Here is a 113,049-nt window from a genome sequence, read left to right on the forward strand (position 1 = left end):
GAAGCACCCACCGACTACTGGCTCGCTGATCTGCCCGTCGGCACCCCGATCGCCGAGCTGGTCCGCCTGGCGAAGATCCGCTGGCGCATCGAGCACGACTACCGGGAACTCAAACACGGCCTCGGCCTGGACCACTTCGAGAGCCGTTCCTGGACCGGGTGGCATCACCACGTCACCCTGGTCACCGCCGCCCACGCCTTCCTCACCGAACAGCGCCTGGCCCCAAAAGCCGATACAGCGGACTCACCCTCTACCAGATTCTCGACGCCATCCAGGACCTGCTGAACTGCTGGACCGGCACCTGCACCACCTGCCACCGCCCCCTGCCCCGAACATCCACCACCAGCCCAAACCCAAGAACCAGAGCAACCTAACGGAGTCCTACTAGTGCTGCGCCGCGGAAGTTCCGCCGATGAGTTTCCGGCGGTTGCACGGTCTACCCGTCGACGAAGGGGGCACACCATGCGCAAGATCATCGTTTGCACGTTCCTGACGCTCGACGGCGTCATGCAGGCGCCGGGCGGTCCGGACGAGGACGCTGGGAGCGGCTTCAAGCACGGCGGCTGGCAGAAACCGGTGGCCGACGACGAGGTCGGCACGGCCATCGCCGGTTGGTACGAGCACTCCGACGCGATGCTGCTCGGCCGCAAGACGTACGAGATCTTCGCGTCGTACTGGCCAACCGCCGATCCCGACAACCCGTTCACCGATCGGATGAACAGCATGCACAAGTACGTGGCGTCTCGGACCCTGACGTCCGTCGAGTGGCAGAACTCCACGCTGCTGGAGGGCGACATCGTCGATGCCGTACGCCAGCTGAAGGCGTCCGACGGCGGCAACATCAACGTCGTCGGCAGCGGCGACCTCGCCCAGACCCTCATGCAGCACGGCCTCGTCGACGAGTACCGGCTGACCATCCACCCGGTGATCATCGGTACCGGCAAGCGGCTGTTCGCCGACGGAGCGATCCCCACTGCGCTGGAGCCGGTCAGCGTCTCGACGACGAAGGGCGGCACCGTCGTCGGCGTCTACCGGCCGAACGGTAAGCCCAGCTACGACAGCTACTAGTGTCGTGCGCCGCGGAAGTTCCGCCGATGGCCATCGGCTCGTTGGCCGGGCATGGTGCTTGATGCTGATGATCGGTGTGCGCTGGAGGAACGGGTACGTGCGCATACCGCCCCGCAACGCGTGGCCCGCCGCGCGCGCATAGTCCTGCTGGCTGCTGGAGGGTGCCCAGCCTGGCGGATAGCGGAGATTGTTCGGGTGGATGTCTCCACGGTGGTGCGGTGGCGGGACCGGTACGCCCGGGAGGGGCTGGCAGGGCTGGACGACCGGCCCCGCTCGGGCAGACCGCCCATCCACGGGCCCGAGGTCCGGCTGCGGATCGTGGCGACGGCCACCAGCACGCCGCCCCACCCCTACAACGGCTGGTCGCACCGGCTGATCGCCGAGCACCTGGAGGACAACACGAGCATCTCCGCCTCCCAGGTCGGGCGGATTCTCGCTGCGCTCCAGGTCAAGCCCCATCGGGTCCGCGGCTGGCTGACCCGGCCCGCCGACCCGCACTTCTTCACCAAGGCGGCCGAGGTGTGCGCCCTTTACCGCAGCTGCCCACCGCGCTCGGTGGTGGTGTCGGTGGACGAAGACCGCGATGGCCGCCCGTTCCCGCAAGCACCCCGACCGGTTGCCTGGCCGGGGACGGGTGCGCCTGCGGGAGTTCGAGTACGTCCGTCACGGCACCGTCTCGGTCACCGCCGCGCTGGATGTGCACACCGGGCAGGTCGTCGTGGAGGAGCTGCCGCGCAACGACTCCGCGCATTTCGTCAGGTTCCTGGCCTGGCTGGAGAGGTGTATTCCCGCTGAGCTGACGGTCCATCTGGTCCTGGACAACGGCTCCTCGCACACCTCCAGAGCCACCCGGGCCTGGCTGACCAAGCACCCACGGATCGTGGCGCACTACACCCCCAAGCACGCCTCCTGGCTCAACCAGGTGGAAATCTTCTTCTCTCTCCTGGCCCGGGCCGTCCTGCGCCACGGGGACTTCTCCTCCCGCAGGGACCTGCTGGAGAAGGTCACCGGCTTCACCATTTTCCACAACGAGACGGCTCGCCCGTTCCGTTGGAACTACGAGGGGCGGCCCCGCCAGACTGGGGATGAGAGCGCCGTCGCCGCGAAGGAACCGTGCCATGCCCGCTGACTCCGTCCTGCAGATCAAAATCACTCTGGCCGACATCCGCCCGCCGATCTGGCGACGGCTGCAGGTCCCGGCCGACCTCACGCTCGACAGCCTGCACCTGACGATCCAGACCGCGATGGGATGGGAGAACTACCACATGCACCTCTTCCAGACCCCGACTGGCGACTACGGGCGCCGTGACAGCGAGCTCGGCCACCGCGACGAACGCAAGGTCCCGCTCTACGCGGTCGCGCCCGCCGCAGGAGACAAGATCAGCTACACCTACGACTTCGGTGACGACTGGGTCCACCGCATCGAGGTGGAGAAGGCCCTGCCCCGGGAACCGGGAACGGCCTACCCCCGCTGCCTGACCGGCCGCCGGGCCTGCCCACCAGAAGACTGCGGCGGCCCGTGGGGCTACGCGAACTTCATCGAGGCCATCACCGACCCCGGACACGAGGAGCACGACGAACTACTGGAGTGGGTCGGCGGAGCCTTCGACCCCAGCCAGTTCGACGTCGAGGACATCAACAAGCGCCTTACCGCCCGATAGCGATCGGCGAAACTTCCGCGGCGCAGCACTAGGGGGCTTCTGATGGGTCTCCGCGGCGTCGCGACGCCCGGCACGCACTCTCGCCGCACCGGACAAAAGCCCTAGTGATTTGGTCCGGAGGTCCTGTCGCAGTAGCGGCAGATCCGGTCGATGATCTGGTCGGCTGTCTTGGTCCAGCGGAACGGGCGGGCCTGTTCGTTCCAGACCTCGATCCATTTCTCCAGGGCTGCCTGGAGCGCGTCGACTGAGCAGAACACCCCGCGTTCCAGGCAGCGGCGCTGCAGTTCCGCGAACCAGCGTTCTACCTGGTTGATCCACGACGAGTACGTGGGTGTGAAGTGCAGAGCGAAACGTGGGTGGGCCACCAGCCACTTGTGCACGACCGGCGCCTTGTGCGCGGAGAGGTTGTCGCAGATCACGTGGACTGCCAGGCCGGGCTCCACCTTGTGGTCGAGCAGGTCCAGGAAGTCACGGAAGTCCTCGGCGGCGTGACGGGCGGACACCTTGCCGATCACTTTCCCGGTGACGGTGTCCAGCGCCGCGAACAGATCGGTGGTGCCGTGCCGGATGCAGTCGAAACTGCGCCGCTCGGGGACACCGGGCAGCATCGGGAGCACGGGTGCGGTCCGTTCCAGTGCCTGGATCTGTGGTTTCTCGTCGACCGAGAAGACCACCGCGTTCGCCGGCGGGGCCAGATAGAGCCCGACCACATCCCGGATCTTGTCCAGCAGCAACGGATCCGGGGAGATCTTGAACGTCTCGGTACGGTGCGGCTGCAGCCCGAACGCCTGCCAGATGCGGTGCACACTGGTCGGCGAGATACCCACCTGGCGTGCCAACTCCCGCTTGGACCAGTGCGTTCCGCCATCCGGCACCGCTTCCAGCGTCCGCACCACCACCTCCTCGACCTGCGCGTCGGTGATGGTGCGCGGCACCCCGGGGCGCGGCTCGTCGGACAAGCCGTCGAGCCGCTCGGCCAGAAACCGGGTCCGCCACCGGCGCACCGTCTTGCGGTCGGTCTCCAGCCGGGCCGCCACCGCGGTATTGCTCAGCCCGTCCGCGCAGGCGAGCACGATCGCGGCCCGCTTGGCCAGGCCCTGCGCCGTCGACCGGCGCCGGGCCCAGTTCCGCAAGATCGACCGCTCATCCCCGGACAGCACGAGCGGCTCCAGCCTGGTGTCCCCCATGCCTCCAGGACACCGCCCACAGCCACCGCACGACTGGCAAACGCCCGAATCTGAAACGGAAAGCAACTCACGAGGCGAGACCAGAACTCAAGACCGGGACACTAGTAGCTCCTCCCCCACGCTCGGCTTCGCTCGCGCGGGGGACCCCCATCGAGGACTTCCGCCCGGCACGCCGAGAGCACGCACCGAACGCCGCTCCTTCTTCCACGGAGATCCATCAGAAACCCCCTAAGCGTCTCGCCGGACGACCACGCGATCGGGCGGTGATCGCCGTCCGGGCGGACCCACCGGGGCAACCGGCACAGGCGCACACCAGGACCAACGATCGGCCGATCCAAGCGGACTAGCGAGTCGCCTGGAACGTACGCCGGTACGCCTGCGGCGTGACACCGATCGCCGCGTGCAGATGCTGGCGCAGCGAGGTTCCGGTCGCGAAGCCGACCTCGCCGGCGATCTGGTCCACCGAGAGGTCGCTGGACTCCAGCAGATGGCGGGCTCGGGAGACCCGCTGCTGGATGAGCCAGCGGCCGGGGCTCATGCCCACCTCGTCGTTGAATCGGCGGGCGAAGGTGCGCAGGCTCATCCGGGCGTGGCCCGCGAGGTCGGTCAGTGTCAGCGGGTCGCCGAGGCGGGCGAGGGCCCATGCCCGGGTGGCGGCCGTACTCGTCCCCGAGGGTTCCGGCACGGGCTGCTCGATGTACTGGGCCTGGCCGCCCTCCCGCAGGGGCGGGACCACACAGCGCCGGGCCACCTTGTTCGCCAGCTCGCTGCCGTGGTCCTTGCGGAGGATGTGCAGGCAGACGTCGATGCCGGATGCGGCGCCCGCCGAGGTGAGGATCGAGCCGTCATCGACGAACAGGACGTCCGGGTCCAGCGACACACGCGGGAACAGGCGCCGGAACTCGTCGACCACCTGCCAGTGCGTGGTCGCCCGGTGCCCGTCCAGCAGGCCGGCCGCCGCCAGGACGAACGCACCCGTGCAGATGGAGACGAGGCGGGTGCCGGGCCGGATCAGCGCGAGCGCGGCGGTGAGTTCGTCGGAGGGCTCCATGACGAGCCTCGCCGGGGCGATCGCCGTGATCACCACGGTGTCCGCGGTCGACAGCGCCTCGGGACCGTGATCGACGGCGACCGAGAAGTCGGCGTTGGTGCGGACCGGACGGCCGTCGACGGTGCAGGTCACCACCTCGTAGCGGCCGTCCGCCGCGCCGAAGATCCGGCTGGGGATGCCCAGCTCGAAGGGGTATACGCCGTCCAGCGCCAGGACGACCACTCGCTCCACGGAATGCATGGCACGATCCTATCGAAGCTTGGCAATCATGCCATTTTCTTGCCGAGTCGATCCCGGCACGCTGGGACACCATGAGCACTGTGAACACCATGCGAGCCATCAGTCAGGACGTCCTCGGCGGTCCCGAGGTACTCAAGGAAGTGCAGGTGAAGCGCCCCGCGCCGCGCCCCAACGAGGTACTGGTCCGGGTGCGCGCGGCCGGCGTCAACCCGACCGACTGGAAGCACCGCGCGACCGGCGGATTCCTCGGCGAGCCGCCCTTCGTCCTCGGCTGGGACGTCTCCGGCGTCGTCGAGGCGGCCGGAATCGGCGTCGCCCGCTTCAAGCCCGGGGACGAGGTCTTCGGCATGCTGCCCTACCCGTTCGGCCACGGCTCGCACGCCGAGTTCGTCACCGCCCCCGCCCGCGCCTTCGCGCACAAGCCGTCCGGGATCGACCACATTCAGGCGGGCGCGCTTCCGCTGGTCTCGCTGACCGCCTGGCAGGCCCTGGTCGAGACGGCGGACATCCAGCCGGGTCAGCGGGTGCTGATCCACGCGGCGGCCGGCGGGGTGGGCCATGTGGCCGTGCAGATCGCCAAGGCACGGGGCGCGTACGTCATCGGTACCGCCAGCGCGGGCAAGCACGAGTTCCTGCGGGGGATCGGCGTGGACGAGGCGATCGACTACCGGGAGACCGACTTCACCGAGGCCGTGAAGGACGTCGACGTCGTCCTGGACACGATCGGCGACGAGTACTCCGTCCGCTCACTGCGCGTGCTGCGCCCGGGCGGGATCGTGGTCTCGATCCTGCCGGTCGGGTCGGAGGACTTCTACGAGGAGGCCGAGCGGCTCGGCGTACGAGCGGTCAGGATGCTCGTCGACGCCTCCCGCACCGGTATGCAGGCGATCGCGGAGCTCGTCGAGGCAGGGAAGCTGCGCGCCACGATCGCCGACACCTTCCCGCTGGCCGATGCCGCCGAGGCGCATGCGCTCGGCGACACCGGCCGAACCACTGGGAAGCTCGTCCTGGTCGTCAACTGAAGGCAGTCGGCCGGAAGTCGTCGTCTAGAAGGTGAGCACGGGCTTGATCGTCTTGCCCGCGCTCATGTCCCGCACCGCCCGCTCGATGTCCGCGAACGGATAGTGGCTGATCAGGCGGTGCAGCGGGAGCCGTCCGTCCTGGACGAGCGCGACCAGCGCGGGGATGGAGGTCTGGGTCTCACTGTCACCGAGGGTGAGGCCCACGACCTTCTTGCCGGGCAGCAACGCGTTGACGTCCAGGGCGACTTCGGTGCCGAAGGGCGGTGCGCCGACGACGACCAGGGTGCCGCGCGGGGCGAGCGCGTCGGCACCCTTGCGCAGGACGGCGACAGCGCCCGTGGTCTCCACGACACCGTCGGCGCCGCGGCCGTCGGTGAGGGCGAGCACCGCCTCGGTGACATCGGCCTCGGCCGCGTTCACGGTGTGCGTGGCACCCAACTCCCTGGCCAGCTCAAGCCGTTCGCTGACCATGTCCACGGCGATGACCGTGGTCGCGGGGGTCAGGGCCGCCGCCATCACCGCGGACAGGCCGACGGCTCCGGCGCCGAGGACGACGAGGCAGCTGCCGGCTTCGGGCTTCAGTACGTTCCAGACGGCGCCCACTCCGGTCTGCACCCCGCAGCCCAGCGGGGCGATGGACTCCAGCTGGACGTTCGGATCGACTTTCACCAGGCTGCGCTCGTCCACCAACGCCCGTTCCGCGAAGGACGACTGCCCGAAGAAGTGGCCGCCGAGCGGCGCCCCGTCACGGCTGATCGTGCTGGTGCCGTCGGCGCGCCGACCACCGATGAGGTTCAGCGGCAGCCAGGTGACGCAGTACGCGGGATGTCCGTCACGGCAGTTGCGACAGCCGCCGCAGGAGGTGAAGGACAGGACGACATGGTCGCCGGGGGCAACGCCGGTGACATTCGGGCCGACGGCCTCGACGACTCCCGCCCCCTCGTGTCCCAGGACACCGGGGAGGGGGAAGGGCAGACCGCCGCTCGCCACACCGAGGTCGGTGTGACACAGGCCGGTCGCCACCATACGGACGAGTGCCTCGCCGGGGCCGGGCTCGTCCAGCTCGACGTCGGTGAGGGCGAACGGCGCTCCCCCGGACTCGACCACGGCGGCGCGCGTAGTGGTGGACATCGCGTGAACTCCTTTGCGGGGGCGCTCAGTCGAGCGAGACGACGACGGACTTGACCTTGGTGTAGGCGGCGAGCGCCTCGGGCCCGTACTCCCGGCCGAACCCGGAGTCCTTGACCCCGCCGAAGGGAACCGCGGGGTCGAGCATCGCCCAGTCGTTGATCCAGACGATGCCCGCCTGGAGCCGGTCGGCGACGCGGTGCGCCCGGGTCAGGTCGGTGGTCTGGATGCCCGAAGCCAGGCCGTACGGCGTGGAGTTGGCGAGTTCGACGGCCTCGTCCTCGGAGTCGAAGGCCTGCACGGTGAGGACCGGTCCGAAGATCTCCTCCTGGACGACGCGGGAGTCGGCCGCGAGGTCGGCGATCACGGTGGGCTTGAAGTAGTAGCCGCCGTTCAGGTCGAGGCGCTCACCGCCGCAGACGATGCGGCCGCCCTCCTTGCGGGCCAGGGCGACGTACTCCTCGACCTTCTTCAGGTGCTTGTCCCCCGCCATCGGGCCGACGACCGTGGCCGCGTCCCGGGGGTCACCGACCGGCACTCCGGGGACGGCGTCGGCGAGGATGCCCAGCAGGGTGCCGTACACGGAGCGTTCCACCAGCAGGCGCGGCCCGCCCATGCAGAACTGCCCGGTGTTGAAGACGAAGCCCTTGATGACCGCACCGACCGCCTTCTCCAGGTCGGCGTCCGCGAAGACGAGATGGGCCGCGTTGCCGCCCAGTTCCATGGTGACGGGCTTGAGGGCCTCACCGGCGACGCTCGCGGCATGCCGGCCGACGGCGGTGGACCCGGTGAAGGCGACCTTGTCGATGCCGGGGTTGCGCAGCAGCGCCTCGCCCGCGACCGGGCCACTGCCGGTGACGACGTTCACGACGCCGTGCGGGACACCCGCCTCCTGGAGCAGCCGGGCCATGTACAGGGCGCTGAGCGGGGTCTCGTCGGCGGGCTTGTGCACCACGGCGTTGCCGGCCGCGAGCGCCGGGGCGAGCTTCGAACTGGACAGGATCAGCGGGAAGTTGAAGGGGGTGATCGCGGCGACCACGCCGAGCGGTCCGCGGCGCGTGTACGCGAAGGCGTTGAGCGGGGTGTCGCGAGTGGCGCCGTCGAGGGTCTGGGCGAGCGCGGCGCAGTACTCGTACTCGTCGGCGGCGGTGAGCACGTCGACGGGGCGGCAGAGGGAAAGGGGCTTGCCGACGTCGAGGCTCTCCAGTGCCGCGAGTTCGTCGGCGTTCGCGCGGATCAGCTCGGAGACGCGGTGCAACACCCGGCCGCGCTCACGGCCGCTCATCGCGGCCCACGGGCCGTGGTCGAAGGACTCGCGTGCGGCGCGTACGGCCGCGTCGACATCGGCTGCGCCCGCCTCCGCGACGGTGGTGACCACCTGACCCGTGGACGGATCGATCACGTCCGTACGCGCTCCGTCGGCCGCCTCGCGCCACTGCCCGCCGATGAACAACTGCCCGGGCCCACTCTCGATGGTGGTCGTCATTGCCACTCCTCAGCCTTGATCGCCAAGATTTCAACCAACAGGAATCCTGTTGGTTGGCAGTCTCGGTACGGACAGGTTTCCTGTCAATGCCCTAGGCTGAACCCATGGTCGGCACCCAGGCAACCAAGGCACCCCCGTCACTGCTCTACATGGTCAAGCAGGTGGAACTCGTCGTGCGCTCACGCCTCGACGAGCTGGTGAAACCGGCTGGAATCACCGCATTGCAATACACCTCGCTGACCGTGCTGGAGCGGCACGACGGTCTTTCGGCGGCCCAGCTGGCGCGCGACTCGTTCGTGACGGCGCAGTCCATGGCCGATCTGGTGCGCTCACTGGAGAGTCGTGGACTGGTGCGCCGCGAGCGCAATCCGCGCAACCGGCGCGAGCTGCTGATCCTGCTGACCGACGAGGGACGCGAACTGCTGGCGCGGTTCGCGGGAGCCGTACGGGAGCTGGAGGAGCGCATGGTCCGGGACCTCACGTCGCACCAGACCGATCAGTTCCGTCAGGCGCTGTCCAAGGCGTGGCACGCACTGTCGTGACGCGGGCACCCGGCCCCGCGGCACCGTGGCAGACCCCCATCGGGACGACTCGCCGCGCAAATCGAAGACATATGTCAATCGAACATGCTGGAATTCACTCCATCGAGGGTAACTTGCAGAGCAGCGAACGGTTTTGCAACCACGGGTGCCCTGTTGGCGTGTCTACGCTCGCTTGACGCCGTCGCCCTGGCCCCCGGTGACCCTGGCCCCTGCCCTCGCGAGGCAGGTCAGCTGCCGGTTGGAGGTGATGACTTCGTGGCGCACGATCCCGCACCGCCCACCAGGCATCTGCGCATCCACCAGGACCGCGGTCACCTGGTGCTGGAGTTCCACGGGGAGATCGACATCCTCGCGGCCATGGAGATCACCCCGATCCTGGACTCCGCGACCGGGGGCCCGGCACCGCAGGTCGTGATCGACCTGCGGCCCGCCGACTTCTTCGACTGCTCGGGCCTGCGCCTGCTCTACCGGGCCAGGCGCCGTGTCCTCGCCCGGGACGGACGGCTGCACCTCGTCTGCACCCAGCCGCTGACCCTGCGCATCCTCCGGGTAACGGGCCTCGCGCGCCTGTTGCCGCCTTCCTCGTCGCTGGACGAGGCGCTGGCCCGGCCCGAGGCCACATCGGGTTCCGTGTGACCGCTTCCGGCCCACCGCCGACTACTTCCGGATCTTTGTGACCTGCCCGGCCCCGACCGTCCTGCCGCCCTCTCGGATGGCGAACTTCAGCCCCTCCTCCATGGCGATGGGCTGGATCAACTGCACCTGCATGGTGGTGTTGTCGCCCGGCATGACCATGTCCGTGCCCTTGGGGAGGGTCACCACTCCGGTCACGTCCGTCGTACGGAAGTAGAACTGCGGCCGGTAGTTGTCGAAGAACGGCGTGTGCCGGCCGCCCTCGTCCTTGGACAGGATGTACGCGCGTGCCTCGAACTCCGTGTGCGGGGTGACCGAGCCCGGCTTGATGACGACTTGCCCGCGTTCCACGTCCTCGCGCTTCACGCCCCGCAGCAGCAGTCCGACGTTCTCCCCCGCCCGGCCCTCGTCGAGGAGTTTGCGGAACATCTCGACACCGGTGACGGTGGTCTTCGTCTTCTGCTCGTGGATGCCGATGATCTCGACCTCGCTGTTGATCTTCAGCACACCGCGCTCGATGCGGCCGGTGACGACCGTGCCGCGGCCCGTGATGGTGAAGACGTCCTCGACGGGCATCAGGAACGGCCGGTCGACATCGCGTACCGGCTCGGGCACGAACTCGTCGATCGCCGCGAGGAGTTCGAGGATGGACGCACTCCACTTCGGGTCGCCTTCGAGAGCCTTGAGCGCGGAGACCTGAACGACCGGGACGTCGTCGCCCGGGAACTCGTACTCGGTGAGCAGCTCGCGCACTTCGAGCTCGACGAGTTCCAGGATCTCCTCGTCGTCCACCATGTCGGTCTTGTTCAGCGCGACCACGATGTACGGGACGCCGACCTGGCGTGCCAGCAGGACGTGTTCCTTGGTCTGCGGCATCGGCCCGTCGGTCGCCGCGACGACCAGGATCGCGCCGTCCATCTGCGCGGCGCCCGTGATCATGTTCTTGATGTAGTCCGCGTGCCCCGGGCAGTCGACGTGGGCGTAGTGCCGGTTCTCCGTCTGGTACTCGACATGGGCGATCGAGATCGTGATACCGCGCTGGCGTTCCTCGGGAGCCTTGTCGATCTGGTCGAACGGCGTGTAGGGGTTCAGGTCGGGGAACTGATCGTGCAACACCTTGGTCATGGCCGCGGTCAGCGTCGTCTTACCGTGGTCGATGTGACCGATGGTGCCGATGTTGACGTGCGGCTTGGTCCGCTGGAATTTCGCCTTCGCCACTGCAAGCCCTCCTGATCACCTGGGTGACGCCGAGCGTTGCTTCGCGGCTTTCCGGCCGACGCCGCACCGCCTACCCGGTGAGCGCCGCGCCGCCTCCCTGCCCGCGTCAACGGGCAGGAAGTTCCGCTCCTTCCTGTCTATTCGCTCTGAGGCGCGTCGAACAGGGCGCTGACGGACTCGCCGTTGTGAATGCGCCGCACCGCCTCGGCGAGCGCCGGGGCGATGGACAGGATGCGCAGCTTCTCCGTGTGCTCCTCGACCGGGACCGGCACGGTATTCGTGCACACGATCTCCAGGACGTCCGGCTGCTCGGTGAGCCGCTTGAGCGCACCGGCGGCGAACAGGCCGTGGGTGCAGGCGACCCGGATCGACCGCGGCCCCAACTCCCGCAGCCGCTCAAGGAGTTCGAGGACCGTGCTGCCCTTGGCGATCTCGTCGTCCAGCACGATGACATCGCGCCCGGTGACGTCGCCGATGACGGCGCTGATGCTCACCCGGTCGTCCGCGAACCGCTGCTTGGCACCGGCGGCCACCTGGGCCCCGATCAGCCGCGCGAACGCCGCCGCCTCCTTGGCGTTGCCCAGGTCCGGCGACACCACCGTGGTGCGCGAGAGGTCGTACTGGCGGAAGTGCGCCGCCAGCTCCCGCAGCGCGTGCAGATGGTCGACCGGTACGGAGAAGAAGCCGTGCACCTGCGGGGAGTGCAGCGTCATCGCGAGCACCCGGCTCGCTCCGGCCGCCACCAGCAGGTCCGCGACCAGCCGCCCGCCGAGCGAGATCCGCGGCATGTCCTTCTTGTCCGAGCGGGCGTACGAGTAGTGCGGCATGACCACGGTGATCCGCCCGGCGGACGCGCCGCGCGCCGCGTCGCACATCATCAGCAGCTCGACAAGGTGCTCCTGCACCGGCGTGACCAGCGGCTGAATAACGAAGACATCGCGCTCGCGGCAATTGGCCTGGAGCTGCACCTCCAGGCAGTCGTTGGCGAACCGGCTGACGCGGGTCGGGCTGAGGGGCACACCGAGATGCGCGCAGACCTCGGCCGCCAGCTCGGGATGGGCACTACCGCTGAACACGGCGATGTCACGCACGACCGCTCCTCGCATGATCGAAACCGGGTCGCGTCGCCGGTTGGCATGATCGACCCGGGGTGCGTGCCTCATGCTACTGGGCACCTTCCGGCCACTCGACCGGGGGGAAATCCGGTTGCGGGCGGCCACCCCGACCACGCCATCATGACGGTGCCAGTGCCCCCCTCGAACTCAGGAGAACGGAATGCGCCGATTCCTCGGAACTTCCCAGCGCCCCCACCGGACGACTGTTCTCGAGGACTCGACCACGCATGCACACCCTGAACATCGGAATTCTGGCCCACGTCGACGCGGGTAAGACCAGCCTCACCGAGCGGCTGCTGTTCGACGGCGGCGCCATCGACCGGCTCGGCAGCGTCGACGCCGGAGACACCCGTACGGACGACGGGGACATCGAGCGGCAGCGCGGCATCACCATCCGCTCGGCCGTCGCCGCCTTCACGGTCCGTGACGCCTTCGGCCTCGGGGACGTACAGATCAACCTCATCGACACCCCCGGACACTGCGACTTCATCGCCGAGGTCGAGCGCGCCCTGGAGGTCCTGGACGGCGTGGTGCTGGTGCTCTCCGCCGTCGAGGGCGTCCAGGCTCAGACGCGCGTCCTGATGAAGACCCTGCGGCGGCTCGGCCTGCCCACCCTCGTCTTCGTCAACAAGATCGACCGAGCGGGCGCACGCGAGAAGGGGCTCCTCGACGACATCCGGCGCCGTCTCACGCCGTACGTCGTCCCCCTCGCGCGCGTGACGGAGATCGGCACCGCGTCCGCCCGTACGCTGCCGCGCCCGCTCGACGACCGCGCGGCCGGCACGCTCGCCGAGGTCGACTCCGGCATCCTGGCCGCGCTCGTGGACGGCCCGCCGCCCACGCCGGACGAGCTGTGGGCAGCGCTGGCCGCGCACACCGCCGACGGCTCGGTCCATCCGGTCCTCTTCGGCTCGGCACTCGGCGGACAGGGCGTGGCCGAACTGGTCGAGGCAGTGGTCCGGCTGATTCCCCGCCCGAGCGTCCCCCGCTCCGGTGAACCACGCGGCACGGTCTTCGCCGTACGGCCCGGACCCGGCGGCGAGCGCACGGCCTATGTCCGTTTGTACGAAGGTGAGGTGAGGCGCCGCGAACGGCTCACGTTCCTGCGCCGCGAGGCCGACGGGCGGACCACGCGGGTGCCCGGCAGGGCGCTCGTACTGGAGGTGGTCGGGCAGCCCGGGGCCACCTCCCTCACCCCGGGGAACATCGCCGCGCTCCGCGGCGTCGGTGGCGTCCGCGTCGGCGACCGGCTCGGCGAAGTCACCGACCGCGCACCTCAGTTCGCGATCCCGACACTGGAGACGCTGGTACGGGCCAAGCACCCGGTCCAGGCCGCCCCGCTGCGCTCCGCCCTTCTCGCACTGGCCGACCAGGACCCGCTGATGCACGTCAGGCCCGCCGCGTCCGGCAGCACCGCGCTGCTGCTCTACGGCGAGGTCCAGAAGGAGGTCCTCGCGGCCACGCTCGTCCAGGACTTCGGTATCGAGGCCGACTTCGAGCCGAGCCGCGTGCGGTTCCTGGAACGGCCGGACGGCACGGGTGAGGCGTACGAGGAGATCCAGCGCCACGGGCACACCGGGTTCTGGGCGACGGTCGGGCTGCGTATCGAGCCGGGACCGCGCGACTCCGGCGGTGTCTTCAGCTACGAGACCGAACTCGGCGCCCTGCCACGGGCATTCCACCAGGCGATCGAGGACACGGTCCACGCGACCCTGCTCACCGGTCCGCAGGGATGGCCGGTGACGGACTACCAAGTCACCCTCATCCGCTCCGGATTCTCCGCACCGCTCAGCACGGCCGCCGACTTCCGCGGACTCACCCCGGTCGTGCTGCGCCGCGCCCTCGAGCGGGCGGGGACACAGGTGTACGAGCCGTATCACGCGTTCGAGGTGGAGCTCCCGCTCGACACGCTGGCCTCCGTGACAGCTCAGCTCGCCTCCTGTGGAGCAGAGTTCAAGGAGACGACCGGAGGGCGCAGCGCATGGCTGGTCACCGGTGAGCTGCCGGCCCGACGGGTGCGGGACATCGAGCTGCGGCTGCCGGGTCTGACGCGCGGAGAGGGGGTGTGGTGGTCGTGCGCGTCGGGCGACCGTCCCCTTCGGGCCCTGCGCTGAGGGCCTGCGTCGACGTCGGTGGATCGTCCAGCAGATGCGGTACGGCGAGCAGACGCCGTGCGCCCCCGGCGTACGGCGAACTGAGGTCGGAGCGGGGGTCATCGGTACCCGACTTGCCCACTCGTACCTCGATCGAGCAACAAAGCTGCCTGTCAAGCGACTTGGAGGGTACTCGGTCGGTTGAAAGGAGGATCGTCGACATGACGACGTCCATCAAGCGCCTGCCCGGCTGGGCGAAGGTGGTCAGCGCCTTCGTGCTGGTACTCGTGGTGCTCTTCGCCGGACTGCGGCTCGCCCTTTTGCCGGGGCTGCGCGATGTGTTCGGCACCGAGACGCACGACCGGTCGGGCCCCGCCCTCCTCAAGTCGATCCAGGACATCAGCCGTTACGACGCCGCGTCGGGCAACTTCCAGGTGGTCGTGGACCTGGAGAAGGACGCCAAGTATCTGCCCGACGCCCTCCGCGGCACCCGCACGCTGTACGTGGGGGCCGGGACTGTCGACGCGTATGTCGACCTCGGCACACTGGGCGAGAAGGACGTGACGGTCAACGGCGACCGTACGTCCGCCACGCTCCGGCTGCCGCACGCGGCGCTGGGCAAACCCGCGCTCGACCCCGACCACTCCTACGCCGTCTCCAAACAGCGCGGTCTCCTCGATCGGATCGGCGACATCTTCTCCGACAACCCGAACGACGAGCGGGCCGTCCAGAAGCTCGCGGCCAAGCACATCGGCGACGCTGCGAAGGACAGCCGCCTCACCTCACGCGCCGAGGCGAACACCACCGGCATGCTGGAAGGCCTGCTTCGCTCCCTGGGCTTCACGGACGTGACGGTCACCTACGGCGCCTGAGCGGCCGAGGTCGACGTGACCGCCGGATGGCAGACACATCGCGTCCCCTCGGGCGGAACCGCACCGGACCGACGGTTCGGCGCCGGCCCAGCGGTTCGGCGTCGGCCCAGCGGTTCGGCGCCGGCCCAGCGGTTCGGCGTCGGCAGACCCGACGGTCATGTCGCCATCAGCCCCTCGCCCCACCCGCCTTGCCGCTGAACGCCTCCTTCCGGATGAGGTCGAAGAAGCTCGGCGTCGCCTCCGTCGTGCGCACGTCGACATAAGCGCGCAGATGCGGCCCCTCCACCGCCTGCCGCAGCAACTCGTGGGCGAGATCCGCCCGCGCGGTGTACCGGCCCGGCAGGCGCGACAGGCCGATCTCGTAATCGCTCACCGCCCCCGCGTCGAACAAGCCGCCCGGGCGGACGACCGTCCAGTCGAGGTCGGTCGTGCAGACGATCTCCTCCATACGCCGCATGTCCTCGTACACGGTGCGGCCCATGAACCGCACTACAGCCGGCTCGAGCACCTTCCGGAACAGCAGCCGCTCGCCGGGCGCCGGTGTCCCGAAGAGAACCGTGGAGGTCACGGCGACGAGGCGTCGTACGCCGTGCTTGGTCATGGCCTGCGTGACGTGGGTGATTCCCGTGGAGTACACGCTGACCGGATCGCGGCTGTAGGGCACGCCGAGTGCCGAGATCACGGCGTCCTGACCGGCCACGGCTCGTTCCACCGCGTCGGGGTCGTACACGTCCGCCTCGACCACCCGCACCCGAGACCCCCTCAGCGGATAGTTCTCGGGCCGGCGTGTGACGGCGGCGACCGTGTGACCCGCCGCGCTCGCCTGCTCGACGACCAGGCGCCCGGTCGGCCCGTTCGCTCCGAAGACGACGATGTTCATGGGGTATCTCCCTCTGGCTCCGACGGTTTTCGCGAACAAGAGGGCGGGGTGGCCGGAAGTGTGACGCCACAGAGAGCCTCTGAGACGCGGCCCACATTCTCCGGAGGTGTTCGACCGCGCCCGGACACGGGTTCCGGTCGGACACGGGTTCCGGGTGGGTCCGTTCGCCGGGTCGGTCCGTTCCTCGGGTGAACGGCGCGCGGGGCGCCCCGCTCAGCCGCCCAGAATCCCCGGCAGCGCCAGCGCCCCCAGCAGCGTGGCACCCCCCAGCATCCAGGCCACGTAGTCGCCGATATGGCCGGACTGCAGGCGCCGCAACGGGCCCGTCCAGGGCTGCTCCCCCAGCAGCGTCGGGCGGGTCACGGCGAGTGCGGCCAGGCTCAGGGCCAAGGCCGTGGAGGCGAGGCCTAGGAGCACTCCGGAGAGGGTCCAGTGGGGCGAGGTGATCGCCCCACCGGACCCCGCCTCGCTCACGCCGTGTCCCACCACTTCGGCGAAGCCGGGCGCCACGCCCACGGCGAGGGACGCGGCAAGGAGCAGCGCGGGGACCGCGGTCATCGAGTCCGGCACGTGCTTCAGCCGGTGCCGGGTCTCCGGTTCCTCGCCGGTACCTGTGGTCTCGTACGACGACTCGTCCTTCGGCCTGGGGCCGAGGCCGAAGAACACCCGCGCGGCGACGCGCAGCACCGCGGCCGCGGTCACCGCCGACACGGCGACGAACACTGCGGTGAGTGGTCCTCCGACCGCCTCCTCGGTGATCGCTTTACCGAGCCCGGTCCCGAAGGGCGGCAGCCCGGCGAGGCCCAGCGCGCCGACGACGAACATCACGCCGACTGCGCGCAGCGACCGGGCGCGGCCGTGCAGCGCGAGTTCGTCGACACTGCCGTATCGGTCGAGCAGGATGCCCGTGCAGGCGAAGAGGGCGGCCTTCACCCCGGCGTGCCCCAGGATGTACAGCGCGACGCCTTCGTCCGCCTCGGGCGTGAGCCATCCGATGCCGATCACGAAGAGCCCCATGTGGGCGACCGTCGAGTACGCGAGCAGCCGTTTCACATGCCGCTGGTACCAGCACATGAGCGCGCCCACCACGCTCGTCAGCACGCCGAGCACGACCAGGGCGCGCTCCACATCGGCCGCGGGGATCCCACCGGGCCCGGAGAAGACCGTCCCGTACACCCGCCAGACGCCGTACGCGCCGAGTTCGACCATCACCCCGGACAGCAGCATGCACACCGGTGTCGGCGCGACCGCGTGCGCGTCCGGCAGCCAGAAGTGGAAGGGCACGGCCGCCGCCTTGACCAGCAGTGCGGTCAGGACGAGCACGAAGGCCGCGAGGGTGAGGGCGTCGGGCCCCCCGTGCTCGTCGAGGCCCCGGCCGATCTTCACCATGGCGAGCTCGCCGGTGCGCGCGTACAGCAGCCCGATGCCCAGCAACATGGCGTACGCACCCAGGGAGTTGACGACCCCGAAGGTCAGCGCGCCCTGCACGGCCTTCGCCTCCTCGACGCGATGGCCGGTCAGCGCGTACGCCACGACGCTCATCAACTCGAAGAACACGAACGCGTCGAAGAGGTCGCCCGCGATCGCGAAGCCGCACATGCCGCCCTGGAAGAGCAGCATCAGGGCGGGGAACGAGCCCGCATGACGGCGTGGCGGTTCCTCGAAGTAGCGCCAGGAGTACGCCAGTGCCGCCAGGGTCAGCAGCGACGCGAGGGCCGCCATACCGAGCCCCGGGCCGTCGCCCACGAGGAGGATCCCGACGCTCTCGCCCTCCTTGGGCTGCCAGCCGCCCACCCATTCGACCAGCGGCGGCGAGGAGTTGAGCAGCAGGACGACGGCGAGTCCCGCCGTGCCCGCGGAGACGACGCAGCCCACCGTCTCCGCGACGGCCCGCGACAGCCGGCTGCCGCTCGCGACGAGCAGCCCGGCCCCGAGCAGCGGAAGGGCGACGAGCAGCGGCATCAGGTGGTTCATCAGCCGCGCAGCTCCGAGAGTTCGTCGGGGTCGACGGTGCCGTGCCGTTTGGAGACCTGCATGACGAGGGCGAGCAGCAGCGCGGTGACGGTGGCGCCGACGACCACGTCGGTGAGGGCGAGCGCCTGCACGACCGGGTCCACCACGGGCCGTGAGCCGGGCTTGACGTCGGAGAAGACGGGAGCGGTGCCGCCGTCGCGGTAGCCGACGGCCAGCAGCAGGACGTAGGTGGCGGACTGGCAGACCGCGAGGCAACCCACGGCGTGGATGAGGTTGCGGCTGGTGGCGATGCCGTAGCAACCGACGAGGAAGATCCACACGGCGACGAGATACGGCAGTACGGACATCACGTCCCGCCCTCCTGTTCGATCTCCACGGCCTGGTCCAGAAAGCGGGCGAGCAGTACGACGACCGCGCAGGCGACCTCCATGCCGATGGCCGCGTTCAGGAGGGGAACGGTCCCGCCGGACGACAGGGTGTTGAACGTGCCGTACGGGAGCAGGGTGTTGGCGAGGAACGCCGCGCCGCCGATGAGCCCCGCGAGACCCGTGACGAGATAGGCGGACGCCGCGAGCGCGTCACCGACCTCGTACAGGCCGACCGGCCGGATCCGTTCCAGGGCGCGGTAGTCGGCGCCGAGATAGAGCAGGTGGAGGGCGGTCGCGGCGACCACGCCGCCCTGGAAGCCGCCGCCCGGACTGAGTTGTCCGTGGGCGATGACGTACAGGCCGGTCAGCAGGGCGACGGGCAGGACGATCAGCGCGTAACGGCGCACGGGCAGCGCCACGTAGGCCGGTTCCGGCTTCGCGCGCCGCTCGTCGCGGGTCTGGCGCAGCAGCACGACCGTGCCGAGGACCGAGGCGAAGAGGATGCTCATTTCGCCGAGGGTGTCGAAGGCGCGCTGGTCGAAGTTGATGGACGCGATGGTGTTGGCGGTGCGGCGGGCCAGCGACGCGCGGACCGCCCGGTCCCCGTACGGGTGCGAGGTACCACCGAAGCCCGGCAGCTCCAGGCAGGCGGCGACGAGGAGCGCCGCGAGGCCCGCGCCGCCCACGGCCAGGATCCACAGCCGTACCCGCCGCGTCACCGGGCCTTGTCCTTCTTCCGCCCGCGTCGCCGGACCTTGCGGACCGACAGCAGCAACAGGAGCGGGGTCAGGGCTGAGCCCACGGCCAGCTGGGAGAGAGCCACGTCAGGGGCCTGCAGCACGGTGAACAGGACGGCCAGGGTCGTGCCGAGGACCGCGAGGACCAGGGCCTGGCGCTCGGGATCGCGCACCGCGACGGCCGCGGTGGCACAGGCCGCCACCAGCAGCAGCGTCACGACGATGAGCGGGTCATCCATGGCGGCTCCCCGCGATTCCGCCGGCCAGGGCCCGTGACGCGATGAGGTTCCCACCGACCAGCAAGGCACCGGTGACCAGGAGCTTCCCCATCGCGCGATCCGGTCCGCCGACCACGCACAGCACGAGCACGACGACGGCACCGAACCCGGAGGCCGCGTACGTGAGCCATGGGGCCTTCGGCGGGTCCTTCTCCAGGTCCTCGGCGAGCAGTCGGGCGAAGACGAGGGTGCCGACCGGGCCGAGGAGGGCGAGGACCAGGGCGGGATCGACGTAGGACGGCCGGTCGTAACCCTGCGCGAGGAGCAGCAGGCTGGGGCAGGCCAGCGACGTGGACAGGTTCTGCGCGACGACCCGGCGGCGCAGCGGCCCGGTGGCGACGCCCCACACCGTGGCGCCGACTCCCCCGGCGAGCGCGGCCGTCGCCGCGACGGTCCAGCCGTTCACCTCCCGCTCACCGCTCGCCGCGCACCGCCTGCCGCAAGGGCCCCGACCAGCGCCGCGGCCGCCCCCACGACGAGTTCCAGCGTGGCCGGCGCGCTGATGAGGACCAGCCACAGCGCCATGAGGGCGGCCCACCACGCGAGGACTTCGAGCGCGCCGCTGAGCGCCGCACGCCGGTTCATACGTCACCTCCGGGGCTCCTCGGTATCCGCTTTGCCCAGAAATATCCGCTGCGCCATCCAAACATCGCCGTGCCTCGGCGAGGCGGCGGCGCGCGAAGGGGCCGGTGCCCGGGGTGCCCTGCCAGAGCGAAGGGAAACCGGTGACACGGCGGCGGGACGTCCGAGCGGGCTCCCACTGTTCAACGGATCTGCTTCGGCGCGCGCGATCGGGCGGGAACTGGTGTGCTGGTACAGGGGGCCGTCGTTCTCGATCCCGTTCTCGTTCCCGGAGAGATCCCGATGAGCACTTACCGCGCCGCGCAGGTGGCCGCCGCCGGCAGTCCGTTCGAGATCGTCCAGCGCGAGGTGCCGCAGCCGGGCCCCCGTCACGTACGCATCGCTGTGGACGCCTGCGGAATCTGCCACAGCGACTCCGTCTTCGTAGACGCCCAGGTGCCGGGCGTACGGTTTCCGCTGGTTCCCGGGCATGAGATCGCCGGGCACATCGAGGAGCTCGGCGAGGGCACGCAAGACAGCGGCTGGCAGGTGGGCGACCGGGTGGCGGTGGGCTGGTTCGGCGGAAGCTGTGGCCACTGCACGCCCTGTCGGCAGGGTGACTTCGTCGTGTGCCCGAATCTGAAGGTTCCCGGTTGGGCGTACGACGGCGGTTTCGCCGAGTCGGTGATCGCACCCGCCGATGCCCTCGCCCGGATCCCCGATGCGCTGGCGGCGCCCGATGCGGCACCTCTGGCCTGCGCGGGGGTGACCACCTTCAACGGGCTGCGGCGCAGTTCCGCCAAGCCGGGCGATCTGGTCGCCGTACTCGGCATCGGCGGTCTGGGCCACCTGGGGGTGAAGTACGCGGCCGCGATGGGCTTCGAGACCGTGGCCATCGCTCGTGGCGCCGAAAAGGCCGACTTCGCCAAGCAGCTCGGGGCGCACCATTACGTCGACAGCACGGCGGACACCCCCGTCGCGGAGGCGTTGCAGTCCCTCGGCGGCGCCAAGGTCGTCCTGGCCACGGCCGCCAACTCCGACGCCATCACGGCGACCGTGGACGGGCTGTCCCACCGGGGCGAGCTGGTGGTCATCGGGGTGGACCCCACGCCGCTCGGGGTCACTCCGTTCCAGCTGATCATGAGCGGCAGGATCGTCCGCGGGCACCCGTCCGGGACCGCGCAGGACACGCAGGACACCATGGCATTCAGCGCGCTGCACGGGATCCGGCCGATGATCGAGACCGTGCCACTGGACCAGGCCGACGAGGCGTACCGGAAGATGATGTCCGGCGCCGCACGCTTCAGGATGGTGCTGACGAACGGCTGACGTGGCACGTGCCGCCTTGATCGTCCCCGCACCCGTAGGCGTGCGGGGACGAGAAGGTCGAACTCCTGGCACCGAGTCTGCAAGAGGCGATCGCCTGTTCTCCGCCTCATCGGGCGCCATGGGACGGCTGTCCGCTACTGGCCCGCCCTCGGCTCGCTGAACGTGTGCGGCGACTGGTACGACCTGGTGGAGCTGCCCGGCGACCGCGCCGCGGTCGCCGTGGGCGACGTGGTCGGCAAGGGCCTGTCCGCGGCCGGCGTCATGGGACAACTGCGCAGCGCGCTCAGCGCCGCCTTCCGCGTCGTCGGCGGTCCCGCCCAGGCCCTGGAGGTCCTCGACCTGTACGCCCGCTCCGTCGAGGGCGCCGAGAACACCACCGTGCGGTGAGCCGCACGGTGGTGCACCTCGACGGCAGCGCCGAGGCCGTCCTGCGTGACGACTGGCCTGATGCTGTCGCTCCCCGCCGTGCCGCTCGGCATCGAAACCTCCATCGGGGGTAACCACCCTTATTCGGAGGGAAGTTGAAATCAGGAGGATCGCATGACGCTCTTCCGTACGGCGTTACGCACGCGTGCCGCGAAATCGGGGCGTCGGACGTCAGCGCCCCCGCGGGAGGCGAGGGCACTGCCCCTTCCCGTACGGCTGTTGGCCATGCTGTTCGCCTTCGCGGCCATGGTGGCCTTCGCCGCCGCGCTGGCCCGGCTGACGCTGGAGCCGTCCCCGGCGTCGAAGGCGCTGGTCCACAGTAATCTCCACCCGGGTCGGTCGCTGCACGCCTACCTCTCCCAGCCGGAACTGCGTGACGCCGTCAAGCAGATCGGCGGGAACCTGCTGCTCGGGGTGCCCTTCGGGTTGCTGCTGCCCGTGTTGGCTCCAAGGGCCCGCGGAATCCTGCGCGTTCCCGCGCTCACCGCCGCGGTCATGCTGGTCGTCGAACTGGTGCAGGGCGCGCTCGTCACGGGCCGCGCCTTCGACATCGACGATGTCATCCTCAACACGGCCGGAGCGCTGGTGGGTTATCTGCTGCTGGGGCGCAGGCTCGGCCGGGCGGTACATCCGCGCGACGGCCGTCGTACCCGTCGTCGTACCCGTCGCACCCGTCGCACTCGTCGCACCAGCCGCAGCGACGCGAAGGCCTGACGCACTGCGTCGCCCAACTGCGCACGCACGCACGCCCGACGGAACGAGTCGACACACCGAAGAGATGGTCCGGACCAAACTCTTGACACCCCCTTACCTCACTTCTTAAATCAAGAGGCGAAGCATGCACCCCCCACCTCAGTCGGCCCACCCGTCCCCGGGGTCGCCGTACGGAAGAGAGAGTCATGGACTCCCCACGCCTGCTCCGCCGATGCCTCTTCGCCGCACTGCCCGCCGCACTCGTCGCGTCCGCCGCCGTCACTCCCGTCCACGCGGGCCCCACGACGACTGCGGCTGCCACTGCCGCTGCCGTGACGTTCCAGGACAATTTCGACGGCCCCGCCGGTTCGGCCGTCGACTCGTCCAAGTGGCAGATCGAGACCGGCGACAACGTCAACAACCATGAGCGGCAGTACTACACGTCCGGCAGCAAGAACGCCGCCCTGGACGGCCAGGGTCATCTGGTGATCACTGCCCGCAAGGAGAATCCGGCCAACTACCAGTGCTGGTACGGCACTTGCCAGTACACCTCGGCACGGCTGAACACCTCCGGGAAGTTCACCACGACGTACGGCCATGTCGAGGCCCGGATGAAGATTCCGCGCGGGCAGGGCATGTGGCCCGCGTTCTGGATGCTCGGCACACCGGTCAACTGGCCGGACTCGGGCGAGATCGACGTCATGGAGAACGTCGGCTACGAGCCGTCGACCGTGCACGGCACGATCCACGGTCCCGGATACTCCGGCTCGGGCGGCATAGGCGCCGCATACTCCCTGCCGAACGGCCAGGCCTTCGCGGACGCCTTCCACACCTTCGCGGTGGACTGGGCGCCCGACGCGATCACCTGGTCGGTGGACGGCACGGTCTACCAGCGGCGTACGCCCGCCGATCTGGGCGGCCGCACATGGGTGTTCAACAAACCGTTCTTCCTGATCCTCAACCTCGCAGTCGGCGGCTACTGGCCGGGAGACCCCGACGGTTCCACCGCCTTCCCGCAACAGCTCGTCGTGGACTCGGTGACGGTGACGACGAGCGACAGCTCGGGCGGCACCGGCGCTCCGATCAAGGGCCTCGCGGGCAAGTGCGTGGACGTGGCAGGGGCGAACTCCGCGAACGGCACCCCCGTACAGCTCTACGACTGCAACGGCACCGCCGCCCAGAACTGGACGGTGTCCTCGGACGGCACGATTCGCGCACTGGGCAAGTGCCTGGATGTCACCGGCAACGGCACGGCGGACGGCTCGACCGTCCAACTGTGGGACTGTACGGGCGGACCCAACCAGAAGTGGGCCGTCAGCTCGGCCCACGACATCGTGAACCCCCAGGCCAACAAGTGCCTGGACGTCACGGGCAACAACTCGGCCAACGGCACGCGGCTGCAGATCTGGACGTGTACCGGCGGGGCCAACCAGAAGTGGACGGTCGGCTGAGAAGACCGTGTGAGGACCGCTCGGGCGGGCGAGCGGAGGGTCCGGCGGGGTTGCCCCGGCCGGACCCTCCGTGCTGATCGGGCCTACGAACCGTCCGCCCGCGGCCCCCACCGCGGGCGGACGGAACCGGTCGGCCGGTGTCGGCCCGTCAGCAGCCCGTGGCCCAGGTGTGCGAGTCGCCCCGGTCGTTGGCGACGCCGTTGTAGCCGACCTCGTCACCGGGGGTGAGGCAGATCGTCATGTCGCCGCCCTGCCAGGCGTCCTCGTAGACCTTGACGTGGTCCTTGATTCCCGGCCCCGAGATGGCGTGGTTGGCCCAGGAGGAGTCGGAGTCGGCGATCCAGCTCTCCCACCAGCCGTCGTCCCCGGACCAGTTGGCACGCTGACCGTCGAAGTCGGCGTTCTCCCAGACGCAGAAGTTTCCGCTCGGACAGTCCGCCGCGCCGGAGGGGGTGGCAAGTGCCAAACCGCCCCCGAGGGCGAGCAGGACCGCTGCGGCGGAGGTGGCAAGACGCTTGATGATCACGAGGAGGTACGGCAGCCCATCGTCGTATCGGCGACGCCGTCGAGCCGGGCGCCCCAGGGCCAGTTGTCGGCCAGGTCGTGTGCGCGGATCAGCCGGTAGTAGCAGGTGTCGCGTCCCCAGTCGATGGCGTACACCGCGGTGTCGGCATGGGACCGGAAGGAGGCGGCCTTGTCGTGGAGGAACTCCGGCACGTCCGTGTAGCCCGGTGGTGTGTAGCACCAGGACGAGCCGTGCTGTCCGGCGGCGGTCCAGAAGCACACGTCTCCGGCCGACGGCGCGCCGGCCGCGGTGGCTGGTACGGAGCCGATGAGGGCGGTGGCGGCGGCCAGGGCGGTGGCGGCGAGGGCGGCTGCGGGCACGGCGAAGCCACGGAACATGACGACTCCCGTCGGGAAAGGGGACGCCGGGTCCGGTCGTGATCACCCGGCAAGATCAACGTGCCCTGGCCGGAGCGGGCACATGCGCGGTTCCCGCCGAATAATGATCTTTGCTGGGGTGCGGGTGCGTTTGTGCCCCCGCAGCTCACACCGGCGCGAAACCCGCAGGTCCGCGCGCTCCCCGAGCCGCCACTGGCCGCCGAGCCGCCACTGGCCACCGAACCGCCACCGCACGCTCGCGTGGCACGGCCGTGCCTCGCCGCGTCACAGCCGGACGCCCTGGGCCCCGGCCCAGCGCTCCCGGGCTACTCCCCGGCCCACTCGAACCTCGCGCGGTGTCAGCGCGGTGTCCAGGTGAGCTTGTCGCCGCCCACCCAGCGGACGACCTCCGGGTCGTCGAGGTCGTGGACGGTGATGCCGTAGGCCGCGGCGGTCTCCAGGACATCGGTGATCGCCTTGGCCTCACCCACCACTTCGCCGTCGATCTCCATGATCCGGAACGGCGGCGTACCCGGCTGCACCCCGAGCACCATGATCCGTGGGTGGGAGATGTGGGGACTCGCAATTTCGGTCATGAATAGAGCGTAGAGCGGTTACCCCGGGTCAGTCGTGGAGCGGTTCCAGCACCCCCGCCGCAGCGGCCCCGCCTGCGGCCGGAGGGCCGCAATCGGCCTGTTCGCCCAGCCGGGTGAGCGGCCGGGGGACGCCCCTGCCGCAGGGCCCGCAGTCCGTCCGCCGTGCGGGCCCAGGAGGCCTGGGGAACGCTGGAAGGAGCCGGAGCGAGGAGGCGCCGATGGACCCCGTCGAGGCCCTGGACCGGATCGCGTTCCTGCTGGAGCGGGCGCAGGCGCCCACATATCGCGTACGTGCCTTCCGCACCGCCGAGGCCGTCCTGGCCGCGCTGCCCGCCGACGAGGTGGCGGAGCGCGCCGCCACCGGGTCACTGGAGTCGCTCAAGGGCATCGGGCCGAAGACGGCACAGGTGGTGCGTGAGGCGCTGGCCGGTGGGGTGCCGGGATATCTGGAGAAGCTGGAGCGCGAGAACGCGGCGCCGCTCGCCCCTGGAGGTGAGCGGCTGCGGGCGGAGCTGCGCGGCGACTGCCATGTGCACTCCGACTGGTCGGACGGAGGCAGCCCGATCCAGGACATGGGTCGGACCGCGGCGCGCCTCGGCCACGAGTGGGCCGTGCTCACGGACCACTCGCCACGGCTGACCGTCGCGCGCGGGCTGTCCCCCGACCGCCTGCGCGAGCAACTGGCCGTGGTGGCGGAACTCAACCGGCAGTGGGCCCCTTTCCAGCTGCTCACCGGCATCGAGTGCGACATCCTCGCCGACGGATCGCTCGACCAGGAGCCGGAATTGCTGGACCGGCTGGACGTCGTCGTCGTGTCCGTGCACTCCAAGCTGCGCATGGACGCGAGGTCGATGACCCGCCGTATGGTCGCCGCCGTCCGCAATCCGCGGGCGGACGTCCTCGGGCACTGCACCGGTCGCCTGATCGGCGAGCGCGGCCGGCCCGAGTCGGAGTTCGACGCGGACGCGGTCTTCGCTGCCTGTGCGGAGTCCGGCACGGCCGTGGAGATCAACAGCCGTCCCGAGCGCCTCGACCCACCGCGCCGGCTGCTGCGCCGGGCGGTCGGAGCGGGCGTGCTCTTCTCCATCGACACCGACGCGCACGCCCCCGGCCAGCTCGACTGGCAGATCCACGGCTGCGCCCGGGCCGAGGAGTGTGGGGTTCCCGCCGAGCGTGTCATCACCACATGGACCGCGGAGGAGCTCCTGAGCTGGGCCGCGGACCGGGAAACTCCGGCACGTGCGACAGCCCCCTGACGTGGTCCCGTCGGATCTGATTTATTCGGCTCACGACATCCCATGGGTACGTGGAGAGGCGAAGACGTGAGTGAGAGCCAGGGCCCGGTGGACGGTTCGTCGAGGGTCAATACCGGCGTGGCGCACAACGCCCGGGTCTGGAACTACTGGATCGGCGGCAAGGACAACTACAAGGTCGACCAGGCCGTCGGTGACCAGGTGGCGGCGATGTTTCCGGTGATCCGGGACGTGGCCCGGGCCGACCGCGACTTCCTGGGCCGCGCGGTCCGGTATCTCGCCGGCGAGCGCGGGGTGCGGCAGTTCCTGGACGTCGGCACCGGACTGCCGACCCTGGACAACACCCATGAGATCGCCCAGCGGATCGCGCCCGAGTCGAGGATCGTCTACGTCGACAACGACCCCATCGTGCTCGTCCACGCCCGTGGCCTTCTGACCAGCACACCCGAGGGAACGACCGACTACGTCGACGCCGATGTCCACCACCCGGACGACATCGTCGAGGGTGCCGGCGCGACCCTCGACCTGGACGAACCGGTCGCGGTCATGATGCTGGGCATCCTGAACTTCGTCCTCGACACCGAGCGGGCGCAGGACATCGTGCGCCGGATCATGGCCGCGGTCCCCTCCGGCAGCTATCTCGCCCTCACCCACCCCACCACCGACCCCGACCTCGGCGGCGAGGGCAACGTCGACGCCATGAAGTTCTGGAACGAGAACGCCACTCCGCCGATCACCGCCCGCAGCCGTGCGGAGATCACGGCCTTCTTCGACGGTCTGGAGCCGGTCGCGCCGGGAATCGTCTCGTGCTCGCTGTGGCGCGCCGGGTCCGGCTCCCCCGCGGCCGTTCCGCAGTTCGGCGCGGTGGCCCGGAAGCCCTGACCGGCGGAGCCCATCGGGGCGCGGGGTTCCCGGAGTTGCCCTGGTTCCGCGAGGCGGTGACGCACGTCACCGCGCGAGCAGCCCCTCGCAGGGAACACTCCCCGGTAGTTACCCGTTGAACGATCCGTGGGTGTGGATGGGACAGTGTCCCCGGGCCTCACCTTTTGCCCACAGGGACGATCGTTCGGCTGAAGCCCTGTGGAGCCTTTCGCCGAGAGGCGACCGCCATCCGTGCCCACCACAGACGGCCCCGACCGAGATTCCCCCGTCCGGTCGGGGTCTTTTCTTTGCTCCGGAGGCGGCACGACGGCATCCGCTTGACTTCGAGTCCGCTCCAATTCGTAGCGTGCGACGCATGACCACTGCACAGCACAAGATCGGCTCGGGGTTCGGTGCCCGGAGCACCGCCGACGACGTCCTCGAGGGAATCGACCTCTCCGGAAAGCTCGCGATCGTCACGGGCGGCTACTCGGGCCTCGGCCTGGAGACCACGCGCTCGCTCACCAAGGCGGGCGCCCGTGTCGTCGTCCCCGCGCGGCGCCCGGCCGTTGCCCGCGAGGCGCTGGACGGCATCGAGGGGGTCGAGACGGACGAACTCGACCTCGGCGACCTGGAGAGCGTGCGCGCCTTCGCCGAGCGGTTCCTCGCCTCGGGCCGTGACGTCGACATCGTGATCAACAACGCCGGGGTCATGGCGTGCCCGGAGACGCGGGTCGGGCCCGGCTGGGAGGCTCAGTTCGCGACCAACCACCTCGGTCACTACGCGCTCGTCAACCGGCTCTGGCCCGCGATCGAGCCGGGCGGAGCGCGGGTCGTGTCCGTGTCGTCCACCGGTCACCACGCTTCCGGCATCCGCTGGGACGACGTGCACTGGCGGCACGGCTACGACAAGTGGGAGGCGTACGGGCAGGCGAAGACGGCGAACGTGCTGTTCGCCGTGCACCTCGACAAGCTCGGCCGCGAGTCCGGCGTACGGGCCTTCTCGCTCCACCCCGGCGGAATCCTCACTCCGCTGCAGCGGCACCTCCCCAAGGAGGAGATGGTCGAGCGTGGCTGGATCGACGAGAACGGCAACCTGCTGCACCCCGAGATCTTCAAGACACCCGAACAGGGCGCGGCCACCCAGGTCTGGGCCGCGACCTCGCCGCAGCTGGTTGGCATGGGCGGGGTGTACTGCGAGGACTGCGACATCGCCGAGCCCGCTCCCGCGGACGAGGAGATGCGGTTCGGCGTAAAGGACTACGCGGTCGACCCGGAGCAGGCCGCGCGTCTGTGGGAGCTGTCGGCGGAGTTGACCGGGGTCGACGCGTTCGCGTGACCTTCGCGGGACGCCAGGCCTGAGCTTCGGTACCGCAGGCCTGGCGTGCGCGGGACCTCAGCCGCGGGCCATGAACGCGCGCAGGTCCGCGTTGAGTTCCTCGGCGTGCGTGGCGAACAGGCCGTGACCGGCGTTCTCGTAGACCTTGAGTGTGCCGTCGGGCAGCAGCTCCGCCGCCCGACGGCCGGTCAGGTCCAGGGGCGCCGACGCGTCGTGGGTGCCGTGGACGACCAGGACCGGCAGGTCGAGCTTGCGCAGCTCGGGGGCGACGTTCAGGGTGACCACGAGATCACCCAGGGCCGCCCCGGCCCGCGCGGTCGCTCCGTGGCAGCGGTCGACCATGGACTGCACGTACGCCTCGGAGAGGTCGTTCCCAGGGAGGTCGAGGGCGAAGAACGCGCGGGCGCCGTCCGCGAAGAACGCGGCCCGGTCGCGTCGGAACGTCTCGTTGCCCGCCTCGATGAGCGCGGGGTCGACACCTCCCGGGTGATCCGCGGACCGCGCGGGTCCCGGCGCCAAGCCGGCGACCAGCGCCACCCGGGACACCCGCTCGACGCCGTGCCGGGTCAGGCAGCGCACGACTTCGGCGGTCCCGAGCGAGTGCCCGACCAGCGTCACCTCCCGCAGGTCGAGGTGGCGCAGCAGTCCGTCCACGTCGTCGGCGAGACTGTCCAGGTCGAAGCCGCCCCACACGTCGTCGGACCGGCCGTGCCCGCGCCGGTCGAACCCGACACACCGGTACCCGGCCTCGGCGAGCGGCAGCATCTGGTACTCCCACATCTCGGTGCCGAAGTACGAGCTGTTGACGAAGACGATCACCTGTCCGGAGGCGGGACCGTAGTCGACGAAGTGCAGCCGGGTGCCATCGACGGGGCTCTCGAAGTACGGCATGGAGTCCTCCCGGAATCCTGTGACGGGCGTGTCGCTCGGGTACGCCCTTCATGGTTCCGGGAGGCCGCCTGCACGTCGATTACCTCACAGGTCATGCACCGCTCGCTCCGGCACCCTGCTGTCTGCGCTCCACCCGCTCACGCTGCGGAACCACCGTGTACCTCGGGTCCTCGGCCGAGGCGATCCCGGCGGCGAAGATGCCGAAGCGGGTGCAGGCGGAGCCCGTGAGCAGGGCGAGCCCGGACAGAGCCGCGCCGGCGCGGCAGCGGCCGCCGAGGACGGCCCCGCCGAGGGCGCCGGCCACGGTGAGGGCTCGGGCCGTGCGCAGCAGCACACCCGCCCTGCCCTCCCGGTAGGTCTCCGCGACGGTCCCGAGGCGCCGTTCCGCGGCCTCGGTGACCGCGGTCTCGGCCAGCGCGGCCAGCCCGCCGGCCCAGCGGGCGGGGGCGTTCTCACAGGTCGGGCCGACCACCAGGGCCATGCCCGCGGCGGCGGCCGTCGCCGACGCGGTGAAGAGGTGGGGCAGTTCCCGGTGGGCGCCGTGCCACGCGGGCACTGCCGTGTCCGCCGCAAGGACTCCGGTGTACGCCGCGACGGCCGGTCCGAGGAACGCGGCGGCGCCGGTCGCGGCGGCCCCGACGCGCGGCAGCCGACCCGTCACCGCACTGGCCGCAGCCGCTCCCGCCGTGGGCCCGTACAGGGACAGCAGCCAGGATCCGACGCTCATCGGTGACGTGGGCTTGAAGACCCGGAGCATGTTCGCGAAGCGGTCCGGTCGTCCCAGGTCGTTGATGAGCGCGGCGGCGGAGAGCGAGACGGCCGCCAGCGAGGACACCTTCATCGCGGTCGCGGTGGTCCCGCGCCCGGTCAGGTGGGCGCCCGCCGCGAGCACCGAACCGGCACCTGCGAGCCCGCCGAGGAAGAAGTATCCGGCGATGTCCCGGGCGGCCCAGGCGGGCGCCTTGATGACGGGCCGGCCGTAGTACGACTCGAACTCGGCCCGCGGGACCATGAGTTGCTCACCGCGACGCCCCCGCCCCAGCCCGCGTCGCCGGGGTTCTTGCGGGCTCGCGCTTCTGGAGCTGGTCATCGGCGCCCCTTCCCGGCCAGAGCGAACGACAGCGCCACACCGCCCAGCAGGGACAGGGCGGCCGCGCCCGCGTGCTTCCACATGGTGGGCAGGTCACGGGTGGTGACGACGGGGTCCGGGGGCAGCCCGTACACCTCGGGCTTGTCGAGGAGCAGGAAGAACGCGCCGTCGCCGCCTACCCCGTCCTCGGGGTCGTCCCCGTAGAGGTGGGCCTCGGTGACGCCGGTCTCGTGCAGTTGGTCGACGCGGAGCGCGGCGCGTTCACGCAGCTCGTCGAGCGGGCCGAACTGGATGGACTCCGTCGGGCACGCCTTGGCGCAGGCGGGTTCCTGGCCGACGCCGAGCCGGTCGTAGCACATGGTGCACTTGAACGCCCGGCCGTCGGCAGGGCGTTGCTCGATGACGCCGTACGGGCACGCGGGTACGCAGTAGCCGCAGCCGTTGCAGATGTCCTCCTGGACGACCACGGTGCCGAACTCGGTGCGGAACAACGACCCGGTGGGGCACACGTCCAGGCAAGCGGCGTGTGTGCAGTGCTTGCACACGTCGGAGGACATCAGCCAGCGCATGCCGCTGTCGGCCCCGGAATCGCCTTCCGCCAGCGGGAGTTGGGTGCGTCCCTCCGGCGTCGGCTGCTCGATGAACGCCACATGCCGCCAGGTGGACGCGCCGAGCGCCTGCGTGTTGTCGTACGACATGCCCGTGAGCGAGAGGCCGTCCTCCGGGATCGCGTTCCACTCCTTGCAGGCCACCTCGCACGCCTTGCAGCCGATGCACACGGACGTGTCGGTGAAGAAGCCGACCCGTTCCTCGCTCATTTCCGGGCCTCCGTTCCGGTGGTTTCGGTGATGCCCGCTCGGCGGCGGTACTCGGCGACCAGACGCGGCAGATCGGGTCCGCGCGGCCGACGGCCGGGGCGGATGTCGGCGGTGAGCGCCTTGTCCTCCTGGATGTGGGCGTCGGGATCGAGCGCGATGGCGACCAGCTCGTTGACCGCGTCGCCGGTGGATACACCGTTGGGACCCCAGTGGAAGGGCAGGCCGATCTGGTGAACGGTGCGGCCCCGCACCGTCAGGGGCCGGATCCGCTCGGTCACCATGACGCGCGCCTCGATGGCGTTGCGTGCGGTGATGACGGTCGCCCAGCCACCGTGCTCCAGCCCTCGCTCGGCGGCCAATTGCGGGGACACCTCGCAGAAGAACTCCGGTTGCAGCTCGGACAGATAGGGCGACCAGCGGCTCATGCCGCCCGCGGTGAAGTGCTCGGTGAGGCGGTGCGTCGTCACGACGTACGGATAGACCTCCGCGCCCGGTTCGTCGCCGCTGGGGTGGTAGCGGTTGCCCTCGCGCGGCAGCAGCCGGCGTACCGGAGAGCGCGGTGTCGAGGGGTGCAGGGCGTTGGTGAACGGCGAGTCCTGGGGCTCGTAGTGGGCAGGCATCGGGCCGTCCTCCAGGCCCGCGGGCGCGTACAGCCAGCCCTTGCCGTCGGCCTGCATGATGAACGGGTCGTCGCCGCGCAGCGCGTCGGGTCCCGTCGCGTCCTCGTCCGGTACGAAGCCGGGGGCGCGGTCGGGTACGAAGTCGGGGATGTCGTGGCCGGTCCACTTCCCGGCGTCCTGGTCCCACCAGACGTACGCCTTGCGTTCGCTCCACGGGGTGCCGTCGGGGGCGGCGGAGGCACGGTTGTAGAGGATGCGCCGGTTGGCGGGCCAGGCCCAGGCCCATTCCGCGGCCACCCAGTCCTGTTCGGACCCGGGCTTCTTGCGGGCCGCCTGGTTGACGCCGTCTGCGTACACCCCGCAGTAGATCCAGCAGCCGCAGCGCGTCGAGCCGTCGTCCTTGAGCTCGGTGTACGCGCTGAGCGGACTCCCGTCCTGGCCATGGCCGTTGATCTCGGCGAGCACGGCGTCGGCGACGGGCTCCCGCAGCGGTCCGCTCACCGGGTACTTCCAGGTCAGGTCGAGGATCGGCCGGTCCATCGGGTCCGTCGACCCGGCCAGCTTTTCCTTGATGCGGCGCCCGAGGTGGTACATGAACCACAGGTCGCTGCGCGCGTCGCCCTCGGGCTCGACGGCCGCGTAGTGCCACTGCACCCAGCGGTTGGTGTTGGTGAAGGAGCCGGACTTCTCGGTGTGGGCGGCGGCCGGGAAGAAGAAGACCTCCGTGCCGATGTCCTCCGTGCGCAGCTCGCCGCTCTCGATCTCGGGACCGTCCTGCCACCAGGTCGCGGACTCGATGAGCGAGAAGTCACGGACGACCAGCCAGTCGAGGTTGGCCATGCCGAGGCGTTGCAGGCGCGTGTTCGCGGATCCCACGGCCGGGTTCTCGCCCATCAGGAAGTAGCCCTTGCAGTCCCCGTCGAGCTGGGCCATGACCGTCTCGTACGTGGAGTGGGAGCCGGTCAGGCGTGGGAGGTGGTCGAAGCAGAAGTCGTTGTCAAAGGTGGCCGCGTCGCCGTAGTAGGCCTTCAGCAGGCTGACGAAGTAGGCCCGCATGTTCGCCCAGAAGCCCTTCTCGGTGCGGCTCGCGGAGACGAACGCGTCGAGGTCGATGTGCGCGTGGGCATGCGGCATGGGCAGATAGCCGGGCAGCAGGTTGAAGAGGGTCGGGATGTCGCTGGAGCCCTGGATGGAGGCATGGCCGCGCAGGGCCTGGATGCCGCCGCCGGGGCGGCCGATGTTGCCGAGCAGGAGCTGCAGGATGCTCGCGGCGCGGATGTACTGGGAGCCGACCGTGTGCTGGGTCCAGCCGACCGCGTACACGAAGGCACTGGTGCGCTCGCGGCCCGAGTGGGACGTCAGCTCGTCGCAGACCTGCAGGAAGGTCGCGCGGGGTACGCCGCACACCTCCTCGACCATCTCGGGGGTGTAGCGGGAGAAGTGCCGTTTGAGGACCTGGTACACGCAGCGCGGGTGCTGGAGGGTGGGGTCGGTGGGCGTGTGCCGGCCGGTGCGGGCACCGCCGCAACCATGGGCTTCGGGCCCGCCCGCCTTGCGCACCCGGTCCTCGTACTGTTCGTCGACCTCGCCCGTCGGCTGCTGCACCTCCACGCCCTCGTACTGCCAGCTGTGCGGGTCGTAGTGCCTCTTGTCCTCGTCGAACCCCGAGAAGACACCGTCGAGGTCCTCGGTGTCACGGAAGTCCTCGCTCACCAATGTGGCGGCGTTGGTGTAGTTGAGGACGTACTCGCGGAAGTCCTTCTCCTCGGTGAGGACGTGGTTGATGATCCCGCCGAGGAAGGCGATGTCGCTGCCGGCGCGGATCGGGACGTACAGATCGGCCAGCGCGCTGGTGCGGGTGTAGCGCGGATCGACATGGATGACGCGGGCGCCGCGGGCCTTGGCCTCCATCACCCACTGGAAGCCGACCGGGTGGGCCTCGGCGTAGTTGGAGCCCTGGATGACGATGCAGTCGGAGTGCTGGAGGTCCTGCATGAAGGTGGTGGCGCCGCCGCGACCGAAGGAGGTGCCGAGGCCGGCGACGGTGGAGCTGTGGCAGACCCGGGCCTGGTTCTCCACCTGGACCACGCCGAGGCCGGTCAGCAGCTTCTTGATGAGGTAGTTCTCCTCGTTGTCGAGGGTCGCCCCGCCCAGGCTGGCGATGCCCATCGTGCGGGCCGTGCGGACGCCGTCGCGCTCCCACTCCCAGGTCTCACGCCGGGTCCGGATCACCCGGTCGGCGACCATGTCCATGGCCGTCTCCAGGTCGAGGGGCTCCCAGTCCATGCCGTGCGGGCGCCGGTACAGCACCTGGTGGCGCCGGGCCGGGCCGGTGGTGAGCTGAAGGGTCGCGGAACCCTTCGGACAGAGGCGGCCCCTGCTGACCGGTGAGTCCGGGTCGCCCTCGATCTGGACGACCTTGTCGTCCTTGACGTACACCTGTTGGCCGCAGCCGACCGCGCAGTACGGGCAGATGGACCGTGTCACCCGTTCGGCGGTGTCGATGCGCGGCCGGAGCTGCTCGGTGTGCCGGGACTTCGCGGCGGCACCCCGGCCCAGACGGTCCTCGCCGGTGAGCTGACGGTAGACGGGCCAGCTGCGGAACCGGTCGGTCATGCCCATGAGGTCTCCCTGAGGTCTCCCTGTCCGGGTCAGGCGGAGGACTCGTCGGGGTCCGGGTGCTCGGGGTGGACGGTGTCCGAGCGCGGAGCACCCCGTCTGCCCGTGCCCGCCTCGTCCGTGTCGGGGACGTCCGTGGCGGGCGCGCCCTCATCGGCACCTCCCGGTGCCGGGCGCGCGTCCCAGGGATCCTCGCCCTCGTACACCTGTTGGTCCGGCATGTCCCGCGGGATCGGATCACTGTTCTCGCCGGGACCCCGCTGCCGGTGTTCGGTCACGGCGCACTCCATTCTTCAGCAGGTGGTCGTGGCCCGCACATGAGGGCCGGGCCGCCTCGGGCCCGGCGCGAGTACCGCAGCGGTGGCCTGCGAAACCACCCGCCCGGGATCAGTGCGGAGCGCGCTCCTCCAGGGCCGTACGCCAGGCAGGTGACCGGCCTTCCTGTACGGGCTCGGCGCGTCGGCCGCCCCGCGCGAAGAAGTCGGCGAGGGGAAGGATCGCGGCGCCGACCGTGACCGCGTCCGGGCCGAGCTTGCCGAGGTCGATGGAGACGCGCTCGGCGGGGTAGCGCAGGGCGTACGAGGTCGCATACCGGCGTACCGCGGGCAGGAAGCGGGTGCCCAGCTGAAGGCCCGCCCAGCCGCCGATGAGGATCCGCTCGGGCTGGAAGAGATTGATCAGGTCGGACAGGCCCGCGCCCAGGTACTCGGCGGTCTCCTCCAGGACGGCGAGCGCCACCGGGTCGGGCTCCTCGTCGCCGGCGGGGTAGGCCGCGGCGAGCATCGCGGTGAGCGCGGTCTCCTCGTCGGTGTCCTCCGGGGGGCGTCCGCCCTCCTCGCGCCAGCGGTCCAGGAGCGCCTCCGCGCCCGCGTACGCCTCCAGGCAGCCCAGGGCACCGCAGCGGCAGCGGCGCCCCCTGACCCGTACGGTCAAATGCCCCCATTCCACGGACCGGCCGTTCTCCACCTCCTCCGTGACCAGGCAGGCGCCGACCCCCGAGCCGAAGAGGACGACGACCGCGTTGCGGGCGCCGCGTCCCGCGCCGAACCACATCTCGGCCTGGCCGAGGGTCCGGGCGCCGTTGTCCGCGAAGTACGGGACGGTGTCGGGAAGTTCGCAGGTGGAGCGGAGCAGGGATTCGAGCGGGACCGCGTCCCAGCCGATCGTCTGGCCGTGCACGACCGCGCCGCGCTCCGGGGTACGGGCGACGATGCCGGGGACACCGATGCCGACACCGAGCAGCTGCTCCGGGGCGATCTCCGCCTCGGTGAGGACCTCGGCGATGCCGTCGCGGATGTGGCCGACGATGACCTCGACGTCGTACTCCTGGCGCTTCAGGGGCCGGTCGGCCTCGAATCCCTGGCGCTCCAACGGCCGTTCGGTGCGGGCGAGTTCGGTGAGGGTGAGGTCGAAGAGCTCGACGCGGACCCGGGTTTCGCCGACGTCGACGCCGATCATGTGGCCGCTGCCGGGTGCGACGCGAAGCAACGTGCGCGGGCGGCCGCCGTCGGAGTCGACGCTGCCCGCCTCCTCGACCAGTCCGTCGGCGACGAGTTCGGCGACCACGTTGCTGATGGAACCGGAACTCAGTCCGGTGGCCGGGCCCAGTTCGTAGCGGCTCATCGGCCCGTCGAAATACAACCGTTGCAGTACGGCGGTGCGATTGCCCCGCCGCAGGTCACGCACTGTCCGCCCGTTCCGCCCCGCCATGAGATTCCCTTCCGGCCTGCCCGACCTGCAAGATACCCCTGCGCGATCCCTTGACGCGACTTTCTTCCGGGTCTTAACTCACGTCCTAAATTAAGCCATGAGAGTCGTTCGGGAAGTGAACACATCCCCGTGCGGCTCTCCTCTGGAAAGGGACGCCTGAGCCATGCGCAGAATCCGAGCCGCGGCCGCCGGTGCGGTCACTGTCTCCATGCTGACCGCCGTGACCGCCTGTGGTGGCGGCTCGTCGACGGGGGGCGGGTCCAACGACTCGCCGAAGACGCTCACGTACTGGGCCTCGAACCAGGGCGCCAGTATCGAGGTCGACAAGAAGGTCCTCCAGCCCGAACTCGACAAGTTCGAGAAGCAGACCGGGATCAAGGTGAAACTGGAGGTCGTGCCCTGGTCGGACCTGCTCAACCGGATCCTCACCGCCACCACCTCGGGTCAGGGCCCCGACGTCCTGAACATCGGCAACACCTGGAGCGCCTCCCTGCAGGCCACCGGGGCGCTGCTGCCGTGGGACGCGAAGAACTTCGACAAGATCGGGGGCAAGGACCGCTTCGTCGACTCGGCCCTCGGCTCGACGGGCGCGCAGGGCAAGGACCCGGCCGCGGTGCCGCTGTACTCGATGGCGTACGCGCTCTACTACAACAAGAAGATGTTCGCCGACGCGGGCATCTCGAATCCGCCGGCCACCTGGGACGAGCTGATCGCCGACGGCAAGAAGCTCTCCAAGGGCGGCAAGTGGGGCCTGGGCGCCGAGGGCTCGAACGTGTCCGAGAACATCCACCATGCCTTCGTCTTCGCCAAGCAGCACGGGGCCGACTTCTTCACCGCCGACGGCAAGCCCGACTTCACCAATTCCGGCGTCGTCGCCGCCGTCAAGCAGTACGTCGACCTGATGGCCAAGGACAAGATCATCGCCCCGGGCAACGCCGAGTACGCGCAGAACCAGTCCGTGAGCGACTTCGCCAAGGGCAAGAACGCGATGCTGCTGTGGCAGTCCGCCTCCGCCAACCTCACGTCGCAGGGCATGAAAGCGGACGCGTACGGCATCGCCCCCGTGCCCGTGCAGTCCGGTACCCCGGGCACCGGCACGAACGTCAACTCGATGGTCGCGGGCATCAACCTGGCGGTCTTCAAGAACACCGACAACCTCGACGGTGCCACGAAGTTCGTGAAGTTCATGACCAGCGACGGCGAGCAGAAGATCCTGAACACGGCGTACAGCTCGATCCCGCCGGTCAAGGCCGCTCAGGCGGACACCACGTTCAACACCTCGGCGAACGCCGTCCTGAAGGACACCCTCGCGGGGAGCGCCGCCGCGCTGCCGCAGGTCGCCGACGAGTCCCAGTTCGAGACGACGGTCGGTACGGCCGTCAAGGACCTGTTCGCCGACGCGGCCGCCGGGCGCGCGGTGACCACGGCGTCGGTGAAGGCCAAGCTCGAGAAGGCCCAGCAGCAGATGCCGAAGAAGTGAGCGCGAGCACCGACATGACCACCACGACCGCCTCCGCCGAATCCGGCGAGCGGACGGTGCGCAAGGACTCCCCCGGTGCGGCGCGAGGCCCGCGCCGCACCGGGCGGCTCAAGCGCATCGGACTGCCTTACCTGCTGCTTCTGCCCGCCCTGGTCCTTGAACTCCTGGTCCACCTGGTGCCGATGGTGATCGGCATCGTGATGAGCTTCAAGGAACTCACGCAGTTCTACATCCGCGACTGGGGCACGGCGCCCTGGTCCGGCCTGGACAACTACCGGGTGTCGGTGGACTTCGACGCGCCCGTCGGCGAGGCGTTGCTCCACTCGTTCCTCGTCACGGTCGGCTTCACCCTGCTGTCGGTCGGTCTGTGCTGGCTGATCGGCACCGCGGCCGCGATCTACATGCAGGACACCTTCCGCGGCCGGGGCCTGCTGCGCGCCCTGTTCCTCATCCCGTACGCGCTGCCCGTGTACGCGGCCGTCATCACCTGGGTGTTCATGTTCCAGCACGACAACGGCCTGGTGAACCACGTCCTGCACGACCAGCTGCATCTCGGAGACAAGCCGGCCTTCTGGCTGATCGGCGGCAACAGCTTCTACGCGCTGCTCACGGTCTCGGTGTGGAAGGGCTGGCCGTTCGCCTTCCTCATCGTCATGGCCGGACTGCAGAACATCCCGGGCGAGCTGTACGAGGCGGCCGCCCTCGACGGGGCCGGGATGTGGCAGCAGATCCGCCGTATCACCCTGCCGTCGCTGCGCCCGGTCAACCAGGTGCTGATCCTGGTGCTGTTCCTCTGGACGTTCAACGACTTCAACACGCCGTTCGTCCTGTTCGGCAGGACGGCTCCCGAGGCCGCCGACCTCATCTCGGTCCACATCTATCAGGCGTCGTTCGTCACCTGGAACTTCGGCACCGGGTCGGCCATGTCCGTACTCCTGCTGCTCTTCCTGCTGGTCGTGACGGGCGTGTACCTCGCGCTCACCTCACGCGGACGGAGGACCGCCGATGTCTAGGTCCCCGATGGCCCCGCCGCGCTCCTTCCTCTGGTCCCGGCGGATCTTCCTCACCCTGCTCACCGGCTTCGTCCTGGTGCCCGTCTACGTCATGGTCTCCAGCTCTCTGAAGCCGCTCGCGGACGTCACGGGGCAGTTCCGCTGGCTGCCGAGCAGCCTGACGTTCCGCCCGTACATCGACATCTGGTCGACGATCCCGCTCGCGCGGTACTTCGTGAACTCACTGATCGTGGCGGGAGCGGCGACGGTCTGCTCGGTGGTCATCGCGGTCTTCTCCGCGTACGCCGTCAGCCGCTACACCTTCCGCGGCAAGCGTGTCTTCACGGTCACCGTGCTGTCCACGCAGATGTTCCCCGGCATCCTCTTCCTGCTGCCGCTGTTCCTCATCTACGTCAACATCGGCAACGCCACCGGCATCGCCCTGTTCGGGTCGCGCGGCGGACTGATCCTGACGTATCTCACCTTCTCGCTGCCGTTCTCGATCTGGATGCTGATCGGGTACTTCGACTCGGTACCGCGCGACCTGGACGAAGCGGCGCTGGTGGACGGCTGCGGGCCGCTCGGCGCGCTGTTCCGGGTCGTCGTTCCGGCCGCGATCCCCGGCATCGTCGCGGTCGCCGTCTACGCCTTCATGACCGCCTGGGGCGAGGTGCTGTTCGCGTCGGTGATGACCAACGACACCACACGCACGCTCGCCGTCGGGCTCCAGGGCTATTCCACGCTCAACAACGTGTACTGGAACCAGATCATGGCCGCCTCGCTCGTCGTCAGCGTTCCGGTGGTCGCGGGCTTCCTGCTCCTGCAGCGCTATCTCGTCGCCGGTCTGACGGCGGGAGCCGTCAAGTGACCGACTCTCCTCTTCCCGAAGGGACTTCCGTGACCATCGATCTTGCCGCACTTCCCGAGGACTTCCTGTGGGGCACGGCCACGTCGGCCTATCAGATCGAGGGCGCCGTCGCCGAGGACGGCCGCTCCCCCTCCATCTGGGACACGTTCTCGCACACCCCCGGCAAGATCGACAACGGTGACGACGGGGACCACGCCTGCGACCACTACCACCGCTGGCGCGAGGACATCGCGCTCATGCGCCAACTCGGCACCAACGCCTACCGGTTGTCGATCGCGTGGCCGCGCGTGGTGCCGGGCGGCGACGGCCCGGTCAACGCCAAGGGGCTCGACTTCTACGACGGACTGATCGACGCGCTGCTGGAGGCGGGCATCACGCCGTCCGTCACCCTTTACCACTGGGATCTGCCCCAGGTGCTCCAGGACCGGGGCGGCTGGACGGTCCGCGAGACGGCACACCACTTCGCCTCGTACGCGGCGGTCGTCGCGGAGCGGCTGGGTGACCGCGTCCAGCACTGGACCACGCTCAACGAGCCGCTGTGCTCGGCCTGGATCGGCCACCTGGAGGGCCGGATGGCCCCGGGCCTGACCGACCTCACGGCCGCGGTCCGCGCCTCCTACCATCTGCTGCTGGGGCACGGCCTGGCCACCCAGGCGGTCCGCGCCGCGGTGCCCGGCGCCCGGGTCGGCATCGTCAACAACCTGTCCAGCGTCGAGGCCGCCACCGACCGTCCCGAGGATGTCGCGGCCGCCCACCGTCTGGACGGACACACCAACCGCTGGTGGCTCGACCCGGTCCACGGCCGCGGCTTCCCGGCGGACATGCGCGAGGTGTACGGGGTCGAACTCCCGGAACTGCCGGGCGACTTGGAAACCATGGCCCAGCCCCTGGACTGGCTGGGCCTCAACTACTACTTCCCGTCCACCGTCGCCGACGACCCCACCGGACCGGCGCCGCACGTGCGCACGGTCCGCCGTCTCGGTGTGCCCCGCACCGGCATGGACTGGGAGGTCGGCGCCGACGGTATCGAGCGCCTCCTGCTGCGGCTGACCGACGACTACGGCGCCCACAAGCTGTACGTCACGGAGAACGGCTCCGCCTACCCCGACGTCGTACGCCCCGACGGGACCGTCGACGACCCCGAGCGCACGGAGTACCTGGAGCAGCACCTCGCGGCCTGCGCATCGGCGGTCCGCAAGGGCGTTCCGCTCGCCGGCTACTTCGCCTGGTCGCTGCTCGACAACTTCGAGTGGGCGTACGGCTACGACAAGCGCTTCGGGCTCGTGCACGTCGACTACACGACGCAGAAGCGCACGATCAAGGGGAGCGGTCACCGGTACGCGGACATCATCCGGGCGCATGGCGGACGGGGGCGCAGCGCGGCTTAGGGCCTGTCCGGCGGATCAGGTCGGAGGAGAGCTGCGGCGCCTCATAAGCACAGGTGACCGGGGCCTGGTGCGTCCAGCTGCAAGGCGGAGGAGGGCGACGACGCGATGGGGGTCCCCCCTGCTCGAGCGAAGCCGAGAGCTTGGGGGAGTCGGCAACCGACGACAACGCCGCAGATGGGCGTGCCAGGCCCCGCGTCTCCGACATGAGCCGCCGGACAGGCCCTAACGGAATTCGTCGAGGGCGGCGAGCAGTTCCGGGGCCACCGCCTCGCGCACCCGGGCGAGCTGTTCGGCGCCGGTTGCGCGGGGCACGGTCTCGACGAGCATGATCAGGTAGAGGTAGCTGCGGTAGAGGGCGAGGCGTTGCCGGGCCGAGAAGTCGAACTCGGCCCGATCGCCCGCCTCTTGATAGCCGGTCAGGAAATCCACGTCCTGCTTGATGTCGGCGAGCAGTGCCAGCGAGACGAAGTCGGCCAGCGGGTCGCCCCAGAACATGCGCTCGCCGTCGATCAGACCGCCGATCCGGGGCGCCGTGCCGTCCGAGCGCTCCACCAGGATGTTGCCCCGCCACAGGTCGAAGTGGACGAGGCGGGGGACGGTGACCTGGTCCAAGGCGTCGTACGCGGCCTTCGCCGTGCGGGCCACCTCGTCCGCCGGGCGCGGCAGCCAGGCGTCATAGCGGCGGGCGTCGTCCAGGACGGCGTCGTACATGGTGGTGAAGGCGGTCCGCCAGTCGGGAGCGAGGGGGCCGAGAGCTCCGGAGGGGTAGCCGAAGCCCGGACCGGTCACGCTGTGGAGACGGGCCACCAGGTGACCCAACTCCCCGCGCAGGACCACCTGTTCACCAGGATCCAGGTCACCCCACGGGGTGCCCGGGCAGCGCGTCATCAGGAGGTGGTGCTCCCCGGCCGTGACCACTTCGGGCGCGGGTACGCCGACCGTCGCGGCCGCCCGGTAGAACTCCGCCTCCGACCGGAGGAGATTGCGCTCGTGGGTCATGCCGTCTGCGTCGGCCGACGGAGGAATCTTCAGTACGTACCGGGTGCCATCGGTGAGTCGGAGCTCCTCGACCGTGTTGTACGTCCCGCCCGACAGGGCCCGGCAGTCGACGAGCCCGTCCGGCGGCAGTCCCGCCGTGTCGAGAACCCTCCGAGCCCGCTCCCAGCTGTCCACCGCAACCCCCCCCTGTCGCCTGCGGGTCCACTCTGCCAGGTGGGCCCACGGGGCTGTAGTCCTTATCCGGGGGCGGACGCGTACTGCTCCAGCAGCGCCGTGCGCAACCGGGCGGTGAACGCACGCGCCGCGCCCGTGAGGTCCTGGGTCAACGCTCCCGGGATGGGAGCCCGCCGGCGAGCCGGTCCGGGCGGAAGTTCAAGGTCACCCGCTGCGTCGAATCCGGCGCGGGGCCACGGGAACGGGTCGCGACATGGCGCGGGGCCCGCTCCCGTGGTGTGCGGTCGTCGCCGAAATGCATTGGATGTCTCTCGCGAGGCTGGGTAGCTTGACGCAAACCTAGTGCCCCTAGGTTTGCAGGCTCACAGGTGTCTCCTTCAAGGCCTGCAGGTTCCACTCATCGATCCCATCGACCCCATCGATCCCCCAGGAGAGAGCCCTCATGAGATCACTCACCGAGCAGGACATCCGCACCTCATTCATCAACTGCTCCAAGGGGGAGGCCAAGCGCCTCGCGATACCCCGTGACCTCGAGGACCGCCCCTGGGACGACCTGGACTTCCTGGGCTGGCGAGATCCCGGAGCGCCGGACCGCAGCTATCTCGTCACCGAGCGGGCGGACGACGTCGTGGGCGTCACCCTGCGCTTCCCCTCCTCGCAACGCGGCCTCCTGCACCGCAGCATGTGCTCGCTGTGCCTGACGACCCACCCGGGCAACGGGGTCTCGTTGATGACGGCCCGCAAGGCGGGCACGGCCGGCCGCGAGGGCAACTCGGTCGGCGTCTACATGTGCGCCGACCTCGCCTGCTCCTTGTACGTGCGAGGCAAGAAGATCCCCGACCCCGGAAGCCGCTTCGAGGAGACCCTCACGGTGGAGGAGCAGATCGACCGGACGGTGGGGCGCCTGTCGGCCTTCCTGGAGAAGCTGTACGTGTGACTCCGTGCCTGCCCGGCGCAGCCGTACGACTACTTCCTGGAGCCTTCGTGCGCGTCCATGTCCTGCGTGCCGATGACGGACAGCAGCTCCAACTGCGCAGCGCCCTCGGTACCCGGTGGGGCGGTGAACCACAGCAGGCGCTGGCGTCCGTCCTCACTGAACAGGCTGTGGCAGTCCACCTCGATGACGCCCAGCGCGGGGTGGACGATGCGCTTGTGGTCGGCCCGGCGCACGGCCACGTCATGGGTGTCCCACAAGGCGGCGAACTCCTCGCTGCGTCGCCGCAGTTCTGCCACCATCCTGGTCACCTCGCCGTCGCGACCGCGCCGGGCGGCGACGGCCTGGAGGTCGGCCACGAAGACCCGGGAGTGGTGCGGGTGCTCGTCGGCCGGATAGATCGCGCGGGCGGCGGGGTCGGTGAACCACCGGTGGACGAAACTCGCCGACCGGCCGCGCGCCGCAGGGTGTCGGCCGACGAGCGCGACGGCCAGATCGTTCTGGACGAGGGTCTCGTGCAGATCGGTGATGACCTGTGCGGGGGTCGTGGTGAGCCGGTCCAGCAGGCCGAGCAGGGCCGGCTGGACGAGCGCGGTCGGGCCGTGCGCCACCCGGGGCAGGGGCCGGTCGGCGAGATGGAAGAGGTGGTCGCGTTCGTCGCCGCCCAGGCGCAGCGCCCGGGCGAGCGCGGCCAGGGTCTGCTCCGAGGGCTGGGCGCCGCGCCCCCGTTCCAGCTCGGTGTAGTAGTCCGCCGACAGGCCGGCCAGCTGCGCGACCTCCTCGCGCCGCAGGCCGGGCACCCGGCGCCGGGGTCCGGCGGGCAGACCGACGTCGGCCGGACGGATCCGGTCACGCCGGGACTTCAGGAACGCGGCGAGTTCGGGAAGGTTCACTCCCCCATCGTCACCCGTCGAGCGAGGTCCGAGCCAGGGGATGACAACCCCTGGGTGGGCGCAGCCCTGGCTGGGGACCGACGACCCGGTTGATCGTGGAGGGGACGGCGAGAGACGGCGACGACAGCGACCCGACGTCCCGAGTCCCGCTCTCGCCGCTCACCCGACCCACCGTGGAAAGAGATCGACATGCCGTTCGCGAACTTCAAGGTCCCCGCCGACACCCTCACCGACAAGCAGAAGGAGCTGATCATCGCCCGCACCACCGACCTGTACGCCGAGATCTACGGCGAACGCGCTCGCGCCACCACCTTGGTACTGGTCGAGGAGGTCCCCGACGGCGGCTGGGGCATCGGCGGGGACGTACTGACCCTCGCCAAGATCCAGCAGCCGCCGCAGACCTGAGAAGAGTGAGCCGGCCACAGGGTCAGTGAGCGCCGCCGGGATTCACCGATCGGGTGCGGCCCGACGCACCTGGGCGGGTGTCGTCTGCAACTGCTGAGGCTGGCTGTCGCGCTGCGCGTCGTGCCGGGCGAGCACGGCGAGGAGGTCCATCACGGTGAGACCGGCTTCGGCCGGGTGCCGGAGAAAGGCCCCTGGTTCGATGCGGTAGGTGTTGGAGCGTCCCTGCCGGGTGTGGGAGAGATACCCCTCCCGCTCCAGATCGGAAATGATCTTCTGCACAGCACGCTCGGTGAGTCGACAGCGCGCGGCCATGTCGCGGATCCGGGTGTTGGGATCCTCGGCGATCGCGGTCAGCACGCGGGCGTGGTTGGTCAGGAACGTCCAACCTGTATGTGTCTCCGGCACTCCACCCATGGAGCCAGGATATGGCGTGGCATTCACGAAAACAAAAGGGGGAAATGAAGTTCATGTATCCCTTGACGGGTGATGCCCTCGTGACCGAGCCTGGAGGAGATGGAGACGGGCTGATGCCTCGGGAGCGACTGCCATGTCAGAACCGGCGCTTTCCCTCACGAACGGGGAGGCTGTCGCCTGCGCGGCGGACGCCTCGGCGGGTGAGTCGCCGCATCCATGGCTGCGCATCGAAACGTACCCGGCAGACGACCGTGTGCTCGTCGTGGTGTCCGGCGACCTCGACATCGACACCGAGGAGACGCTGCAGAACGCCCTGCGCGACGCGGTGGCCGGTTCCGTCAGCGGCATTGATCTCGACCTGAACGGAGTCGAGTTCTGCGACTGCTCCGGGCTCAACGTCCTGCTGCGTATGCGCAGGCGTGCGCTGGCGGACGGCAAGACCGTCGCCATCCGCACCGCCGGCGCCTCCGTCGAGAGGCTGCTCGACCTCACTCACGCGCGCCCCCTGTTCGCCTGGACGGACGAGGACACGCAGTGCGTCGATGCCGATCAGGACCTGCGCATCGAACTCCTCCAGCTGCGACAGGCCATGCAGACCCGTCCCGTCATCGATCTGGCCCGCGGAGTCCTGATGGCCAGCTTCGCCCTGAGCGCCGAGGACGCCTGGAAGGTCCTGGTCACGGTCTCCCAGCGCACCAACACCAAACTGCGCCACGTGGCCCAGGACTTGGTGAACAGCGTCAACGGCGACCCGCTGCCCGAGCCGAAGCAACAGCAGCTCGCCGCGGCGGTCGCCGATCACAGCACGGCCCCGGCGCCGCCCTTGGACGCTGCGTGAGCGAGGCGTCAGCACTCCTCCCGGTGTAAACGCCCTACGCCTGGCAGTGTCGACATTCCACGCCCGGCACGGTCAGTTCTCCCCGACGGCGAGCACGATCTTGCCCCGGTTGTCGCGTCGCTCCAGGCGCTCGTGGGCCGCGCGCGCCTGGTCCAGCGGGAGCACCGTCTCGACCGCTACGCGGTATGTACCGGCCGCGACGCGATCGGCCAACTCCCGCAGGTCCGCTCGGGGGTCGTAGCCGTGGATCTGCAGATTGGTGAGCTGGAAGCCGAGGACGGCCGCGTTCTTGGGGTAGAAGTCGCGGGTGTCGACGGTGCTCGGTTCCAGCGCGACATTGGCGAGGGCGACCACCCGCCCGCCGTGCCCGATCTCCCGCAGGCTCCGCCCGAAGGCCCGGCCGCCGACGGTGTCGAGCACTACGTCGGCGCCGCGCCCCCCGGTCAGCCGCAGCACCTCCTCGACCTCCGCGTCGTCGGGGTGCGCCGAGGCGTCCAGGGTGACGTGGGCGCCCAGCTCGGCGGCCCAGGCGGTCTTCTCCGGTGAACCGGCGACCGCGATCACCCGCGCGCCGGCCTCGGCGGCGATCTGCACGGCCGCGCTGCCGACCCCGCTCGCGGCGGCCTTCACCACCACGGTGTCGTCCTTGGTCACCTTGGCCAGACTGCGCAGGCAGTACCAGGCGGAGAGCCAGGCGACGGGCAGGGTCGCGGCCTCGGTCAGATCCACGGCATCCGGCAGGATCGTCACCTGTCCGGCCGGCACGACGGCCAATTCGGCGTAGAAACCAGGGGCGTTCACGCCGTCCAGGGCCATGACCCGCTGCCCGACGCCGATGCCGGTCACCCCCTCCCCCACCGCCGCGACGATTCCGGCCGCCTCGACGCCCGGTATCAGCGGTGGCCGTCCGGCCCGGTGGTACACCCCGGCGCGAATCAGCGCGTCCGCCCGGTTCACGCCCGCCGCCACGACCTTCACCAGCACCTGGCCCGGCCCCGCGACCGGATCGGGCACCTCCACCGGCACCAGCACCTCGGGCCCGCCGAACTCTTCGATCCGCACCGCACGCATACCCGTACCCGCTCTCTCATGGCGACGCCGGAGCACGCTCCACACACGGGAGCGTCGACACCGGTTCAACAGGTGTCACGATGCGACACCCCATGAACCGGTGTCAAGCGCTAAGCTCGATGCATGAGCAGCCCCGCCCCGGACCCGATGTCGGCGTTCCCCTTCATCGGCGGCCGCCCCTGCCTGAACTTCGTCGCCACGCTCGGCAAGCGCCACACCGGTACGCCACTTGAACGACTCCCCGACCCGGACGCCCTGACCCGCTGGATCGGCGAGGCGGGTCTGCGCGCCCCGGCGGACGACGCGCGGATGCCGGTCACCGAGGGCGATCTGGCCTACGCCCGCACGCTGCGCGAGGCCCTCTACCGCCTCGTACGCGCCGCGATGGATGGAGACGTCCCGGACCCGACCGATGTCGCCCAGGTCAACGAGGCCGCCGCCCGTCCCGACCTCGCCCCCCAGCTCGGAGACCCGGACGGCGGCTCGCGGTCGCCGCTCTGCTGGAAGGCCGAGCAGCCCGCTCCGGCAGCCCTGGCGACCGTGGCCCGGGACGCAATCCTGCTGGTCACCGGCCCGCTGCTGGCCAGGGTCAAGGAGTGCGAGAACCCCGGCTGCTCATTGCTCTTCCTGGACGACTCCCAGGCCCGCCGCCGCCGCTGGTGCTCCATGGACCGCTGCGGCAACCTCGCGAAAGTGGCCGGTTACCGGTCCCGCAGCCGCGCCGCCTCCACCCGGTGAAGGCGGATCAGGATGTCGTGGCACGGGGCGAGCGCGTACAGCTCGGGTCCGGCCCAGCCGAAGTCGTCACCCATGAAACTGGACGGGGTCGTACGGGTGTTGGACGTTGTACGCAGATCGCCCGTGCCGCCCGACGGCTGATGCGCCGCGATCACCGGCGCTCAGCAGGGCAAGGCGTATCCGGACCGGTGCCGTTTCATGATCCAAGGCTCCCGTGCGGGGCTCCTTCGGGCCATCCGGCGAGCCTCCCGACGGAGCTGGGGAAAACCTCGCGACGGGCTCTGTGGTTTCCCGGGCTCTCAGCGAGGGCTTCAGGACACGGCAGGCGTCCAGCGCGGGTCCCGGCCGAGGAAGGCGAGCAGCGAGTCGGCCCGGCTGTAGTCCTCGGTCACCTCACGCGCAGGGGCGAACACCCCGAACGAGTTCCGCAGATGATCGACGAGCCGCTCGGCGGCAACCCAGATACCCTCGGCCAACTCCTCGTCCAGCGGCACGTCCTGGCCCGTCGCGACGGCGATGTCCCAGGCGTGCACAGCCGCGTCCATCGCGCCCGCGGCGGCGGCGATGCGCAGCGGCAGCGGCCCCAGCGGGGTCGCCACCTCCTCGGCGTCGGCGGGCAAGGGCGCGTAGGCGTCCGCGACGTCCCGCAGCACCTTGTCGAGCACGGCCTGCGCGTCGGCGTCCAGCAGGTCGGCGGGCTGGAAGGGGTCGGAACCGGGCCGGCCGACGCCGGTGATCGCGGCGCCGTACGCCTGCTGATCGAGTCGCGCGTGGTTGAGCACCTGGCGTACGGTCCAGTGACTGCACGGCGCCGGGAAACCCCACGCCTCCTCCGGTACGGCCGCGACCACCTCGCTCAGGTAGGCGTGCGCCCGCGTCAGCAACGTGATGCCCTCGACGTTGTTCATCCTGGTCCCTCCTGGCGTTTGTCGGCCGATGAGGACAATCTAGGGCGGCTTGCGGACAGATACGGTCCTCGATTAAGACGTTCGGTACACCTGTGGAGCGGGAAAAGCCCAAGGATGCGAGAGGTACGTGAGGAGTGGGCGACATCCGTCGCCCAGCTCGTGAAGCGACACCATGAGCCGGTGGTCGTCCAGACCTTCAGGTCGACGGCCGCCGCGACGATCGCGTACGTCATCGCTCTGCACCTCAGCCCCGAGCCCGCGCCGCTCACCGCGCCCCTGACCGCGCTGCTGGTCGTGCAGGTGACGCTCTACTCCACGATCACCACCGGCATCCGGCGCGTGAACTCCGTGGTGGCCGGCGTCGTCATCGCCATCGGTTTCAGCATCCTCGTGGGGCTGACCTGGTGGAGTCTGGCGCTGATCATCCTCGCCTCGCTGGTCGTCGGGCATCTCGTACGGGTCAGCGAGTTCGTGCCCGAAGTGGCGATCAGCGCCATGCTGGTCCTCGGTGTCACCAGGGTCGGCGACACGGCTTGGGCGCGGGTCGTGGAAACGCTGATCGGGGCCGTCGTGGGGCTCGGCGCCAACCTCGTGTTCCCGCCTCCTGTGTGGGTGAGCGAAGCCGGTGCTTCCATCGAGGATCTGGCGCGCCGGACACGGCAGTTGATGCTGCGGATCGGTGAGGAGGCCGCGGGCCGCACCCCCTTCCAGCTGGCGGTCGAGCGGTTGCACGAGGCGCGCCGGCTCGACCACGACATCGTCGCGGTGGACGCGGCGCTGCGGCAGGCCGAGGACAGCCTCAAGCTCAACCCACGCGTGCGCGAGGGTCTGCTGTACCGGGTCGTGCTGCGCACCGGCCTCGACACGCTGGAGATCTGCACGGTGGTCCTGCGGGTCCTCGCGCGCAGCCTCACCGATCTCGCCAAGGAACGCGAACCCCAGCCGCTGTTCGAAACGCAGGCCGGGGCCACCCTGGAGCAGCTGCTGTCCGAGGTCGCCGACGCCATCGTCAGCTTCGCCGTCCTGGTGACCACCGATGTGAGCCAGAGCGCCGCGTCGGCCGAGGCGCGGCTCAGCGCGGAGCTCACCACGGCGGCCGCCACCCGGGACAAGCTGGCCCAGCTCTTCCTCGAGGAGATCCAGCGGGACGCCCGTCAGTGGCAGCTGCACGGCGCCGTCCTGACGGAGGTCAACCGCATCATCGACGAGCTCGACACCGAGCACCGCACCCGCCGGCTCCTCGAGGAGCTCGACCGCGCCACCCGCGAACAGCGCGAGCGCCGGCCGCGCCTCACCCGTCTGCGCCGGCACCTGCGCCTCCCGGCGCCGCTGCGCCGCGGCCGGAACCGCCCCGCCGCTCCTCGTCGTTCTATGTGAGGAAGCGGTACAAGGAAGTGGTCCGGGAAAGTGGTCCGACATCGAGACAGGGCCACGGCGTCGAGACAGCGATACGACGAGGGGGCGGGCGGATGACCGAGGGCACCGTACGGATCGACGGAGACGCACTGCGGCTGCCGGGCGGGGTGCAGGTGCGGTTCAAGCGGACTCTGCGGCTGCCCGAGACAGGCACGCACGCGTTGCCTCCGGCGCTCGGCGACTTCCCGATCCGGCGCGTCGAGGACTATACGGAGACGGTGCCCGCCGAATGGCGGGCACGGGGTGGTGTGATGCTGCCGGTGTATCTGCGCGAGGCCATGTGGCTGAGTTTCGCCGGGACGTCGGAGCCGGCCGCCCTGCAGATCGGCGTGGGCAAGGTGTGCGCGGTCTCGGGCAAGCCGTGGAGTTCCCGCCTCAGCCGGCACCCGCAGAACTATGTGGTGCTGCCGCGCCAGCCGTGGCTCGACGGCATCAACTCCGGGAAGGGAACCGTCCGCCAGTTCGTGGCGGTGCCTCTGGGGCTGGGCGCCACCGTCGAGGGCCAGGTCACCGGCGAAGAGGTGTGGGGCGGCGTACAGCTGCAGTCCTTCCCGCTCAACGACGGGGAGCTGGCCGCATGGCGTGAGGCGGAGCGCCGCAGGGCGGAGGAGCTCACGCGCATGCCGCCCGTGGGGGGCTACGGCGCCGCGTTCCCCATGGCAGCCGCTCCGCCCGCGCCGGGGGCCGCTCCGGCCCCCGCGGGTGCTCCGGCGGCGCGGCCTCGGAGCGCTCCGGCGATGGGCCTCGGCGTCGGCGGCTCCATGCGCCAGGAGGTCTACCGGGACGACCGGCCCCTGCGGGCCTGGGCCAAGGAGCCGGCCGGGCGCGTGTTCGTCCATCTCGTGACGCCCCCGGAGTGGCGCCGCATCACCGGCGAGGCGCCGCCGCCGTCCCCGGTGGACCGCGCGGCCTACACCCGGGCCGGGCTGCCCTGGTTCGACTACTACGACCAGGACGCCACCGACCTGGCCCCGACGGACACACTGGGCTCGGTGCAGCCGGTCGGCGACTGGCTCGGCGACGACCACGAGCCCTGGCAGCAGCCCTCGCCCCACCAGGTGAAGCCGCTCGGGGACGCGCCGGGCACGCCGGTCGAGGACGGTGACTGGTAATCGACGACCAGCCGTTGCATCGTATGCAACGACTGTTGCCGTTCTTGCACTCCACGGGTGTCGCACGCCATGGTGGCTGTGATGGCTGAGGCAACCGACACCCGAGGTGCAGGCATGAGCAGTGGTGCAGAACCGGCGCGAGGCTCGGGCGGCGGCTGGACCAGGCGTCGCTTCGTCGGGGCGCTGGCGGGAGCCGTCGCCGTGACGACGGTCCCGGCACCGGTCGCACCCCGGCCGGACCCCGCGGTCGCGTCCACGACGCCTACAGCACCCCCGGCTCCCACCGTCGGCTCCTCCCCGTCCCCCGCCCACCGCACCGGACCGCGCCCGCTCTTCCTCGGCACGTACACCTCGGTCGACGGCGGCGGCACCGGCATCGGGCTCGCCACCTACGACCCCACGACGGGCCGGATCACCGCCGCCGGCACCATCACGGGCGTCGACGACCCGTCGTATCTCGCACTGCACCCTGACGGCCGCACGCTGTACGCGGTCAACGAGCGGGAGGAGGGCGGTGTGACGGCCGTGCGGCTTCCGAAGAACAAGGTGCTCGGCACGCGCGGCACCGGGGGCGCGGCGCCCTGCCATCTGTCCGTGCATCCGAGCGGACGGTGGCTGCTGAGCGCGAACTACGGCTCGGGCAGCGTGGCCGTGCACCCCATCGACGCCTCGGGCGCGCTCGGCGAGCGCACCGATCTGGTCACGCACTCCAGCCCCGCGCCCGGCCCGGGCCAGCAGGGCCCGCACGCCCACCAGTTCATCACCAGCCCCGACGGCGGCCATGTGCTCGCCGTCGACCTGGGTACCGACACGGTCTACACGTACCGCCTCGACCGGTCCAAGGGCACCCTCACGGAGGTCTCCCAGGCGCATACGCGGCCGGGCGCGGGCCCGCGCCATCTCACGTTCCACCCCGGCGGCCGCCACGCCTACCTCGCCAACGAGGTCGACAACACCGTGGCCGTCTGCGCCTACGACCCGGCTACCGGGCGCCTCACTCCGGGCGAGGCGCAGTCCACGGGTACAGGTGCGGGCACGAGTTACCCGGCACAGATCCTGGTGACGTCGAACGGGGCGTACGCCTATCTCGCCAACCGCGGGCACAACAGCCTCACGCGCTACGCGATCGAGGCGGACGGCGCCCGTCTGAGGCTCCTGGACACCGTGCCGGTGGGCGGCGACTTCCCGCGCCAGATCGCGTTCTCGCCGGACGGGCGGCTGCTGTTCGCCGCCAACCAGAAGTCGAGCACGGTCAGTGTCTTCCACGTGGACGACAAGAGCGGCGACCTGCGGTCCGCGGGCGACCCGTTCGCCTCACCCGTCGCCGTCTGTGCGCTGCCGCTGTAGGGCGCGCGGGCAGGCCGCGGAGCTCGCCTGCGTGAGCAGAACATGCATGCGCTCCGTCAGCTCGGCGACATCGTCGGCGGGTGCGTGGAAGGGCAGGCGTACGTCGCCGTTGCCGCGCGCCCGCTCGATGCGCAGGGTGAGGCCGTGGCGGTCCACGGCAAGGGGCCGGACGCGCACCGCGCCGTGCAGGCTGTCCGGTTCGACGAGGCGGGTGAGCCGCTCGACCGCGTCCGGGTGGGCGTCGGCGAGGTGGGTCAGCAGTGTGGCCTCGGCCGTCGCGAGCGGGTCGGGCCGGGCGTCGGCGAACTCGTCGAGGTCGAGCACGACCGCCCCGGACGGTTGGCGCAGCACCGCGCGCGTCGGCTGGAACGCCAGGAGTCCGTCCTCGTTGGCGAACCGGCCGGCGAGCCACAGCCGGGCGCGGATGCGGTTGCGCACTGGAACGGGCGCGACATCGGCGAACTCGAGGACGGCGGAGGGCTCACCGCGCGGCGCGCAGATCGCCGCCGTGAGCAGCACACTGTCGTCCGGCACGTGCAGGAGCACCCGGCCGTCCGCGGCGACGGTGTGCGCGCCGACGAGCTCCTCCCGGCCGCCCTCGGCGGTCACCGCGCAGGACCATGCGGCGGCGAGTACCGAGCGCGCGCGTTCCACCGCTGCGGGCGCGGCCGTCCAGGTGTGACGGTCACCCATCAGACTCCTCCTTAGGTAAGGCTTGCCTAACCTATCGAAGATCCGGGTGTACGCCAACCACGCCGCACCACCCTGTGAGCACTCTGTTCGGCCCGCGGTCCCCTCGAACGGGAGCCGGCTCAGGGCGTGATCGCACCCAGCAGCGCCCGCGCACACAGATCCCGCACCTGCTCCCGGGTCAGCTCCGCCCCCCTGAGCCACTCCAGGCACACGGCCGTGGTGAAGGCCAGCCACCCCCGGACGGCGACCCGGAGGTCGGGGCGGTCCTCCGGCGCCCAGCCGAGCTCGGGGTCCGCGGCGAGCGCCTCGAGGATCTGCCGTTCCTGCGCGGCCAGGGCCTGCTGATAGACCTTGCGTACGGCCTGGTCGCCCGCCGCGTCGGCGCGGTGGAAGGCACGGAAGCCGTGCGCGTGCTCCTCGACGTATCCGAGGAAGGTGTCGAGGCCCGCGCCGAGCTGCTCGCGGACCGGAATTCCGGGCACGGCCGCGGTCATCCGCAGCATCCTCTTGCTCTCACGCTCGACGACGGCCGCGAAGAAGTCCCGTTTCGTCGGGAAGTAGTGATACAGCAGCCCGCGCGAGACTCCGGCGATCTCGGCGACCTGCTCGATCCACACGTCGTCGTACGGGCTCTCCGAGAACAGGCAGGCCCCGACCGACAGCAACTGCTCCCGGCGCTCCTCGGTGCTGAGCCGCCGACGCGGGCGCTCCCCCTGTTTCCCGGCCATGCCCGCACTTTACTTGACGTCGGTTCAACAACGGGACGAGACTGAGATCCGTTATTGAACCCGCGTACAACAGATTCGACCTGCCCCAGGCACGAAGGAGATGACGTCATGGCGGAGACGACGGTGGCCGCGCTGCCCAAGGGGTTCCGCAGCGCGGAGCTGGGCTGGCCGGAGCTGCATCGCATTCCGCATCCACCGCGTCGTGTCCCGCTGATCGGCGATGTGCTCGGCGCCAATGTCCGTTCGCCGGTCCAGGACTCGATGCGCTTCGGCCGCCGGCTCGGGCCGATCTTCCGTCGCAAGGCCTTCGGCAAGGAGATCGTCTTCGTGTGGGGCGCGGATCTCGCGGCCGAGCTGGCGGACGAGTCGCGGTTCGCCAAGCATGTGGGCCTGGGGGTCGCCAATCTCCGCCCGGTGGCCGGGGACGGCTTGTTCACGGCGTACAACCACGAGCCCAACTGGCAGCTGGCGCACGACGTCCTGGCCCCCGGCTTCAGCCGTGAGGCGATGGAGGGCTACCACCCGATGATGCTGGCCGTGACCGAGCGGTTGACGGACCGCTGGGACCGGGAGCAGGCGGCGGGGCACAGCGTGGACGTGGCCGGCGACATGACGAAGCTGACGCTGGAGACGATCGCCCGGACCGGCTTCGGGCACGACTTCGGTTCCTTCGAGCGCTCCCGGCCGCATCCCTTCGTGAACGCGATGGTGGGCACCCTGACGTACGCGCAGCGCCTCAATGCCGTGCCCGCGCCACTGGCTCCGCTGCTCATGCGCGGCGCCTCCCGCCGCAACGAGGCGGACATGGCGTATCTCAATCGCACGGTCGACGCGGTGGTGCGTTCCCGCCAATCCTCGAGCGGGGACGGTGACTTGCTCGACCGGATGCTGGAGACCGCCCACCCGGAGACCGGGGAACGCCTGACGCCGGAGAACATCCGCCGCCAGGTCATCACCTTCCTGATCGCCGGCCACGAGACCACGTCCGGGGCGCTCTCCTTCGCCCTGCACTACCTCTCCCGGCACCCGGACGTCGCCGAGCGCGCCCGGGCCGAGGTCGACCGCGTCTGGGGCGACACGGACCGGCCCGGCTACGACCAGGTCGCCAAGTTGCGCTATGTCCGCCGGGTCCTCGACGAGTCGCTGCGCCTGTGGCCGACGGCGCCGGCCTTCGCGCGCGAGGCCCGGCAGGACACGGTGCTGGGCGGCGTCCACCCCATGCGCCAGAGCGCCTGGGCGCTGGTCCTGACGGTGATGCTGCACCGCGATCCGGACGTGTGGGGCGCCGACGCCGAGAAGTTCGACCCGGACCGCTTCGACGCGAAGGCGGTACGGGCCCGGCCCGCGCACACCTTCAAGCCGTTCGGCACCGGGGCGCGAGCCTGCATCGGGCGCCAATTCGCGCTGCACGAGGCGACACTGGTCCTCGGGATGCTGCTGCGTCGCTATGAGCTGCGGGCCGACCCGGACTACCGGCTGCGGGTCACCGAGCGGCTGACGCTGATGCCGGAGGGGCTGCGCCTGCACCTCGAACGCCGTGCGCCGAGGCCTGACTCAGTGCCGGTCCGCCCAGTGGCCCGGACGGGTGACTGACTCCGGCAGCCTGGTGCCGGCGCTCCCCCGGGCCGCGTTCAGCTGGGGCTGGGTCAGGAAGAAGGCGCCGGTCAGATCGGCCTCCGTGAGGTCGGTGTCGCGCAGGTCGGCGCCGATCAGGTCCGCGCCGCGCAGATCGGCGCCGGTCAGATCGGCGGCGATGAGGTAGGCACCGCGCAGGTTGGCGCCGCGCAGGTCGGCTCCCTTGAGCCGGGCGCCCATGAGGTCGGCGCCGCGGCGGTCCTTGGGACGCCCCTTCTTTCCACGACCGGCTCCCGCGCGCACAAGTTCGCTGGTCCGCAGCAGCAGCACATTGACCTCCTGCCGGTGCGCGGCCACGTCCAACTCCGCGAGCTCCTCCGGGGTTTGGCGGGTGAGCCGATCCGTCGCGCGGAGGGCGCGGCGGACATCGGCGTGCACCGGGCGGGCGGCGGGAAGCGTCAGCGCCTCGTTCAGGTACCAGAGCAGTTCGTGGAGCTGGCGTACGACCGGGAACACGTCGAACATCCGCCGGGCGTGCTCTGGCGGGCCCGAGCGCCAGTGCTGACCGCCGAAGGTGACCTGGGAAACCTTCTGCCCGGCGCCGAAGCAGTCGTACACCGTGCAGCCCGTGAAGCCCTTCTGCCGCAGCTGCGTGTGGATGCCGCAGCGGAAGTCCGTCGCCAGGTTCGGGCAGGGTTTCCCGGCGTCCTTGTCGATGGCGAAGTCCGCCGAGCGGGCGAAGGGCAGGGCGACACAGCACAGCCCGAAGCACGATCCGCAGTCGGCCCGCAGGTCGAGGAGACGGTCCTGGGCTGTTCCGCTGTCTTCTTGCATGACCCCAGCGTACTGAGCCGGGACGGGCGTCCTGAACTGGCCCGATGCCATGGTCTGGGCCATTGCGGAATCGATGGGTAGCCACTTCGCCATGCTCGGGCGGGTGGTTTTTCGCCCCCTCCGCCCCTCCCCGTCCCGGGGGGCTGCGCCCCCAGACCCCCCTAAAAGACTGCGCAGTTCCCCGCGCCCCTGAAGGGACGCGCGGAACTGCGCGACAAGCCCCCACACACCCGCAGCCGAAGGCTGGTCCGCACCCGCGCCATGTGCCCCGACCAGCGGCCCCTGGATCTGCCGGCCGCGCTGTACGACGCCGTGCGCTGTTGAATCCCGCGCCGTCTCTGGAGGTTTGGAGGCACACCGGGTATCGAGGCCGCCATGGACGACACACCGCTCCCCGGACTTCCCCTCCCTCCCCCGCCGGGCGCGAGCGCGCTCCCGCCCGGGACGTACGACGGCTCGCTCGTGCTGATCACCGGCGGCGGCACCGGACTCGGCAAGGCGATCGCGGCGGAGTTCGCCCGGCTGGGGGCCGATCTGGTGATCGTCAGCCGCCGCGAGGAGCATCTCGCCCCCGCGCAGAAGGAGTTGGCACAGCTGGGCACACGGGTGACCACCGCCGTGTGCGACGTGCGCGACCCGGAGCGGATCGCCGAGGTGTTCGACGGGTGCGGACTGCCCGACGTGCTGGTCAACAACGCGGCCGCGAACTTCCCCGTCCCCGCCGAGGACATCTCCCCGAACGCCTGGCGGGCGGTCGTCGACATCACGCTCACCGGGACGTTCCTGGTGACCCGCGAGTTCGGCCGGCGTCATCTCGGCGCGGGCACGCCCGCTTCGATCATCGACGTCGGTGCGTCGTACGCCTGGACGGGCGGCCCCGGTTTCGCGCACAGCGCGGCGGCCAAGGCGGGCGTGCAGAACCTCGTCCGGACACTGGCCGTCGAGTGGGGGCCGTACGGCATCCGGGTCAATGGGCTGGTGCCCGGGCTGATGCCGCACGAGGACATGACCGACGACATCCGCGGCCGGCTCGACCGGGCCGTCGCACTCGACGCGCGCCAGCCCGCGCTGCGGGTCGGCGCGCCGCGCGAACTCGGCTGGGCCGCCACCTTTCTGGCGTCTCCCTACGCCCGATTCATCACCGGCCACACGCTGGTGGTGGACGGTGCGAACTGGCAGCGCAGGGAGCTCGTCAGCCCGCCGGTGGTGCCGGTGCGGGAGCAGCTGGAGCGAGGGCCCTTCGCCGGCTGAAGGTCAGTCGCCCAGCTCCCCGAGGTCGAGCCGCGCGAGCCGCTCGGGGTCGGCCAGGATGTACAGGGCGACGATCTTCCCGTCGGCGACGGTGACGCCCATGACCGACAGCGGCCGGCCGTCGAGGGTCGCGACGACACCCACCTCGCCGTTGACCAGCACGACCCGCGAGGACGCCGCGAACCGCGCGAAGGTGAGTGCCTGTCGAGCGACGGCCGCCGCGCCACGGAGCACCTTGGAGGCGGCCGCTCCGCCGACGAGCGGGCCTGAGTCGGCGCGCAGCACGATGTCGGGGTCGAGGACGGCGACGAGGGCCTCGAAGTCTCCCTCGCGCGAGGCGGCGAGGAAGGCGTCGAGGACCTGCTTCTGCCGGGTGACGTCGCGCTCGGGCTCCGGAGCGGCTCCCTGTACCCGGCGGCGGGCCCGGCTGGCGAGCTGGCGCGTCGCGGCGGAGGAACGTCCGACGACGGGCGCGATGTCGTCGAAGGGCACCGCGAACATGTCGTGCAGGACGAAGGCGAGCCGTTCGGCGGGGTCCAGCGTCTCCAGGACCACGAGGAGAGCGAGCCCGACCGAGTCGGCCAGCAGTACCTCCTGCTCGGGGTCGATCCGCGCCAGGGGACTGACGACCGGGTCGGGGACGAAGGCGTCCATGGGCTCCTCGCGGCGTGACGTGCGCGAGCGCAGCATGTCCAGGCACACCCGGCCGACCACGGTCGTCAGCCAGCCCCCGAGGTTCCTGACCCCGTCGGCGTCGGTGCGGCTGAGCTTCAGCCAGGCCTCTTGGACGGCGTCGTCCGCCTCGCTGAGCGAGCCGAGCATCCGGTAGGCCACCGCTCTCAAGCGGCCGCGGTGCTCTTCGAACCGGTCCGCGAGGAGTTCACTGTCGTGCATCGGTCCCCCGATCCTCCGTGGTGCAGAACAGTGACCGATCAAAACATGCCGGTCACTTCCCCTCGAAGCGAGGCACGCGGCGGGCACCCTTCGCGCCATATCCCTCGCGCGAGTCGTCCGAGGTCAGGGTGAGCGCCGCCGACATGGCCGTGCGGTCGAGGGCCGCGGCGAGCCCGGCATCCGCGTACGCGTCGATGTCGTGTTTGATGCCCTGCACGGCGAGGGGCGCGTTGGCCGCGATCTCGGCAGCGATCGCACGGGCCGTCTTGTCCAACTCATCGGATGCGACCAGGAGTTGGACCAGATGGAGGCGCTCGGCCGTCACGGCGTCCAGTCGGCGCCCCGTCAGCGCGAGCAGCTTCGCCCATCCCGCGCCCGCCTCGCGCGCGATCCGCAGGTCACCGCCCGCGTCGACCGCGACCCCCAGCTGGGCCTCCGGCAGCGCGAACACCGCGTCGTCGGCCGCGATCCGGACGTCCGCCATCAGCGCGAGCTCGAATCCGAAGCCGAGGCAGTAGCCCCGCACGGCCGCGACGACCGGCTGCGGCAGCCGTGCGAAGGCCGCGAACCGTTCGTGCGCCCACCGGATGCCCTCGTAGTAGTTGCGGGCGCGCTCCGCCCCGGACCGGCCTGTGATCGCGCCGCCCGGCGCCGTGACGTCGATCCCCGCGCAGAAGGCCCGCCCCTCGGCCCGCAGCAGGACCACCCGGATCGATTCGTCGAAGCGGATCCGGTCGGCGAGCAGTCCGAGTTGACGCGTGGCCTCCCAGCTCCACGCGTTGAGTGACGCCGGGCGGCAGAGGGTGAGGACACCGATGCCTTTCTCGACGTCGAGGCGCAGCCGCTCCTCACCCTCCGGGATGTCCGTACGCGTGGTGTCGATCATCCGTGCCCCCTTGGGATGCCGAGCATGTTCTGACGGCCCGTCAGAATCATAGGGGGCCCGGAGAACCTCAGACCTCGTCGCGCGTCAACGCCAGCAACCGGTCCAGTACGCGCGACCCGCCGGCCCGTACACCGTCGTGCTCGAACTCGTCCGTCACCCAGGTGCGCAGACCCCGGATGGCGCGGGCGGTGCGCAGGGAGTGCTCGGCGTCGACGTACATGTCGTCGTGGTAGACCGCCGCGGCGACCGGAACCTCGTTGGCGGCGAGGCGGGCGGGGTCGTACAGCGGCCGCCAGTCGGTACGGGCGGCCAGTTCCTCGGCGGTCTCGCGCAGGGGTCGCAGCGCCGGGTCGGTCTCGAACGTCCAGGGGTGCACGGACTCACCGGTGAACAGCAGCGGTCCGTCCTCGGTCAGCGTCTTGGCCGCGTCGAACTGCGGGAACTCGGCGCGCACCCGCTCGGCGGACCAGTCGGTGGGGCGGTCGCCCTGGGCGTAGCAGGCCTCATGGACGAGCGCGTACAGCGGGTGTCCGGCGTACGAGAGGAGGCTCTGCACGTCCTCCTGGAAGGCATCGGAGAGGGCCGGACCCTGCGGGGTACGGACGAAGGCCTCCTCCAGGAGGTAGTGCAGCCGGTGGCTGCCCTCGCTGCCGCCGAGGACGATGCCGAGCGACTGGAAGGCCTCGACGGTCAGGCGGTAGCCACCGTTGAGGACCGGCTCGTGCTGCAGGAGGTACTCCGCGATCTGGCGGGCCCGCTCGACGTCCTGCGGATAGCGCGCGTAGTGCGCGGCGACCTTGCGCTCGATGCGGGGATACGCCGCCCGGTAGACGTCGTCGGCGTGCCCGTCGAGCGAGGGCAGGCCACCGGTGATGGCGGCGGCGCGCAGCCCCTGGGGCGCGGTGGACAAGTAGTGCACCGCGCAGAAGCCGCCGAAGCTCTGGCCGAGCACGGTCCAGGGGGCGCCGCCGGTGAGCCGGGGGCGGATGGCCTCGCAGTCGCGGACGATGGAGTCGGCACGGAAGTGCGCGAGGTAATCGGCCTGTTCGCGCGGGCCGCCGCGCAGCGGAAGGGTCTGCCGGTTGGCGGGCGTGGAGTGACCGGTGCCGCGCTGGTCGAGGAGCAGCACCCGGAACTCCTTCAGCGCGCGGCCGAGCCAGGCCTGCTTGCCGACGAACCGGTTGGCGCCGAAGCCGGGGCCGCCTTGGAGGTAGACCAGCCAGGGGAGGTCCTGCTGTGCCTTGTCGCTCGCGACGACCTCGCGGGCGAAGAGCTCGATGCTCTCCCCCGCCGGGTCGTCGTGGTCGAGGGGCACGGCGAAGCGGTGGTCGGTGAGGACGACTCCGGGCTGGCGGTAGCTGACGGTCAACAGTGCTCCCGAGACGAACGGATTCAAGGCTGCGTCCCAGTTGAGCACATGTTCCGCAGGCCCCGGCGCCCGGGATCAAGAAAATCTACTGAACAGCGGCTCAGCCCTGCGGTCGACAGGAACTGAACAGCCGATCAGCGTGCCGACAGACTGGAGCGGCGCACCACCAGTTCCGGCTGAAGCACGACCCGCCGGTGCGTGTGCGGCGCGGGCGAGGTCTCCGTCCCGATCTCCTCCAGGAGAAGTTCGGCGGCGAGGGCGCCCATGGTCACGGCGGGCTGGCGTACGGAGGTGAGCGGAACGGCCGCGGCGGCCGCGAACTCGATGTCGTCGTAGCCGACGATCGCGAGGTCGTCGGGCACGCCGACGCCCGCGGCGTACATGGCCTGGAGGACGCCGAGCGCGAGCAGGTCGTTGGCACAGAAGACAGCGGTCGGGCGGTCGGCGAGGCCGAGGAGCCTGGCCCCGGCGTCGCGCCCCGCGGCCACGTCCAGACGCTCGGTGGGCAGCTCGCGCAGGCTGTCCGGGCCGAGCCCCGCCTCGGCCAGGGCGTTCAGGGCGCCCGTGCGGCGGTCCCTGACCTGGTTCAGTCCGGGCGGCCCGCTGACGTAGGCGATGGAACGGTGACCGGCGTCGACGAGGTGCCGTACGGCCAGCGCGCCGCCCGCCACGTCGTCGACCGAGACCGAGCACTCGGTGGTGCCCTCGGCGACCCGGTCGACCAGCACGAAGGGAATGCCGTTGCGGCGGAACGCCTCGATGTTGCGCCCGCTCGCGTCGGTGGGCGTCAGCAGCACCCCGCGCACGCGCTGCTCGGCGAAGAGCGACAGATAGTCGGCCTCCTCGCTCGAACTCTGCGCGCTGTTGCAGACCATCACACCGAGCCCGGCGTCCCGCGCGGCGCGCTCGGCGCCGCGCGCCACGTCCACGAAGAACGGGTTGCCCATGTCGAGGACCAGCAGGCCCATGATCCGACTGCGCCCCGCCCGCAGCTGACGCGCCGATTCGCTGCGCACGTAGCCGAGCCGGTCGATCGCGGACAGCACGCGAGCCCGGGTCTCGGAGGCGACCGAGTCGGGGCGGTTGATCACGTTCGACACCGTGCCGACAGAGACTCCGGCGGCACGGGCGACGTCCTTGATACCCACCGACTGGGCCATCAGGCGGGAACCTCCAGGAGAACGATAAGCGGCGGGCAGGCCATCACACTACCCGCGCAGGGTCCGAAGCCGGTGCTCATGCGGGCAGCCGGAAATCGACGACATGGAGCGGCGAGGGCGTCGTGCCGCTGGACCTCTCCTGGTACATGAACGAGAGGATTCCATCCTGCGAGACCCGGGTCTCATCGATCACGACCTCGCCGAAGGCGTTCAGACCGCTGCCGTCGTACAGAAGCGTCCAGTCGGTGTACCCGGAGGACTTCGAGGCACCGGCGATCCGGCCGAACGGCATGATCGCGTAGGCGTTGTCGTAGGTGTCGAGGACCAGCTTGGTGCGCTGGCTGGAGTTCAGGGCGATCGGGATCTCGGTCTTGGTCCAGGTGCCCGAGGAGTTCTTGCGGACGTGGAAGGCGCGGCCGTTGTTCGTCCGGTCGGTGACGTAGTTGGTGGTGCACTGGCCGAAGCGGCCTGGCACGTAGCTGATGATCGCGTGCGGCAGGCCGCTGGAGTCGATGGCCTGGCTCTCCTGGTTCATGAGGGAGTGGTCCGGGTTGAGGGAGTCGACGACGAGTCCCGCGTCGGTGACGGCGACGGTGTCGGAGCTTCCGGTGGTGCCGACGAGGGTGCCCGCGTCGTTGCGCCAGGTGCGGCCGCGGTCGGTGGAGTAGACGTAGCCCGTGTCGTGGTTGGTGATGCCGCCGCCGTTGCACATCACGGCGCCGTTCTGCTCGCGCCAGGTGAAGAAGGAGTGCAGTCGGCCCCCCGCGTCGTAGTCGATGCCGTGCAGATACATGTTGCGGGCGGTACTGGAGCCGTGCGAGCTGGTGTACGTCCCGGAGGAGCTGGACCACTCGCCGAGCGCGGTCCAGGACGAACCGTCGTACTCCGCCAGGGCGTTGCGGCCGTTTCCGGAGATGCCGACGCGATAGCTGAGCTGGAGCCTGCCCTCCGGGGTCGAGATGAACTGCGGGTAGGTGAACTGTGTCGTGAGCGCGAGCCCGTCGAGGGTCGTCTCCACGGCGCCGAAGACCGCTGAGGTCCACGCCGGGGCGTTGTCGAGGAGCCCGGCCACCGACTTCACATAGAAGAAGCCGTCGCTGTGCGAGTCCATGTTGAGGTGCAGCCGCCCGTCGGTCCTGGACACGCCCATGGAGATCACGTTGTGCGAGTCGGAGCTCTTGAGCTGGTGGGCGAGGGTGACCGTGGACCAGCTGGACGCGCCGAGCGCCCGGCGGGCGACGACGGCGCTGCGGTCCGTGGTGTACCAGGCCGCGTACTGATAGCCCTTGTACGTCAACAGCCCGTTCTTCTGGAACGCGTTGTTGTTGACCAGGCCGTCGTAGGAGACGAAGAACAGGGCCTGGGCGTCGAGTCGGGTGGTTCCGGCCGGGGTGACCGAGGGGCCGGGATCGGCCGCACGGGCCGTACCGGCGGCGATACCGGGGCCTGCCACGGCTCCCAGCAGGGCACTGGCCAGCAGCGTACGTCTGTTCATGTCCGGGGCTCCTGGGTCAGGCGAGGTGGAAGACTTCGGTGAGGGGCTTCATGGCCTCGTCGGGTCTGGCGCCGTCCAGTGACTCGAAGAACGGCGCCATCTCCGCCTGCCAACGGGCATTGACATCGGCGGCCTCCATGCCGGCCTGTGCGGCCGCGAAGTCCTCGGTTTCCAGGTAGCCGACCAGCAGGCCGTCCTCGCGCAGGAAGAGCGAGTAGTTGTGCCAGCCGGTGGCCGAGAGCGCTTCGAGCATCTCGGGCCACACGGCGGCGTGCCGCTCGCGGTACTCGTCGAGGCGGTCCTCGCGGACCTTGAGCAGGAAACAGACGCGCTGCATGAAGTGCCGCTCCGAACTAGAAGTTGAACTGGTCGATGTTCTTCGCGTTGAAGACGGTCGGCTTGCCCAGGCTGATCACGCCGTCCTTGCCGATGGTGAAGGAGCCCATGTCACCGGCCTTGAACGTCTCGCCCTCCTTGCCGGTGATCTGCCCGGAGGACAGCGCCACGGCGGTGCGCGCGGCCAGCTCGCCGAGCTTCGCCGGGTCCGAGAGCTCGAACGCCTCGACGGTGCCGTTCTTGACGTACTTGCGCATGTCGTTGGGGGTACCGAGGCCGGTCAGCTTCACCTTGCCCTTGTACTTCGAGCCGGACAGGTACTGGGCCGCCGCCTTGATGCCGACGGTGGTCGGGGAGATGATCCCCTTGAGGTTCGGGTGCTCCTGGAGCAGGCCCTGGGTCTGCTGGAAGGACTGCTGGGCGTCGTCGTTGCCGAACGCGACCTTGACCAGCTTGATGTCCTTGTACTTGGGGTCCTTCAGCTCGTCCTTCATGAAGTCGATCCAGGTGTTCTGGTTCGTCGCGGTCTGCGCGGCGGACAGGATCGCGATCTCGCCCTTGTAGTCGATCTGTTCGGCGAGCAGCTGCACCTCGGTACGGCCCAGGTCCTCGGCGCTGGCCTGCGAGACGAAGGCGTTGCGGCAGTCGGTCTTGGTGTCGGAGTCGTAGGTGACGACCTTGATCTTGTTCGTCATCGCCTGCTTGAGCGCGGTGCACAGGGCGCCCGGGTCCTGCGCGGAGACGGCCATGGCGTCGACCTGTTGCTGGGTGAGCGTGTTGACGTAACTCACCTGCCCGGAGGTGTCGGTGGCGCTGCTCGGGCCGACCTCCTTGTACTTGGATCCCAGCTCCGTCAGGGCCTGCTCGCCGCCCTTGTCGGCGGAGGTGAAGTACGGGTTGTTGACCTGCTTGGGCAGGAAGCCGACGGTCAGGCCCTTCTTGGTGGCGGCGTTGGGGTCGGCCTTGCCCGCGGCGGCGTTGGACCCACCCGAGTCCTTGACGTCGTTCTTGGTGGTACCGCCGCAGGCGGTGGCCGCCAGGGCGAGCGAGGTGACGGCGGCGAGCGCCGCACAGGTACGGCGGATCGATGACTTGCGCATGGCGGAAGGTCCTTTACGAGGGTGAGCGGAGGGAGTTACAGGGCGGGCAGGGGTGGGAGTCACGACGCCGGAGTCGAGGCGGCTCTGCGGCCCGCCCTCGCTACGGAGATCTGCCGCGCGACCCGGGGGCCGAGCACGGAGACGACGAGCAGCACGCCGGTGACGACGATCTGCGACTGCGCGGAGACGTTCAGCAGGCTCATCACGTTCTGGAGCGCGCCGAGCAGGAACACTCCCGCGATCGCGCCACCGAGCGTGCCCTTGCCACCGTCGAAGTCGATGCCGCCGAGCAGCACGGCCGCGACGACGGAGAGTTCCAGGCCGGTGGCGTTGTCGTAGCGGGCGCTGGCGTAGTGCAGCGCCCAGAACACGCCGGTCAGGGAGGCCATGAATCCGGTGGCGACGAACAGGATCAGCTTCTGCCGCTTGACGCGGATGCCGGCGAATCGCGCGGCCTCCTCGTTCGCGCCGATCGCGAACGCCGAGCGCCCGAACGGCGTGGCGTGCAGGACGACCACCGCGATGGCGAGCAGCACCAGGAAGGGCAGGAAGGCCTGCGGGAGGAAGGTGTTCCCGATACGTCCGGCCGCGAAGTCCTGGTACTGGGTGGGGAAGTCGGTCACCGCGTCCGAGCCGAGCACGATCTGTGCGATGCCCCGGTAGGCGGCGAGGGTGCCGATGGTGACGGCGAGGGACGGCAGCCCGAGCCGGGTCACCAGCAGACCGTTGACCAGCCCGCAGACCACGCCGAGCAGCAGGCACAGCGGGATGATCGTCTCGATCGACATGCCCTGGTTCCACAGGGCGCCCATCACCGAGCCGGACAGTCCGGCCGTGGAGGCCACGGAGAGGTCGATCTCCCCGGCCACCACCAGCAGGGTCATCGGCAGCGCGATCAGCGCGATGGGCAGCGTGTTGCCGATCAGGAACGACAGGTTGAGCGCGTTGCCGAAGCCGTCCACGAAGCCGAAGGAGAACAGCAGCAGGACGATGAGGAGGGCGCCGACGACCGTGTCCCAGCGGACGGCGCGCGCGAGAGGCGAGTCAGCCATGGCGGGCGTTCCTCTTCTTCAGTGCGGAGGCCACGCGCAGCGCGACGATCCGGTCGACCGCGATGGCGAGGATGAGCAGGATGCCGTTGATGGCGAGCACCCAGACGGAGCTGACTCCGAGGGCGGGCAGCACACTGTTGATGGAGGTGAGCAGCAGCGCGCCGAGCGCGGCGCCGTAGACGCTGCCGGAGCCGCCGGTGAAGACGACACCGCCGACCACGACCGCGCTGACGACGGTCAGTTCGTAGCCGTTGCCGGTGCCGGAGTCGACGTTGCCGAACCGGGCGAGATACATGGCACCCGCGAGTCCGGCGAGGCCCCCGCAGACGACGTACGCGGTCAGGATCCGCTTGCGGACGGGGATGCCGGCGAGCCGCGCGGCCTCCGGGTTGGAGCCCAGCGCGTACAGCTCGCGGCCGCTGCCGAAGTGCTTGAGGTAGTACGCGGTGACCAGCAGCACCGCCAGCGCGATCAGCGCGAGATAGGGGACCGCCGAGATGCCGCCGGAGCCGAAGTCGACGAAGCTGCCCGGGAGGTCGGCCGCGGTGATCTGCCGGGAGCCGACCCAGATGGAGTCGATGCCGCGGATGATGTAGAGCGTGCCGAGGGTGACGACGAGCGCGGGCACCTGGCCGAGGCTGACGAGCAGCCCGTTCACCAGTCCGCAGCCTATGCCGAGCAGCGCCGCGAGAAAGACGGCGACGACCGGGTTTCCGCCGCCCTGCAGATAGGTGCCGGCCGCGAAGGCGCTGATGCCGAGCGTCGAGCCGACCGACAGATCCACGTTCCGGGTGATGACGACCAGCGACTGACCGGTGGCGACCAGCACCAGGATGGTCGCGTTGAGCAGCAGGTCCTTGATGCCCTGTTCGGACAGGAACTGGCTGTTGCCCATCTGGGTGATGGCGATCATCACCAGGAAGACGGCCAGGATGGCGAGTTCGCGCATCTTGAAGACGCGGTCCACCAGCCGGGTGCCGCTCGACTTGGGCACCTCGGTGGCGGGGGCGGGGGTGGGCGCGGTCACCGTCATGCGGCGGCCCTCCCGGTGGCAGCGGCCATCACGGATTCCTCGGTGGCTTCGGAACGTGGGATCTCGGCGGTGAGCCGGCCCTCGTGCATCACGAGCACGCGGTCGGCCATGCCGAGGACCTCGGGGAGATCGGAGGAGATCATCAGGACGGCCACCCCGTCGGCGGCCAACTCGCTGAGCAGCCGGTGCACTTCGGCCTTCGTACCGACGTCGATGCCACGGGTCGGCTCGTCGACGATCAGCACCTTGGGGCCGGTGGCGAGCCACTTGGCGAGGACGACCTTCTGCTGGTTGCCGCCGGAGAGCGTCGAGACGGCGTCGGCGATCCGGGCGTACTTCACCTGGAGCTTGACCGCCCAGTCGAGGGAGCGGCTGCGTTCGGCTCCGCGGTCCATCAGGCCCGTCCTGACCGTCGTACGCAGCCCGGTCAGGCCGATGTTGCGCTCGATGGACATGTCCATCACGAGGCCCTGGGCGCGCCGGTCCTCGGGGACGAGGGCGAGTCCGGCGGCCATGGCCGTCGAGGGCGCGCCGTTCGTCAGGGTCCTGCCGCCGACCTCGACCTCACCGGCGTCCCAACGGTCGATGCCGAACACGGCCCGGGCGACCTCCGTGCGCCCGGCGCCCACCAGCCCGGCGAGACCGACGATCTCGCCGCGCCGGACGTCGAAGGAGACGTCCGTGAAGACGCCCTCACGGGTCAGGCGGCGCACGCTCAGGGCGACCGAGCCCGCCTCGACCTCCTGCTTGGGGTAGAGCTCGTCGAGGTCGCGGCCGACCATGCGGCGTACGAGGTCGTCCTCGGTCATGCCGTCCAGCGGTTCACTGGCGATCCAGGCGCCGTCGCGCAGTGTCGTGACCCGCTGGCAGATCCGGAAGATCTCCTCCAGGCGGTGCGAGATGAACAGCACCGCCGAGCCCTGCTCGCGCAGGGTGCGGACGACGCCAAAGAGGCGGGCCACCTCGCTGCCGGTGAGGGCGGCGGTCGGCTCGTCCATGATCAGGACGCGGGCGTCGAAGGAGAGCGCCTTGGCGATCTCGACGATCTGCTGGTCGGCGATGGACAGACCGCGCGCCGGACGGTCGGGGTCGAGTTCGACCCCGAGGCGCTTCATGAGGGCTGCGGTCGCCGCGTGGGTGGCCTTGTGGTCGATGCGGCCGAGGGCCCGCCGGGGCTGGCGGCCCATGAAGATGTTCTCGGCGATCGACAGATCGGGGAAGAGCGTGGGCTCCTGGTAGATCACCGCGATGCCCGCGTCGCGGGCGTCGGCGGGACCGTGGAAGACGGTGGGTTCGCCGTCCAGCAGCACCTGACCGGCGTCCGGTCGGTGCACGCCGGCGAGCGTCTTGATGAGGGTCGACTTGCCCGCGCCGTTCTCTCCGGCGAGCGCGTGCACTTCGCCGGGAAACAGTTCCAGGGACACGTCCCGCAAGGCGCGTACAGCGCCGAAGGACTTCGAGATGTCCTTGAGCGCCAGCACGGCGGCCGGACCCGTATCGGACGGGTGGGTCATGAGGGGCTCCTCGACGACGGCGGCGGGACGGCCCCACAGCGTCGTGAAAGGTTTCAATTGGGTTGCCGGGACGTTAGGCATGTCACCCAGGTCACGTCAATGGGTTCCTGTCGAATTTTTTCGAGGATCAAAGGTCACAACAGAGTCACGGTCAACGGTCCACGCCGTAGGGGTTGACAGCCCTTCGGAGGGCTCATAGCTTCGGCTCCTGAATCGTTTCAGACCGCAGTTCGACCACACTCGGACCGCGGTCGGAGCGAAGTCTTCAGAAACGCAGCCTTCAAAAGTCTTCACAGACGTCTTTTCAGACCCGAAGTCGTAGGAGCCCCGAAGTGACCGAGCTCGCCGCGGTGAAGACCGCGCTCAAGACCCAGGCCGTCGAGACGCCGTCATGGGCGTACGGGAATTCGGGGACTCGATTCAAGGTGTTCGCGCAGCCCGGAGTGCCGCGCACGCCTCAGGAGAAGCTCGACGACGCCGCGCAGGTGAACGAGTACACCGGTGCCGCGCCGACCGTCGCGCTGCACATCCCCTGGGACAAGGTCGACGACTACGCGGCGCTGGCGAAGTACGCGCAGGAGCGCGGCCTGAAGCTGGGCACGATCAACTCCAACACCTTCCAGGACGACGACTACAAGCTGGGTTCCATCTGCCATCCGGACGCGACCGTGCGCCGCAAGGCTCTTGATCACTTGTTCGAGTGCGTCGACATCATGGACGCGACGGGGTCCAAGGACCTGAAGCTGTGGTTCGCGGACGGCACGAACTATCCCGGCCAGGACGACATCCGCGAGCGCCAGGACCGGCTCGCCGAGGGTCTGGCGCTCGTGTACGAGCGGCTCGGAGACGACCAGCGGATGCTCCTGGAGTACAAGTTCTTCGAGCCCGCGTTCTACACGACGGACGTCCCCGACTGGGGCACGGCGTACGCGCACTGCCTCAAGCTCGGCCCCAAGGCCCAGGTCGTCGTCGACACCGGGCACCACGCCCCCGGCACCAACATCGAGTTCATCGTCGCCACGCTGCTGCGCGAGCGGAAGCTCGGGGGCTTCGACTTCAACTCCCGCTTCTACGCCGACGACGACCTGATGGTGGGGGCCGCCGACCCCTTCCAGCTGTTCCGGATCATGTACGAGGTCATCCGGGGCGGCGGCTTCACGCCGGGGGTGGCGTTCATGCTCGACCAGTGCCACAACATCGAGGCGAAGATCCCGGCGATCATCCGTTCCGTCATGAACGTCCAGGAGGCCACGGCCAAGGCTCTCCTGGTCGATCGCACCGCACTCGCCGAGGCCCAGCGAACCGGTGACGTGCTCGCCGCCAATGCCGTGCTCATGGACGCGTACAACACGGACGTGCGGCCGTTGCTGGCCCAGGTGCGGTCCGAGATGGGGCTCGACGCCGACCCTGTCGCCGCGTATCACCGGTCCGGCTACGCGGCCCGGATCGCCGCGGAGCGGGTGGGTGGGCAGCAGGCGGGTTGGGGGGCGTGATGGCCGGGCTTCGTCTGCCGGGGCCGGCCGGTGCCAGCCCGCGGGCCGCCATGGGCCGGTCGCGCAGTTCCCGGCGCCCCTAGGTCCTGTCGTCACATTCCCGTCTGCCCCGCGACGCCATGCACGCACTCTCGCCGCACCGGGCACAGACCCAAGTACATCCAGTACGAGGGCCTGTGCCCGGCACGCCGAGAGCACGCACCTGACGCCGCAGGGCCCGCCCTCCGGGCGGACGACGGGAATGTGACGACAGGACCTGGGGGCGCTCCCCCTTGAGCCCCCTTACACGTACACACTCTTCTTAAGGACCAGGAACATGGCACCCCATCCCGAAGCCGCCGCCCTCCTCGCCCGCTCTCACCGGCTCGGCGCCGATCCCCGTAACACCAACTACGCGGGCGGCAACGCCTCCGCGAAGGGCACCGACACCGATCCCGTGACCGGTGGTGACGTCGAGCTGATGTGGGTCAAGGGGTCCGGCGGCGACCTCGGCACGCTCACCGAGTCGGGGCTGGCCGTGCTGCGGCTGGATCGGCTGCTGGCGCTGAAGGACGTCTACCCGGGCGTCGAGCACGAGGACGAGATGGTCGCCGCGTTCGACTACTGCCTGCACGGCAAGGGCGGCGCGGCCCCGTCCATCGACACGGCGATGCACGGGCTGGTGGACGCGCCGCACGTCGACCACCTCCACCCCGACTCCGGGATCGCGCTCGCCTGCGCGGCCGACGGGGAGAAGCTGACCGCCGAGTGCTTCGGGGACAGCGTCGTGTGGGTGCCGTGGCGCCGGCCCGGTTTCCAGCTCGGACTGGACATCGCCGCGGTCAAGGAGGCCAACCCGCAGGCGATCGGTTGCGTCCTCGGCGGCCACGGCATCACCGCGTGGGGTGCCACGGCCGAGGAGTGCGAGCGCAACTCGCTGCACATCATCCGCACCGCCGAGACCTTCCTCGCCGAGCGCGGGAAGGCGGAGCCGTTCGGGCCGGTCGTCGAGGGGTACGCGGCGCTGTCCGAGGCGGACCGCCGGGAGCGGGCCGCGGCTCTGGCGCCGTACATCCGGGCCATCGCCTCCCAGGACCGTCCACAGGTCGGACACTTCACCGACTCCGACGTCGTCCTGGACTTCCTCGCCCGCGCCGAGCACCCGCGTCTCACGGCGCTCGGCACCTCCTGCCCGGACCACTTCCTGCGGACGAAGGTCAGGCCGCTCGTCCTCGATCTGGCACCGAGCACCGGCCTGGCCGAGGCGATCGCCCGGCTGAAGGAGCTGCACGCCGCATATCGCGAGGAGTACGCCGCCTACTACCAGCGGCACGCCCTGCCCGACTCCCCCGCGATGCGCGGCGCGGACCCGGCGATCGTGCTCGTGCCCGGTGTCGGCATGTTCTCCTTCGGCAAGGACAAGCAGACCGCGCGGGTGGCCGGCGAGTTCTACGTCAACGCCATCAACGTGATGCACGGTGCCGAAGCCGTCTCGACGTACGCGCCGATCGAGGAGTCGGAGAAGTTCCGCATCGAGTACTGGGCCCTTGAGGAGGCCAAGCTCCAGCGGATGCCGAGGCCCAAGCCGCTCGCGACGCGGGTGGCGCTGGTGACGGGTGCGGGCAGCGGTATCGGCAAGGCGATCGCCGAGCGGCTGGTGGCCGAGGGCGCGTGCGTGGTGGTCGCCGATCTCGACTCGGCAGGCGCGGCCGACGTCGCCTCGGCGCTCGGCGGTCCCGACAAGGCCGTGGCCGTCACCGTCGACGTGACGTCCGAGGAGCAGATCGCCGAGGCGTTCAAGGCGGCGGTACTCGCCTTCGGCGGGGTCGACCTGGTGGTCAACAACGCCGGTATCTCCATCTCCAAGCCCCTGCTGGAGACCTCGGTCCGCGACTGGGACCTCCAGCACGACATCATGGCCCGCGGCTCCTTCCTCGTGTCGCGCGAGGCGGCCCGGGTGATGATCGCGCAGGGGCTGGGCGGGGACGTCGTCTACATCGCGTCCAAGAACGCGGTCTTCGCCGGACCCAACAACATCGCCTACTCCGCCACCAAGGCCGACCAGGCTCATCAAGTGCGCCTGTTGGCCGCCGAGTTGGGCGAGCACAGGATCCGGGTCAACGGCGTCAATCCCGACGGGGTGGTCCGCGGCTCGGGGATCTTCGCAGGCGGCTGGGGTGCGCAGCGGGCGGCGACGTACGGCATCGAGGAGGAGAAGCTGGGTGAGTTCTATGCCCAGCGGACGATCCTGAAGCGGGAGGTGCTGCCGGAGCACGTCGCGAACGCGGTGTTCGCCCTGACGGGTGGGGACCTGACGCACACCACGGGGTTGCACGTCCCGGTCGACGCCGGCGTCGCCGCCGCGTTCCTTCGGTGACGCGGGTGACCGCTGTGAAGTCGTACGCCGCGGTGGACCTCGGCGCGTCCAGCGGACGCGTCATGGTCGGCCGCGTCGGCCCCGACACCCTGGAACTCACCGAGGCACACCGCTTCCCGAACCGGCCGGTCCAGGTCCCCGAGGGTCTGCGCTGGGACATTCTCGCGCTCTACGCTGGTGTCCTCGAAGGGCTGCGCACGGCAGGGCAGATCGACTCCGTCGGCATCGACAGCTGGGCCGTGGACTACGGCCTGCTGGACGCGGACGGGGCGCTGCTCGGCAACCCGGTGCACTACCGCGACGCGCGTACGGAGGGCATCGCGGAGACGGTGTGGGCGAAGGTGCCCGCCGCCGAACTGTACGCGGCGACCGGGCTGCAGTACGCACCGTTCAACACGCTGTACCAGTTGACGGCGGCCGGCTCGACGCACCAACTCTCCTCCGCCGAACGGCTGTTGCTCATCCCCGATCTGCTGACGTACTGGCTCACGGGCGAGTCGGGCACCGAGCTCACCAACGCCTCGACCACCCAGTTGATCGACCCGCGCACCCGCGACTGGTCGTACGACATCGCCGAGCGGCTCGGCATCGATCTGAAGCTGTTCGCGCCGCTGCGCCGCCCCGGCGACCCGGCGGGGCTGCTCCGGCCGCACGTGCTGGAGGAGACCGGTCTGACCGGCCCGGTCCCGGTGACCACGGTCGGTTCGCACGACACCGCCTCGGCGGTGGCCGCCGTACCCGCCACCGGGGAGCGGTTCGCGTACATCTGCACCGGCACCTGGTCCCTGGCGGGACTGGAGCTGGACGCGCCCGTGCTCACCGAGGCGAGCCGGGCGGCCAACTTCACCAACGAGCTGGGGCTGGACGGCACGGTCCGCTATCTGCGGAACATCATGGGGCTGTGGCTGCTCCAGGAGTGCGTACGCGAATGGGGGCAGCCCGACCTGGGGGATCTTCTGTCGGCCGCCGCCGAGGTGGCGCCGCTGCGGTCCGTCGTGGACGCCGGCGACGCGGCTTTCCTGACGCCGGGCCGGATGCCCGCCCGGATCGCCGACGCCTGCCGGGAGTCGGGGCAACCGGTGCCCGAGTCGCCTGCCGAGGTGACGCGCTGCATCCTCGACTCCCTCGCGCTCGCCCACAGCCGGGCGATCGGCGCGGCCCAGTCCCTCGCCGACCATCCGGTCGACGTCGTGCACATCGTCGGCGGCGGCACCCGCAACGCCCTGCTGTGCCAGCTCACCGCCGACGCCTGCGGTCTGCCGGTGGTGGCGGGCCCCGCGGAGGCGGCCGCGCTCGGCAACGTCCTCGTCCAGGCCCGGACCCACGGGTTGGTCGGCGACCGTACGTCGATGCGGCGACTCCTCACTCGTACGCAGCCGTTGGAGCGATACGAGCCCCGTGGCGACACGGCGGCGTGGCGCGCCGCCGAGGACCGGCTCACCCGTCCGTGAGCCGGGGCTCCGGTGGCGCGCGACCGGCTCACCCGTCCGTGAGCGGGGACTCCCCTGGCGCGCGTCTGCCGCGTACGCTGCACTCATCCGATGATCGAGAACAAGGAGCTGCGATGCGTGTCGCCCTGTTCCTGACCTGTGTCAACGACACGCTGTATCCGGACACCGGCCGCGCCGTGGTGAAACTGCTGACCAGGCTGGGCGTGGACGTCGATTTCCCGATGGGGCAGACGTGTTGCGGGCAGGCGCACTACAACACCGGGTATCGCCATGAGGCCGAGCCGCTCGCCCGGCATTTCTCCGATGTATTCGGGGAGTACGAGGCGATCGTGACGCCGTCCGGATCGTGCGGGGCGATGGTGCGGGAGCTGTATCCGCGGATGGGTGAGCGGGCCCGCACCGAGGGGCGTGGCGACACGCTCGCCAGGACGCTGGCTCCGGTCGTGCCGAAGACCTACGAGCTCACCGAGTTCCTGGTGGATGTGCTCGGCGTGACCGATGTCGGCGCGTACTACCCGCACACGGTGACCTACCACCCCACCTGCCACGGACTGCGCAGCCTGGGCCTGGGCGACCGGCCGCGCCGACTGCTCCAGGCCGTCAAGGGACTTGAGCTGCGCGAGCTGCCCGGCGCCGACGAGTGCTGCGGCTTCGGCGGCACCTTCGCCGTCAAGAACTCCGATGTCTCCGCGGCGATGGGCGCCGACAAGGTGCGCAACGCCGAGTCGACAGGCGCCGATGTGCTGTGCGCGGCCGACAACTCCTGCCTGATGCACATCGGCGGCACGATGGGCCGCCTCAACACGGGCATGCGGCCCGTCCACATCGCGGAGATCCTGGCGAGCACGGAAGAGGAGCCCTTGGTATGAGTGGGACCTTCGTCGGGATGCCGGCCTTCCCCGAGGCCGCGCACGAAGCCGTGCACAACGCGACCCTGCGCGGCAATCTGCGCCACGCCACTCACACGATCCGCGCCAAGCGCGCCAAGGCGGTCGCGGAGGTCTCCGACTGGGCCGCGCTGCGCGAGGCGGGCAAGCAGATCAAGGACCACACACTCCGTCATCTCGACCGCTACCTGGTGCAGTTGGAGGAGTCGGTCACCACGGCCGGCGGCACCGTGCACTGGGCAGCCGACGCCGACGAGGCCAACCGGATCGTCGCGGACCTCGTGAAGGCGACCGGCGAGACGGAGGTCGTCAAGGTCAAGTCGATGGCGACACAGGAGATCGGCCTCAACGAGGCGCTTCTCGAAGAGGGCATCCACGCCTACGAGACCGATCTCGCCGAACTCATCGTCCAGTTGGGCAAGGACCGGCCGTCGCACATCCTCGTCCCGGCGATCCACCGCAACCGCGGCGAGATCCGGGACATCTTCGCCCGGGAGATGAGCGAGTGGGGCCGCCCGGCCCCCGAGGGCCTGACCGACACGCCCGCCGAGCTGGCCGAGGCCGCCCGGCTGCACCTTCGGGAGAAGTTCCTGCGCGCCAAGGTCGGCATCTCCGGCGCCAACTTCATGGTCGCCGAGACCGGCACGCTGGTCGTCGTCGAGTCGGAGGGCAACGGCCGGATGTGCCTGACGCTCCCCGAGACCCTGATCTCGGTCGTCGGCATCGAGAAGATCGTGCCGACCTGGCAGGACCTGGAGGTCTTCCTCCAGACCCTCCCGCGCTCCTCGACGGCCGAGCGCATGAACCCGTACACCTCGACATGGACCGGCACCACCGACGAGGACGGACCCCAGACCTTCCACCTGGTCCTCCTCGACAACGGCCGCACCGACACGCTCGCCGACGAGGTCGGCCGCCAGGCGCTGCGCTGCATTCGCTGCTCGGCGTGTCTGAACGTCTGCCCGGTGTACGAGCGGGCGGGCGGCCACGCGTACGGCTCGGTCTACCCGGGCCCGATCGGCGCCATCCTCAGCCCCCAACTCCGTGGCACGCAGAGCGAGATCGACGCCTCTCTCCCCTACGCCTCCTCGCTGTGCGGCGCCTGCTACGAGGTCTGCCCGGTCGCCATCGACATCCCGGAAGTCCTCGTCCACCTGCGGGAACGGGTCGCCGAGGGCGGTCTGACGACGCGGGACGGCAACAAGGTCGTCCTCAAGCCCGCGAAGGGGCATGCCGCCGAGCGGGCGGCGATGCGTGCGGCGCGGTGGGCGTTCAGCCATCCCGGCGCGCTGCGCACCGGCCAGCGGCTCGCATCGCGCACGCGCCGCTTCCATCCGCGGACACTGCCGGGCCCCGGCAGGGCGTGGAGTGCGAGCCGTGATCTGCCGGCGATGCCCGCGGAGCCGTTCCGCGACTGGTGGCAGCGCACGCAAGGCGGAAGGAAGGCGGACTCGAAGTGAGCAGCAGAGGGGTGATCCTGGGCCGGGTGCGCCGCGCGATCGCGGACGTACGACAGGACGACACGCCGTACGGGCAGGCCATTGACCGGAGTTATCTGCGCGAGCACGGTGCGCGGAGTGTCGCGGAGACGGTGGATCTGCTCGCCGAGAACCTGGCGGACTATCGAGCGGTCGTTCATCGCACCACCGACGACGAGCTGTCCGAGTTGCTCATGCGGCTGCTCGCCGAGCGGGGCACGCGAACAGTCCTCGTCCCGCCGGAGCTGCCGTCGCACTGGCTCAAGGCCGTGGATGCGACGCGCGTACACGACCGAGCCCAGAGCACCCCGGCCGAACTGGACCGTGTCGACAGCGTGGTCACCGCCTGCGCGGTGGCCATCGCCGAGACAGGCACCATCGTGCTGGACGGCGGCCCCGACCAGGGCCGCCGCCGCGTCACGCTCGTCCCCGACCACCACATCTGTGTCGTCCACGTCCCCGACCAGGTGGTCTCCTCCGTGCCCCAGGCCCTGGAGCGCCTCGACCCGACCCGTCCGCTGACCTGGATCTCCGGGCCGTCGGCGACCAGTGACATCGAGCTGGACCGGGTCGAGGGGGTACACGGTCCGCGCACCTTGGAGGTGGTGCTGGTGAGCGGTCAGCCGAGGGCCGAGGCCACCTCGTAGACGCCGGACGGGAGCCGGTAGGAGGCGACTCCGTTCTCGAAGCCCAGGTACTCGACGCCGGGTGCCTGGGCCAGAGGTGTTCTGCCGTCCCGGACGGTGGACGGGTCGGTGGTGGGGATGCGCAGGGTCGCGGTGCTGTTCGCGGGAACCACCGCCCGGTAGGTCAGGGTCCGGCTCTGCGAAACCTCCCACTCGCTGACGATCTCGCCGTACGGCGATTCGTGCGAGCCCGCCACCTGCGTGATCTTCCCGGTGGGGTCGACGCGCGGCTGGAGGAGGAAGTGCTTGAACCCGGGATGGGCCGGGTCCTTGGAGATTCCGGCCACACCCTCATACATCCATTCGACGACGGCGCCGTAGGCGTAGTGGTTGAAGGAGTTCATCTCGACCGGGCCGAAGCCGTCCGCCTTCGAGTACGAGTTCCAGCGCTCCCAGACGGTGGTGGCACCGTTCCGCACCGAGAACAGCCATGAGGGCAACTCGTCCTGATGGAGCAGCTTGTACGCCAGGTCGTCGCGGCCCTCGTCGGTGAGCACCGGGGCGAGGACGTTCACCCCCAGGAAGCCCACGGACAGTGTGTTCTGGGCGTACTGCACGCGGGCGCTGTCCGGGTGGGCGCTCTTGTAGGCCGCGTCGTTCCCGATGTTCTCCGCGAGCAGCCTCAGGAGTTCGCGACGTTGTACCTGCGTGTCGTAGAGGCCGAGTTTCAGGGCCCACAGCAGCGCGGTCTGGGAGTTGTCCTCGGTGGGGGCGGCGCCGCCCATCTCCGACGCCTTGCCGAGGCTGGAGCGCAGGACGAGTTTGCCCGAGGAGTCGGTGCCGAGGTACTTGGCGACGAACTTGCGCTTGATGTTCGCGAACAGCTCGTCGTACGCACGGGCTTCGGTGTCGCGGCGGGTGGCGCGCGCCATGTCCGCCATGAGGCGGGTCGAGTGACCGTAGTAGACATCGCTCATCAGCTGGGAGCTGGTGTTCTGGAAGGCCAGCCAGTCGCCGAACACCGAGCCCTGGCCCGCGTACGAGTCGCCCGACTTGGCGTGGATCCAGTCGATGTACTTGGCCATGGCCGCCCAGCTGCGGTCGATGACAGTGGTGTCGCCGGACATCTGCCAGAGGGTCCACGGCAGGATGACGCCCACGTCGGACCAGCCGCTCTCCGGGGCCGGGAAGGCGAACCGGGAACCGGGTGCGATGCAGGTGAACTGGGCACCGTCGAGGCCGTACGTCTTCTGCGACTCGATCAGCGTGTCCTGGAAGTGGCTGAGGAAGTTGACCGCGTCGCCGTTGTAGAGGCCGGTGTTGCAGAACACCTGGGTGTCGCCCGTCCAGCCCTGGCGCTCGTCGCGCTGCGGGCAGTCGGTGGGCACCCACAGGTAGTTGCCGCGCTGACCCCAACGGACGTTGCTGAACAGCAGGTTGACCAGCGCGTTGTCGGTCGTGACGGTACCGATGTCGCGGATCGCGGACGTCGCGACCTTCCCGGTGACGCCGGAGACCGAGACGGTGGTGTCGGGGGTGGCGATCGTCACCTGGACGTAGCGGAAGCCGTAGAAGGTCAGCGAGTCCTGGTGGGTCTCGCCGTGCTCGGCACCCTTGAGGGTGTAGGTGCTGGTCGCCTTGGCGGTGCGCAGGTTGGCCAGGTAGACCGAACCCTTCGGCCCGTCGGCGCCCTCACTGTCGTCGTTGAGCATCTCGCCGAAGCGGAACACGACTTCGGCTCCGGCGGGGCCCTCCAGGGTGTAGCGGGGAACGCCGACCATGTTCTGCCCCAGGTCGAAGACCGCGGTGTCCCCGGTGCGCAGGGTCACGACCGCCTTCGCCGCCTTCTTCCGGTCGGTGACCGACCTGCGGGGATCGGCGACGATGTGACCCTTGCCGTTCGGGCTGGTGGACTGGCCGGCCACCTGGTTGTAGACGGTGACGGACTCGGGACGGCGGTCCCACTGCTCCATCAGCCGGGCGGTCTCACCGGGGTAGGCGACCAGCTTCGCGTCGGGGAACTTGGCGCTGAAGCCGTCTTCCGCGACCTCCGCCCAGTCGGAGTCGTCGAAGCCGCTCGCCGACCACCCGGGCAGTTCCTTGCGGGCGTCGTAGGTCTGCCCGTCGTAGATGTCGTCCTCGCGGTACGGGCCGGCGTCCGTGGCCCGCCACCCGGCACCGGGTTCGGTGACCACGGTCTGGGAGGTCCCGTCGGCGTACCGGATCAGCAGCTTGGCCTTCAGGGCGAGGGGATTGCCGTCCTTCGCGTAGTACTTGCTGTCGTCCAGTCCCGGGATGCCCGTCGCCGCCTCGCTGATCCGGGAGTTGTACCAGCCGTTGCCGAGCACCGCCGCGAGCGTCACCCGCCGCTCCCGCGCGACCAGCTCCGTGACGTCGTACGTCATGTAGTTGACGGTGGTGTCGTAGTTGCTCCAGCCCGGGGTGAGCAGCTCATACGTGCTGCCCTCGCCCTGCGGCACCGAGACCCGGTGGCCGTTGACATAGGCGTCGTACACGCCCAGGGCCGATATGTAGAGCCGGGCCTCGCGGACCCTCCCCTCGATCGCGGTCTGCCGGCGGAGCAGCGGTGCCCCCGCGCTGTTCGGGGCCTTGCCCGCCATACTGATCCAGGTCGCGCCGTCCCAGCCCGACACGCCGTCGGTGCTGCGCAGACCGGTCTCGAAGTGAGCGGGCGGCGCGCCGGTGACGGCGCGGCCGTTCTCGTCCCACGCGGTCACGGTCCAGAAGTAGAGCGTCGAGGCGCGCAGCCGTTTGCCGCCGTAGCGCACCGCCACCGAGTCCGGTGACTCGACGCGGCCACTGTTCCACACGTCCGCGCGGGCACGGGTCAGTCGCTCGGGCGCAGTGGCCACCAGGATCTGATACGCCGTCTGGCGCCGGCCGCGGGCCGAGGACGCCATGCGCCAGCCGAAGCGTGGTTCGTCGGCGTCCACGCCGAGTGGATTCGTGCGGTGTTCCACCGTCAGCCCCCGCAGGGAGGTCCGGTCGGAGGCCGGCGCGGCCCATGCCGTGCCTCCCGTGCCGATCCCCCCGGCCATCGCCACGGCTCCGGCGCCCAGCGCGGTGGTGAGCACCGTTCTGCGCCGGACGTTGCCTGTTCCTTCGTTGTGCGTCGCCTCGTGCACGCCGTCATCCCTTCGGCTTCGGAGGAAGCGAGTTGTAACGTTTCAGTTGGACTGGCTGCGAAGGTAGTTGCGACTGAGGCGCATGTCCACCACTCCAACAACGCGACTATCAGACAGAATCCAACAGAGCTGACCGCCGAGCGGTAGCCGTCGAGCAACCGAGACCTGCAGGCTCTTCCGGCCGAATTGAAACTTTTCAAAAGCGGAACTTGCAGTTCATGCACAGGGGGACGCGGCTGGTGAGCGGGCATCGGGCGGCCCGGCTAGCGTGAGGGAATGATCCGGTTCGAGCAGGTCACCAAGCGCTACCCGGACGGCACGACCGCCGTGGACGGCCTCTCCTTCGAGGTCGCCGAGGGCGAACTCGTCACGCTCGTCGGCCCGTCGGGCTGCGGCAAGACGACGACCATGATGATGGTGAACCGGCTGATCGAACCGACGTCGGGCCGGATCCTCGTGAACGGCGAGGACGTCGCCACGGTCGACCCCGTGCTGCTGCGACGGCGCATCGGATACGTCATCCAGCAGGTCGGGCTGTTCCCGCACCGCACAGTGCTCGACAACACGGCGACCGTACCGACGCTGGTCGGCTGGAAGAAGGCGAAGGCACGGGCGCGCGCCGCCGAGCTCCTCGATCTGGTGGGTCTGGACCCGAAGACGTACGGACCGCGCTACCCGGAGCAGCTTTCGGGCGGTCAGCGCCAGCGGGTCGGCGTGGCGCGGGCGCTGGCCGCCGACCCGCCCGTGCTGCTGATGGACGAGCCGTTCGGAGCCGTCGACCCGGTGGTGCGGGAACAGTTGCAGGACGAGTTCCTGCGGATGCAGGAGGCCGTGCGCAAGACAGTGCTGCTGGTCACGCACGACATCGAGGAGGCAGTGCGGCTCGGCGACCGGATCGCCGTGTACGGGCAGGGGCGCATCGAGCAGTTCGACACGCCCGGGGCGGTCCTCGGCACGCCCGCCACGCCGTACGTCGCCGAGTTCGTGGGCGCCGACCGCGGTCTGAAGCGGCTGTCCGTCACCGAGATCGAGGCCGACGATCTGGAGCAGCCGCCGATCGCGCGCCTGGACGAGCCGGCCGCGCAGGCCGCCGCGTGGCTGGACGCCGAGGGTGCCCGCTGGGCCGTCGTACTCGACGCCGCCGGCGATCTGCACGGGTGGGTCGGCGTCGACGAACTCGCGGCGGGCGGTACGGTCGGCGACCTCGCCCACCGCATGAACTCCTGGGTCCCGGTGGGCGCCCCGCTGAAGCAGGCGTTCGGTGTGATGCTCCAGCACGACGCGGGCTGGGTCGCCGTGCTGGAGGGGCCGCGTTTCCTCGGCGTACTGACCCCGGCGAAGCTGCACGAGGCGCTGCGGCGGTCGGTCGACGCGGATGCCCGCGGCGTGTCGCGGGGTCAGGTGGACTTCGACTCGGTGGCGGACGCCTGAACCGTGGACCGGGTGGTGCGCTCCTGCCTGTTCGAACGGTCGAGGAGTCCGAAGGCCCAGCGTTCGTTGAAGCCCGCCAGGAAGCCGACGGCGCACCAGAATCCCCAGAAGGTGGTGCTCTGTCCGTCCCCGTTGTCCGCGCAGATCTGTGCGGGCGAGGCGGGCATGTCGAACAGCTTGATGAAACCGGCGTTGAGCAGGAAGTAGACGGCCAGCGCCAGGATCCAGCCGACGAAGACCCGGTAGACGCCTTCGTGGCGCATCCCGCGGGCCATCTGGCCGGGCGCGACAGCACCCCGGTCACCATTGGTCCTTCGGCGCGTCAGCTCCTCCCCGCTGTTGCGCAGCCGCACGAGGACGCTGAGCACCGCGCCGAACGCCCCCACTCCCCCGCACACGAAGGCCCCCGTCAGACTCCAGCGGTCGCTGCAGCCCACCTCGACCCGTAGCAGGTCGAGCAGCCCCGCGGCTCCCACCAGCAGGGGCACGATCAGCAGTACGACGCTGATGAGCGCGCCCAGACTGAGCCCCACGTTGATGCCCCTGCTGACCGCCAGCGCGCAGTCCTGGTCGATGCGCGCCCGCAGACCGGAGATCTCCTTGCCGAGATAGTCGGCGAGGTGACGGTTGGGCTCCGTGCCGGTCAGCCGCGCGTCCCGCAGGACGTTGCTCAGCACGCATCCCACGGTGATCCTGAGCGACTCTCTGGTCTGCGACTCGAAGGCCCGCTGAGACTCTCCGTAGAGCAGCTGAAGCTGCACCTGCTGCTTGGAATAGACGAGTTCGAACCGCTCGTACGCCTTCTCGCAGCCGGGCTCGACGAGATTCGCCAGCCCGTCGGCCTTGGTGTCGGTGCGCGCCCCCAGGACCGCTTCACGTAATGCCTGCCGCCATGTCCGGCGGAATCCCCCGTAATCCCCCATGCAGAACGTGTACCGGCACCCGTCCCACCCGGGAAGTGGTCCGACCGCACCAGTACGGTCACCGACGTCACGGAGCCGTCACCTCGGGCTCCGGCCATCATGACCGCGGCGCGGCGCCGTCAGCAATCGCTTCACACGACAAGCTTGTCCTCCTCGACGCGGCTATTGAACTCAGACCGGCCACGTGACGCAGGCGCGGACTTCAGGGACGGACAGGCAGTAAGAGTCCTTGCCTGCCGGGGGTTCCACGCTCACGACGCGGAACACATCTTGGGGAATGCTGAAGACGGCGACCCGGGAACGCGGCATGACCACTTCTCCGACCTTCCGCTCCAGCACCGCGCGCTCGAGGCCCACGCGGTAGAGCCCGATCGGGACGCGTGCGCCGACCGGATATCCGTAGACCGCCATCCGGCGGCTGTGCTCCCAGCCGTCCAGGGGCTCCGCCCCCTGGTTCCAGCGCAGCGGTACCTCGTACGTGGTCTTCACGTCACCGGAGCTCGCCGCCAGGGTCAGCCGACCGGACAGGGCGATTGCCTTACGGGCAGGATCGGATGGGAGAAACGTCCACCCTCCGCTCTGCAGCAGACCGTCGCCGATGTCCTGGACTTCCAACTCACGGTCATTGAAGAGTTCGTTCTGTGAGGACTCCTCGGCGGTCAAGGTGGCTACGCGTTTCACAGGAGTGGTGTAAGTGCGTCCTCCTGCCTTCACTGTGACCGTGATCGGCTTGTTCTTGGGGAACCCGTACAGACACAGGAACGTCTGCTGTCCCAGGCGTACCACCACCTCATCGCTGCTGGACGACACCCAGGCCAGGGGACGGTCGACGCGATGGCCTTGCTTGATCAGGCTCAGCTCGTCGTGACAATCGACGGGGCCGATACTGTACATCGCCATCTCGAACTGCTGAGCCAGCAGCAGGTCCCGGGCGGAAGAACTCGGTGTCCCGGCGCGTGTCGAGGCCATGAGGGGCCTCCCTGTAGGGCGTGCCGCTGGGGTCTCGCTTCCCGCCTCGCAGCCGAGGGCAAGGAGGCACACCCCGGCCAGCCACAGATACAGTCGCCCGTTCACTGTCCCTTACCTCTCATCGCACCGCGCCGCAGCGCTCTTCGGCCTGTCGCAGCTCCGCGGCGAAGGCTTGCTCGATCTGGCGGCGGAGCTTGGTGCTCGCCCTGCCGGCCTGTTCCGCCGCGGCCAGCTGATTCAAGGCGTCCTGCTGGGCCGTGCGGCCGGTTTCCAGGTCGCAGCGGGCCAGACTCCAGGACGCCAGAAGGCCGTGCCAGACGGCCCGTTGGACCAGATCCTGTCCGTGCGCGATGGCGGCTCGGATGTGCTTGATGGCCGCCGCGAGATCGCCTCTGCCGTACGCGTGGATGGCGGCGATCGACTCCGCGAACGCGTGGAGTGCGGCAGAGCCGGTGGTGTCCGGGGCCGCGCGGACGGTCGCCACGGCCCGTTCCACCGTGCCGTCGTCCGTCACCAGCCCTGCGGTGATGCGGCACTGCTCGACCTGCGCGAGGTTCACCGTGGCCTTGAGCTGCCCGAGTTCGGTGAGCTCACGGTCCTTGGCCAGGGCCCCCAGGGCCTGCGAGATCTGTGCGAGTTCCCCGCTACGGACGGTCCCGGGCTTGCAGTTGTGCGCGGGACCCAAGGCCCGGCGATAGGCGTTGCCCTGCAGACCGAGCGCGGCGCGCCGTCCGGCTGGGGAGTCCTCGCTGATGGCGAGGTAGTCTGCGCGGGCTTCCTCCAGCAGCGCCTGCCGGGCGGGGCCGGTTTCTCCGAGCGCCTGGTCTTCAGCGGCATGGCCATGGAACAGCCGGACCAGATCGGGCGGCACAAAGTCGTCTGTGCCACCCTGCCGCTTCGGACCGAGCAGGCCCTTGAGGATCCGGGCGGCCTCCGCAGGACTGCCGTTGCGCCAGGTGTCCAGCGCGTCCACGAACTCCGCGAGTGTGCCGATCCGCCGCGTCAGCTCCGCGCTCAGCTCAGCCCGTCCTCGCGCCGACTCCCAGCCGCGCGCCATGAGAATCGGTCCGCTGAGAAACCAGCCCACGAGTTCGGGCGAGTCGGGGATCTGGTCGGCCCTGACGTAGACGGCCGGACGCAGTGTGGTCTGGCCGGCCGGGTCGGTACTGACCAGACCGGCCACAACAATCTCGGCGTTGGACTCGTCGGCGAACCTCGCGGTCTTCCCCTCCAGCCTGCTGCGGTGGGTCCCCTGGAGCTCGGCGAGCGGCAGCGACACCTCATCGGCGTAGCTGCGGACGGCGGTCGCCGTGGGAATCCGGCCCGCCATGGCATGAGCAAAGTCGGCCGCAACATCGGTCAGTACCCGCTTGTCCTGCCGCCCGTCGTGCCCAGCGAAACCGACCACGGCCACGTCACGTGCCCCACTCATCCGGGCGAGCGGGGGCGGCGGGGGACGGAACGCGAAGAGCACCGCCACGCTGCCGACAAAGAGGCCTCCGGCTGCCAGCCACACCAGGATTCGTGAACGTCGTGAACGCTGTCCGAACTTCTCCCCCACCACGACGCGTACCGCCACCACATACCCGGCCAGCGCGGCGAGAACCGCAAGGATGAGCGGTACCAGGGAGAGAGCGGAGCCGAGCTTCTCCACCACAAGCAGCGCACAGGGCATGCACGCCGCGAACACGCCGAGCAGCGACCACAGCCACAGGGAGACACCGCTCTCGCCATCCGCGGAGTCATCCTGCGAGTGATCTGGCATACGCCTCCTCACCTCGTCGGCTCACCGGCGCAACTCTGTGCCGACCAGCACGGTAGGGCTGCCGAACTACGTCAGCTATCAACGCCACCCTCGATACCAATTTTTCTGCTCTGATTTCCCCGGATCAGGGGCAGGAGAGGCATGACTGGCGTTGTCAGTCGGCCGTTCCTACAGGTGTCCGGACGAGTCTGTGGATCGTGAGCGACGGATTGCGGGCACTGTTTGAGCCGCTTGTGCCACGTGACCTCAGCAGTCGCCGGGGCCCCCGACGCGCTCAAGCACCACCAGGAGCGGGAGCCAGCCGGGCTGCCGACCATCTGACGGTGTGCCGGCGGAACGCGTCAATGGCATCTGGCGCCGCCTGTGCCTGGACCCCTTGCGTACTCGCCCCTCCAACCCGGCGAGGACGTCGCTGGGGACACAGCCTGCGGCCTGCGACCCAACCCGCTCTGCCAGTCAACGTGATCAACTGTCAGGACCCTTGGCAGAACCGGGCGTTCCGCCAATCATGTTGCTAGCGGAAGGCAGTTGCGCGAGGGGGCGGCATGGACAGCACGCTCGTGGCTGCGGTGATCAGCGCGTTGGGGGCAGCGGCCGCCACTGCAGGCGGCGCAGTGCTGCGCACCCGCGCCAGCGCCCGCACAGCTGCCAGGCTGATCTATGCCGAGCTGACCAAGAACAGTGCAGCGGTCAAGTACTTCCGACACACAGGCAGCTGGGTAGCCCCCGCACTCTCCCGGGCGGCATGGGAGGAATACGGCGTTACCATCGCCCGTCGGCGAAGCAGCGCATCCTTCGAATTGGTCCACCGCGGGTATGACGCACTGGAGATCGTCCCGGCCCTGGCAGAAGGATCACTGAGCGGCGTACGTGTGCCGCTCCTTGAGGACGCCGTGAAGGAGTTGAAGGACGCGATCACGGAGCTCGGCAAGATTGCACACATTTCTTCCGAGCAGGTGGAAAAAACGCTCGCGCCGTTTGACGGATCCGAAGCGCCAACGGCGGAATCGCGTCCCGAATTCCCCGCCCTCAGTGCCGGCACAACGTCCCTGATTCTGCTCGATCGGCTGACGGCGATACGAGCGTTGCCGCTCCCCACACCACTTTCGGACATCCCGGTGGCTCTGCTCGAAAGGCTCGTCAGTGAGCGACTCGACGCAGAGCAACCAGAGGCCGAGCACATCGTGTACGACGCCGGACAGCAAGAGAGCGTTGAGCGGCTGACTCCACTGCGTTGGGATGGGAAGCCGCCAACCGGGGACCCGGCCGTCGATGAGGCGTACGAGGGACTGGTGGCCGTTACGACCTTCGGGCGCGAGGTACTCGGGCGGGAGCCACTGGCCGAGCGGCCACTGATCGCATTCGTGCATTACGGCACCAACTTCAACAACGCCCTATGGGACGGATACCAACTGGTGCTCGGGGACGGAGACGGTGAAGTCTTCAACCGGTTCAGCCAATGCCTTGACGTGATTGGAGGGGAGATTTGGCACGGAGTTCCAGAGATGCTGCACAACTTCGACTGGGAGGGCGAGCATGGGGCACTACACGCCTCGCTGTGCGATGTCTTCGGTCAACTGATCAAGCAGTACACCCTTGGCCAAAGCGTGGAGGAGGCCGACTGGCTGCTCGGTTCCGGACTCCTGGCATCGGGCATCAACGGCCTGGCCTTGCGCTCGATGAAGGATCCGGGCGCTGCCTACAACGACCGCATCCTCGGCGAGGACCCACAGCCCGCTCACATGGACAACTACGTCCACACCAGCCGGGATAAAGGAGGCGTCCATATCAACAACGGCATCCCCAACCGCGCCTTCTACCTAGTCGCCGAACGTCTGGGCGGCAAGGCCTGGGAGAGAGCGGGACGGATCTGGTGGGACGCCCTCACGGGTGACGGAATGCGCAGGGGGCTGCTCTTCGCCGATTGGGCACACCTGACCGCCGAATCCGCCCGCACCCGCTATGGCCGACACAGCATCGAGCATGAAGCGGTACTCGCCGCTTGGAACGACGTCGGAGTGCCCGCAAGTAACTAGACCCAGATCAGAGCTGGATTCAGCTGGGTAGCCACCATCCGGGTAACCCGCGCCCTCGGCCCTGACCACCCCGATACCCTCCTCATCCGCCGTGACCTGGCAGACATTCTTCGTGACCAGGGCCGCCACGACGAAGCCGACCGCGTCGGCTGACCCAGTCTCCGTCGGGTGCTCGCACAGCTTGAAGAAAGATCGATGATGACGGTGACGAACGTGTCCCCGCGGCGGGTGTGGCGCCACGCATGCTCATCCACGCCTAAGAAGTCATCTCATTTGGTCGAATAGGCTGTTGGCTGTGGTGGGGATCGTTGAGCGGCTGGTGCCGGATGAGTTGTGGGAGCTGTTTCAGCGGGTGGTGCCGGAGGCGCCATCGCGGCCTCAGGGCGGTGGTCGGCGAAGGCACGGTGACCGTGAAGTGCTGGCCGCGATCGTGTTCGTGGCGACGTCAGGCTGCACGTGGCAGCAAGTACCCGCAGCTTCCTTCGGGCCGTCCGGGGCAACGGCTCATCGCCGGTTCGCCGAGTGGACGAAGGCGCGGGTGTGGGCCAAGTTGCACCGCCTGGTCCTCGATGAACTCGGCTCCCGCGGCGACCTGGACTGGTCCCGTTGCGCGATCGACTCGGTGAACATGCGAGCCCTGAAAAGGGGGAGCTGACAGGTCCGAATCCTGTCGACCGGGGCAAGTACGGGTCAAAGATCCACCTGGTCACTGAGCGGACCGGTCTGCCCCTATCTGTCGGGATCTGCGGTGCCAACGTCCACGACAGCAAGGCTCTGATGCGCTCGTGAAGGGCATACCCCCGGTCCGCTCGCGCCGAGGGCCCCGTCGGCGCAAGCCCGGCAAGCTCCATGCCGACAAGGGCTACGACTACGCTCACCTGCGGCGATGGTTATCCAAGCGGGGAATCCCGCACCGCATCGCCCGCAAAGGAGTTGAGACCTCGCAGCGACTCGGCCGGCACCGCTGGACCATCGAACGGACCATGTCCTGGCTCGCCGGATGCCGTCGTCTCCACCGCCGCTACGAGCGCAAAGCCGAGCACTTCCTCGCCTTCACGAGCATCGCCTGCACCCTCATCTGTTACCGGCGGCTCGCCTGCTGATGTGGGCCCGCAGCAGATTCACCGCCAGGTCGTGTCCGTAGTGGGTGGCCATGTCCAGCGGTGTGCGACCGTCTGGATCCGCGAGCTCCGGGTCAGCGCCGAAGGACAGTAGTACAGCAGTGATGTGAACCGTCAGCGGCTCACCGCTCTGCAGGGAGGCGTCGCCCTCGGCATCGATGGCGTGCGTCAGCAGCGTCATGTTGCTGAAGACCTCGTCGGGATCAGCACCGTCGGCCAGCAACCGGGCCAGGGCCGTCGCATTGTCGTGCTCAACCGCATCATGGGCAGGCGTCCAGTAGTTACTCACCAAAGCATCCAACCGTTACCGCACCCCGCCTGCCAGCGACTATCTCCACTACCAATCACCAATTGAGATGACGTCTAAGACTTGGACACCGTCGAAGCGGGTCGGGTCGGCGATCAGCAACTGGTGGCCGGTCGCCAGGACGGCGTCATTGACGGTGTGCCAGGACACCCCGAGCCCGGCGGCGATCCGGGCGATCGACATCCGGTCGATGACGACACTCTTCAACGCCCACATCACCGCCTGCGTCGAGAGTTTCGCCCTCGGCGCGGCGGCCGCGGTCGTGTCTTGGCGCCAGACCTGCCCGCAGCCCGAACGGCGGTAGCGGCGGATGCGGACGTGCAGGATCGTTGCCCGCCAGCCGAGCGGGACGTGCGCCAGTCGGCGCAGCACGCTGTCGCGCGGCACCTCCGGACAGCCGCAGGCATGGCACCAGTCATCAGGGTCGACCACTCGACAGAGCAACACGGCGTGGTCGGGATGCACCTGTTGGCCGACCACTTCCAAGCCGAGGTCATCCAGCCGGCAGAACGTCGTCAGGTCAGCAGGGCAGAAGGTGGCGTCACGCACGAGCCCAGGGCGCAACCGCTGATGATCGTCCGGTGGCGTTTGGTCGATCAGGCGCGGTCGTGGAGCGTGACCTGGTAGCCGTCGGGGTCGGCGAAGGTGAAGGTCCGACCGAAGGGGCCGTCGATCGGTGCGGAGACGATGGTGTGACCGTCGGCGACGAGCGCGTCGTGGATGGCCTGGACGTCGGTGGCGTGGAGCCAGATCGCGGCACCGATGCCGGGCTGAGCGACGGATACGAGGTCGGTGCCGGGAATGACGTCGCGGAGTGCGAACGCGATCGGCTTCGTCTCGAAGACGACGGCGTGCGGAGGTCCGGCCGGCGAGCGGACGAGGCCCAGGTACTGCTCGTAGAACGCCTGCGAAGCGTCGAGGTCGCGCACTTGGAGCGAGATGAAGTCGGGGCCGGTGGCGGGCATGATGACGCTCCTTCTTTTCGTGTCAGTTTTCTGACACGCATCAACCTATGTCAGAATGCTGACATGAGTCAAGAAGGTGTCGGCGTCGACCTGGAGACGTCACTGGGCTACCTGCTCAAAGAAGCGTCGAGCGCCCTCCGCGCGGCCATGGAGGAAGTGCTGCGGCCGCTCGGGATGAGCGTGACGCACTACTCCTGCCTCGAGCTGCTGGCGCAACGACCGGGCTTGTCGAACTCCGAGCTCGCGCGGGGCGCATTCGTGACACGGCAGACGATGAACGTGCTGCTCCAGGCCCTGGAACGAGACGGCTACGTGACCAGGCCAGCGGAGGCACCCGTCGGGAAGGTGCTTCCCACGCGGCTCACGCCTCGCGGCCGACGAAGCCTCGAGAAGGCGAGCGCAGCCGTCCGGTCCGTCGAGGCCAGAATGCTGGCCGGCCTGACCGAGACCGAGCAGTCAGACGCGTTCCGGATCCTGCAGAGCATGATCCATTCCCTGCGCGGTGACAACGAGGGTGCATAGCTCGTTCCGCGGCGCACGTCTCGTCGCGCTCGGACAGGAGTGCAGCCGAGCCTGAAATCCGTGTCGGCGACCTCGATAACGGGGGCTGGTGATCTGATGCGGGTCCGCACAGCGGCCGGCCGTGCGGCATCAAGGTGGTCGCGTGGACGTATGGGCGAAGCGGCCGGACGGCGCCGACTACGACGACGCTCCGCCCATGGCCAGCGCGGTTCGCGCCAGCCCGCGCAGCCAGGCGTGGGCGTGGTCGGTGTCGTAGCGCTGATGCCACGACAGGTATATCGGTGCCGAAGGCAGTTCGAGCGGGAGGGGGAGCACGACCAGGCCGAGGTCGGCGACCGCTGACCGCATGGTGGCTTCGGGGACGCAGATCAGGAGATCGGAGCCGCGCGCGAACTCCAGCGCGGCTGCTTCCGTGGGCGCGGTCGCCACCACGCGGCGGGTGAGGCCGAGCCGCGCGAGGGCGTCGTCGACGGCATTGCTGAGGTTTCCACGTCGCGAGACGGTGACGTGCTCAGCGGCGGCGTACCGCTTTGCGGTGACGGTCCTGACGCGGGTGAGGGGGTGCCCCTGCCTCACGACGATGACGAGGCGGGTCTCGCCCACGTTCTCGGCACGGATGTCCGGTGCGCTCGGGCGGTTGGCGTTCGCCTCCAGGTCGACCTCGCCGCGCCGCAACTCGGGGGTGTCGATGCTCGATTCCGCGACGAAGCGCAATCGCACGCCCGGCGCCTGTCCGCGCACGGCCGAGAGCAGTGTGGGGCCGCTCAAGGCGACCAGGGAATCATGCCAGCGGAGTGTGAAGGTGCGCTCCAACGTTGCCAGATCGAGTTCACGGCTCGGTGCCAGCACCCCCTGGACCTGGTGCAGCAGCTCGTGCACCTGTTCCCGGACGGCGATCGCATACGGCGTCGGGGTCATCGTGCGGCCGGTGCGCACCAGGATCTGATCCCCGGTCGTGCGCCGGATTCGGCCCAGACTCCGGCTCATCGCGGGGGCGGTGACGTGCAGGCGCGCGGCCGCCCCGGCCACACTTCCCTCCTCCAGCAGCGCGTCGAGCGCGGCGAGCAGGTTCAAATCCAATTGCATGGGAGTAATCCTAGCCGTGCTTGACATGCATTTGAAGTTAATTAAAGGGCTGTATACCTTCGAGACGAGAGCGCAAGACGGAACGCACAGCTTGGCCCGACCCGCCTCATCACCCCTCCTCACACGGGAGTACCACCATGTCCGAAACGCTTCAGACCACTGACGTCGCCGCCTCCGACGCCGACCTGCTCGGCCAGACCGCGATCGCCGTGCGCGCGGCCGGTTCGGCGCTGCGCGAGCGCTTCGGCGAGGTGGTCCGCTACCGGAACCGTGAAGAGCTGATGAGCGCGCTCGCCGCCAACGACGACACGGCCCTCGACATCCTGCGCCCCCGCCTCACGCGCCTGCGCCCGGACGCCGGCTGGGTGGAGGACGAGCTGGACGGCGGGGCGCTGCCGCCCGGCGAATGGTGGGTCGTGGATCCGGCCGAAGGCAACGTCAACCACCTGCACGCTCTGCCGGAGTGGGCGGTGACCGCCACCCTCGTGCGTGAGAACCAGCCGGTGCTCACTGCGGTCCACCTGCCGTTGACCGGCGAGACCTACACCGCGCTCACCGGCACGGGCGCCTACCTCGACGGCCGACCGCTGCACGTCTCCCAGACCGCGGACCTCGGCCTGAGCATCGTGGCCACCAGCCAGGCCCGGCCGGACGAGGACGAGAAGGTCGTGCGGCGCGTCGGCTCCTCGATCACCGCGATGCTCTTCGACGCGCTCGTCGTCCGCACCGCCGTGCCCGCAACCCTGCACCTGCTGAACGTGGCCGCCGGCCGGATCGACGCCTTCTGGCAGTTCGCCGGCGCCCGCGCGGATCTGCTGCCCGGGGCGCTGCTCGTCACCGAGGCCGGCGGACAGATCTCCGACGCCGAGGGCCGCCCCTGGACCCCGCAGAGCGAGAGCCTCCTGGCCGCCGCGCCCGGCGTCCACGCCGAGGCCGTCGCCACGCTCTCACGCTGACCGCGCACCACAACCTGCACGCACGGAAGGACCAGATCATCATGACCACGATCGCAGTTCTCGGAAACGGCCGCGTCGGCGGCAATCTGGCCACAGCCCTCACCCGGGCAGGGCATGAGGTGACCGTGGCGGACCGCGCGCCGGGCGCCGCCGCCGACACTGCCCGGACAGCCCAGATCGTCATCAACGCCACCCCGGGAGCCGGCTCGCTGGACCGGCTCGTCGCCCTGCGCGAGGAACTGCGCGACAAGATCCTCGTCGACGTCTCCAACGCCACCGTCGACGGACCGGACGGACTGCCTGCCCACCTGATCTACCCCGGCTCAAGCCTCGCCGAGCAACTTCAGGAAGCGCTCCCCGAAACGCGCGTCGTCAAGACACTCAACACCATGCTCTTCCCGGTGATGACCGCGCCGGCCACGCTCACCCAGGCGCCCGACGCCTTCCTCTCCGGCGACGACCTGCAGGCCAAGCAGACCGTCCGTGAACTGCTCATCAACCTCGGCTGGCGCAAGGAGTGGATCACTGATCTCGGCGGGATCCAAACCGCCCGCGCCACGGAGGCCGCGATACTGTTCGTACCGCACGTGATTCGGTCCAGCGGATTCGCGCCCTTCGCGATCTCGGTCGCCCGCTGATCCGCACACAGTGCACCGCCGGGGCACGGCATGGCGCAGACGAAGTTCGTCAAGGAGTCCGCACCCGTCATCGGCGCCGGATCCGGCGGCAAGGCGGTCTCCGTCGACCTGGATGCCGACTCCCCGCACGTCCTGATCTCCGCAGGCACCGGCGGCGGCAAGTCGACCATCCTGCGCACCATCACCTGCCAGTCTGGCGTCACGTTCTTGATCTTGCCCGGGCAGAGGGCGCTTCTGAGAGTCGTGCTGCGTCGGGGGTTCGGCGCGCGCGGAGGCCGACGTCGGAGTGCGGAGTTCGCCGAGGAACCTCCAGTTGGCGCTGCCGAATCGTCAGGGCCGGATGGGGAGGTTGGCCTCCCATCCGTCGAGGAGTCGTTCGAGTCCCAGTTGGAAACCGCGCTCGGCGCTGTCGGCCGCGTGGGGAAGTTCGGCATCACGAATGACCCGGGCGAGGAGTGGATGGCGCCCGGCGCTGACGACTTTGTCGAGGTAGGGCGCGTGGGCGTCCATCCACTCCTGGATGCCGACTCCGGAGCGTCGGACGGCTTCCTGCTGGGCGAGCTCGCCGATGGCGTAACCGCGGACGAAGGCATGCAGCGTATCGACGACGGTGATCATGACGTCGATGTCGAAGCCGAGGGGATCGAGGGCGGCGAGTGCGTGTTCGGTGGCATCGAGCGAGTTCGGCCCAAGTGATGGGCGCCCTGCCGCGAGGGAGGTCATCCAGGGATGCCGGTGGATGGTGGCCCGGGAGCGATAGGCCAGTGTCCGCAAGTCGCCGCGCCAGTCGCCGGTGGGGGCAGGCGGGCCGCCGTCTTCGGCCGCTACGGCGTCGAGCATGAGATCGAGCAGGTCGTCTTTGGATGCCAGGTAGCGGTAGAGCGAGGCTGTGCCCGTTCCCAGTTCCTTGGCGACGCGCCGCATGGACAGTGCCTCGATGCCCTCGGCGTCGGCGATCGCGATGGCGGCGGCGGTGATCTCCGCCCGGGTGCGTGAGGGTGCGGGGCCTTTCGCGGCCCGCTCCGGCCGGTTCCAGACCACCGTGTGAGCGTCGTCCATCGGGTTTCCCTCCTCACTACTGCGCTCACTGTTCGCAGTAGTGCTATCGTGGCGCCATTACTGCGAACACTGTACCCGAGTAGAGCGTGTCCAGCCGAAAGGGAAACCACCATGACCACTCCCGTCACGATCATCGGCGCCGGGCTCGGCGGCCTGACCCTCGCCCGGGTCTTGCACCTGCACGGCGTCCCCGCGACCATCTACGAAGCCGAGACATCGGCGGACGCCCGCACGCAGGGCGGTCAGCTCGACATCCACGAGTACAACGGGCAGCTCGCCCTCGAAGCGGCCGGCCTCACCGACGAGTTCCGCGCGATCATCCACGAAGGCGGCGAGGCCGTGCGCGTGCTCGACCAGCACGGCGCGGTCCTGCTTGACCAGCCCGACGACGGCACGGGCGGGCGCCCCGAGGTGCTCCGCGGAGACCTGCGTCGGATCCTGATCAACTCGCTGCCCGGCGAGATGATCCAGTGGGGACACAAAGTCACCAGTGTCCGCCCCCTCGGAGACGGAAGGCACGAGCTGACGTTCGCCGACGGGCCGACCGTGACGACCGGCCTCCTCGTCGGCGCGGACGGCGCCTGGTCGAGGGTCCGGCCGCTGCTCTCCGACGCGAAGCCCGAGTACGTCGGCACGTCGTTCATCGAGACCTACCTGTACGACGCCGACCAACGCCACCCCGCAGCGGCCAAGGCCACCGGCGACGGTTCCCTGTTCGCCGTCGCGGCCGGCAAGGGGATCCTCGGCCATCGAGAGGCCGACGCCGTTCTGCACACTTACGTCGCGCTCAATAAACCGCAGGAATGGATCACCGCCATCCTCGCCAGTCCCGAAACGGCGGCGGCCCAGGTCGCGGCAGAATTCACCGGATGGGCGCCTGAACTCACCGCACTCATCACTGACGGGGAAACCGCCCTCGCCCCGCGCCCGATCAGCGCCCTGCCGATCGGCCACCGCTGGGACCGCGTTCCCGGAGTGACGCTGCTGGGCGACGCCGCCCACCTCATGTCACCGTTCGCCGGGGAGGGCGCCAACCTCGCCATGTTCGACGGCGCCGAACTCGGCAAAGCCATCGCCGCACATCCCGACGACATCGAAGCCGCCCTTGCGGAGTACGAGCAGGCCCTTTTTCCCCGCAGTGCCCAGTTCGCCGCCGAATCCGACAAGAATCACCAGCTCATCTTCGGCGACAACGCCCCCGCCAGTCTGCTCGACCTGCTCACCGGCCAGGAACCGACCGAGTGAGCGAGACGCCATGAAAGAGCAGCACTGTGGTCAGCATCCACAAGCCGAAGGTACTCAGCTCGCTCCACCGCCAGCTTTTGGGCGACGACGGCGGCTTCGGGCACCTGACTCGGCATGCGGGGCCAGTGCGCGCGGTCCCGCGCATCGACTCCGACGAGCCACGACCTCAAGACGGCGCAGCCGCGGGTGAGCGGCGGGCCATCGCAGGCTGTGCGTCCCGATCTCGCCCTTGCGCTCAGCTCACTCCGGCGGGTTAGCCCGTGTGCGGAGCCGGCGCCAGCAGTGGTGGACGTGCTGTTCAGCCTCTCGCACGGCGCGGGAGGCGGCGTCCGAAGATGCGGCCGAAGGTGATGCGGGCTTGCTGGCGCGAGGTGCGGTGCGGCCGTGCACCGCGTCGGCGTCGCGGGCGGCAAGCCTTCGGTCGCCTTGCCGGAGGACGACGGCCCGGGCGACCAGCATCGTGGCGACGACTGCTGCAGCGGTCATCGCGGTAGCCGCATGCTGATCGGACATGACGTTGAAAGGTCCTTCGCCACGCGCGGGCATCAGCCCTTCCCAGCTCAGCCGCATCGAGACCGGACACCGCCGCATCAGCCTCGACCAGCTCACCGCCATCTCCGGGGCGCTGGGCAAGTCCCTCGACGAGCTCGTCGAGTCCCCCGACGATTCCGACGTCGTCATTCGCCCCGACCGCGACGACACCCGCGGCCTGACCACCTGGCTCCTTACCAAAGACAACGGCCCCCGGGGCCTGACCGTCGCCAAAATGCGCATCACCGACCCGGCGGGCAGCGTCACTCCCGACGACTTCGGCGTCCATCCCGGCCGGGACTGGTTCACCGTGCTGTCCGGCACCGTCATCCTCTACCTCGGCGAACGCGTCATCCGTATCGAGGCCGGCCAGGCCGCCTCGTTCTCCACCATGACCCCGCACACCCTCCGCAGCGACCGCGGCCCCGCCGAGATCCTGTGCATCCTCGACCACAACGGCGAACGCAGCCACCTCCATATCTGAAGCGACCACAACACCCCTCGCCGTGCGGCCCTGCCTCCGCCTTGACGCCGCACCCATCGGGACGCGCCGCAGAGCGCCGTGCGTCCACGGCGAAAGCTGGTGTCACCTTGGCGACTGCATCGCCCGCGCGTCCACGAAGTCAGGACTCGATGGCCCGCCGGTCAGTCCACGAGTAGCACGAGTTTGCCGCGCAGAGTCCCGGCTTCGCCGACGCGGTGCGCGTCGGCCACCTCGGTCAAGGGGAAGGTCCGGCCGACCTGGATGGAGAATCGTCCCGTTTCAGTCATTTGAGCTACCTGGGCCAGCGCGTAGGTGGCGCGGCCGGTGTCGCCGCGGCTGAAGCGGATGCCCGTTTGCTGCGCGCCCCGGAAGTCGGCGACCGTGATCACGCGCTCGGGCGCGCCCGCGAGCTCCACGAGTTCGGGAAGGACGCCGCTGCCAGCGACGTCCAGTGCGAAATCGACACCCGACGGCATGATGGCCCAGACTCGTTCCGGCATCCCGTCGCCGTATGCCACCGGCTCAGCCCCGAGCGAGCGGAGGGCATCGTGCGTGCCTGGACTACCCGTGCCGATGACGCGCGCGCCGCGCTCCACGGCGAGTTGGACAGCGGCACTCCCGACGCTGCCCGATGCCCCGCTGATGAGCACGGTGCTGCCCGCCGTGACGCCAAGCTGGTCGAGCGAGCGCGCTGCGGTCTCGGCTGCCGCAGGGATCGCTGCAGACCTCGCATAGTCGAGCGAGTTCGGGATCGGGGCCCAATAGGACAGCACGGCCAACTCCGCTTGGGCGGCTCCGTATGGTGAGGCTCCGAAGACCCGGTCGCCAACCGTGACACCCGAGACATCGTCGCCCATCTCGTCAACGATGCCCGCAGCCTCGTAGCCCAGGGTCTGTGGCAGTTCCTGGTCCATCAGGCCCTGACGCTTTTTCCAGTCGCTGGCGTTGATCCCCGCGGCACGGACCTTGATCCGTATCTCTCCGGCGCCGGGATGGGGATCGGGGAGGTCAACGATCTCAAGAACCTCCGGGCCGCCAAACCGGCTGAACTGTGCTGCCCTCATGACGCACTCCTTCCGCGGAAGAAGTGGCGGATCGTCCGATACCGCGTGTGCGCGTATCCCTGTCCGGCTATCTGCTCGGCCCCAGAGCACGTTTCTACTCCGATACATCGACCCTACGTCATGACCGCCCACACCTGGCGAGCTGCTTCCGGGGCCACCTCGCCCCACACAGCCCCGTCGGTTCCCATGCCTGCGGACAGGAGCAGGCGCGGCTGTAGAGAACCCACGAGATCCCTGCTCGAGACTGGCGGCTTCAGTCACCGGCTACACCCTCAAATGCGATGAGCCGGTAATCAACAGGTCTACGAGCGTCCCGGTCTTCGTCTTCGGACCAGATGCCCGCTTTCACCCGCACCCCAAGCGCCGCGGCGGTGCGTCACGACCGGCACCCGGTGGCAGTGGCAGTGGCAGTGGCAGGACAACGGCAGCTCATCCGGCCGCATGCAGCGGGTCGCCGACACCGCGGAACCTCACTTCAGCAGCCCCTTGTCCTCCAGATAGGTCCGGGCCACGTCCTGAGGCAGCCGTCGCCAGCTGTCCACCTGCTGGTTCATGGACGCCAAGTCGTCCGTCGTGAGTACGTCGTTGAGCTTGCCGAGCGCCTTGGTGACGCCCTCGCTGCCGGCGCGGGAGCGGTTGACGACCGGCACGATGTAGTCGGCGTTCTGCAGATGCTTGTCGTCGGCGAGCAGGACGAGCCCGAAGTCGTCCAAGGTGGCATCCGTCGTGGTGGTCAGCACCATCTGGTCCTGGCCGTTCTGCACGGCCCGCTTCGCCTGGGTGGTGCCGACACCCTTCGGGTCGACGGCGGTGATGTCGATGCCGTACGTCTTCTTCAACCCGGGTTCGCAGTACGGCCGTTGCACGCACTCGTCGCCCGCCGCGAGCCGCACCTTCAGGCCGGACCTTCCGAGGTCGCCGAGCGTCTTGAGGTGATGCCGGCGCGCGTACGTCTCGGTCACGGCGAAGGCGTTCTGGTCGACGGCCCTGCCGGGTGCGAGGACGGTGAGTCCGCGAGGCGTGGCCAGCTTGCGCAGCGCGGCCATCGTCGCGTCGAGGTCGGGTGAGCCGGCGGGGGGTGCGTCGGCGCCGTTGGTCTTGGCGTTCAGCCAGTCCGCGAAGGTGGCCGCGTATTCGGGGACGACGTCGATCTGGCCCGATTCCAGGGCCGGTTCATACAGTTCGCGGTTGGCGACGGTGAGCATGGACGTCTTGTAGCCGGCCTGCTCCAGCAGCAGCGCGTACATCTGGGCGAGCAGGTCGCTCTCGGTGAAGCCGGCCGAACCGATGGTCAGGTGTTCGCTGTCGCCGGGCGACGCAGTGACCGCGCCCCGGGTCTCCAGGGAGGGTCCGGCGGTGCAGCCGCTCACGAAGGCCAAGGACACCAGTACGATCCGTGGCCTCACCGCGAGCCCCTGGCCCAGTGCGGCGCCAGCCGCTCGGCGACCTCGAAGACCCCCTCCACGATCAGCGCGAACACGGCGACCAGGACGGCACCGGCGACGACCTGCGGCGTACTCGCCAGATTGAAGCCCGCGGTGATGATCCGGCCGAGCCCTCCGCCGCCGGCGAGCGCGGCGATGGTGGCGGTCGCCACGAGCTGTACTGCGGCGATCCGCACCCCGTTCATGACCATGGGGAGCGAAAGGGGCAGTTCCACGTGAAACAGCATCTGTCGCCCGGTCATCCCCATCCCGCGCGCGGCCCGCACCACGTCGCGGTCGACCTCCCGCATCCCGACGTAGGCATTGGTGAGCAGGGGCGGCACGGCGAACAGGACGAGCGCGACGACGGTCGGTCCCTCGCCCCACTTCCCGATCGGGGTGAGCAGCAGAAGCACCAGCACGGCGAAGGTGGGGACCGCCCGGCCGATGTTGGAGATGTTGACCGCCAGCGCACCGCCCTTGCCGAGGTGGCCGAGGACGAGAGCCACGGGCAGCGCGATCAGACAGCTGATGACCAGGCAGACCATGGTCAGCACGAGATGCTGGGCGAGGCGGTGCCAGACTCCGTCGTCGCCCGACCAGTGCGCGGAGTCGGTGAGCCAGTCCCAGGCCTCGGTCAGGGTGTTCATCCGCGGGCCGCCCTGGTCCAGGGGGTGATGAGCCGTTGCACGCCCAGCAGGAGGAGGTCCGCGGCGACGGCGATGACGACGCACAGCACGGACGCGGTGAGGACCTGGGCCTTGAAGTAGGTGTTCATGCCCGAGTAGATGAGGTTGCCGAGCCCCCCGAAGCCGACGATCGCGCCGACCGTGACCAGCGACACGGCGGAGACCGTGGCGATGCGCAGCCCGGCCATGGCGGCGGGCACCGCGAGCGGCAGTTCCACGGTGAGCAGGAGGCGGATGGGCCCGTATCCCATGCCGCGCGCGGCCTGCCGGGTCTCCTCGGGGACGGCGCGCAGACCCGCGAGGATGTTCCGTACCAGGAGGGTCAACGAGTAGAGGACGAGGCCCGCGACGACCAGGGCGGCCGAGAGTCCGTAGACGGGCAGAAGCAGCGAGAACATCGCCAGCGACGGGATGGTGTACAGGATCGTGGTCACGCCGAGGACGGGTCCCGCGGCCCAGCCCCAGCGGCGGGCGAGTACCGCGAGCGGCACCGCGAGGACGAGCCCGATGAGTACGGAGACCGCTGTCAGCTGGAGGTGCTGGACCACCGCGTCGAGGAGGATCTGGCGGCGGGTGCTCAGATACTCACCGCAGATCCACTCGTTGCGCGCGAGGCAGTCGTCCGGGGGCGCGGTCACGCGTCCATTCCATCGGGGGCCTGCAGAGGTCGGCGCGTTCTGGTGACCCGTACGGGGTGGTGCTGCGTACACCCCGGAATACGGGTTCTGCGCCCCATGTGGTCCCGCCTCCGTCTCCGTAACTTCGTCGTCATGGCACAGGGCGTGCCGGACGGAGAGTGATGACGATGTTTCGCCGAGCGCGACGTACGCATGAATCGGGACCCGCCCCGGAGGCTCTGCGGCTGGTCAAGGTGAGCAAGACGTTCGGGGCCGAGGAGAGTGCCGTGACCGCCCTGGACGGAGTGACGCTCAGCCTGGCGCGGGGCTCGTTCACCGCGGTGATGGGGCCCTCCGGGTCCGGCAAGTCCACACTGCTGCAGTGCGCGGCGGGGCTCGACCGGCCCGACAGCGGCATCGTGATGGTGGACGGCGCCGAGATGACGGGCGGTGGCGAGGCCGAGCTGACGAAGTTCCGGCGCAGTCGGATCGGCTTCGTGTTCCAGCAGTACAACCTGCTGCCGACGCTGACCGTCGCCCAGAACACGGTCCTGCCGCTCCGGCTCGCCCGCCGGCGCGTCGACCGTGGGCGGGTGCGGGAGATCCTGACGGCCGTCGGTCTCGGCGACCGGCTCGGCCATCTGCCCGACCAGCTCTCCGGAGGACAGCGGCAACGCGTGGCGATCGCCCGCGCCCTGGTCACCGAGCCTCGGGTGATCTTCGCGGACGAGCCGACCGGCGCGCTGGACACGCGCAGTGCGCGGGATGTGCTGCGTCTGCTCCAGGAGGCGGTACGGGTGCACGGCAGGACCGTGGTCATGGTGACGCACGATCCGGTCGCCGCCTCGTACGCCGACTCCGTCGTGTTCCTCGCGGACGGACGGCTGGCGGGCGAGTTGCACGCGCCGACGGTGGACGCCGTGGCCGAGCGTCTGGCGCACCTGGGCGACGACGCGTTGATGGGGGTGTGAGTCATGCTCGCTCTGGCCCTGCGCTCGATGCGCAAGCGCCCCGGGCGCTTCGCGGCGACCCTGCTGTCCGCGTTCCTCGGCGCGGCGATCATCATGACGTTCAACTCGATGCACGACACGGCAGGGCAGCCGGGCGTCGACTCGGTGAGCGCGGAGTCGCTGTCCACCGCGGCGAGTGTCGTCGGCGGTTACGGCACCCTGCTGGTGTTCTTCGCGGTCGCCTCGACACTGACGGTGAATGTCCGTCAACGGAGCGCCGAAATAGAGCTGTTGCGGTGCTCGGGGGCGACCCCGGCCCAGATCAAGCGTATGGTCGTCGGCGAGTCGGTGGCGGTCGCGCTGGTGGGGGCGGTGCTGGCGATCGGTCCGGCGATGCTCGGCGGGCGGGCCCTGCTGCACATCTTCCAGGACAGCGGTCAGGTGCAGCGGTCCGTGGACTACTCCTTCGGTCCCATCGCTCTCCTGTCCGGCATCGACATCACGGTGCTCGCGGCGGCGGGCGCGGCGTTCATGGCGGTGCGGCGGGCGACGCGACGCCGTCAACCCCGGGGAGGCGCAAGGAAGTTCTTCGCGTACGCGGCCCTGGCCGTCGGTGTCGCGGCCGTCTGCTCCACGTTCGCCTTCTCCGCGCGGGATGCCGCGCTGATGGCGCCTCCCGTGTACGGCGCGATCCTGCTCTCGGTGGGCTTCGCGCTGCTGTCCCCGAGGCTGCTGAAGGGCCTGCTCGACCGGCTTCCGCTGTCGGGCCCGAGCGGCTATCTGGCCGTACGGAACATGCGCCGGCGCACCGACGAACTGTCCGGTGTCCTGATGCCGCTGATCCTGTTCACCTGCATGGCCACGGCGACGCTCTCCATGCAGGCGGTGGAGAACGACGCGATCGACGCCTCGGGCGTGCCGAAGTCCATCGACGCCAAGAACCTGGAGACCCTCAACCTCGTGGTCGTCGGCATCATCGTGGTGTTCTCCTGCATCATGTTGATCAACTCCCTGTACGCGGCCACGACTTACCGCGGCCGGGAGTTCGGGCAGCAGCGGCTGGCCGGTGCGACGCCGGGCCAGGTGCTCGCCATGGTCGGCGCCGAAGGCGTGATCCTGACGGTGACCGGGGTCTTCTTCGGCACCTTGGCGGGACTCGCGGGCATCCTCCCGTTCACGCTGGTGCGTACCGACGGGACATGGCCGGGCCAGGGCCTGGGCATCTGGCTCACCATCGTCGCGGTGGCGGCGGCGGTGACGCTCGGGACCAGCCTGATCACGGCCCGGCGCGCCCTGCGGACGCCCGCGGTGGCGGCGGTGACGCTCGCCGCGTGACCCGATGCTCGATCGGAGAGGGGCACCCGCCCGAGCGGGTGTCCCTCCGCCCGCGTTGGCACGCATCCCGTCGAGTGGCGACGATGGACTCGAAGGACGCGGCCCCACCCTGGAGGGGACGATGAACCAAAACGCCAAGGAGCCGGACCGGATCGTCGAGCTGCGGGAAGAAATAGACCAGTTGAAAGAAGCCGTCACTTCGCACGCCGTCGTGGACCAGGCGATCGGCATGATGGTCGCCCTCGGGCGGGTGACACCCGATCAAGGGTGGGCCGTTCTGCGAGAGGTCTCCCAGCACACGAATATCAAATTGCGCACTATCGCGGAGATGATCATCGTCTGGGGCCAGAAAGGAGATCTCTCGCCCGATGTTCGCGCGGTCCTTGAGGACACGCTCGACAAATACGGGCCCGCCCAGATTCCGGATTCTCCGTCCACTCCGTGACCCGGAAAGTGTTTGGATCGGGTCACCCTCGGTAGTCCGAAGAAAGGCGAGCAACTGGCCAACCATTCCCGGGAGGGTTCGGCAGTGAGCTCACCGCCTGGCCGCCCGGGCGAGGAGACTCGACCGGGCGGCCAGGTAGGCCCACCCGGCCGTTCCGGGAGCTATGCCGCATCGGCAAGCACCTGCTCGCGCAGCGTGGCGCAGCAATTGCTGATCAGACGGGACACGTGCATCTGCGAGATGCCGAGCTCCTCAGCGATGAGGCTCTGTGTCATACCGCCGAAGAACCGCAGGTAGAGGATGGTCCGCTCACGCTCGGGCAGCGCGCTCAGCGCGGGCTTCACAGCCTCGCGGTCGACGACCAGGTCGAAGCCGACGTCGACCTCACCCAGAGCGTCTGCCAGGGCGTATCCGTCCTCGCTGCCCGGCAGCTCGGCGTCCAGCGAGAGGGCGGCGAAACTGTCCAGGGCTTCGAGGGCGATGCGTACGTCGTCCTCCCCGAGGTTCGCGCACTCGGCGATCTCGGCGACGGTGGGCTGTCGGCCCTGGATGGTCTGGGACAGGTCCTTCAGCGCGGCGCGCACCCGGGTGCGCAGGTCCTGGACGCGGCGCGGCACGTGCAGGATCCACATGTGGTCGCGGAAGTGACGCTTGATCTCGCCCGTGATCGTCGGGATCGCGTAGCTCTCGAACGCGTTGCCCAGGGCCGGGTCGTACCGGTCGACGGCCTTGACCAGGCCGAGGGCCGCGACCTGGTTCAGGTCCTCGATGGATTCGCCCCTGCCGCGGTACCGGCCCGCGATGCGATCCGCCATGGGCAGCCAGGAGCGGACGATCTCGTCGCGGAGTGCCTGGTGCTCGGGCCCGTCAGGCAGATCGTGGAGTCGGACGAAGGCGGCCGCGGTGTCCGGGGCGTCGTCGTGCGGATGTTGCTTCGTTCTGACCGTGGCGCGCATGGTGCTCACAACTCCCTCAGGGGGTGTTGAGTGGACAGTCACCATGGGAGTACGCGCACGCGAACCGTTCGGAGGCACCCGCGGTCGGCGTACCGACTCCCACGGACGTGCCTCCTGTCCGAAGCACTAGAAATGCAATTCCCCGCGCCGCCGAATGCAAACAGATTCGTGAATCAAATGACGCCCGGCAATCAGCCGGTCCTGGAGTGTGACCGGTTTCCTTTTCGCCTTCGGATTGCGAAAGGAATCCTCACATGGATGAGAGTGTCGTCCGCAGGGTCACCGCTCTTCCTATCACCGGGATCATGCCGTTGACCAGGTGTTCCATTCAGGTGTTCAGGTTGTGTTCAGGCCCATCGCCATCCTTGGCAACTCCTGCACCAGAAGCCCCCCAAGCGATGGCAAGGACCCTTGTGGCAATGCCAGTTCGCCATGTCATCGTGCGGGGCATGAGCACAGAGCACCTCACCCGTCACCGCCGGGTAACCGGCCCCCTACTGGGCCACCGTGCCGGCCACCTTCGCGCTCGGCACCGCCGCCGGAGACCTCTCCGCCACGGTCGGCCTCGGATACCTGGGCTCGACCCTGCTGTACGCAGTCGCCATCGCCGTCCCGGCCGTCCTGTACCGCTGGGGCGCCCTCAACGCGGTCGCCGCCTTCTGGTCCGCGTACGTCATGGTCGAGCTTGACCAAGAACTTCTTGAACTCCTCGGCCCGGTGCCGGCGGTGCAGAGAGCCGATCGCCTTGCCACGCCTGCAGGTGTGGCCATGAAACCCGATCCCGGGACCGCCTGCATGATCAAAACGGCGACGGTTTAGCATATGAGCACCGCCTAGCTCGAAAGATAAACTTGTGACTGTCACGGACGACTCGTTCACCAACTGGAAGAACCGCGAGGAGATCGCGGAGTCGATGATCCCCCTCATCGGGAAGCTGCACCGGGAACGGGACGTCACGATCCTGCTTCACAGCCGCTCCCTGGTGAACAAGTCGGTGGTCAGCATCCTCAAGACCCACCGATTCGCCCGGCAGATCGCCGGCGAGGAGCTCTCGGTCACCGAGACGCTGCCGTTCCTGCAGGCCCTCACCACCCTCGATCTCGGCCCCTCCCAGATCGACATCGGCATGCTCGCCGCGACGTACAAGACCGACGACCGCAGTCTCTCGGTGCAGGAGTTCACCGCCCAGGCCGTCGCCGGAGCCACGGGCGCCAACAAGATCGAGTGCCGGGAGCCGCGCGATGTGGTTCTCTACGGGTTCGGCCGCATCGGTCGTCTCGTCGCCCGCCTGCTCATCGAGAAGTCCGGCTCCGGCAACGGCCTGCGGCTGCGCGCCATCGTCGTCCGCCAGGGCGGCGAGCAGGACATCGTCAAGCGCGCCTCACTGCTGCGCCGCGACTCGATCCACGGCCAGTTCCAGGGCACGATCACCGTCGACGAGGCGAACAGCACGATCATCGCCAACGGCAACGAGATCAAGGTGATCTACGCGGGCGACCCGTCGGAGGTCGACTACACGGCGTACGACATCAAGAACGCCATCCTCATCGACAACACCGGCAAGTGGCGCGACCGCGAGGGCCTGTCCCAGCACCTGCGCCCCGGCATCGACAAGGTCGTCCTGACGGCGCCTGGCAAGGGTGACGTCCCGAACATCGTGCACGGCGTCAACCACGACACGATCAAGCCGGACGAGCAGATCCTCTCCTGCGCCTCCTGCACCACCAACGCGATCGTCCCGCCGCTCAAGGCGATGGCGGACGAGTACGGCGTCCTGCGCGGCCACGTGGAGACCGTCCACTCGTTCACCAACGACCAGAACCTGCTGGACAATTACCACAAGGCCGACCGCCGCGGCCGCTCGGCGCCGCTCAACATGGTCATCACGGAGACCGGTGCCGCCTCGGCCGTCGCCAAGGCGCTGCCCGACCTCAAGGCACCGATCACCGGCAGCTCGATCCGCGTCCCGGTGCCGGACGTCTCGATCGCGATCCTCAGCCTGCGACTCGGGCGCGAGACCACCCGCGAGGAGGTCCTCGACCACCTCCGGGACGTGTCGCTGACCTCGCCGCTCAAGCGCCAGATCGACTTCACCACCGCCCCCGACGCGGTCTCCAGCGACTTCATCGGCTCGCGCCACGCGTCGATCGTCGACGCCGGTGCCACCAAGGTCGACGGCGACAACGCGATTCTGTACCTCTGGTACGACAACGAGTTCGGCTACTCCTGCCAGGTCATCCGCGTCGTCCAGCACGTCTCCGGAGTGGAGTACCCGACGTACCCGATCCCGGCGGTCTGACACCGGCGGACACATCCCGTGTCCGGTCGGGTGGGGCGGACGAGAGGAGGGCAACCGATCGCGATCGGCAACAGGTTGTCCTCCCGCCGAACGTCCGCCTGCCGGCCTGGGAGAACCCATGGCGCGGTGTCGGTTCGTACGCCCCGTACCGCATGCTTTCGGGTCGTCAGAGGTCTTCCGGTCCGCCGCAATCAGAGGTCGTAGGCATCCTGCCCACCGCACCGCCGCGGATGACCAGGCGCAGGGCCCGGTCCCTGAAGTGGTCGACGGTCATGTACGGGCACAGCCGGTCACTGCTCACCCCACGTCCCGGACAGGCCACGAACAGGCCCAGGCGGCCGAAGTCGGCGATGGCCGGGGAGTCTTCGCGGATGTCGCCCCGAACGGCGGGCGCGGACGCGGTGGTTGACCCGAGGTGCACGGTCATGACCGCCGCCACGTCCGTCATACGGTCCGTGCCTCCCGCGAGGCGCATGTGGCGCAGGCCGCCCAGCGCGGGCGGCAGCGGCGTGTCGTCGACGCGGACGGGGCCGAGGAAGCCGGTCGCTCGTCCTGCTGCCCGGGTGAAAGTCGGGCGCGCACGACTTCATCGTGCGGCATGGGGACACACCATGGCGCACACTTTCGAACATTGCAGCCATGGGAAGCCGGTTGAAGGGGCGTCAGCCGGTCGGTAGGACGCGCAGACGACCGAACGCCCTCCCCCACCGACCGCGATCCTTTCGACGTCGCGCCGAGGGTGGACGACGTCGAGATCCTGCCGACCGAGGGCGTCCAGGTCGGCCCGCGCGGGCCGACCTGGACGTCATGATCAGACGAGGTCGAACCGGTCCAGGTCCATGACCTTGCCCCACGCCGCGACGAAGTCGTTCACGAACTTCTCCTTCGCGTCATCGCTCGCGTAGACCTCGGCGAGCGCCCGCAGCTCGGAGTTCGAGCCGAAGACGAGGTCGGCACGGGTGCCGGTCCACTTGACCTCGCCCGTGGCCGCGTCGCGAGCCTCGAACGTGTTCTGGTCCTCGGAGGTCGCCTTCCACGTCGTACCCAGGTCGAGCAGGTTGACGAAGAAGTCGTTGGTCAGCGACCCGGGGGTCGAGGTGAGGACGCCGAGCGAGGACTGCTGGTAGTTGGCACCCAGGACGCGGAGGCCACCGACGAGGACCGTCAGTTCGGGGGCGCTCAGGTTCAGCAGGTTCGCCTTGTCGATCAGCAGGTACTCGGCCGGAAGGCGGTTGCCCTTGCCGAGGTAGTTGCGGAACCCGTCGGCGGTCGGCTCGAGCGCGGCGAACGACTCCACGTCGGTCTGCTCCTGCGAGGCGTCCACCCGGCCCGGCGTGAAGGGCACCTGGACGTCGAAGCCGGCATCCTTGGCGGCCTTCTCGACGCCCGCGGCACCCGCGAGGACGATCAGGTCGGCCAGCGAGATCTGCTTGCCGCCGGCGTTGAAGGACTGCTGGATGCCCTCGAGCGTGCGCAGGACCGTCGCCAGCTGGTCGGGCTCGTTGACCTCCCACCCGATCTGCGGCTGCAGGCGGATGCGCGCGCCATTGGCGCCGCCGCGCTTGTCGCTGCCGCGGAAGGACGAGGCCGACGCCCACGCGGCGGACACCAGCTGGGACACCGTCAGGTCCGAGGCGAGGATCTGCGCCTTGAGGGAGGCGACGTCCTCGGCGTCGACGAGCTCGTGCGTCACCTCGGGCAGCGGGTCCTGCCACAGCAGCACCTCGGAAGGAACCTCCGAGCCGAGGTAGCGCACGACCGGGCCCATGTCGCGGTGGGTCAGCTTGAACCACGCGCGGGCGAACGCGTCCGCGAACTCCTCGGGGTTCTCATAGAAGCGACGCGAGATCTGCTCGTAGGCCGGGTCGAACCGGAGCGAGAGGTCGGTCGTCAGCATCGTCGGGGCCAGGCTCTTCGACGCGTCGTGGGCGTGCGGGATGGTGCCCGCACCGGCGCCGTCCTTGGCGACCCACTGGTTGGCGCCGGCGGGGCTGGTCGTCAGCTCCCACTCGTAGCCGAACAGGTTCTGGAAGAAGCCGTTGCTCCACTGGGTCGGCGTGCTGGTCCACGTGACCTCGAGGCCACTCGTGATCGCGTCGGCGCCCTTGCCGGTGCCGAAGGAGTTCTTCCAGCCCAGGCCCTGCTCCTCGATCGAGGCGGCCTCGGGATCGGCGCCGACGTGGTCCGCCGGGCCCGCGCCGTGGGTCTTGCCGAAGGTGTGACCGCCCGCGATCAGGGCGACCGTCTCCTCGTCGTTCATCGCCATCCGGCGGAACGTCTCACGGATGTCGCGGGCCGCGGCCAGCGGGTCCGGGTTGCCGTTCGGGCCCTCCGGGTTGACGTAGATGAGGCCCATCTGGACCGCGCCGAGCGGGTTCTCCAGCTCGCGGTCGCCGGTGTAGCGCTCGTCGCCGAGCCAGGTGGTCTCGGGGCCCCAGTAGACGTCCTCGTCGGGCTCCCAGACGTCCGCGCGGCCACCGGCGAAGCCGAAGGTCTTGAAGCCCATCGACTCCAGGGCGACGTTGCCGGCGAGGATCATGAGGTCGGCCCACGAGAGGTTCTGGCCGTACTTCTTCTTGACCGGCCACAGCAGACGGCGGGCCTTGTCGAGGTTGCCGTTGTCCGGCCAGCTGTTGAGGGGGGCGAAGCGCTGCTGGCCGGCGCCGGCGCCACCGCGGCCGTCGCTGATCCGGTAGGTGCCCGCGCTGTGCCACGCCATCCGGATCATGAACGGGCCGTAGTGGCCGAAGTCGGCGGGCCACCAGTCCTGCGAGGTGGTCAGTACCTCGGCGATGTCCCGCTTCACGGCCGGAAGGTCGAGGGTCTTGAACCCCTCGGCGTAGTCGAACTCCTCACCGAGCGGGTTGGCCACGGCGGGGTTCTTGGCAAGGATCTTCAGGTTCAGCCGCTCCGGCCACCACTGGCGGTTTCCGCCGCCCTGAGTGGGGTGCGGGGCGCGCCCGTGCGCGACCGGGCAGCCACCCGCCTCCTCCGGCTTCGAGTCTGTGACGATCGCGTCGTGGTTCTCAGTCATGCGAATCCTTCCGGACGGGGCGGATCTTGGTGCTCAGGAACTGAGGGCGGTGGAACAGTCGGGGCACAGGCCCCGGAGCGAGTGGAGGGCCTCACTCACGGCGTGAACGGGGGTATGGCCCGCGCGATCGCGCACCCCGGAGGCGTTCGCCTCGACGCCGAGGTGGTCCCTCACGTTTCTGTCTCCTGCCGTACTGGAGTCTGCCTGTCCCTTGGCTATCGCCGGAACCGATCCTACGATGGACAGAATCCAAGTCAAGAAGCATGCCAAGCCCATATCCAATCGGAACCCGGACGTCCGCCGATAAAATTCGCGTATCCAACCGAGCCCGAATAGGTGAACAGATATGAGTGACCTGCTGGAGCGACTGCGAGAGCGCGGCTGGCGGATGACCTCCCAGCGGCGCGTCGTTGCGGAGGTCCTCAACGGCGACCACGTACATCTCACGGCCGACGAGGTGCACGCCCGCGCGGCACAACGGCTGCCCGAGATCTCCCGGGCGACCGTCTACAACGCCCTGGGCGAGCTGGTCTCCCTCGGCGAGGTCACCGAGGTCTCCACCGACGGACGCGCCAAGCGCTACGACCCCAACGCGCACCACCCGCACCAGCACTTGGTGTGCTCCCACTGCGGCACCATCCGCGATGTCCACCCGACCGGCAATCCGCTGGCCGACCTCCCGTCGGAGGAACGGTTCGGCTTCTCGGTGTCCGAGGTCGAGGTCACCTACCGAGGGCTGTGCCCGTCCTGCGCTTAGTCGGAAATGGCTTCGCGGCCGCCACATCACGCCTGCTTCAACTGCGCGCGCATGTGTCGGGTTACGCGATCACGGCCAACCGGTGGGCGCACGGGAGCGTCGAAGTACGCCCGCCCACGGGGCCGTACCGCGGACCGGGTCCCCCTACCCGGCGAGTCCGGCCTCGCCGCAGGCGGGTTACCGGGCCAGTCCGGCCTTGTCGCAGGCGGGCCGGAGCTCCCGGGTGCAGATCTGGTCGATGGTGTACACGCCGCCGTCGACGAGTGTCTGCTGGATGTTGCCGACCGTCACCGCGCTCGGAGTGAGCAGGACGGACGGGATGTGCTTGGTGGTGGGGCTGTCGATCGTCGTCGTGGCGACGTCGCGGAGATCCTCGCCGCGCCCCAGGGCGACGGCCATGGCCGCGGCTGCGGCCGCTTCCTTCCCGAACGGTTTGTACACCGTCATGTACTGCTCGCCCTTGATGATGCGCTGCACAGCGTCCAGGTCGGCGTCCTGGCCGGTGATGGGAGGAAGCTCCCCGACACGGGCACTCTTGAGAGCGGAGATGACGCCCGCGGCTATGGCGTCGTTGGCCGCCAGAATGCCGCCGATCCCGTCCGGGCCCAGGGCCGCCATGGCAGCGGACATGTTGGCGTGGGCGTTCTCCGTACTCCAGCCCACGGTGTCGTACGACCGCGCGATCTTCACCTTGCCGGTGATGACGGACAGCGCACCGTTCCTGAACCACGCCGCGTTGGGGCTGGTCGGATCGCCGTTCATCATGACGACGTTCCCGCCCTTCGCCTTGTCGCCCATGGCCTCAAGGAGCGCCTCGCCCTGGAGCCTGCCGACCTGGGCGCCGTCGAAACTGACAAAACCCGAGATCGGACCTTCGGCGAGCCGGTCATAGGCGACGACGGGAACACCCGCCTTGTGCGCCTCCTGGATCGAGGAGCGGAGCGCCCTGGTGTCCGCGGCGTCGAGGATCAGGACCCTGACCCCCTTGATGATCATGGACATCATCTGTTGCCGCTGCCTCATCGCGTCGTTCTCGGCGTTGGCGTACTCCATGGTGCAGCGGGGACACAACTCCTTCAGCCGCTTCTCGATCAGCGGCTTGTCGGAATGCTCCCAGCGGTGGACAGATCGGCCCGGGAGCAGCAGGCCGACGGCGAAGCTGTCCGTGCCCGCATGGCCGTCTCCTCCGCAGGCGGATACGGACATCGTCATGAGCCCCACGAAGAGCACAGCGATGACACGGCACGTACGGGTCCTCATGGCAGCCCCCCTGGCTCCGTTCGGGGTTCCGGGTCCGCGGAAGCCGGGTCGCGCTGCGGCACAACGATCTCGCTGCACACCTGCTTGCCGCCGGCCACCGGCACCGAGCAGAAGGACTCCGACATCGCTTCGACCAGAAGCAGGCCCCGGCCGCCGGTCGCCTCCCAGTCCACGATCACCGGCTTGGCGGGCGCACGCGGCGAGGAGTCGCTCACACAGACCCTGACCCGGTCGCCGCGAAGCGTCAGATCGAGGCGGACCGGACCCTGGGTGTGCACAAGGGCGTTGGTGACCAGTTCGGACACGACCAGGAGCACCGCATCGGCCACTTCTTCGACCGTCCACCGACGCAGCGTGCGCGCGGTGAAACGGCGGGCGTGCATAACGGCGTCCGGCAGTCGCCACACCACCCAGCCGGCCCGTATCGGGCGGGTCGTCATGCCGTCGTAGCGCAGCAGCAGCAGCGCCACGTCGTCCTCACGACGGTCGACGTCGCCGAGCAGGGCGTCGGCCATCCGCCCCGGATCCGCCGGATCGGCCGTGGCGAGTGCGGTGAGCGTCCGTTGCATACCCTCGTCCAGGGGCAGGTCGGCGGCTTCGACCAGTCCGTCGGTGACCAGGGCGAGCACCGCGCCAGGGGCCAGCGCGACCGCGGTCATGGGGAACTCCGCCTCCGCGAGAATGCCCAGCGGGGGCCCGCCTTCGACCTGCACCTCCTCGGCGCTGCCGTCGGGGTGGCGCACCAGCGGCGAGAGGTGCCCTGCCCGGACGAACAGGGTATTGCCCTCCTCCATGTCCAGTTCGACATAGCAGCAGGTGGCGAACAGATCGCTCTCCATGCCGACGAGGAGTCGGTTGGCGTGTGAGACGACGACGTCGGGCGGGTGGCCCTCCACCGCGTATGCCCTGACCGCGGTACGCATCTGGCCCATGATCGTCGCGGCTCCGGCGCTGTGTCCTTGCACATCGCCGATGACCAGCGCCACCCGATCCTCGGAGAGAGCGATGACGTCGTACCAGTCACCGCCCACCTGCAACCCCTGCCTGGCGGGCAGATAGCGGGCGACGGCTTTCCCCCCGGGCAGCTCGGGAAGGCGCCGCGGCAGCAGACTGCGCTGCAGCATCGTGGCGAGCTCCTGCTCGGCGTCGTGCGCGTGCGCGCGCTGGAGGGCCTGCCCGACCAGCGCCGCGGTGGCAGTCAGCAGGGACCGCTCCTCGGGGACGAACTCGCGCGGCTCGTCCCAGCCGACCAGGCACACGCCGGCGACGCCGCCCTTGGCAGGGAGGGGCAGGACGGCCAGACCCCCGGCACCGATGCCTGCGAGTCCGGGTTCGAGGGCTGTGCCGGCGGGCCACAGATCCATACGTCCGTCCCACAGGGCCATCTGAAGCGTGGGCAGGGCGCTGACCGGTGCGTCGGGCCACTCCGAAAGCCACGCGGAACGCCATATCTCCGGCCAGGCGGCGGGCTGAGGCGGGTCGAGCACGACAACCATGAGCCGGTCGTCCCGCAACTCGGCGACCGCCACCCGGTCGGCGCCCAGCGGCTCGCGCAGGGCGGAGACCACCACTCGGCCGACGTCACGGACCGTTGCGGCGTCGTCGAGTGCGGCGGTCAGCCACTGGATCCTGGAAACGTCGTCGGCGCTCTGACGCAGGGCCGAGGTCGCCATCACCACGCCCAGCACCTGCTCCGGCCGGTCGTCGGTGCTCGCCACCACCCGGCAACTCAGGCTCAGCCAGCGCATTTCACCGGTGGGGCGGCGGACACGGAACTCCAGCTCCCGCCGGCCGAACGCCTGGCTGGACGGATCGAGGACCGACATCAGCGCGTGCATGTCCTCCGGCAGGGCATGCGCGAGCAGGGTGTCCGCCTCGCCGTCGAAGTCGTCCGGCGTGATGCCGACCAACTCAAGGAGAGTCTCGTCCACCTCGATCAGGCCGGTGTCCGGCACCAGGACGAACGAGCCGGCACACAGACTCCGCAGGGCGGGACTCAGCAGCGACGACGTCTCGGGTCGGCCGATCCCGGCCTGGAGCATGCCGCCGACCGCGTCCGCGTACCGCTCCAGGAAGTGCCGTTGTTCGGCTTCGAAGCCGTCCGCGGAAGCCCCCACGACGACGAGGCAGCCCAGTCGCGCGCCCTCCGTCCCGA

General features: G+C 69.7%; 104 protein-coding genes and 6 pseudogenes (1 of these 110 only partly in view). 50 read left to right on the forward strand and 60 right to left on the reverse strand.

What is annotated here, in order from left to right:
- The 4 genes and pseudogenes from IEY95_RS09360 to IEY95_RS09375 all read left to right on the forward strand — a co-directional run.
- The coding region (locus tag IEY95_RS09360; protein ID WP_189185463.1) for a transposase at positions 1-285 on the forward strand (285 nt) is incomplete at its 5' end.
- A gap of 177 nt (positions 286-462) precedes the next feature.
- Positions 463-1,068, forward strand: coding sequence for a dihydrofolate reductase family protein (locus IEY95_RS09365; RefSeq protein ID WP_189185464.1), 606 nt, complete (start codon positions 463-465; stop codon positions 1,066-1,068).
- A gap of 67 nt (positions 1,069-1,135) precedes the next feature.
- A pseudogene (locus IEY95_RS09370) lies at positions 1,136-2,194 on the forward strand (IS630 family transposase); the annotation flags it as partial.
- Positions 2,187-2,729 (forward strand): plasmid pRiA4b ORF-3 family protein, encoded by a 543-nt coding sequence (locus IEY95_RS09375; protein ID WP_189185465.1) that lies wholly within the window; start codon positions 2,187-2,189, stop codon positions 2,727-2,729. The pseudogene IEY95_RS09370 and the gene IEY95_RS09375, both read left to right, overlap by 8 nt.
- A 101-nt stretch (positions 2,730-2,830) precedes the next feature.
- Here IEY95_RS09375 and IEY95_RS09380 read toward each other — a convergent pair whose 3' ends face one another.
- Both IEY95_RS09380 and IEY95_RS09385 read right to left on the reverse strand, forming a co-directional pair.
- Positions 2,831-3,916: an IS630 family transposase gene (locus IEY95_RS09380; protein ID WP_189185466.1), complete on the reverse strand. Its 1,086-nt coding sequence runs from the start codon at positions 3,914-3,916 to the stop codon at positions 2,831-2,833.
- Positions 3,917-4,259: 343 nt separating this feature from the next.
- The gene (locus tag IEY95_RS09385) at positions 4,260-5,207 is read right to left on the reverse strand and encodes a GlxA family transcriptional regulator (protein WP_189185467.1); all 948 of its coding nucleotides are present in this window, start codon (positions 5,205-5,207) and stop codon (positions 4,260-4,262) included.
- 71 nt (positions 5,208-5,278) lie between these two features.
- Between IEY95_RS09385 and IEY95_RS09390 the strand changes: the two genes are divergently transcribed.
- On the forward strand, positions 5,279-6,229 hold the full coding sequence (locus IEY95_RS09390) for an NADP-dependent oxidoreductase (protein WP_189185468.1): 951 nt from the start codon (positions 5,279-5,281) through the stop codon (positions 6,227-6,229).
- A gap of 24 nt (positions 6,230-6,253) precedes the next feature.
- Here the strand turns inward: IEY95_RS09390 and IEY95_RS09395 are convergent, their stop codons facing one another.
- Entirely contained in the window at positions 6,254-7,360 is a 1,107-nt protein-coding gene (locus IEY95_RS09395) for an NAD(P)-dependent alcohol dehydrogenase (RefSeq protein WP_189185469.1), read from the reverse strand.
- 25 nt (positions 7,361-7,385) lie between these two features.
- Positions 7,386-8,843 carry an aldehyde dehydrogenase family protein gene (locus tag IEY95_RS09400; protein WP_189185470.1) on the reverse strand — a complete coding sequence of 486 codons (1,458 nt, stop codon included), beginning with the start codon at positions 8,841-8,843 and terminating at the stop codon, positions 7,386-7,388.
- Positions 8,844-8,947: 104 nt separating this feature from the next.
- Here IEY95_RS09400 and IEY95_RS09405 point away from each other — a divergent pair, with 104 nt between their 5' ends.
- A complete protein-coding gene (locus IEY95_RS09405) occupies positions 8,948-9,385 on the forward strand; it encodes a MarR family winged helix-turn-helix transcriptional regulator (RefSeq protein ID WP_189185471.1) in 438 nt (145 codons plus the stop codon).
- A gap of 255 nt (positions 9,386-9,640) precedes the next feature.
- On the forward strand, positions 9,641-10,021 hold the full coding sequence (locus IEY95_RS09410) for an anti-sigma factor antagonist (protein WP_229702769.1): 381 nt from the start codon (positions 9,641-9,643) through the stop codon (positions 10,019-10,021).
- 21 nt (positions 10,022-10,042) lie between these two features.
- Here IEY95_RS09410 and tuf read toward each other — a convergent pair whose 3' ends face one another.
- Positions 10,043-11,236, reverse strand: a complete 1,194-nt coding sequence (tuf, locus tag IEY95_RS09415; RefSeq protein ID WP_189185473.1) for an elongation factor Tu — start codon at positions 11,234-11,236, stop codon at positions 10,043-10,045.
- 137 nt (positions 11,237-11,373) lie between these two features.
- The gene (locus IEY95_RS09420; RefSeq protein ID WP_189185474.1) at positions 11,374-12,327 is read right to left on the reverse strand and encodes a ribose-phosphate diphosphokinase; all 954 of its coding nucleotides are present in this window, start codon (positions 12,325-12,327) and stop codon (positions 11,374-11,376) included.
- Positions 12,328-12,578: 251 nt separating this feature from the next.
- Between IEY95_RS09420 and otr(A) the strand changes: the two genes are divergently transcribed.
- Positions 12,579-14,465 (forward strand): tetracycline resistance ribosomal protection protein Otr(A), encoded by a 1,887-nt coding sequence (gene otr(A), locus IEY95_RS09425; RefSeq protein ID WP_189185475.1) that lies wholly within the window; start codon positions 12,579-12,581, stop codon positions 14,463-14,465.
- A 200-nt stretch (positions 14,466-14,665) separates the two neighbouring features.
- The gene (locus IEY95_RS09430) at positions 14,666-15,316 is read left to right on the forward strand and encodes a DUF4230 domain-containing protein (RefSeq protein ID WP_189185476.1); all 651 of its coding nucleotides are present in this window, start codon (positions 14,666-14,668) and stop codon (positions 15,314-15,316) included.
- 166 nt (positions 15,317-15,482) lie between these two features.
- Here IEY95_RS09430 and IEY95_RS09435 read toward each other — a convergent pair whose 3' ends face one another.
- From IEY95_RS09435 to IEY95_RS09465, 7 genes are all read right to left on the reverse strand, one after another.
- Positions 15,483-16,196, reverse strand: coding sequence for an NAD(P)-dependent oxidoreductase (locus IEY95_RS09435; RefSeq protein WP_189185477.1), 714 nt, complete (start codon positions 16,194-16,196; stop codon positions 15,483-15,485).
- A 213-nt stretch (positions 16,197-16,409) separates the two neighbouring features.
- The gene (locus IEY95_RS09440; RefSeq protein WP_189185478.1) at positions 16,410-18,170 is read right to left on the reverse strand and encodes a complex I subunit 5 family protein; all 1,761 of its coding nucleotides are present in this window, start codon (positions 18,168-18,170) and stop codon (positions 16,410-16,412) included.
- Positions 18,170-18,517 carry a sodium:proton antiporter gene (locus IEY95_RS09445; RefSeq protein ID WP_189185479.1) on the reverse strand — a complete coding sequence of 116 codons (348 nt, stop codon included), beginning with the start codon at positions 18,515-18,517 and terminating at the stop codon, positions 18,170-18,172. Before IEY95_RS09445 ends, IEY95_RS09440 begins: the two co-directional genes overlap by 1 nt.
- A complete protein-coding gene (locus IEY95_RS09450) occupies positions 18,517-19,257 on the reverse strand; it encodes an MnhB domain-containing protein (protein ID WP_189185480.1) in 741 nt (246 codons plus the stop codon). Before IEY95_RS09450 ends, IEY95_RS09445 begins: the two co-directional genes overlap by 1 nt.
- Positions 19,254-19,514: a DUF4040 domain-containing protein gene (locus IEY95_RS09455; protein ID WP_189185481.1), complete on the reverse strand. Its 261-nt coding sequence runs from the start codon at positions 19,512-19,514 to the stop codon at positions 19,254-19,256. The genes IEY95_RS09450 and IEY95_RS09455 overlap by 4 nt, the downstream gene beginning before the upstream one ends.
- Positions 19,507-19,959 (reverse strand): MrpF/PhaF family protein, encoded by a 453-nt coding sequence (locus IEY95_RS09460; protein WP_189185482.1) that lies wholly within the window; start codon positions 19,957-19,959, stop codon positions 19,507-19,509. The genes IEY95_RS09455 and IEY95_RS09460 overlap by 8 nt, the downstream gene beginning before the upstream one ends.
- Positions 19,956-20,138 (reverse strand): hypothetical protein, encoded by a 183-nt coding sequence (locus tag IEY95_RS09465; protein WP_189185483.1) that lies wholly within the window; start codon positions 20,136-20,138, stop codon positions 19,956-19,958. The genes IEY95_RS09460 and IEY95_RS09465 overlap by 4 nt, the downstream gene beginning before the upstream one ends.
- A 279-nt stretch (positions 20,139-20,417) precedes the next feature.
- Between IEY95_RS09465 and IEY95_RS09470 the strand changes: the two genes are divergently transcribed.
- The 4 genes and pseudogenes from IEY95_RS09470 to IEY95_RS09485 all read left to right on the forward strand — a co-directional run bounded on the left by IEY95_RS09470 (position 20,418) and on the right by IEY95_RS09485 (position 24,013).
- Positions 20,418-21,443 (forward strand): alcohol dehydrogenase, encoded by a 1,026-nt coding sequence (locus tag IEY95_RS09470; protein WP_189185484.1) that lies wholly within the window; start codon positions 20,418-20,420, stop codon positions 21,441-21,443.
- Between the two features lie 111 nt (positions 21,444-21,554).
- A pseudogene (locus tag IEY95_RS09475) lies at positions 21,555-21,824 on the forward strand (PP2C family protein-serine/threonine phosphatase); the annotation flags it as partial.
- Between the two features lie 159 nt (positions 21,825-21,983).
- On the forward strand, positions 21,984-22,583 hold the full coding sequence (locus tag IEY95_RS09480) for a VanZ family protein (protein ID WP_189185485.1): 600 nt from the start codon (positions 21,984-21,986) through the stop codon (positions 22,581-22,583).
- Positions 22,584-22,768: 185 nt separating this feature from the next.
- Positions 22,769-24,013, forward strand: a complete 1,245-nt coding sequence (locus IEY95_RS09485; protein ID WP_189185486.1) for a ricin-type beta-trefoil lectin domain protein — start codon at positions 22,769-22,771, stop codon at positions 24,011-24,013.
- 148 nt (positions 24,014-24,161) lie between these two features.
- Here IEY95_RS09485 and IEY95_RS09490 read toward each other — a convergent pair whose 3' ends face one another.
- The 3 genes from IEY95_RS09490 to IEY95_RS09500 all read right to left on the reverse strand — a co-directional run bounded on the left by IEY95_RS09490 (position 24,162) and on the right by IEY95_RS09500 (position 25,491).
- On the reverse strand, positions 24,162-24,533 hold the full coding sequence (locus tag IEY95_RS09490) for a peptidase inhibitor family I36 protein (protein WP_189185988.1): 372 nt from the start codon (positions 24,531-24,533) through the stop codon (positions 24,162-24,164).
- Positions 24,534-24,535: 2 nt separating this feature from the next.
- Complete coding sequence (locus IEY95_RS09495; protein WP_189185487.1) at positions 24,536-24,916, reverse strand: hypothetical protein; 381 nt, start codon at positions 24,914-24,916, stop codon at positions 24,536-24,538.
- A 338-nt stretch (positions 24,917-25,254) separates the two neighbouring features.
- A complete protein-coding gene (locus tag IEY95_RS09500; protein ID WP_189185488.1) occupies positions 25,255-25,491 on the reverse strand; it encodes a hypothetical protein in 237 nt (78 codons plus the stop codon).
- A 218-nt stretch (positions 25,492-25,709) separates the two neighbouring features.
- Here IEY95_RS09500 and IEY95_RS09505 point away from each other — a divergent pair, with 218 nt between their 5' ends.
- From IEY95_RS09505 to IEY95_RS09515, 3 genes are all read left to right on the forward strand, one after another.
- Positions 25,710-26,747, forward strand: a complete 1,038-nt coding sequence (locus IEY95_RS09505) for a PHP domain-containing protein (RefSeq protein WP_189185489.1) — start codon at positions 25,710-25,712, stop codon at positions 26,745-26,747.
- Between the two features lie 66 nt (positions 26,748-26,813).
- Entirely contained in the window at positions 26,814-27,626 is an 813-nt protein-coding gene (locus IEY95_RS09510) for an SAM-dependent methyltransferase (protein WP_189185490.1), read from the forward strand.
- A gap of 355 nt (positions 27,627-27,981) precedes the next feature.
- Entirely contained in the window at positions 27,982-28,944 is a 963-nt protein-coding gene (locus IEY95_RS09515) for an SDR family NAD(P)-dependent oxidoreductase (protein ID WP_189185491.1), read from the forward strand.
- Positions 28,945-29,001: 57 nt separating this feature from the next.
- Here IEY95_RS09515 and IEY95_RS09520 read toward each other — a convergent pair whose 3' ends face one another.
- The 6 genes from IEY95_RS09520 to IEY95_RS09545 all read right to left on the reverse strand — a co-directional run bounded on the left by IEY95_RS09520 (position 29,002) and on the right by IEY95_RS09545 (position 36,692).
- Positions 29,002-29,835 (reverse strand): alpha/beta fold hydrolase, encoded by an 834-nt coding sequence (locus IEY95_RS09520; protein ID WP_189185492.1) that lies wholly within the window; start codon positions 29,833-29,835, stop codon positions 29,002-29,004.
- Positions 29,836-29,926: 91 nt separating this feature from the next.
- Positions 29,927-30,925 carry an NrfD/PsrC family molybdoenzyme membrane anchor subunit gene (gene nrfD / locus IEY95_RS09525; protein WP_189185493.1) on the reverse strand — a complete coding sequence of 333 codons (999 nt, stop codon included), beginning with the start codon at positions 30,923-30,925 and terminating at the stop codon, positions 29,927-29,929.
- A complete protein-coding gene (locus IEY95_RS09530) occupies positions 30,922-31,743 on the reverse strand; it encodes a 4Fe-4S dicluster domain-containing protein (RefSeq protein ID WP_189185494.1) in 822 nt (273 codons plus the stop codon). Before IEY95_RS09530 ends, nrfD begins: the two co-directional genes overlap by 4 nt.
- Entirely contained in the window at positions 31,740-34,985 is a 3,246-nt protein-coding gene (gene fdh / locus IEY95_RS09535) for a formate dehydrogenase (protein WP_189185495.1), read from the reverse strand. Before fdh ends, IEY95_RS09530 begins: the two co-directional genes overlap by 4 nt.
- Before the next feature lie 29 nt (positions 34,986-35,014).
- Positions 35,015-35,260, reverse strand: coding sequence for a hypothetical protein (locus IEY95_RS09540; protein ID WP_189185496.1), 246 nt, complete (start codon positions 35,258-35,260; stop codon positions 35,015-35,017).
- A 109-nt stretch (positions 35,261-35,369) separates the two neighbouring features.
- Positions 35,370-36,692, reverse strand: coding sequence for an ROK family transcriptional regulator (locus IEY95_RS09545; protein ID WP_189185497.1), 1,323 nt, complete (start codon positions 36,690-36,692; stop codon positions 35,370-35,372).
- A 163-nt stretch (positions 36,693-36,855) separates the two neighbouring features.
- Here IEY95_RS09545 and IEY95_RS09550 point away from each other — a divergent pair, with 163 nt between their 5' ends.
- The 4 genes from IEY95_RS09550 to IEY95_RS09565 are packed head-to-tail and all read left to right on the forward strand — an operon-like array spanning position 36,856 to position 41,420.
- Positions 36,856-38,172, forward strand: a complete 1,317-nt coding sequence (locus IEY95_RS09550) for an ABC transporter substrate-binding protein (RefSeq protein ID WP_189185498.1) — start codon at positions 36,856-36,858, stop codon at positions 38,170-38,172.
- Between the two features lie 14 nt (positions 38,173-38,186).
- Entirely contained in the window at positions 38,187-39,185 is a 999-nt protein-coding gene (locus tag IEY95_RS09555) for a carbohydrate ABC transporter permease (RefSeq protein WP_189185499.1), read from the forward strand.
- Between the two features lie 7 nt (positions 39,186-39,192).
- On the forward strand, positions 39,193-40,032 hold the full coding sequence (locus IEY95_RS09560; RefSeq protein ID WP_189185989.1) for a carbohydrate ABC transporter permease: 840 nt from the start codon (positions 39,193-39,195) through the stop codon (positions 40,030-40,032).
- Between the two features lie 29 nt (positions 40,033-40,061).
- A complete protein-coding gene (locus IEY95_RS09565) occupies positions 40,062-41,420 on the forward strand; it encodes a GH1 family beta-glucosidase (protein WP_189185500.1) in 1,359 nt (452 codons plus the stop codon).
- A gap of 222 nt (positions 41,421-41,642) precedes the next feature.
- On the opposite strand, the gene IEY95_RS09570 is transcribed toward IEY95_RS09565, so the two are convergent.
- Complete coding sequence (locus IEY95_RS09570) at positions 41,643-42,593, reverse strand: phosphotransferase family protein (RefSeq protein WP_189185501.1); 951 nt, start codon at positions 42,591-42,593, stop codon at positions 41,643-41,645.
- A 442-nt stretch (positions 42,594-43,035) separates the two neighbouring features.
- Between IEY95_RS09570 and IEY95_RS09575 the strand changes: the two genes are divergently transcribed.
- Positions 43,036-43,530: an FBP domain-containing protein gene (locus IEY95_RS09575; protein WP_189185502.1), complete on the forward strand. Its 495-nt coding sequence runs from the start codon at positions 43,036-43,038 to the stop codon at positions 43,528-43,530.
- 29 nt (positions 43,531-43,559) lie between these two features.
- Here IEY95_RS09575 and IEY95_RS09580 read toward each other — a convergent pair whose 3' ends face one another.
- Positions 43,560-44,420 (reverse strand): helix-turn-helix transcriptional regulator, encoded by an 861-nt coding sequence (locus IEY95_RS09580; protein ID WP_189185503.1) that lies wholly within the window; start codon positions 44,418-44,420, stop codon positions 43,560-43,562.
- A 189-nt stretch (positions 44,421-44,609) separates the two neighbouring features.
- Between IEY95_RS09580 and IEY95_RS09585 the strand changes: the two genes are divergently transcribed.
- Positions 44,610-44,825 carry a tautomerase family protein gene (locus IEY95_RS09585; protein WP_189185504.1) on the forward strand — a complete coding sequence of 72 codons (216 nt, stop codon included), beginning with the start codon at positions 44,610-44,612 and terminating at the stop codon, positions 44,823-44,825.
- A gap of 42 nt (positions 44,826-44,867) precedes the next feature.
- Here the strand turns inward: IEY95_RS09585 and IEY95_RS09590 are convergent, their stop codons facing one another.
- Positions 44,868-45,239 carry a helix-turn-helix transcriptional regulator gene (locus IEY95_RS09590; protein WP_189185505.1) on the reverse strand — a complete coding sequence of 124 codons (372 nt, stop codon included), beginning with the start codon at positions 45,237-45,239 and terminating at the stop codon, positions 44,868-44,870.
- A gap of 133 nt (positions 45,240-45,372) precedes the next feature.
- Here IEY95_RS09590 and IEY95_RS09595 point away from each other — a divergent pair, with 133 nt between their 5' ends.
- Complete coding sequence (locus IEY95_RS09595) at positions 45,373-46,077, forward strand: anti-sigma factor antagonist (protein WP_189185506.1); 705 nt, start codon at positions 45,373-45,375, stop codon at positions 46,075-46,077.
- Positions 46,078-46,149: 72 nt separating this feature from the next.
- Here IEY95_RS09595 and IEY95_RS09600 read toward each other — a convergent pair whose 3' ends face one another.
- Positions 46,150-47,148 (reverse strand): quinone oxidoreductase family protein, encoded by a 999-nt coding sequence (locus IEY95_RS09600; protein ID WP_189185507.1) that lies wholly within the window; start codon positions 47,146-47,148, stop codon positions 46,150-46,152.
- A gap of 123 nt (positions 47,149-47,271) precedes the next feature.
- On the opposite strand from IEY95_RS09600, the gene IEY95_RS09605 reads away from it, so the two are divergent.
- Positions 47,272-47,886, forward strand: coding sequence for a CGNR zinc finger domain-containing protein (locus tag IEY95_RS09605; protein WP_229702772.1), 615 nt, complete (start codon positions 47,272-47,274; stop codon positions 47,884-47,886).
- Here the strand turns inward: IEY95_RS09605 and IEY95_RS09610 are convergent.
- Entirely contained in the window at positions 47,850-48,041 is a 192-nt protein-coding gene (locus IEY95_RS09610; protein ID WP_189185508.1) for a hypothetical protein, read from the reverse strand. The two genes, IEY95_RS09605 and IEY95_RS09610, sit on opposite strands and share 37 nt — an antisense overlap.
- Before the next feature lie 156 nt (positions 48,042-48,197).
- On the reverse strand, positions 48,198-48,794 hold the full coding sequence (locus IEY95_RS09615) for a TIGR03086 family metal-binding protein (protein WP_189185509.1): 597 nt from the start codon (positions 48,792-48,794) through the stop codon (positions 48,198-48,200).
- 114 nt (positions 48,795-48,908) lie between these two features.
- On the opposite strand from IEY95_RS09615, the gene IEY95_RS09620 reads away from it, so the two are divergent.
- The 3 genes from IEY95_RS09620 (at position 48,909) to IEY95_RS09630 (ending at position 52,669) form a co-directional block, all read left to right on the forward strand.
- Complete coding sequence (locus IEY95_RS09620; protein WP_189185510.1) at positions 48,909-50,171, forward strand: FUSC family protein; 1,263 nt, start codon at positions 48,909-48,911, stop codon at positions 50,169-50,171.
- Between the two features lie 92 nt (positions 50,172-50,263).
- On the forward strand, positions 50,264-51,322 hold the full coding sequence (locus IEY95_RS09625) for a hypothetical protein (protein WP_189185511.1): 1,059 nt from the start codon (positions 50,264-50,266) through the stop codon (positions 51,320-51,322).
- A 114-nt stretch (positions 51,323-51,436) separates the two neighbouring features.
- Positions 51,437-52,669 (forward strand): lactonase family protein, encoded by a 1,233-nt coding sequence (locus tag IEY95_RS09630; RefSeq protein ID WP_189185512.1) that lies wholly within the window; start codon positions 51,437-51,439, stop codon positions 52,667-52,669.
- On the opposite strand, the gene IEY95_RS09635 is transcribed toward IEY95_RS09630, so the two are convergent.
- Together IEY95_RS09635 and IEY95_RS09640 are read right to left on the reverse strand one after the other, a co-directional pair.
- Positions 52,637-53,362 (reverse strand): DUF2470 domain-containing protein, encoded by a 726-nt coding sequence (locus IEY95_RS09635; RefSeq protein ID WP_189185513.1) that lies wholly within the window; start codon positions 53,360-53,362, stop codon positions 52,637-52,639. The genes IEY95_RS09630 and IEY95_RS09635 overlap by 33 nt on opposite strands.
- 119 nt (positions 53,363-53,481) lie before the next feature.
- Complete coding sequence (locus IEY95_RS09640; protein WP_189185514.1) at positions 53,482-54,090, reverse strand: TetR/AcrR family transcriptional regulator; 609 nt, start codon at positions 54,088-54,090, stop codon at positions 53,482-53,484.
- 108 nt (positions 54,091-54,198) lie between these two features.
- Here IEY95_RS09640 and IEY95_RS09645 point away from each other — a divergent pair, with 108 nt between their 5' ends.
- Positions 54,199-55,683, forward strand: a complete 1,485-nt coding sequence (locus tag IEY95_RS09645; RefSeq protein WP_189185515.1) for a cytochrome P450 — start codon at positions 54,199-54,201, stop codon at positions 55,681-55,683.
- On the opposite strand, the gene IEY95_RS09650 is transcribed toward IEY95_RS09645, so the two are convergent.
- Complete coding sequence (locus tag IEY95_RS09650) at positions 55,645-56,499, reverse strand: pentapeptide repeat-containing protein (protein WP_189185516.1); 855 nt, start codon at positions 56,497-56,499, stop codon at positions 55,645-55,647. The genes IEY95_RS09645 and IEY95_RS09650 overlap by 39 nt on opposite strands.
- Positions 56,500-56,874: 375 nt before the next feature.
- On the opposite strand from IEY95_RS09650, the gene IEY95_RS09655 reads away from it, so the two are divergent.
- A complete protein-coding gene (locus tag IEY95_RS09655; RefSeq protein WP_189185517.1) occupies positions 56,875-57,750 on the forward strand; it encodes an SDR family oxidoreductase in 876 nt (291 codons plus the stop codon).
- Positions 57,751-57,753: 3 nt separating this feature from the next.
- Here IEY95_RS09655 and sigJ read toward each other — a convergent pair whose 3' ends face one another.
- The 10 genes from sigJ to IEY95_RS09705 all read right to left on the reverse strand — a co-directional run bounded on the left by sigJ (position 57,754) and on the right by IEY95_RS09705 (position 68,589).
- Complete coding sequence (sigJ, locus tag IEY95_RS09660) at positions 57,754-58,644, reverse strand: RNA polymerase sigma factor SigJ (RefSeq protein ID WP_189185518.1); 891 nt, start codon at positions 58,642-58,644, stop codon at positions 57,754-57,756.
- 52 nt (positions 58,645-58,696) lie between these two features.
- Positions 58,697-59,530, reverse strand: a complete 834-nt coding sequence (locus IEY95_RS09665; protein ID WP_189185519.1) for an enoyl-CoA hydratase/isomerase family protein — start codon at positions 59,528-59,530, stop codon at positions 58,697-58,699.
- Positions 59,531-59,597: 67 nt separating this feature from the next.
- Positions 59,598-60,899: an alpha/beta fold hydrolase gene (locus IEY95_RS09670; RefSeq protein ID WP_189185520.1), complete on the reverse strand. Its 1,302-nt coding sequence runs from the start codon at positions 60,897-60,899 to the stop codon at positions 59,598-59,600.
- Between the two features lie 134 nt (positions 60,900-61,033).
- Complete coding sequence (locus IEY95_RS09675) at positions 61,034-62,059, reverse strand: LacI family DNA-binding transcriptional regulator (protein WP_189185521.1); 1,026 nt, start codon at positions 62,057-62,059, stop codon at positions 61,034-61,036.
- Positions 62,060-62,135: 76 nt separating this feature from the next.
- A complete protein-coding gene (locus IEY95_RS09680) occupies positions 62,136-63,554 on the reverse strand; it encodes a BNR repeat-containing protein (RefSeq protein ID WP_189185522.1) in 1,419 nt (472 codons plus the stop codon).
- 16 nt (positions 63,555-63,570) lie between these two features.
- Complete coding sequence (locus IEY95_RS09685) at positions 63,571-63,891, reverse strand: L-rhamnose mutarotase (RefSeq protein WP_189185523.1); 321 nt, start codon at positions 63,889-63,891, stop codon at positions 63,571-63,573.
- A gap of 16 nt (positions 63,892-63,907) precedes the next feature.
- Positions 63,908-64,990 (reverse strand): rhamnose ABC transporter substrate-binding protein, encoded by a 1,083-nt coding sequence (gene rhaS, locus IEY95_RS09690; RefSeq protein WP_189185524.1) that lies wholly within the window; start codon positions 64,988-64,990, stop codon positions 63,908-63,910.
- Between the two features lie 59 nt (positions 64,991-65,049).
- Positions 65,050-66,042: an ABC transporter permease gene (locus tag IEY95_RS09695; RefSeq protein WP_189185525.1), complete on the reverse strand. Its 993-nt coding sequence runs from the start codon at positions 66,040-66,042 to the stop codon at positions 65,050-65,052.
- Entirely contained in the window at positions 66,035-67,075 is a 1,041-nt protein-coding gene (locus IEY95_RS09700; RefSeq protein WP_189185526.1) for an ABC transporter permease, read from the reverse strand. The genes IEY95_RS09695 and IEY95_RS09700 overlap by 8 nt, the downstream gene beginning before the upstream one ends.
- Entirely contained in the window at positions 67,072-68,589 is a 1,518-nt protein-coding gene (locus IEY95_RS09705) for a sugar ABC transporter ATP-binding protein (protein WP_189185527.1), read from the reverse strand. The genes IEY95_RS09700 and IEY95_RS09705 overlap by 4 nt, the downstream gene beginning before the upstream one ends.
- Positions 68,590-68,921: 332 nt before the next feature.
- Between IEY95_RS09705 and rhaI the strand changes: the two genes are divergently transcribed.
- The 6 genes from rhaI (at position 68,922) to IEY95_RS09735 (ending at position 76,901) form a co-directional block, all read left to right on the forward strand.
- Positions 68,922-70,082 (forward strand): L-rhamnose isomerase, encoded by a 1,161-nt coding sequence (rhaI, locus tag IEY95_RS09710; RefSeq protein ID WP_189185528.1) that lies wholly within the window; start codon positions 68,922-68,924, stop codon positions 70,080-70,082.
- 316 nt (positions 70,083-70,398) lie between these two features.
- Positions 70,399-72,438 (forward strand): bifunctional aldolase/short-chain dehydrogenase, encoded by a 2,040-nt coding sequence (locus IEY95_RS09715; protein WP_189185529.1) that lies wholly within the window; start codon positions 70,399-70,401, stop codon positions 72,436-72,438.
- A 14-nt stretch (positions 72,439-72,452) separates the two neighbouring features.
- Positions 72,453-73,889: a rhamnulokinase gene (locus tag IEY95_RS09720; protein WP_189185991.1), complete on the forward strand. Its 1,437-nt coding sequence runs from the start codon at positions 72,453-72,455 to the stop codon at positions 73,887-73,889.
- 113 nt (positions 73,890-74,002) lie between these two features.
- Entirely contained in the window at positions 74,003-74,758 is a 756-nt protein-coding gene (locus IEY95_RS09725; RefSeq protein WP_189185530.1) for a (Fe-S)-binding protein, read from the forward strand.
- Positions 74,755-76,236: a LutB/LldF family L-lactate oxidation iron-sulfur protein gene (locus IEY95_RS09730; RefSeq protein ID WP_189185531.1), complete on the forward strand. Its 1,482-nt coding sequence runs from the start codon at positions 74,755-74,757 to the stop codon at positions 76,234-76,236. The genes IEY95_RS09725 and IEY95_RS09730 overlap by 4 nt, the downstream gene beginning before the upstream one ends.
- On the forward strand, positions 76,233-76,901 hold the full coding sequence (locus IEY95_RS09735; RefSeq protein ID WP_189185532.1) for a LutC/YkgG family protein: 669 nt from the start codon (positions 76,233-76,235) through the stop codon (positions 76,899-76,901). The genes IEY95_RS09730 and IEY95_RS09735 overlap by 4 nt, the downstream gene beginning before the upstream one ends.
- Here IEY95_RS09735 and IEY95_RS09740 read toward each other — a convergent pair.
- Positions 76,874-79,939 carry an alpha-L-rhamnosidase gene (locus IEY95_RS09740; protein ID WP_189185992.1) on the reverse strand — a complete coding sequence of 1,022 codons (3,066 nt, stop codon included), beginning with the start codon at positions 79,937-79,939 and terminating at the stop codon, positions 76,874-76,876. The two genes, IEY95_RS09735 and IEY95_RS09740, sit on opposite strands and share 28 nt — an antisense overlap.
- Positions 79,940-80,302: 363 nt before the next feature.
- On the opposite strand from IEY95_RS09740, the gene IEY95_RS09745 reads away from it, so the two are divergent.
- The gene (locus tag IEY95_RS09745; RefSeq protein ID WP_189185533.1) at positions 80,303-81,457 is read left to right on the forward strand and encodes an ABC transporter ATP-binding protein; all 1,155 of its coding nucleotides are present in this window, start codon (positions 80,303-80,305) and stop codon (positions 81,455-81,457) included.
- Here IEY95_RS09745 and IEY95_RS09750 read toward each other — a convergent pair.
- The 3 genes from IEY95_RS09750 to IEY95_RS09760 all read right to left on the reverse strand — a co-directional run bounded on the left by IEY95_RS09750 (position 81,424) and on the right by IEY95_RS09760 (position 85,114).
- Positions 81,424-82,380, reverse strand: coding sequence for a hypothetical protein (locus tag IEY95_RS09750; RefSeq protein ID WP_189185534.1), 957 nt, complete (start codon positions 82,378-82,380; stop codon positions 81,424-81,426). The two genes, IEY95_RS09745 and IEY95_RS09750, sit on opposite strands and share 34 nt — an antisense overlap.
- 171 nt (positions 82,381-82,551) lie before the next feature.
- Positions 82,552-83,349 carry a hypothetical protein gene (locus IEY95_RS09755; protein ID WP_189185535.1) on the reverse strand — a complete coding sequence of 266 codons (798 nt, stop codon included), beginning with the start codon at positions 83,347-83,349 and terminating at the stop codon, positions 82,552-82,554.
- A 118-nt stretch (positions 83,350-83,467) separates the two neighbouring features.
- Entirely contained in the window at positions 83,468-85,114 is a 1,647-nt protein-coding gene (locus IEY95_RS09760) for a tetratricopeptide repeat protein (RefSeq protein WP_189185536.1), read from the reverse strand.
- A gap of 545 nt (positions 85,115-85,659) precedes the next feature.
- Here IEY95_RS09760 and IEY95_RS09765 point away from each other — a divergent pair.
- The 3 genes and pseudogenes from IEY95_RS09765 (at position 85,660) to IEY95_RS09775 (ending at position 88,253) form a co-directional block, all read left to right on the forward strand.
- Positions 85,660-87,150, forward strand: coding sequence for a M4 family metallopeptidase (locus IEY95_RS09765; protein ID WP_189185537.1), 1,491 nt, complete (start codon positions 85,660-85,662; stop codon positions 87,148-87,150).
- 36 nt (positions 87,151-87,186) lie between these two features.
- Positions 87,187-87,303 (forward strand): tetratricopeptide repeat protein, encoded by a 117-nt coding sequence (locus IEY95_RS50140; RefSeq protein WP_268240450.1) that lies wholly within the window; start codon positions 87,187-87,189, stop codon positions 87,301-87,303.
- A 151-nt stretch (positions 87,304-87,454) separates the two neighbouring features.
- Positions 87,455-88,253: pseudogene (locus IEY95_RS09775) on the forward strand (IS5 family transposase).
- On the opposite strand, the gene IEY95_RS09780 reads toward IEY95_RS09775, so the two are convergent.
- The 3 genes and pseudogenes from IEY95_RS09780 to IEY95_RS09790 form a co-directional block, all read right to left on the reverse strand.
- Positions 88,225-88,560 (reverse strand): ankyrin repeat domain-containing protein, encoded by a 336-nt coding sequence (locus IEY95_RS09780; protein ID WP_189185994.1) that lies wholly within the window; start codon positions 88,558-88,560, stop codon positions 88,225-88,227. The pseudogene IEY95_RS09775 and the gene IEY95_RS09780 overlap by 29 nt on opposite strands.
- A 69-nt stretch (positions 88,561-88,629) precedes the next feature.
- Positions 88,630-89,127: pseudogene (locus tag IEY95_RS09785) on the reverse strand (ISL3 family transposase); the annotation flags it as partial.
- Positions 89,128-89,174: 47 nt separating this feature from the next.
- Complete coding sequence (locus IEY95_RS09790) at positions 89,175-89,543, reverse strand: VOC family protein (RefSeq protein WP_189185539.1); 369 nt, start codon at positions 89,541-89,543, stop codon at positions 89,175-89,177.
- Between the two features lie 63 nt (positions 89,544-89,606).
- On the opposite strand from IEY95_RS09790, the gene IEY95_RS09795 reads away from it, so the two are divergent.
- Positions 89,607-90,065: a MarR family winged helix-turn-helix transcriptional regulator gene (locus tag IEY95_RS09795; protein ID WP_189185540.1), complete on the forward strand. Its 459-nt coding sequence runs from the start codon at positions 89,607-89,609 to the stop codon at positions 90,063-90,065.
- 177 nt (positions 90,066-90,242) lie between these two features.
- Here the strand turns inward: IEY95_RS09795 and IEY95_RS09800 are convergent, their stop codons facing one another.
- On the reverse strand, positions 90,243-91,151 hold the full coding sequence (locus IEY95_RS09800) for a LysR family transcriptional regulator (protein WP_189185541.1): 909 nt from the start codon (positions 91,149-91,151) through the stop codon (positions 90,243-90,245).
- A gap of 137 nt (positions 91,152-91,288) precedes the next feature.
- Between IEY95_RS09800 and IEY95_RS09805 the strand changes: the two genes are divergently transcribed.
- Positions 91,289-92,107: a 3'(2'),5'-bisphosphate nucleotidase CysQ gene (locus tag IEY95_RS09805; RefSeq protein ID WP_189185542.1), complete on the forward strand. Its 819-nt coding sequence runs from the start codon at positions 91,289-91,291 to the stop codon at positions 92,105-92,107.
- Between the two features lie 41 nt (positions 92,108-92,148).
- A complete protein-coding gene (locus IEY95_RS09810; protein WP_189185543.1) occupies positions 92,149-92,745 on the forward strand; it encodes an NADPH-dependent F420 reductase in 597 nt (198 codons plus the stop codon).
- Positions 92,746-93,075: 330 nt separating this feature from the next.
- Here the strand turns inward: IEY95_RS09810 and IEY95_RS09815 are convergent, their stop codons facing one another.
- On the reverse strand, positions 93,076-93,804 hold the full coding sequence (locus IEY95_RS09815; RefSeq protein ID WP_189185544.1) for a TetR/AcrR family transcriptional regulator C-terminal domain-containing protein: 729 nt from the start codon (positions 93,802-93,804) through the stop codon (positions 93,076-93,078).
- A gap of 111 nt (positions 93,805-93,915) precedes the next feature.
- On the opposite strand from IEY95_RS09815, the gene IEY95_RS09820 reads away from it, so the two are divergent.
- Positions 93,916-95,049, forward strand: a complete 1,134-nt coding sequence (locus tag IEY95_RS09820) for an FAD-dependent oxidoreductase (RefSeq protein ID WP_189185545.1) — start codon at positions 93,916-93,918, stop codon at positions 95,047-95,049.
- 511 nt (positions 95,050-95,560) lie between these two features.
- Entirely contained in the window at positions 95,561-96,064 is a 504-nt protein-coding gene (locus tag IEY95_RS09825; protein ID WP_189185546.1) for a helix-turn-helix domain-containing protein, read from the forward strand.
- Between the two features lie 161 nt (positions 96,065-96,225).
- Here IEY95_RS09825 and IEY95_RS09830 read toward each other — a convergent pair whose 3' ends face one another.
- From IEY95_RS09830 to IEY95_RS09845, 4 genes are all read right to left on the reverse strand, one after another.
- Positions 96,226-97,128 carry an NADP-dependent oxidoreductase gene (locus IEY95_RS09830; protein WP_189185547.1) on the reverse strand — a complete coding sequence of 301 codons (903 nt, stop codon included), beginning with the start codon at positions 97,126-97,128 and terminating at the stop codon, positions 96,226-96,228.
- 470 nt (positions 97,129-97,598) lie between these two features.
- Positions 97,599-98,534, reverse strand: a complete 936-nt coding sequence (locus IEY95_RS09835) for an ABC transporter substrate-binding protein (protein WP_229702775.1) — start codon at positions 98,532-98,534, stop codon at positions 97,599-97,601.
- The gene (locus IEY95_RS09840) at positions 98,531-99,202 is read right to left on the reverse strand and encodes an ABC transporter permease (protein ID WP_189185548.1); all 672 of its coding nucleotides are present in this window, start codon (positions 99,200-99,202) and stop codon (positions 98,531-98,533) included. The genes IEY95_RS09835 and IEY95_RS09840 overlap by 4 nt, the downstream gene beginning before the upstream one ends.
- Entirely contained in the window at positions 99,199-99,879 is a 681-nt protein-coding gene (locus IEY95_RS09845; protein WP_189185549.1) for an ABC transporter permease, read from the reverse strand. Before IEY95_RS09845 ends, IEY95_RS09840 begins: the two co-directional genes overlap by 4 nt.
- 167 nt (positions 99,880-100,046) lie before the next feature.
- Here IEY95_RS09845 and IEY95_RS09850 point away from each other — a divergent pair, with 167 nt between their 5' ends.
- The 3 genes from IEY95_RS09850 (at position 100,047) to IEY95_RS09860 (ending at position 102,588) form a co-directional block, all read left to right on the forward strand.
- Positions 100,047-100,829 (forward strand): ABC transporter ATP-binding protein, encoded by a 783-nt coding sequence (locus tag IEY95_RS09850; protein WP_189185996.1) that lies wholly within the window; start codon positions 100,047-100,049, stop codon positions 100,827-100,829.
- Between the two features lie 3 nt (positions 100,830-100,832).
- Positions 100,833-102,143, forward strand: coding sequence for an ABC transporter permease (locus tag IEY95_RS09855; protein ID WP_189185550.1), 1,311 nt, complete (start codon positions 100,833-100,835; stop codon positions 102,141-102,143).
- 121 nt (positions 102,144-102,264) lie between these two features.
- A complete protein-coding gene (locus tag IEY95_RS09860; RefSeq protein WP_189185551.1) occupies positions 102,265-102,588 on the forward strand; it encodes an ANTAR domain-containing protein in 324 nt (107 codons plus the stop codon).
- A gap of 161 nt (positions 102,589-102,749) precedes the next feature.
- On the opposite strand, the gene IEY95_RS09865 is transcribed toward IEY95_RS09860, so the two are convergent.
- On the reverse strand, positions 102,750-103,544 hold the full coding sequence (locus tag IEY95_RS09865) for an RNA polymerase sigma factor SigF (protein WP_189185552.1): 795 nt from the start codon (positions 103,542-103,544) through the stop codon (positions 102,750-102,752).
- 495 nt (positions 103,545-104,039) lie between these two features.
- Here IEY95_RS09865 and IEY95_RS48835 point away from each other — a divergent pair.
- A pseudogene (locus tag IEY95_RS48835) lies at positions 104,040-104,222 on the forward strand (hypothetical protein); the annotation flags it as partial.
- A 175-nt stretch (positions 104,223-104,397) separates the two neighbouring features.
- Entirely contained in the window at positions 104,398-105,843 is a 1,446-nt protein-coding gene (locus tag IEY95_RS09875; protein ID WP_189185553.1) for a glyceraldehyde-3-phosphate dehydrogenase, read from the forward strand.
- A gap of 166 nt (positions 105,844-106,009) precedes the next feature.
- Here the strand turns inward: IEY95_RS09875 and IEY95_RS09880 are convergent, their stop codons facing one another.
- The 3 genes and pseudogenes from IEY95_RS09880 to IEY95_RS48840 form a co-directional block, all read right to left on the reverse strand.
- Positions 106,010-106,291 (reverse strand): hypothetical protein, encoded by a 282-nt coding sequence (locus IEY95_RS09880; RefSeq protein WP_189185554.1) that lies wholly within the window; start codon positions 106,289-106,291, stop codon positions 106,010-106,012.
- A 363-nt stretch (positions 106,292-106,654) separates the two neighbouring features.
- Positions 106,655-108,877 carry a catalase/peroxidase HPI gene (katG, locus tag IEY95_RS09885; protein WP_189185555.1) on the reverse strand — a complete coding sequence of 741 codons (2,223 nt, stop codon included), beginning with the start codon at positions 108,875-108,877 and terminating at the stop codon, positions 106,655-106,657.
- 75 nt (positions 108,878-108,952) lie between these two features.
- Positions 108,953-109,045: pseudogene (locus IEY95_RS48840) on the reverse strand (transcriptional repressor); the annotation flags it as partial.
- Between the two features lie 178 nt (positions 109,046-109,223).
- Between IEY95_RS48840 and IEY95_RS09890 the strand changes: the two are divergent.
- Entirely contained in the window at positions 109,224-109,634 is a 411-nt protein-coding gene (locus tag IEY95_RS09890; protein ID WP_189185556.1) for a Fur family transcriptional regulator, read from the forward strand.
- 177 nt (positions 109,635-109,811) lie between these two features.
- Here the strand turns inward: IEY95_RS09890 and IEY95_RS09895 are convergent, their stop codons facing one another.
- Positions 109,812-110,894 carry a sugar ABC transporter substrate-binding protein gene (locus tag IEY95_RS09895; protein ID WP_189185557.1) on the reverse strand — a complete coding sequence of 361 codons (1,083 nt, stop codon included), beginning with the start codon at positions 110,892-110,894 and terminating at the stop codon, positions 109,812-109,814.
- Positions 110,891-113,049: the 3' portion of a SpoIIE family protein phosphatase gene (locus IEY95_RS09900; RefSeq protein WP_189185558.1), read on the reverse strand. 376 nt of this gene lie beyond the right edge of the window; the window shows 2,159 of its 2,535 coding nt (coding positions 377-2,535); its start codon lies beyond the right edge, outside the window — the gene reads right to left on this strand; the stop codon is at positions 110,891-110,893. Before IEY95_RS09900 ends, IEY95_RS09895 begins: the two co-directional genes overlap by 4 nt.

It is taken from the genome of Streptomyces albiflavescens, assembly GCF_014645835.1.
Taxonomy (GTDB): domain Bacteria; phylum Actinomycetota; class Actinomycetes; order Streptomycetales; family Streptomycetaceae; genus Streptomyces; species Streptomyces albiflavescens.

Bases quoted from the DNA above. Each gene is read 5' to 3' on its own strand.
- IEY95_RS09850 (WP_189185996.1), top strand. From the start codon at position 100,047: ATGTTTCGCCGAGCGCGACGTACGCATGAATCGGGACCCGCCCCGGAG.
- IEY95_RS09895 (WP_189185557.1), bottom strand. From the start codon at position 110,894: ATGAGGACCCGTACGTGCCGTGTCATCGCTGTGCTCTTCGTGGGGCTC.
- IEY95_RS09495 (WP_189185487.1), bottom strand. From the start codon at position 24,916: ATGTTCCGTGGCTTCGCCGTGCCCGCAGCCGCCCTCGCCGCCACCGCC.
- IEY95_RS09605 (WP_229702772.1), top strand. From the start codon at position 47,272: ATGAGCAGCCCCGCCCCGGACCCGATGTCGGCGTTCCCCTTCATCGGC.
- IEY95_RS09455 (WP_189185481.1), bottom strand. From the start codon at position 19,514: ATGGATGACCCGCTCATCGTCGTGACGCTGCTGCTGGTGGCGGCCTGT.
- IEY95_RS09665 (WP_189185519.1), bottom strand. From the start codon at position 59,530: ATGATCGACACCACGCGTACGGACATCCCGGAGGGTGAGGAGCGGCTG.
- IEY95_RS09620 (WP_189185510.1), top strand. From the start codon at position 48,909: ATGCGAGAGGTACGTGAGGAGTGGGCGACATCCGTCGCCCAGCTCGTG.
- IEY95_RS09630 (WP_189185512.1), top strand. From the start codon at position 51,437: ATGAGCAGTGGTGCAGAACCGGCGCGAGGCTCGGGCGGCGGCTGGACC.
- IEY95_RS09550 (WP_189185498.1), top strand. From the start codon at position 36,856: ATGCGCAGAATCCGAGCCGCGGCCGCCGGTGCGGTCACTGTCTCCATG.
- IEY95_RS09530 (WP_189185494.1), bottom strand. From the start codon at position 31,743: ATGAGCGAGGAACGGGTCGGCTTCTTCACCGACACGTCCGTGTGCATC.
- IEY95_RS09505 (WP_189185489.1), top strand. From the start codon at position 25,710: ATGGACCCCGTCGAGGCCCTGGACCGGATCGCGTTCCTGCTGGAGCGG.
- IEY95_RS09675 (WP_189185521.1), bottom strand. From the start codon at position 62,059: ATGGCCCAGTCGGTGGGTATCAAGGACGTCGCCCGTGCCGCCGGAGTC.
- IEY95_RS09760 (WP_189185536.1), bottom strand. From the start codon at position 85,114: ATGCCAGATCACTCGCAGGATGACTCCGCGGATGGCGAGAGCGGTGTC.
- IEY95_RS09755 (WP_189185535.1), bottom strand. From the start codon at position 83,349: ATGGCCTCGACACGCGCCGGGACACCGAGTTCTTCCGCCCGGGACCTG.
- fdh (WP_189185495.1), bottom strand. From the start codon at position 34,985: ATGGGCATGACCGACCGGTTCCGCAGCTGGCCCGTCTACCGTCAGCTC.
- IEY95_RS09500 (WP_189185488.1), bottom strand. From the start codon at position 25,491: ATGACCGAAATTGCGAGTCCCCACATCTCCCACCCACGGATCATGGTG.
- IEY95_RS09685 (WP_189185523.1), bottom strand. From the start codon at position 63,891: ATGCAGCGCGTCTGTTTCCTGCTCAAGGTCCGCGAGGACCGCCTCGAC.
- IEY95_RS09400 (WP_189185470.1), bottom strand. From the start codon at position 8,843: ATGACGACCACCATCGAGAGTGGGCCCGGGCAGTTGTTCATCGGCGGG.
- IEY95_RS09545 (WP_189185497.1), bottom strand. From the start codon at position 36,692: ATGGCGGGGCGGAACGGGCGGACAGTGCGTGACCTGCGGCGGGGCAAT.
- IEY95_RS09515 (WP_189185491.1), top strand. From the start codon at position 27,982: ATGACCACTGCACAGCACAAGATCGGCTCGGGGTTCGGTGCCCGGAGC.
- IEY95_RS09645 (WP_189185515.1), top strand. From the start codon at position 54,199: ATGGCGGAGACGACGGTGGCCGCGCTGCCCAAGGGGTTCCGCAGCGCG.
- IEY95_RS09380 (WP_189185466.1), bottom strand. From the start codon at position 3,916: ATGGGGGACACCAGGCTGGAGCCGCTCGTGCTGTCCGGGGATGAGCGG.
- IEY95_RS09860 (WP_189185551.1), top strand. From the start codon at position 102,265: ATGAACCAAAACGCCAAGGAGCCGGACCGGATCGTCGAGCTGCGGGAA.
- IEY95_RS09375 (WP_189185465.1), top strand. From the start codon at position 2,187: ATGCCCGCTGACTCCGTCCTGCAGATCAAAATCACTCTGGCCGACATC.
- IEY95_RS09815 (WP_189185544.1), bottom strand. From the start codon at position 93,804: ATGGACGACGCTCACACGGTGGTCTGGAACCGGCCGGAGCGGGCCGCG.
- IEY95_RS09800 (WP_189185541.1), bottom strand. From the start codon at position 91,151: ATGCAATTGGATTTGAACCTGCTCGCCGCGCTCGACGCGCTGCTGGAG.
- nrfD (WP_189185493.1), bottom strand. From the start codon at position 30,925: ATGACCAGCTCCAGAAGCGCGAGCCCGCAAGAACCCCGGCGACGCGGG.
- IEY95_RS09635 (WP_189185513.1), bottom strand. From the start codon at position 53,362: ATGGGTGACCGTCACACCTGGACGGCCGCGCCCGCAGCGGTGGAACGC.
- IEY95_RS09700 (WP_189185526.1), bottom strand. From the start codon at position 67,075: ATGACGGTGACCGCGCCCACCCCCGCCCCCGCCACCGAGGTGCCCAAG.
- IEY95_RS09750 (WP_189185534.1), bottom strand. From the start codon at position 82,380: ATGGGGGATTACGGGGGATTCCGCCGGACATGGCGGCAGGCATTACGT.
- sigJ (WP_189185518.1), bottom strand. From the start codon at position 58,644: ATGCACGACAGTGAACTCCTCGCGGACCGGTTCGAAGAGCACCGCGGC.
- katG (WP_189185555.1), bottom strand. From the start codon at position 108,877: ATGACTGAGAACCACGACGCGATCGTCACAGACTCGAAGCCGGAGGAG.
- IEY95_RS09820 (WP_189185545.1), top strand. From the start codon at position 93,916: ATGACCACTCCCGTCACGATCATCGGCGCCGGGCTCGGCGGCCTGACC.
- IEY95_RS09695 (WP_189185525.1), bottom strand. From the start codon at position 66,042: ATGGCTGACTCGCCTCTCGCGCGCGCCGTCCGCTGGGACACGGTCGTC.
- IEY95_RS09880 (WP_189185554.1), bottom strand. From the start codon at position 106,291: ATGACGGACGTGGCGGCGGTCATGACCGTGCACCTCGGGTCAACCACC.
- IEY95_RS09840 (WP_189185548.1), bottom strand. From the start codon at position 99,202: ATGAACACCCTGACCGAGGCCTGGGACTGGCTCACCGACTCCGCGCAC.
- IEY95_RS09485 (WP_189185486.1), top strand. From the start codon at position 22,769: ATGGACTCCCCACGCCTGCTCCGCCGATGCCTCTTCGCCGCACTGCCC.
- IEY95_RS09365 (WP_189185464.1), top strand. From the start codon at position 463: ATGCGCAAGATCATCGTTTGCACGTTCCTGACGCTCGACGGCGTCATG.
- IEY95_RS09520 (WP_189185492.1), bottom strand. From the start codon at position 29,835: ATGCCGTACTTCGAGAGCCCCGTCGATGGCACCCGGCTGCACTTCGTC.
- IEY95_RS09385 (WP_189185467.1), bottom strand. From the start codon at position 5,207: ATGCATTCCGTGGAGCGAGTGGTCGTCCTGGCGCTGGACGGCGTATAC.
- IEY95_RS09445 (WP_189185479.1), bottom strand. From the start codon at position 18,517: ATGTCCGTACTGCCGTATCTCGTCGCCGTGTGGATCTTCCTCGTCGGT.
- IEY95_RS09715 (WP_189185529.1), top strand. From the start codon at position 70,399: ATGGCACCCCATCCCGAAGCCGCCGCCCTCCTCGCCCGCTCTCACCGG.
- IEY95_RS09890 (WP_189185556.1), top strand. From the start codon at position 109,224: ATGAGTGACCTGCTGGAGCGACTGCGAGAGCGCGGCTGGCGGATGACC.
- IEY95_RS09430 (WP_189185476.1), top strand. From the start codon at position 14,666: ATGACGACGTCCATCAAGCGCCTGCCCGGCTGGGCGAAGGTGGTCAGC.
- rhaS (WP_189185524.1), bottom strand. From the start codon at position 64,990: ATGCGCAAGTCATCGATCCGCCGTACCTGTGCGGCGCTCGCCGCCGTC.
- IEY95_RS09740 (WP_189185992.1), bottom strand. From the start codon at position 79,939: ATGGCCGGGGGGATCGGCACGGGAGGCACGGCATGGGCCGCGCCGGCC.
- IEY95_RS09470 (WP_189185484.1), top strand. From the start codon at position 20,418: ATGAGCACTTACCGCGCCGCGCAGGTGGCCGCCGCCGGCAGTCCGTTC.
- IEY95_RS09560 (WP_189185989.1), top strand. From the start codon at position 39,193: ATGGCCCCGCCGCGCTCCTTCCTCTGGTCCCGGCGGATCTTCCTCACC.
- IEY95_RS09440 (WP_189185478.1), bottom strand. From the start codon at position 18,170: ATGAACCACCTGATGCCGCTGCTCGTCGCCCTTCCGCTGCTCGGGGCC.
- IEY95_RS09825 (WP_189185546.1), top strand. From the start codon at position 95,561: ATGACGTTGAAAGGTCCTTCGCCACGCGCGGGCATCAGCCCTTCCCAG.
- IEY95_RS09765 (WP_189185537.1), top strand. From the start codon at position 85,660: ATGGACAGCACGCTCGTGGCTGCGGTGATCAGCGCGTTGGGGGCAGCG.
- IEY95_RS09585 (WP_189185504.1), top strand. From the start codon at position 44,610: ATGCCGTTCGCGAACTTCAAGGTCCCCGCCGACACCCTCACCGACAAG.
- IEY95_RS09480 (WP_189185485.1), top strand. From the start codon at position 21,984: ATGACGCTCTTCCGTACGGCGTTACGCACGCGTGCCGCGAAATCGGGG.
- IEY95_RS09810 (WP_189185543.1), top strand. From the start codon at position 92,149: ATGACCACGATCGCAGTTCTCGGAAACGGCCGCGTCGGCGGCAATCTG.
- IEY95_RS09790 (WP_189185539.1), bottom strand. From the start codon at position 89,543: ATGCCCGCCACCGGCCCCGACTTCATCTCGCTCCAAGTGCGCGACCTC.
- IEY95_RS09640 (WP_189185514.1), bottom strand. From the start codon at position 54,090: ATGGCCGGGAAACAGGGGGAGCGCCCGCGTCGGCGGCTCAGCACCGAG.
- IEY95_RS09680 (WP_189185522.1), bottom strand. From the start codon at position 63,554: ATGAACAGACGTACGCTGCTGGCCAGTGCCCTGCTGGGAGCCGTGGCA.
- IEY95_RS09555 (WP_189185499.1), top strand. From the start codon at position 38,187: ATGACCACCACGACCGCCTCCGCCGAATCCGGCGAGCGGACGGTGCGC.
- IEY95_RS09725 (WP_189185530.1), top strand. From the start codon at position 74,003: ATGCGTGTCGCCCTGTTCCTGACCTGTGTCAACGACACGCTGTATCCG.
- IEY95_RS09625 (WP_189185511.1), top strand. From the start codon at position 50,264: ATGACCGAGGGCACCGTACGGATCGACGGAGACGCACTGCGGCTGCCG.
- IEY95_RS09830 (WP_189185547.1), bottom strand. From the start codon at position 97,128: ATGAGGGCAGCACAGTTCAGCCGGTTTGGCGGCCCGGAGGTTCTTGAG.
- IEY95_RS09405 (WP_189185471.1), top strand. From the start codon at position 8,948: ATGGTCGGCACCCAGGCAACCAAGGCACCCCCGTCACTGCTCTACATG.
- IEY95_RS09435 (WP_189185477.1), bottom strand. From the start codon at position 16,196: ATGAACATCGTCGTCTTCGGAGCGAACGGGCCGACCGGGCGCCTGGTC.
- IEY95_RS09705 (WP_189185527.1), bottom strand. From the start codon at position 68,589: ATGACCCACCCGTCCGATACGGGTCCGGCCGCCGTGCTGGCGCTCAAG.
- IEY95_RS09865 (WP_189185552.1), bottom strand. From the start codon at position 103,544: ATGCGCGCCACGGTCAGAACGAAGCAACATCCGCACGACGACGCCCCG.
- IEY95_RS09395 (WP_189185469.1), bottom strand. From the start codon at position 7,360: ATGTCCACCACTACGCGCGCCGCCGTGGTCGAGTCCGGGGGAGCGCCG.
- IEY95_RS09575 (WP_189185502.1), top strand. From the start codon at position 43,036: ATGAGATCACTCACCGAGCAGGACATCCGCACCTCATTCATCAACTGC.
- IEY95_RS09730 (WP_189185531.1), top strand. From the start codon at position 74,755: ATGAGTGGGACCTTCGTCGGGATGCCGGCCTTCCCCGAGGCCGCGCAC.
- IEY95_RS09745 (WP_189185533.1), top strand. From the start codon at position 80,303: ATGATCCGGTTCGAGCAGGTCACCAAGCGCTACCCGGACGGCACGACC.
- IEY95_RS09465 (WP_189185483.1), bottom strand. From the start codon at position 20,138: ATGAACCGGCGTGCGGCGCTCAGCGGCGCGCTCGAAGTCCTCGCGTGG.
- IEY95_RS09615 (WP_189185509.1), bottom strand. From the start codon at position 48,794: ATGAACAACGTCGAGGGCATCACGTTGCTGACGCGGGCGCACGCCTAC.
- IEY95_RS09590 (WP_189185505.1), bottom strand. From the start codon at position 45,239: ATGGGTGGAGTGCCGGAGACACATACAGGTTGGACGTTCCTGACCAAC.
- IEY95_RS09795 (WP_189185540.1), top strand. From the start codon at position 89,607: ATGAGTCAAGAAGGTGTCGGCGTCGACCTGGAGACGTCACTGGGCTAC.
- IEY95_RS09595 (WP_189185506.1), top strand. From the start codon at position 45,373: ATGTCAGAACCGGCGCTTTCCCTCACGAACGGGGAGGCTGTCGCCTGC.
- IEY95_RS09655 (WP_189185517.1), top strand. From the start codon at position 56,875: ATGGACGACACACCGCTCCCCGGACTTCCCCTCCCTCCCCCGCCGGGC.
- IEY95_RS09805 (WP_189185542.1), top strand. From the start codon at position 91,289: ATGTCCGAAACGCTTCAGACCACTGACGTCGCCGCCTCCGACGCCGAC.
- IEY95_RS09390 (WP_189185468.1), top strand. From the start codon at position 5,279: ATGAGCACTGTGAACACCATGCGAGCCATCAGTCAGGACGTCCTCGGC.
- IEY95_RS09600 (WP_189185507.1), bottom strand. From the start codon at position 47,148: ATGCGTGCGGTGCGGATCGAAGAGTTCGGCGGGCCCGAGGTGCTGGTG.
- IEY95_RS09650 (WP_189185516.1), bottom strand. From the start codon at position 56,499: ATGCAAGAAGACAGCGGAACAGCCCAGGACCGTCTCCTCGACCTGCGG.
- IEY95_RS09855 (WP_189185550.1), top strand. From the start codon at position 100,833: ATGCTCGCTCTGGCCCTGCGCTCGATGCGCAAGCGCCCCGGGCGCTTC.